Source organism: Mitsuaria sp. MSU3D, assembly GCF_056867975.1.
In genome coordinates this window covers 4,539,708-4,652,787 of sequence record NZ_CP200314.1, presented here as the reverse complement: position 1 = coordinate 4,652,787, position 113,080 = coordinate 4,539,708, and the positions used below count along the sequence as shown (strand labels likewise).

At 68.8% G+C, this 113,080-nt stretch carries 96 protein-coding genes, 1 tRNA gene and 1 riboswitch (2 of these 98 only partly in view); of the genes, 48 read left to right on the top strand and 49 right to left on the bottom strand.

The genetic code is table 11. The features are described 5' to 3' along the window. The 6 genes from AC1VNM_RS20425 to AC1VNM_RS20400 all read left to right on the top strand — a co-directional run. Positions 1-726: the 3' portion of a GNAT family N-acetyltransferase gene (locus tag AC1VNM_RS20425; RefSeq protein WP_483108107.1), read on the top strand. The gene continues 42 nt to the left of window position 1, outside the view; 726 of the gene's 768 nt are visible here — the last part of the coding sequence; the start codon falls outside the window, past its left edge; it ends in the stop codon at positions 724-726. Positions 727-857: 131 nt separating this feature from the next. Next, complete coding sequence (locus AC1VNM_RS20420) at positions 858-1,565, top strand: winged helix-turn-helix domain-containing protein (protein ID WP_377159357.1); 708 nt, start codon at positions 858-860, stop codon at positions 1,563-1,565. After that, positions 1,565-2,881 (top strand): ATP-binding protein, encoded by a 1,317-nt coding sequence (locus AC1VNM_RS20415; RefSeq protein WP_377159359.1) that lies wholly within the window; start codon positions 1,565-1,567, stop codon positions 2,879-2,881. Before AC1VNM_RS20420 ends, AC1VNM_RS20415 begins: the two co-directional genes overlap by 1 nt. 436 nt (positions 2,882-3,317) lie before the next feature. Continuing rightward, the gene (locus tag AC1VNM_RS20410) at positions 3,318-3,890 is read left to right on the top strand and encodes an outer membrane beta-barrel protein (protein ID WP_483108106.1); all 573 of its coding nucleotides are present in this window, start codon (positions 3,318-3,320) and stop codon (positions 3,888-3,890) included. 307 nt (positions 3,891-4,197) lie between these two features. Next, complete coding sequence (locus AC1VNM_RS20405; RefSeq protein ID WP_483108105.1) at positions 4,198-4,479, top strand: hypothetical protein; 282 nt, start codon at positions 4,198-4,200, stop codon at positions 4,477-4,479. Then, positions 4,461-4,910: a hypothetical protein gene (locus tag AC1VNM_RS20400; protein WP_483108104.1), complete on the top strand. Its 450-nt coding sequence runs from the start codon at positions 4,461-4,463 to the stop codon at positions 4,908-4,910. Before AC1VNM_RS20405 ends, AC1VNM_RS20400 begins: the two co-directional genes overlap by 19 nt. A gap of 105 nt (positions 4,911-5,015) precedes the next feature. On the opposite strand, the gene purB is transcribed toward AC1VNM_RS20400, so the two are convergent. Then, positions 5,016-6,383, bottom strand: coding sequence for an adenylosuccinate lyase (gene purB / locus AC1VNM_RS20395; protein WP_377159367.1), 1,368 nt, complete (start codon positions 6,381-6,383; stop codon positions 5,016-5,018). Between the two features lie 158 nt (positions 6,384-6,541). Between purB and AC1VNM_RS20390 the strand changes: the two genes are divergently transcribed. Together AC1VNM_RS20390 and AC1VNM_RS20385 are read left to right on the top strand one after the other, a co-directional pair. Beyond that, the gene (locus AC1VNM_RS20390) at positions 6,542-9,448 is read left to right on the top strand and encodes a polysaccharide deacetylase family protein (protein ID WP_483108103.1); all 2,907 of its coding nucleotides are present in this window, start codon (positions 6,542-6,544) and stop codon (positions 9,446-9,448) included. A gap of 218 nt (positions 9,449-9,666) precedes the next feature. After that, positions 9,667-10,176 (top strand): GNAT family N-acetyltransferase, encoded by a 510-nt coding sequence (locus AC1VNM_RS20385; RefSeq protein ID WP_483108102.1) that lies wholly within the window; start codon positions 9,667-9,669, stop codon positions 10,174-10,176. Positions 10,177-10,340: 164 nt separating this feature from the next. Here the strand turns inward: AC1VNM_RS20385 and AC1VNM_RS20380 are convergent, their stop codons facing one another. The 3 genes from AC1VNM_RS20380 to AC1VNM_RS20370 form a co-directional block, all read right to left on the bottom strand. Beyond that, positions 10,341-11,033 carry a glutathione S-transferase family protein gene (locus tag AC1VNM_RS20380; RefSeq protein WP_483108101.1) on the bottom strand — a complete coding sequence of 231 codons (693 nt, stop codon included), beginning with the start codon at positions 11,031-11,033 and terminating at the stop codon, positions 10,341-10,343. Between the two features lie 65 nt (positions 11,034-11,098). Next, the gene (locus AC1VNM_RS20375) at positions 11,099-12,232 is read right to left on the bottom strand and encodes a M48 family metallopeptidase (RefSeq protein WP_483108100.1); all 1,134 of its coding nucleotides are present in this window, start codon (positions 12,230-12,232) and stop codon (positions 11,099-11,101) included. A 47-nt stretch (positions 12,233-12,279) separates the two neighbouring features. Then, a complete protein-coding gene (locus AC1VNM_RS20370) occupies positions 12,280-13,473 on the bottom strand; it encodes a YjgN family protein (RefSeq protein ID WP_377159377.1) in 1,194 nt (397 codons plus the stop codon). A gap of 241 nt (positions 13,474-13,714) precedes the next feature. Here AC1VNM_RS20370 and AC1VNM_RS20365 point away from each other — a divergent pair, with 241 nt between their 5' ends. The 4 genes from AC1VNM_RS20365 (at position 13,715) to metW (ending at position 18,327) form a co-directional block, all read left to right on the top strand. Further along, the gene (locus tag AC1VNM_RS20365; RefSeq protein ID WP_483108099.1) at positions 13,715-14,347 is read left to right on the top strand and encodes a glutathione S-transferase family protein; all 633 of its coding nucleotides are present in this window, start codon (positions 13,715-13,717) and stop codon (positions 14,345-14,347) included. 108 nt (positions 14,348-14,455) lie between these two features. Further along, the gene (gene sppA, locus AC1VNM_RS20360) at positions 14,456-16,327 is read left to right on the top strand and encodes a signal peptide peptidase SppA (protein WP_483108098.1); all 1,872 of its coding nucleotides are present in this window, start codon (positions 14,456-14,458) and stop codon (positions 16,325-16,327) included. Between the two features lie 16 nt (positions 16,328-16,343). Beyond that, positions 16,344-16,393, top strand: a riboswitch (SAM riboswitch). A gap of 76 nt (positions 16,394-16,469) precedes the next feature. Beyond that, positions 16,470-17,660 carry a homoserine O-succinyltransferase MetX gene (gene metX / locus AC1VNM_RS20355; protein WP_483108097.1) on the top strand — a complete coding sequence of 397 codons (1,191 nt, stop codon included), beginning with the start codon at positions 16,470-16,472 and terminating at the stop codon, positions 17,658-17,660. Between the two features lie 82 nt (positions 17,661-17,742). Further along, positions 17,743-18,327, top strand: a complete 585-nt coding sequence (metW, locus tag AC1VNM_RS20350; RefSeq protein ID WP_377159383.1) for a methionine biosynthesis protein MetW — start codon at positions 17,743-17,745, stop codon at positions 18,325-18,327. A gap of 24 nt (positions 18,328-18,351) precedes the next feature. Here metW and AC1VNM_RS20345 read toward each other — a convergent pair whose 3' ends face one another. Then, entirely contained in the window at positions 18,352-19,377 is a 1,026-nt protein-coding gene (locus tag AC1VNM_RS20345) for a M14 family metallopeptidase (protein WP_483108096.1), read from the bottom strand. Between the two features lie 26 nt (positions 19,378-19,403). Between AC1VNM_RS20345 and AC1VNM_RS20340 the strand changes: the two genes are divergently transcribed. The 3 genes from AC1VNM_RS20340 to AC1VNM_RS20330 all read left to right on the top strand — a co-directional run bounded on the left by AC1VNM_RS20340 (position 19,404) and on the right by AC1VNM_RS20330 (position 22,978). Then, on the top strand, positions 19,404-20,252 hold the full coding sequence (locus AC1VNM_RS20340; RefSeq protein ID WP_483108095.1) for a lysophospholipase: 849 nt from the start codon (positions 19,404-19,406) through the stop codon (positions 20,250-20,252). Positions 20,253-20,371: 119 nt separating this feature from the next. Continuing rightward, the gene (locus AC1VNM_RS20335) at positions 20,372-21,847 is read left to right on the top strand and encodes a M20 family metallopeptidase (RefSeq protein ID WP_377159389.1); all 1,476 of its coding nucleotides are present in this window, start codon (positions 20,372-20,374) and stop codon (positions 21,845-21,847) included. A 114-nt stretch (positions 21,848-21,961) separates the two neighbouring features. Further along, positions 21,962-22,978: a LysR family transcriptional regulator gene (locus AC1VNM_RS20330; protein ID WP_377159391.1), complete on the top strand. Its 1,017-nt coding sequence runs from the start codon at positions 21,962-21,964 to the stop codon at positions 22,976-22,978. A gap of 36 nt (positions 22,979-23,014) precedes the next feature. Here the strand turns inward: AC1VNM_RS20330 and AC1VNM_RS20325 are convergent, their stop codons facing one another. Further along, on the bottom strand, positions 23,015-24,178 hold the full coding sequence (locus AC1VNM_RS20325) for an aminoglycoside phosphotransferase family protein (RefSeq protein WP_483108094.1): 1,164 nt from the start codon (positions 24,176-24,178) through the stop codon (positions 23,015-23,017). A 170-nt stretch (positions 24,179-24,348) separates the two neighbouring features. On the opposite strand from AC1VNM_RS20325, the gene AC1VNM_RS20320 reads away from it, so the two are divergent. The 3 genes from AC1VNM_RS20320 to rsmA are packed head-to-tail and all read left to right on the top strand — an operon-like array spanning position 24,349 to position 28,966. Beyond that, entirely contained in the window at positions 24,349-26,760 is a 2,412-nt protein-coding gene (locus AC1VNM_RS20320) for an LPS-assembly protein LptD (RefSeq protein ID WP_483108093.1), read from the top strand. A gap of 10 nt (positions 26,761-26,770) precedes the next feature. Further along, the gene (locus AC1VNM_RS20315; protein WP_483108092.1) at positions 26,771-28,174 is read left to right on the top strand and encodes a peptidylprolyl isomerase; all 1,404 of its coding nucleotides are present in this window, start codon (positions 26,771-26,773) and stop codon (positions 28,172-28,174) included. 18 nt (positions 28,175-28,192) lie between these two features. Continuing rightward, positions 28,193-28,966, top strand: coding sequence for a 16S rRNA (adenine(1518)-N(6)/adenine(1519)-N(6))-dimethyltransferase RsmA (gene rsmA / locus AC1VNM_RS20310; RefSeq protein WP_483108091.1), 774 nt, complete (start codon positions 28,193-28,195; stop codon positions 28,964-28,966). A 121-nt stretch (positions 28,967-29,087) separates the two neighbouring features. On the opposite strand, the gene AC1VNM_RS20305 is transcribed toward rsmA, so the two are convergent. The 3 genes from AC1VNM_RS20305 to AC1VNM_RS20295 all read right to left on the bottom strand — a co-directional run bounded on the left by AC1VNM_RS20305 (position 29,088) and on the right by AC1VNM_RS20295 (position 32,397). Then, the gene (locus tag AC1VNM_RS20305; RefSeq protein ID WP_377159398.1) at positions 29,088-29,210 is read right to left on the bottom strand and encodes a hypothetical protein; all 123 of its coding nucleotides are present in this window, start codon (positions 29,208-29,210) and stop codon (positions 29,088-29,090) included. A gap of 41 nt (positions 29,211-29,251) precedes the next feature. Continuing rightward, positions 29,252-29,647 carry a barstar family protein gene (locus tag AC1VNM_RS20300; RefSeq protein WP_377159400.1) on the bottom strand — a complete coding sequence of 132 codons (396 nt, stop codon included), beginning with the start codon at positions 29,645-29,647 and terminating at the stop codon, positions 29,252-29,254. Positions 29,648-30,099: 452 nt separating this feature from the next. Beyond that, positions 30,100-32,397 carry an NADP-dependent malic enzyme gene (locus AC1VNM_RS20295; RefSeq protein WP_483108090.1) on the bottom strand — a complete coding sequence of 766 codons (2,298 nt, stop codon included), beginning with the start codon at positions 32,395-32,397 and terminating at the stop codon, positions 30,100-30,102. 299 nt (positions 32,398-32,696) lie between these two features. Between AC1VNM_RS20295 and AC1VNM_RS20290 the strand changes: the two genes are divergently transcribed. From AC1VNM_RS20290 to AC1VNM_RS20270, 5 genes are read left to right on the top strand one after another with little or no spacing between them, the layout of a single operon-like run. Continuing rightward, positions 32,697-34,817 (top strand): two-component system sensor histidine kinase NtrB, encoded by a 2,121-nt coding sequence (locus AC1VNM_RS20290; RefSeq protein ID WP_483108089.1) that lies wholly within the window; start codon positions 32,697-32,699, stop codon positions 34,815-34,817. Next, positions 34,814-35,470 carry a response regulator transcription factor gene (locus AC1VNM_RS20285; protein ID WP_377159404.1) on the top strand — a complete coding sequence of 219 codons (657 nt, stop codon included), beginning with the start codon at positions 34,814-34,816 and terminating at the stop codon, positions 35,468-35,470. The genes AC1VNM_RS20290 and AC1VNM_RS20285 overlap by 4 nt, the downstream gene beginning before the upstream one ends. Positions 35,471-35,516: 46 nt before the next feature. Beyond that, entirely contained in the window at positions 35,517-36,491 is a 975-nt protein-coding gene (gene thiL / locus AC1VNM_RS20280; RefSeq protein WP_483109311.1) for a thiamine-phosphate kinase, read from the top strand. Further along, complete coding sequence (locus AC1VNM_RS20275; RefSeq protein ID WP_377159406.1) at positions 36,488-37,009, top strand: phosphatidylglycerophosphatase A family protein; 522 nt, start codon at positions 36,488-36,490, stop codon at positions 37,007-37,009. Before thiL ends, AC1VNM_RS20275 begins: the two co-directional genes overlap by 4 nt. 10 nt (positions 37,010-37,019) lie before the next feature. Next, positions 37,020-37,520 (top strand): CinA family protein, encoded by a 501-nt coding sequence (locus tag AC1VNM_RS20270; protein ID WP_067281115.1) that lies wholly within the window; start codon positions 37,020-37,022, stop codon positions 37,518-37,520. 16 nt (positions 37,521-37,536) lie between these two features. Here AC1VNM_RS20270 and AC1VNM_RS20265 read toward each other — a convergent pair whose 3' ends face one another. The 11 genes from AC1VNM_RS20265 to AC1VNM_RS20215 form a co-directional block, all read right to left on the bottom strand. Next, positions 37,537-37,836 (bottom strand): type II toxin-antitoxin system RelE/ParE family toxin, encoded by a 300-nt coding sequence (locus tag AC1VNM_RS20265; RefSeq protein WP_483108088.1) that lies wholly within the window; start codon positions 37,834-37,836, stop codon positions 37,537-37,539. Next, on the bottom strand, positions 37,833-38,093 hold the full coding sequence (locus AC1VNM_RS20260; RefSeq protein ID WP_483108087.1) for a ribbon-helix-helix domain-containing protein: 261 nt from the start codon (positions 38,091-38,093) through the stop codon (positions 37,833-37,835). The genes AC1VNM_RS20265 and AC1VNM_RS20260 overlap by 4 nt, the downstream gene beginning before the upstream one ends. A gap of 141 nt (positions 38,094-38,234) precedes the next feature. Then, positions 38,235-40,649: a putative bifunctional diguanylate cyclase/phosphodiesterase gene (locus AC1VNM_RS20255; protein WP_483108086.1), complete on the bottom strand. Its 2,415-nt coding sequence runs from the start codon at positions 40,647-40,649 to the stop codon at positions 38,235-38,237. Positions 40,650-40,656: 7 nt separating this feature from the next. Then, positions 40,657-41,271: a methylamine utilization protein gene (locus AC1VNM_RS20250; protein ID WP_483108085.1), complete on the bottom strand. Its 615-nt coding sequence runs from the start codon at positions 41,269-41,271 to the stop codon at positions 40,657-40,659. Positions 41,272-41,297: 26 nt separating this feature from the next. After that, positions 41,298-42,365: a DNA polymerase III subunit delta gene (holA, locus tag AC1VNM_RS20245; protein ID WP_483108084.1), complete on the bottom strand. Its 1,068-nt coding sequence runs from the start codon at positions 42,363-42,365 to the stop codon at positions 41,298-41,300. Positions 42,366-42,384: 19 nt separating this feature from the next. Beyond that, the gene (locus AC1VNM_RS20240; RefSeq protein ID WP_377159415.1) at positions 42,385-42,885 is read right to left on the bottom strand and encodes an LPS-assembly lipoprotein LptE; all 501 of its coding nucleotides are present in this window, start codon (positions 42,883-42,885) and stop codon (positions 42,385-42,387) included. Positions 42,886-42,887: 2 nt separating this feature from the next. Continuing rightward, positions 42,888-45,521, bottom strand: a complete 2,634-nt coding sequence (gene leuS / locus AC1VNM_RS20235) for a leucine--tRNA ligase (RefSeq protein ID WP_483108083.1) — start codon at positions 45,519-45,521, stop codon at positions 42,888-42,890. Between the two features lie 89 nt (positions 45,522-45,610). Further along, positions 45,611-46,081, bottom strand: a complete 471-nt coding sequence (locus AC1VNM_RS20230; protein ID WP_483108082.1) for an ExbD/TolR family protein — start codon at positions 46,079-46,081, stop codon at positions 45,611-45,613. A 25-nt stretch (positions 46,082-46,106) separates the two neighbouring features. After that, positions 46,107-46,751, bottom strand: coding sequence for a MotA/TolQ/ExbB proton channel family protein (locus AC1VNM_RS20225; RefSeq protein WP_483108081.1), 645 nt, complete (start codon positions 46,749-46,751; stop codon positions 46,107-46,109). 40 nt (positions 46,752-46,791) lie between these two features. After that, complete coding sequence (gene dapB / locus AC1VNM_RS20220) at positions 46,792-47,598, bottom strand: 4-hydroxy-tetrahydrodipicolinate reductase (protein ID WP_377159421.1); 807 nt, start codon at positions 47,596-47,598, stop codon at positions 46,792-46,794. Then, the gene (locus tag AC1VNM_RS20215; RefSeq protein WP_483108080.1) at positions 47,595-48,188 is read right to left on the bottom strand and encodes an outer membrane protein assembly factor BamE; all 594 of its coding nucleotides are present in this window, start codon (positions 48,186-48,188) and stop codon (positions 47,595-47,597) included. The genes dapB and AC1VNM_RS20215 overlap by 4 nt, the downstream gene beginning before the upstream one ends. Before the next feature lie 83 nt (positions 48,189-48,271). On the opposite strand from AC1VNM_RS20215, the gene fur reads away from it, so the two are divergent. Further along, positions 48,272-48,703, top strand: coding sequence for a ferric iron uptake transcriptional regulator (gene fur / locus AC1VNM_RS20210; protein WP_377159425.1), 432 nt, complete (start codon positions 48,272-48,274; stop codon positions 48,701-48,703). Positions 48,704-48,800: 97 nt separating this feature from the next. On the opposite strand, the gene hprK is transcribed toward fur, so the two are convergent. From hprK to hpf, 3 genes are all read right to left on the bottom strand, one after another. Continuing rightward, complete coding sequence (hprK, locus tag AC1VNM_RS20205) at positions 48,801-49,763, bottom strand: HPr(Ser) kinase/phosphatase (protein ID WP_377159427.1); 963 nt, start codon at positions 49,761-49,763, stop codon at positions 48,801-48,803. A 49-nt stretch (positions 49,764-49,812) separates the two neighbouring features. Next, entirely contained in the window at positions 49,813-50,283 is a 471-nt protein-coding gene (ptsN, locus tag AC1VNM_RS20200; RefSeq protein WP_067281138.1) for a PTS IIA-like nitrogen regulatory protein PtsN, read from the bottom strand. Positions 50,284-50,571: 288 nt separating this feature from the next. Beyond that, complete coding sequence (hpf, locus tag AC1VNM_RS20195; protein ID WP_067281141.1) at positions 50,572-50,913, bottom strand: ribosome hibernation-promoting factor, HPF/YfiA family; 342 nt, start codon at positions 50,911-50,913, stop codon at positions 50,572-50,574. A 741-nt stretch (positions 50,914-51,654) separates the two neighbouring features. Here hpf and corA point away from each other — a divergent pair. Then, entirely contained in the window at positions 51,655-52,644 is a 990-nt protein-coding gene (gene corA / locus AC1VNM_RS20190; RefSeq protein WP_067281145.1) for a magnesium/cobalt transporter CorA, read from the top strand. Between the two features lie 578 nt (positions 52,645-53,222). Here corA and AC1VNM_RS20185 read toward each other — a convergent pair. After that, positions 53,223-53,837, bottom strand: coding sequence for a glutathione peroxidase (locus tag AC1VNM_RS20185; protein WP_483108079.1), 615 nt, complete (start codon positions 53,835-53,837; stop codon positions 53,223-53,225). Between the two features lie 183 nt (positions 53,838-54,020). On the opposite strand from AC1VNM_RS20185, the gene AC1VNM_RS20180 reads away from it, so the two are divergent. The 4 genes from AC1VNM_RS20180 (at position 54,021) to AC1VNM_RS20165 (ending at position 56,884) form a co-directional block, all read left to right on the top strand. Next, positions 54,021-54,902 carry a ferritin family protein gene (locus AC1VNM_RS20180; RefSeq protein ID WP_377159433.1) on the top strand — a complete coding sequence of 294 codons (882 nt, stop codon included), beginning with the start codon at positions 54,021-54,023 and terminating at the stop codon, positions 54,900-54,902. Between the two features lie 189 nt (positions 54,903-55,091). Beyond that, positions 55,092-55,511, top strand: a complete 420-nt coding sequence (locus AC1VNM_RS20175) for a VOC family protein (RefSeq protein ID WP_483108078.1) — start codon at positions 55,092-55,094, stop codon at positions 55,509-55,511. Continuing rightward, complete coding sequence (locus tag AC1VNM_RS20170) at positions 55,511-56,395, top strand: DUF3034 family protein (RefSeq protein ID WP_483108077.1); 885 nt, start codon at positions 55,511-55,513, stop codon at positions 56,393-56,395. Before AC1VNM_RS20175 ends, AC1VNM_RS20170 begins: the two co-directional genes overlap by 1 nt. Before the next feature lie 54 nt (positions 56,396-56,449). After that, positions 56,450-56,884: a group I truncated hemoglobin gene (locus AC1VNM_RS20165; protein WP_483108076.1), complete on the top strand. Its 435-nt coding sequence runs from the start codon at positions 56,450-56,452 to the stop codon at positions 56,882-56,884. A gap of 88 nt (positions 56,885-56,972) precedes the next feature. Here the strand turns inward: AC1VNM_RS20165 and AC1VNM_RS20160 are convergent. From AC1VNM_RS20160 to rsmB, 5 genes are all read right to left on the bottom strand, one after another. Next, a tRNA-Phe gene (locus tag AC1VNM_RS20160) sits at positions 56,973-57,048 on the bottom strand. Between the two features lie 75 nt (positions 57,049-57,123). After that, on the bottom strand, positions 57,124-57,852 hold the full coding sequence (locus tag AC1VNM_RS20155; protein ID WP_377159443.1) for a response regulator: 729 nt from the start codon (positions 57,850-57,852) through the stop codon (positions 57,124-57,126). A 6-nt stretch (positions 57,853-57,858) separates the two neighbouring features. After that, complete coding sequence (locus AC1VNM_RS20150) at positions 57,859-60,111, bottom strand: sensor histidine kinase (RefSeq protein ID WP_483108075.1); 2,253 nt, start codon at positions 60,109-60,111, stop codon at positions 57,859-57,861. 71 nt (positions 60,112-60,182) lie between these two features. Continuing rightward, positions 60,183-60,797 carry a DUF4390 domain-containing protein gene (locus AC1VNM_RS20145; RefSeq protein ID WP_377159447.1) on the bottom strand — a complete coding sequence of 205 codons (615 nt, stop codon included), beginning with the start codon at positions 60,795-60,797 and terminating at the stop codon, positions 60,183-60,185. 30 nt (positions 60,798-60,827) lie between these two features. Beyond that, positions 60,828-62,192 carry a 16S rRNA (cytosine(967)-C(5))-methyltransferase RsmB gene (gene rsmB / locus AC1VNM_RS20140; protein ID WP_483108074.1) on the bottom strand — a complete coding sequence of 455 codons (1,365 nt, stop codon included), beginning with the start codon at positions 62,190-62,192 and terminating at the stop codon, positions 60,828-60,830. Positions 62,193-62,454: 262 nt separating this feature from the next. Between rsmB and folE the strand changes: the two genes are divergently transcribed. After that, positions 62,455-63,174 carry a GTP cyclohydrolase I gene (folE, locus tag AC1VNM_RS20135; RefSeq protein WP_377159449.1) on the top strand — a complete coding sequence of 240 codons (720 nt, stop codon included), beginning with the start codon at positions 62,455-62,457 and terminating at the stop codon, positions 63,172-63,174. A gap of 54 nt (positions 63,175-63,228) precedes the next feature. Here the strand turns inward: folE and AC1VNM_RS20130 are convergent, their stop codons facing one another. Together AC1VNM_RS20130 and queC are read right to left on the bottom strand one after the other, a co-directional pair. Then, complete coding sequence (locus tag AC1VNM_RS20130; protein WP_431100549.1) at positions 63,229-63,816, bottom strand: LemA family protein; 588 nt, start codon at positions 63,814-63,816, stop codon at positions 63,229-63,231. Further along, complete coding sequence (queC, locus tag AC1VNM_RS20125) at positions 63,813-64,580, bottom strand: 7-cyano-7-deazaguanine synthase QueC (RefSeq protein ID WP_483108073.1); 768 nt, start codon at positions 64,578-64,580, stop codon at positions 63,813-63,815. The genes AC1VNM_RS20130 and queC overlap by 4 nt, the downstream gene beginning before the upstream one ends. A gap of 101 nt (positions 64,581-64,681) precedes the next feature. Between queC and AC1VNM_RS20120 the strand changes: the two genes are divergently transcribed. After that, a complete protein-coding gene (locus tag AC1VNM_RS20120; RefSeq protein ID WP_483108072.1) occupies positions 64,682-66,289 on the top strand; it encodes a DUF4139 domain-containing protein in 1,608 nt (535 codons plus the stop codon). A gap of 129 nt (positions 66,290-66,418) precedes the next feature. On the opposite strand, the gene AC1VNM_RS20115 is transcribed toward AC1VNM_RS20120, so the two are convergent. Beyond that, positions 66,419-67,693: a glutamate-5-semialdehyde dehydrogenase gene (locus AC1VNM_RS20115; protein ID WP_483108071.1), complete on the bottom strand. Its 1,275-nt coding sequence runs from the start codon at positions 67,691-67,693 to the stop codon at positions 66,419-66,421. 218 nt (positions 67,694-67,911) lie between these two features. Here AC1VNM_RS20115 and AC1VNM_RS20110 point away from each other — a divergent pair, with 218 nt between their 5' ends. The 3 genes from AC1VNM_RS20110 to AC1VNM_RS20100 are packed head-to-tail and all read left to right on the top strand — an operon-like array spanning position 67,912 to position 71,325. Continuing rightward, a complete protein-coding gene (locus AC1VNM_RS20110; RefSeq protein WP_377159459.1) occupies positions 67,912-68,322 on the top strand; it encodes a BlaI/MecI/CopY family transcriptional regulator in 411 nt (136 codons plus the stop codon). Continuing rightward, positions 68,315-70,690: a M56 family metallopeptidase gene (locus AC1VNM_RS20105; protein ID WP_483108070.1), complete on the top strand. Its 2,376-nt coding sequence runs from the start codon at positions 68,315-68,317 to the stop codon at positions 70,688-70,690. The genes AC1VNM_RS20110 and AC1VNM_RS20105 overlap by 8 nt, the downstream gene beginning before the upstream one ends. Positions 70,691-70,707: 17 nt before the next feature. Continuing rightward, the gene (locus AC1VNM_RS20100; protein WP_483108069.1) at positions 70,708-71,325 is read left to right on the top strand and encodes a LysE family translocator; all 618 of its coding nucleotides are present in this window, start codon (positions 70,708-70,710) and stop codon (positions 71,323-71,325) included. A 149-nt stretch (positions 71,326-71,474) separates the two neighbouring features. Here AC1VNM_RS20100 and AC1VNM_RS20095 read toward each other — a convergent pair whose 3' ends face one another. The 6 genes from AC1VNM_RS20095 to AC1VNM_RS20070 form a co-directional block, all read right to left on the bottom strand. Further along, on the bottom strand, positions 71,475-74,363 hold the full coding sequence (locus tag AC1VNM_RS20095) for a M16 family metallopeptidase (RefSeq protein WP_483108068.1): 2,889 nt from the start codon (positions 74,361-74,363) through the stop codon (positions 71,475-71,477). A gap of 166 nt (positions 74,364-74,529) precedes the next feature. Beyond that, positions 74,530-75,396 (bottom strand): GNAT family N-acetyltransferase, encoded by an 867-nt coding sequence (locus tag AC1VNM_RS20090; protein WP_483108067.1) that lies wholly within the window; start codon positions 75,394-75,396, stop codon positions 74,530-74,532. Between the two features lie 39 nt (positions 75,397-75,435). Continuing rightward, the gene (locus AC1VNM_RS20085) at positions 75,436-76,407 is read right to left on the bottom strand and encodes an AEC family transporter (protein WP_483108066.1); all 972 of its coding nucleotides are present in this window, start codon (positions 76,405-76,407) and stop codon (positions 75,436-75,438) included. A 180-nt stretch (positions 76,408-76,587) separates the two neighbouring features. Beyond that, the gene (locus tag AC1VNM_RS20080) at positions 76,588-78,417 is read right to left on the bottom strand and encodes an ATP-binding protein (protein ID WP_377159471.1); all 1,830 of its coding nucleotides are present in this window, start codon (positions 78,415-78,417) and stop codon (positions 76,588-76,590) included. Between the two features lie 257 nt (positions 78,418-78,674). Next, the gene (locus AC1VNM_RS20075; protein ID WP_483108065.1) at positions 78,675-79,619 is read right to left on the bottom strand and encodes a flavin-nucleotide-binding protein; all 945 of its coding nucleotides are present in this window, start codon (positions 79,617-79,619) and stop codon (positions 78,675-78,677) included. A gap of 8 nt (positions 79,620-79,627) precedes the next feature. Further along, positions 79,628-80,257: a glutathione S-transferase family protein gene (locus AC1VNM_RS20070; RefSeq protein ID WP_483108064.1), complete on the bottom strand. Its 630-nt coding sequence runs from the start codon at positions 80,255-80,257 to the stop codon at positions 79,628-79,630. Positions 80,258-80,395: 138 nt separating this feature from the next. Here AC1VNM_RS20070 and AC1VNM_RS20065 point away from each other — a divergent pair, with 138 nt between their 5' ends. Beyond that, positions 80,396-81,310: a LysR family transcriptional regulator gene (locus tag AC1VNM_RS20065; protein ID WP_483108063.1), complete on the top strand. Its 915-nt coding sequence runs from the start codon at positions 80,396-80,398 to the stop codon at positions 81,308-81,310. A gap of 20 nt (positions 81,311-81,330) precedes the next feature. Here the strand turns inward: AC1VNM_RS20065 and AC1VNM_RS20060 are convergent, their stop codons facing one another. Further along, the gene (locus AC1VNM_RS20060; protein ID WP_483108062.1) at positions 81,331-84,003 is read right to left on the bottom strand and encodes a DNA topoisomerase III; all 2,673 of its coding nucleotides are present in this window, start codon (positions 84,001-84,003) and stop codon (positions 81,331-81,333) included. 132 nt (positions 84,004-84,135) lie between these two features. Between AC1VNM_RS20060 and AC1VNM_RS20055 the strand changes: the two genes are divergently transcribed. The 3 genes from AC1VNM_RS20055 to AC1VNM_RS20045 all read left to right on the top strand — a co-directional run bounded on the left by AC1VNM_RS20055 (position 84,136) and on the right by AC1VNM_RS20045 (position 86,399). Next, positions 84,136-84,663 carry an SET domain-containing protein gene (locus AC1VNM_RS20055; protein ID WP_483108061.1) on the top strand — a complete coding sequence of 176 codons (528 nt, stop codon included), beginning with the start codon at positions 84,136-84,138 and terminating at the stop codon, positions 84,661-84,663. Positions 84,664-84,848: 185 nt separating this feature from the next. Beyond that, positions 84,849-85,700: a biotin--[acetyl-CoA-carboxylase] ligase gene (locus AC1VNM_RS20050; RefSeq protein WP_483108060.1), complete on the top strand. Its 852-nt coding sequence runs from the start codon at positions 84,849-84,851 to the stop codon at positions 85,698-85,700. 6 nt (positions 85,701-85,706) lie between these two features. Beyond that, positions 85,707-86,399: a hypothetical protein gene (locus tag AC1VNM_RS20045; RefSeq protein ID WP_483108059.1), complete on the top strand. Its 693-nt coding sequence runs from the start codon at positions 85,707-85,709 to the stop codon at positions 86,397-86,399. A gap of 316 nt (positions 86,400-86,715) precedes the next feature. Here the strand turns inward: AC1VNM_RS20045 and AC1VNM_RS20040 are convergent, their stop codons facing one another. The 3 genes from AC1VNM_RS20040 to tkt all read right to left on the bottom strand — a co-directional run bounded on the left by AC1VNM_RS20040 (position 86,716) and on the right by tkt (position 92,182). Further along, positions 86,716-88,476 carry a S8 family peptidase gene (locus AC1VNM_RS20040; protein ID WP_483108058.1) on the bottom strand — a complete coding sequence of 587 codons (1,761 nt, stop codon included), beginning with the start codon at positions 88,474-88,476 and terminating at the stop codon, positions 86,716-86,718. Between the two features lie 300 nt (positions 88,477-88,776). Continuing rightward, positions 88,777-89,775 carry a type I glyceraldehyde-3-phosphate dehydrogenase gene (gene gap / locus AC1VNM_RS20035; RefSeq protein ID WP_067281231.1) on the bottom strand — a complete coding sequence of 333 codons (999 nt, stop codon included), beginning with the start codon at positions 89,773-89,775 and terminating at the stop codon, positions 88,777-88,779. Positions 89,776-90,085: 310 nt separating this feature from the next. After that, positions 90,086-92,182 carry a transketolase gene (tkt, locus tag AC1VNM_RS20030; protein WP_483108057.1) on the bottom strand — a complete coding sequence of 699 codons (2,097 nt, stop codon included), beginning with the start codon at positions 92,180-92,182 and terminating at the stop codon, positions 90,086-90,088. A 180-nt stretch (positions 92,183-92,362) separates the two neighbouring features. On the opposite strand from tkt, the gene murU reads away from it, so the two are divergent. Next, complete coding sequence (murU, locus tag AC1VNM_RS20025) at positions 92,363-93,055, top strand: N-acetylmuramate alpha-1-phosphate uridylyltransferase MurU (protein WP_483108056.1); 693 nt, start codon at positions 92,363-92,365, stop codon at positions 93,053-93,055. 50 nt (positions 93,056-93,105) lie between these two features. On the opposite strand, the gene AC1VNM_RS20020 is transcribed toward murU, so the two are convergent. Next, positions 93,106-93,426 (bottom strand): hypothetical protein, encoded by a 321-nt coding sequence (locus AC1VNM_RS20020; RefSeq protein WP_377159491.1) that lies wholly within the window; start codon positions 93,424-93,426, stop codon positions 93,106-93,108. Between the two features lie 645 nt (positions 93,427-94,071). On the opposite strand from AC1VNM_RS20020, the gene AC1VNM_RS20015 reads away from it, so the two are divergent. Beyond that, complete coding sequence (locus AC1VNM_RS20015) at positions 94,072-94,443, top strand: hypothetical protein (RefSeq protein WP_483108055.1); 372 nt, start codon at positions 94,072-94,074, stop codon at positions 94,441-94,443. A gap of 230 nt (positions 94,444-94,673) precedes the next feature. Here the strand turns inward: AC1VNM_RS20015 and AC1VNM_RS20010 are convergent, their stop codons facing one another. The 5 genes from AC1VNM_RS20010 to AC1VNM_RS19990 form a co-directional block, all read right to left on the bottom strand. Beyond that, positions 94,674-95,021, bottom strand: coding sequence for a GlpM family protein (locus AC1VNM_RS20010; RefSeq protein ID WP_483108054.1), 348 nt, complete (start codon positions 95,019-95,021; stop codon positions 94,674-94,676). Positions 95,022-95,038: 17 nt separating this feature from the next. Next, positions 95,039-96,175, bottom strand: coding sequence for a YbdK family carboxylate-amine ligase (locus AC1VNM_RS20005; protein ID WP_377159497.1), 1,137 nt, complete (start codon positions 96,173-96,175; stop codon positions 95,039-95,041). Then, positions 96,172-97,416: a cation:proton antiporter gene (locus AC1VNM_RS20000; RefSeq protein WP_377159499.1), complete on the bottom strand. Its 1,245-nt coding sequence runs from the start codon at positions 97,414-97,416 to the stop codon at positions 96,172-96,174. The genes AC1VNM_RS20005 and AC1VNM_RS20000 overlap by 4 nt, the downstream gene beginning before the upstream one ends. 318 nt (positions 97,417-97,734) lie before the next feature. Then, positions 97,735-101,094 (bottom strand): two-component regulator propeller domain-containing protein, encoded by a 3,360-nt coding sequence (locus tag AC1VNM_RS19995; protein ID WP_483108053.1) that lies wholly within the window; start codon positions 101,092-101,094, stop codon positions 97,735-97,737. Between the two features lie 255 nt (positions 101,095-101,349). Further along, on the bottom strand, positions 101,350-102,330 hold the full coding sequence (locus tag AC1VNM_RS19990; RefSeq protein ID WP_483108052.1) for a potassium channel beta subunit family protein: 981 nt from the start codon (positions 102,328-102,330) through the stop codon (positions 101,350-101,352). A gap of 235 nt (positions 102,331-102,565) precedes the next feature. Here AC1VNM_RS19990 and AC1VNM_RS19985 point away from each other — a divergent pair, with 235 nt between their 5' ends. The 3 genes from AC1VNM_RS19985 (at position 102,566) to AC1VNM_RS19975 (ending at position 107,020) form a co-directional block, all read left to right on the top strand. Next, the gene (locus AC1VNM_RS19985; RefSeq protein WP_483108051.1) at positions 102,566-104,341 is read left to right on the top strand and encodes an alkaline phosphatase D family protein; all 1,776 of its coding nucleotides are present in this window, start codon (positions 102,566-102,568) and stop codon (positions 104,339-104,341) included. 80 nt (positions 104,342-104,421) lie between these two features. After that, the gene (locus AC1VNM_RS19980; protein WP_483108050.1) at positions 104,422-105,705 is read left to right on the top strand and encodes an FAD-dependent monooxygenase; all 1,284 of its coding nucleotides are present in this window, start codon (positions 104,422-104,424) and stop codon (positions 105,703-105,705) included. Between the two features lie 76 nt (positions 105,706-105,781). Next, positions 105,782-107,020, top strand: coding sequence for an MFS transporter (locus AC1VNM_RS19975; protein WP_483108049.1), 1,239 nt, complete (start codon positions 105,782-105,784; stop codon positions 107,018-107,020). A gap of 8 nt (positions 107,021-107,028) precedes the next feature. Here AC1VNM_RS19975 and AC1VNM_RS19970 read toward each other — a convergent pair whose 3' ends face one another. After that, on the bottom strand, positions 107,029-107,238 hold the full coding sequence (locus AC1VNM_RS19970) for a hypothetical protein (protein ID WP_483108048.1): 210 nt from the start codon (positions 107,236-107,238) through the stop codon (positions 107,029-107,031). 374 nt (positions 107,239-107,612) lie between these two features. Here AC1VNM_RS19970 and AC1VNM_RS19965 point away from each other — a divergent pair, with 374 nt between their 5' ends. The 5 genes from AC1VNM_RS19965 to AC1VNM_RS19945 form a co-directional block, all read left to right on the top strand. Beyond that, a complete protein-coding gene (locus AC1VNM_RS19965; protein WP_377159514.1) occupies positions 107,613-108,845 on the top strand; it encodes an ABC transporter substrate-binding protein in 1,233 nt (410 codons plus the stop codon). Positions 108,846-108,934: 89 nt separating this feature from the next. After that, entirely contained in the window at positions 108,935-109,810 is an 876-nt protein-coding gene (locus tag AC1VNM_RS19960; RefSeq protein WP_377159516.1) for a branched-chain amino acid ABC transporter permease, read from the top strand. A 5-nt stretch (positions 109,811-109,815) separates the two neighbouring features. After that, complete coding sequence (locus tag AC1VNM_RS19955) at positions 109,816-111,762, top strand: branched-chain amino acid ABC transporter ATP-binding protein/permease (protein WP_377159518.1); 1,947 nt, start codon at positions 109,816-109,818, stop codon at positions 111,760-111,762. 27 nt (positions 111,763-111,789) lie between these two features. After that, positions 111,790-112,512 carry an ABC transporter ATP-binding protein gene (locus tag AC1VNM_RS19950; RefSeq protein WP_297523854.1) on the top strand — a complete coding sequence of 241 codons (723 nt, stop codon included), beginning with the start codon at positions 111,790-111,792 and terminating at the stop codon, positions 112,510-112,512. A gap of 156 nt (positions 112,513-112,668) precedes the next feature. Continuing rightward, on the top strand, positions 112,669-113,080 hold the start of the coding sequence (locus AC1VNM_RS19945; RefSeq protein WP_483108047.1) for a DUF707 domain-containing protein. It continues 464 nt past the right edge of the window; the window shows 412 of its 876 coding nt (coding positions 1-412); its start codon is at positions 112,669-112,671; its stop codon lies off the right edge, out of view.

Below are 113,080 nucleotides of genomic sequence, written 5' to 3'. Positions count from 1 at the left end.
CGGCAATCGGATGCGGCCTTCGTCCGCGGGCTGCTCAACGAGCCGGCCTGGATCGAGCACATCTACGACGCGCAGGTCCGCACCGACGAGCAGGCCGCGGCCTGGATCCGGGAGCGGCTGGAGGCGCGCTACTGGCTGCTGGGCTTCGGTTTCTGGGCCGTCGAGCGGCTGGAGGACGGCGAGCTGCTCGGCCTGGCCGGCGTGATCCAGCGCGAGGGGCTGCCGCATCCGGACATCGGCTACGGCTTTCCGGCGCGCTTCTGGGGCCAGGGCTACGCGCGGGAGGCGGCGGCGGCCACCTTCGACTACTGCCGCCAGGTGCTGGGGATGCGGCACCTGCTGGGCACGACGGCGCCGGAGAACGAGCCGTCCGGGCGCGTGCTGCTCGCGATCGGCATGACCGACGAGGGCCTGCAGCAGACCGAGGCGCACGAAGGCCTGTCGCGGGTCTATGCCTGGCACGATCCCGAGGGGCGGGACGACGCCGGGGAGATCGCCGCGTTGCGCGCCCGCTGGCACGCCGCGCTGCGCGGGCCGGCGCGGGCGGCGCTGATGGCGTGCGTGACGCCGGAGACCGTCGATCGCGTGATGGCCAGCCGCACCGACCTGTCGCCGCAGGCGATGGACCACCTCGCGCAGCGCTGGGCGCCGATGGCGGACGACCCGACGCTGCGGGCCGTGCGCACCCCCGCGGGCTGGCGGCTGGACATTCCGGCCGACCGCTGACGCCCCCTGTCGCCCCGGTGGGCGCCGGCCAGCACGGCGCCGTCGGGCGTCGGCGGCAAACACGCGCGTGCGCATGCGCGCTTAAGCGTGGCTGAAGTCGGCGGGGGAGGGCCTCGCCTATGCTCGGTGCCATGGACATTTCTGCTCAGAGCGCCGCGCGCATCCTGCTCATCGAGGACGACGAGCGTCTGGCCCAACTGGTCGCCGACGCGCTCAGCAAGGCCAACTACGCGGTGACCGTCTGCGGCGACGGCCTGGCCGGCGAGGCGCTGATGCGGCAGGAGCCCTTCGATCTGGTGCTGCTGGACGGTCACCTGCCCGGCAAGGACGGTTTCGACGTGCTGCGCGACACGCGTCGTGACTTCGGCGGCCGCATCGTGATGCTGACCGCGCGGGACGACGACATCGACCAGGTGCTCGGTCTGGAGGGCGGCGCGGACGACTACATCGCCAAGCCGGTGGCGCCGCGTGTGCTGCTGGCGCGGCTGAAGGCGCTGCTGCGTCGCGACGCGCTGCCGGCGGCGCACCCGGTCGGCGAGGCGCTGCATTTCGGCCCGCTGACGCTGCTGCCGCAATCCCGCGAGCTGCGCCTGAACGGCGAGCCCGTCATCCTCACGACCGCCGAATACGAGCTGCTCAACTTCCTGGCGCACCGCGCGGGTCAGGTGGTGAGTCGTGACGACATCATGCAGGGCCTGCGCGGGCTGGAGTTCGACGGGCTGGACCGCGCGATCGACGCGCGCATCTCGCGGCTGCGCAAGAAGATCGGCGACGACGCGCAGGCGCCGGTGCGGATCAAGACGGTGCGCGGTCAGGGCTACCTCTTCGCGATCGACTGATGGCCGCGATCACGCTGCGCGCCTCGCTGTTGCGGATGGCGCTGGGACTCGGGCTGGCGGTGCTGGCGCTGATCCTGCTCGTCGAGGGGCTGGTGCTGATCGGCGCCTCCGAGGTCACCAACGACTACGTCCGCAACTTCATGCGCGGCACGGTGGACCTGCTGGTGCGGGACCTCGCGCCGCTGGACCCGCCGGCGCGGCGCGAGCGGGTGCGCGAGCTCGACGCGCAGTTCGACTATCCCGTGCGCCTGATCCGCACCGACCTCGCACAGCTCAGCGCGGACCAGCGCCGCCGGCTCGAACGCGGCGAGGTGCTGGTCACCGGCTTCAACCGCCGCATCTACGCGGCGCTGCCGGGCGAGCCCGACCAGTTGCTGCTGCTCGGCCCGCTCGATTCCAAGCGGGCGGGCGAGCTGCCGAAGGAGCTCGCCGCGCAACTGGGCGTGGCGGTCGTGATCGCGCTGGCGGTCGCGCTGATCGCGTGGTGGCAGTTGCGGCCGTTGTGGCGGGATCTGCGCGGATTGCAGCGTGCAGCCGAGCGATTGAGCGCGGGCCGGCTCGACACGGAATTGCCGCCGTTGAAGAGCCGCCTCTTCGCGCCGGTCGCCGCGGCGACGCGCGCGATGCTGGAGCGGCTGGCCGCCGCGATGGCGACGCAGCGCGAGCTGACCGGCGCGGTCTCGCATGAACTGCGCACGCCGCTCGCGCGCTTGCGCTTCGCGGTCGATGCGCTGGTCGACGAGGACGACCGCGACCGCCGCGAGCAGGCGGTGATGGCCTGCGAGCGCGACATCGCCGAGCTCGACGAACTCATCGACGCGAGCCTGACGCTGGCGCGGCTCGACATGGGCGCGCTGCAGCCGCATGTGATGCAGGGCAACCTGGGCGACATGCTCGCGAAGGAAGCGGCGTCGCTGGCGCCGCTGCTCGACGGCAAGGCGCTGGACACGGACCTGCGGCTGCCCGATGAATTGCCTTTCGACGAACGCCTGCTGCCTTATGCGATCCGCAACGGGCTGCGCAACGCGGCGCGGTACGCGAAGGGGCGCATCCTGATGACGGCGTGGGTCGAGGCGGGTCAGCTCTGGCTCGCGATCGACGACGACGGCGAGGGCGTGCCGCCGTCGCTGCGCGAGGCGGCCTTCGAGCCCTTCAAGCGGCTGGAGCGCAAGGGGCGCGGGACGCGCGGTTTCGGCCTGGGCCTGGCGGTCGTGCGGCATGTCGCGCATGCGCACGGCGGGCATGCGCGGCTGGGCGAGGCGCCGCGGCTCGGCGGCGCACGGTTGCTGCTGTACTGGCCCGCCGAGGCGGCCTGAAGACCCAAGTACTACCGCCGCCGCTGGCCCTCACCCCCGCCCTCTCCCGCAAGCGGGAGAGGGAGTCAGACCAGCGCCACTCGCAGCGTCGCCTCCTCTTTCCCCCTCTCCCGCTTGCGGGAGAGGGAAGGGGTGAGGGGCGCGCGCAGCGCGCAGGGTCCAGGGAGTCATGCGGCGCTCCTCTTTCCCCCTCTCCCGCTTGCGGGAGAGGGAAGGGGTGAGGGCCAGTGGCCGTCGCAGTGCGCAGACCGCCCCGCGTGAAGCTTCGTCAAGCGCTGCGTGCGCGGCTGTCATCGACCGTCACACAAGCGCTCAACTCGCGCCACAGACGCGGCGAGGCCGAATTCCCAGAATGAGCTCCATGTCGAACGAGCCTGGCGGATGTCCAAGGCAACCCCGGACGACAGATCGGTCAACAGCTCTGAAGGAGTTCCAAATGAACAGCAACAACAACACCCGCACCTCGATCAACGGCAAGAAGGCCGGTCTGCTGGCTGCCGCGGCAGTCGCGCTGACCTTGGGCGTGGGCGTCGCGCACGCCGATCCGGTGACTCCGTACTACATCGGCGGCGACGTCGGCAAGGCGTCGCAACGTGTGGACGGCAACGCGCAGAAGCGTTCGTCGGACAGCTACAGCATCTTCGGCGGCTACAAGTTCAACGAGAACTTCGCGGCTGAAGTGGGCTACACCGACCTGGGCAAGGTCGACTTCGGCGGCGTGACGGCGAAGAACAAGGTGTACTCGCTGGACGGCATCGCCCGCGCCCCGCTGGGCAAGGGCTTCGGCGTCTACGGCAAGGTCGGCGTGGCGTATGCCGAGCGCGACTTCAGCAACGGCCTGGGCGACAAGGACAAGACCGGCCTGAAGCTGGGTGTCGGCGTCGACTACGCGCTGACCAAGAACGTCTCGCTGCGCGCCGAAGCCACCCGCTTCAACAACATGCCGCAAGCCAACGGCTTCGACAAGAAGGACGATCGTCTGAGCATGGGCCTGGCCTATCAGTTCTAAGACGACCGGTCACGGTTGACCGGTGCCGATTCCCCCCGGCACCGGCGCCTGACGGGGCTGCTCCGAGCGACACCCGACCCCCGATTCCCCGGCAGGTGCAAGGGCAGTGCAGAAATGCACTGCCCTTTTTTCATTGCCATCGGACACGCGCGTGTTGTGCTCGCGGTCCGCGCCCGATGTCGTCGACGCACAGGCGGGTCATGGGCGCCGCTCTCCGTTCTCGATGGAATGCATCCGCGCCGTCACCCGACGGTGTGATTCATCGAATCCGACTTCGTGGATCCGACTTTCTTTCGAGAACATCGACATGAACGCACTGAAATCCTCTTGTGAATCGCGCGACCTGGAGTTCCGCGAGCTGACCGACGCGGAGATCGACACCGTGCACGGCGGCGATTCGTGGGCCGGCACGCCCGAAGGGCGCGCCACGGCTGACGGCACGGCCTGCGCCAACACCATCCTCGCGTGGAGCAGCATCGGCTCCACCGTGGGCGGCATCGGCGGCAGCTTCATCACCGTGCTGGGTGGCTGGGCCATCGGCGGCGGCCTGGCCGCGGAGTACTCCAAGGCATGCAACATCACGCGGTGAACACGGACGCCCCCGTCCGGCTGCGGCCGGGGTGCCTGCCCCGCGCCGTGGCGCGCGTGGTCGCCGCGGGCGCGGGCGCCCGGCTCGTGCTCGCGCTGCCGGGATGCTGTGCGGCCTGGTCGTACGCCGGGATCTTCCTGGCGATCCTGGCGGCGTTCCTGTGGGGCGTCGTCGTCTTCCGGGTGACGCTGGTGTTCCTGGCGGCAGCCGTCGGCGGCACGCGCCCCCGGATCTCGCGGGCAGGTGTCGCCGCGCTGGGGGTCGTGGTCGCGGCGATCGGCGCGGAGGCCTTCCTCGCGATGGCGGGCGTCGCGACTGAACCCGTGGTGGCCGTGGTGCTCGAGGTCATCGCCGCGAGCTGGGTCATCGGCTGCGTGGTGCTCGTCGGACGTCGCTGGCGTCAGCCGCCGACGGCCGATCGGGAGGCCTGATAGCAAAAAGGGGCAGTGCCTGTTTGCACTGCCCCATTCTTGCAATCCTGTCGATCGCTCAACGCGGATCGAACGCCGATCGACCGGGTCGATCGGTCGGATCGATCAGATCCGCTTCGCCAGCGCTTCCGCCGTGCCGGTGTAGTTCCCCGGCGTCATCGCCAGCAGGCGCTGCTTCTCGGCCTCGGGCAGTTCCAGGCCTTGGATGAAAGCCTGGATCGATTCACGCGTGATCGCCTTGCCGCGCGTCAGTTCCTTCAGGCGCTCGTACGGGTTGGGCAGCGCGTAGCGGCGCATCACCGTCTGGATCGGTTCGGCCAGCACTTCCCACGAGCTGTCCAGGTCTGCGTCCAGCGCGGCCTGGTTGAGTTCCAGCTTGTCGAGGCCCTTGGTCAGCGAGTCGTAGCCCAGCAGCGCATAGCCCAGCGCCACGCCCATGTTGCGCAGCACCGTCGAGTCCGTCAGGTCGCGCTGCCAGCGGGAGATCGGCAGCTTCTGGCTCAGGTGCGTCAGCACCGCGCTGGCCAGGCCGAAGTTGCCTTCGGCGTTCTCGAAGTCGATCGGGTTGACCTTGTGCGGCATCGTCGACGAGCCGATCTCGCCGGCCTTGGTCTTCTGCTTGAAGTAGCCCAGCGACACGTAGCCCCACACGTCGCGCGACCAGTCCACCAGGATGGTGTTGGCGCGCGTCACGGCGTCGAACAGCTCGGCCATGTAGTCGTGCGGCTCGATCTGGATCGTGTACGGGTTGAAGGTCAGGCCCAGCTGCTTTTCGATCACCGACTGGCTGAACGCCTCCCAGTCCTTCTCCGGATAGGCCGACAGGTGCGCGTTGTAGTTGCCCACGGCGCCGTTCATCTTGGCCAGCAGCTTCACCTCGGCGATGACGGTGCGGGCGCGGCGCAGGCGGGCCACGACGTTCGCGATCTCCTTGCCGACGGTCGTCGGGCTGGCGGTCTGGCCGTGCGTGCGGCTCAGCATCGGCGCGGCGGCGTGGGTCTGGGCCATGGCGGTCATCTTCTCGATGACGCGGTCCAGCGCCGGCAGGATGACCTGGTCGCGCGCGGCCTTCAGCATCAGGCCGTGGCTGGTGTTGTTGATGTCCTCGCTGGTGCAGGCGAAGTGCACGAACTCGCCCGCGCCTTCCAGTTCCGCCTTGCCGGCGAACTGCTGCTTGATCCAGTACTCGACCGCCTTGACGTCGTGGTTGGTCGTCTTCTCGATGTCCTTGATCGCCTGCGCGTCGGCTTCGGAGAAGTTCGCCACCAGCGCCCGCAGGAACTCGCGCGACGCCGTCGACAGCGGCTTCAGTTCCGCCAGGCCGGCGTCCGACAGGGCGATGAACCACTCGATCTCCACCTGCACGCGGCGGTGCATCAGGCCGAATTCGGACAGCAGCGGACGCAGCGCGGCCATGCGCGACGCATAGCGACCATCCAGGGGCGACAGGGCGGTGAGGGCGGAGAGATTCATGGCGCGCGCGGGCCGGAACCGGCCATTCAGGGGGTGGGACAAACCCGGGGATTCTACAGAGCGGGTCACAATGGCCCCCGCTCCGCGCAGCCACCGGCCGAGGGACGGTGTCCGGCAGGTCCGGCGCGGGGATATTGAGGGAAGGTTCGAGGGAAGGCATGCAAGAGAGAAGTCAACGCAAGGGCGCCGTCTGGATGACCGCCCAAGCGGCCGTCATGGCCGCGGCATCCGCCGTCACGATGACCCTGATGAGCGGCTGCAAGCCCGGCGGCGATGCGCCCCGGCCGCTGGCGCCGGTGGAGGCCGCCTCGGCCAATCCGGCGATCAGCGCCACGCTGCTCAAGCAGAGCGACGAGGTGCTGGCGCGCTACCGCCAGATGATCGTGCTGATGGACGGCGAGTCCGCGCTCAAGCCCGCCGAGCGCGACGCGGTGCGCGCCGTCGGCATGCTGCTCTTCCACGACATGCAGGACAGCATGCGTGCTCTCGGCGAGACCGCCTCGAAGAGCACCGACCCCGCCGGCCTGGCGGCGCTCTCGGACCTGCTCGATCGCATCGAGCAGGAGCCGTCGTGGTTCGACGCCGACCGGCTCGCGTTCAAGGAATTCCTGACGCAGCTCTCGCAGCAGTTCTCGACCTCGCAAAGCATCGCCGGACTCAAGCTGGCCAAGCGCGCGGGCGAGGACCTGAGCGTGCTGGCCGAGATCGAGAACGCCTATGAGCAGGAGCTGCGCGACACCTTCGGCCGTTTCGCGCAGCGCGGCATCGTGCCCAAGCGCGAGAAGTGGACCGACTACGTCGCCAAGCTCAAGGGCCTGTACGCGCGCGACCGCATCCTGAAGGACTACGCGACCATCCTGCCGGACCTGCAGGCACGTCCGAGCATCACGGAAGGGGCCGACGAGGGCGCGGCCTCGACGACCGCGGTACCGACCGCCCAGACGGCGCAGACATCGCCGGCAGCGGCTGCCACCCGCGGTCCCAGCAAGCAGGAACGCGAGTTCTTCGGCCGCCAGCTGCCGCCCAAGACGGTGCTGCTGACCTTCGACGACGGCCCGCACCCGCGCTACACCGACGAGATCCTGGAGATCCTCAAGCGCTATCAGGCGCCGGCCGTGTTCTTCGAGCTGGGCCGCAACCTGGGCAGCGTCGACGCCAACGGCAAGGTCAAGCCCGGGCCCGGCAGCGAGGTCGCCAAGCGCGTGCTCGCCGCCGGCCATCCGATCGCCAACCACAGCTTCAGCCACGGCGTGATGTCGAAGTTCGAGCTCGACAAGGTCCGCCAGGAAGCCAGCTCGACCGAGGCCCTGCTCGACGCCGCCGGCCGCGACGGCCAGGCGCTGTTCCGCTTTCCCTACGGCGCGCGCAACGACGCGGCGCTCGGCGCGATCGAGGCGCTCAAGCTGCGCTCGATGATGTGGAACGTCGACTCGCTGGACTGGTCCGACCCGATTCCCAAGTCCATCGCCGCGCGGGTGCTGGGCGAGCTCGGCAAGCAGCAGCGCGGCATCGTGCTGTTCCATGACATCCATGCGCGCACCGTCGAGGCGCTGCCGCTGGTGCTCGACCAGCTCAAGGCCGAGGGCTACAAGTTCGCGGCCTGGAAGGACGGCAAGATCGTCGCGACCGACACGCCCGCCGCGGACGCGGCGGCGCCGGACCTTGCGGGCGCGAACCTCTATCGCGACAGCGTCGCGCTCGTGATCGGCATCGACCAGTACAAGGCCTGGCCGCGACTGCAGCACGCGGTGCGCGACGCCCGCGCGATCCAGGAGACGCTGCAGACGCAATTCGGTTTCCGGCCCGAGAACGTCACCACCTTGACCGACGGCGACGCGACGCGCGCCAACATCCTGCGCGCGCTCAACGGCATGGCGCGCAAGGGCGGGGACGGCAAGCTCAAGCGCGACGACCGCGTCTTCGTCTTCTTCGCCGGCCACGGCAGCACGCGCAAGCTGCCGAGCGGACGCGACGTCGGCTACATCATCCCGGTCGACGCCGGCACCGACGACCTGCAGACCGACGCCATCGCCATGCCGCAGCTGCAGGAGCTCAGCGAGGCGCTGCCCGCCAAGCACGCGTTCTTCGTCATCGATGCCTGCTACTCGGGCCTGGGCCTGACGCGCGGCGGCGCGCCGGGCGGCAGCGCCAACTTCGTGCGCGACAACGCGCGGCGGATGGGCCGCCAGATGATGACCGCCGGCGGTGCCGACCAGCAGGTCGCCGACGACGGCCCGGGCGGACATTCGGTCTTCACCTGGACGCTGCTGCAGGCGCTCTCGGGCAAGGCCGACCTCAACGGCGACGGCCTCATCACCGCGACCGAACTGGCGGCCTACGTGGCGCCGGCGGTGTCCGCCATCGCACACCAGACGCCGGCCTTCGGCAGCCTGCCGGGCAGCGAGGGCGGCGAGTTCATCTTCGAACTCGCGTCCGCGCAGGAGCAGGCGCTCAGCGGCGACAGCAACCAGCTCGACGTCAAAACGAGCGCGCTTGCCAAGCAGGCCGACGATGCCCGCAACGCACAGCTGCAGCCGGTGGCGCAGGCCTCCGCGCCGACCGGTGCCGCGCCTGGATCGCCCGCGGCCAGCGCGACCTCGGTGCAGGTCACGTTGAAGGGCCTGGACGGCAGCGACACCGCGATCGCCACCAGCGCCGCGCCCGCGCCGACCAGCGCGCGCATCGCGGCGCAGCGCGCCAACGACCGCGGCCTGCTGCTCTACAAGGAGCGCCGCTACGACGAAGCCGAAGCCGCGTTCACCGAGGCGCTCAAGCTGCAGCCGAAGTTCGCGCTGGCGGCCAACAACCTCGGCTTCATCTACTACAAGCGCGACAAGCCGGCCGAGGCGGCGCGCTGGTACCGCAAGGCGATCGAGATGGACGGCAGCCGCGCGCTGGCGCATCTGAACCTCGGCGACGCCTTGCTGCGCGCGGGCGACGACGCGGGCGCGCAGGCGGCGTACCGGGCCTTCATCGAGCTCTCGCCCAAGCACGCGCGGGCCGCGGAACTCAAGGCCTGGATCGAGCATCCGGACAGCGCGAAGAAGCCGGAACCACCGCGCTGAAACGACGCCCTTGCCGCTGCCGCGTGATCGGCCGGGAGGGGCCGCGAACGGCGACCGATCAGCGATCGGGCCGCGATCGTTCAGCGACCGGAACTGACGGCGACCGGGCGTTGGAAAGGACCGACGGCGGGCGGGTTGTCCCTGATGCGAGGGGCATTCCGCCTGCTGCTTAATCCGTCCTTTCCCGCTCGGTTGACGACTGGTTACCGCTTCGTTCGATGCTTTCCCTGGCCTCCGATGGCGCCGCACCGCGCCTGATCCGTGTGCATCAGATTGATCCCCTTGCCTGGGCGCCGTTGCTGGCGGCCAGCGAGAGCGAGGGGCGGCAGATGCTGCGCCGCCTGATGGACGAATGGCGCAGCGGCGCCAACCGTTACGAGCAGCCCGGCGAATCGCTGTGGGCCTGGCTCGACACGAACGGGCAGGTCATCGCGGTGGGCGGGCTCAACGTCGAGCCGCCACCCGGACGTCCTGGCACCGGCCGCATGCGTCGCTTCTACGTGCATCCCGACTGGCGCGGCCACGGTCTTGCGAAGCGTCTCGTGAACGCGGTGCTCGCCAGCGCGCAGGGGCATTTCAGCCGCTTGCATGTCAACTGCGAAGAAGCCGCGTCCGCGACCTTCTGGACCCGTTGCGGCTTCGCGCCGATCGACGCGACCCTCGATCCCATCGATCGTCCTGCGCGCTACACCCACGTGCGGCTGTTGCCGCAGTTCCACGCCGCCTGACGACAAGACCTGTCCCTCACCCTTTCCCTCCCCCCAAGTCCTCGGTAGCAAAACCGCGGCAGTGAGACAGTGATGGGGGACGGGAGGGCGTGGGGTTTTGGCGCTTGACGCCAAGGCCCCATGCCCTCGCGGCCAACGCCCGTGCCGACGAAGGAAAGGGCGCCTCAGGAAGTCTTGGGCGGCCAGTGCTTTGCGCAGACCTCGGCCACGTGCGGCAGCGCTTCGATGCGCCGGAGCAGCGCGAAGAATTCGGGCCGACTCGCCTCCAGGTGTTTCCTCGACCCTGACCACTTCGACACGATCACTGCCATTGCATCGAGCGCACCGGGTTTAGCGCCGCTGAGCCACGGCTGGCCGGGGAACATGTCCGCGAAGATCTCCCAGTGCTTGTGCAGTCGCGCTTTCGTGCCGGCGATGATGGCCTCGCGGTCGTCCTTGTCGGTGCGGGTCGAGTAGCGTTCCGGGTAGTCGATGACGCTGATGCAGCTGTAGCAGTTGGCGGCGATGTAGACGAGGCCGCGCAGGATCTGGTCGCGTTGGCGATCGCTGTTGCCGAGCAGTGTCGCGTCCGGGAATCGCAGGCCGAGGTGCATCAGGATGGCGCCGCTTTCTGTGAGCACGTCGCCGTCGGGCGTGTGCAGCGTCGGGATCTGCATCAGCGGATTGAGCGCGCGCAGCGCGTCCTGCTCCGACGCGTTTTCCCATGAGGATGCGTGCACCGTGCGGTACGCCTGGCTGCACCAGCGCAGGCCGATCTCGACGATCGAGGAGCCGGAGCCCTGCGTGCCGTAGAGGACGTAGCCGACGTCGGACGCTGAGTGGGAAGTCGAGGTGGAAGCCGAGGGGGAGGCGGTCATCACGATCTCCGCGAAAGTGGAGCGGAGAGTGTAGAAGCGCCGCCCGGCGCTCGGTCGGCCCTCGATCAGCGCTCGAAGAACCGCATCCGCTCGTCGTCCGCCGGATGCGTGTTGAACGCGATGCGCAGCAGTTCGCCCGCGCCCGCCTTGGCCCGTTCGCCGACGTCGCGGCCGAGGCCCTGGGGCTCGGAGGCACGCTCGGCACGGGCCTGAGCGGACCGCTTTGATCGCCACTCGCCGATGCGCTCGAACAGCACCAGCATCGCCCGTGGCGACCGGCCGCTGTCGATCAGCAGCCGCTTCGCCTGCGCGTCGGCCGCGCGTTCGAAGTCGCGCGAATAGCTCGCCTGCATCAGCACCGCCGGCGCGCCCGCGAGCAGGCTCGAGAAGTCTCCCACCGCGAAGCCCAGCAACCCGCCCATCAGACTCGCGCGCATCGTCAGCCGCAGGCCGTGCTGCTCGCGCACATGGCCGAGCTCATGCGCCAGCACGCCGAGCACCGCATCGGGCTCGTCGCCGAGCAACCGCAGCAGTTCGTCGGTGACGACGATGTGCCCGCCCGGCAGCGCGAACGCATTCGGGCCGAAGGTCTGGCCGGCGTCGCGGAAGTGCAGTTCGTACGCCGTCGATTCGCCGGGCTGGCTGGCGACCATCGCGGCGAAGCGCTCGCGCCATTGCTGCTGATCGCGTACCGGCGTCTTGCTCGGCTTGAGCAGCAGACTGTCGATCTGTTCCATCGAGCCGTCGCCGATCGACTGCTCGATCGACGCGGGCAGGTGACGCGCGATCACGTCCGCGGCGGCGGGCACGCCCCAGTGCCAGGTCGCGCCGCCGACGGCCACGACCACGACCAGCGCCACGATCGAATGCTTCCAGCTGGAGAACCATCGCACCGCGAGTCCGCCCCCCAGCCCGCGCCCCTGCGTGGAGTCGTCGGCCCAGGCGTCCCAGTCGGCGGCGTCCTTAGCCATCAGCACGCCGCCGTCGGGCAGCTGCGCCTGCCGCTGTCCGTGCCGCGTGCGCTCGGGCCATTGCACCGCGCGGATCGGGTAACGGCGTTCGATGCCCTCCAGCGCCTGGTCGTGGACGACCAGTTGCTCGCGCTCCAGCCACAGCCGGACCGGCCGCGCACGGGCGCTGCGGCCGTCGAACCAGTCGGCGTGGAGCGTCGCCGCCTGCGCGCCTTCCACGCCTTCCACGCCTGTCGCGTCGTTCGATGCGTTCGATCCGCCCGCTGCGCCCGGCATCACAGGCCCATGTCGATGCCGAAGAAGTCGCCCGCGAGCTCGCCCGCGGCGTCCTGCGAGGCGCTCTCCTGGCCGGCCACCCAGGTCTCGGGATCGCCATCCATCGTCAGGCTCACGGCCTCCAGGCGCATGCGCGCGGTGTGCACCGCGGCGAACGGCCGGTACAGGCCGAGGGTCACCGCCGTCAGCAGCCAGTTCTTCAACGTGAGCCCGGCCAGCGCGCCGAAGCGCAACTGGCTGGTGAAGGACAGGTCGTCGGTCGTCGTGCGGTTCCAGAGCAGGTTCTGGAACCGCGCCGTGAAGAAGGGTCCGACCAGCGCGAAGAGCAGCAGGTAGGTCAGCCCGAACGACACGAAGGTCGAGATCATGAGCACCACCTTCGATCCGCTCAAGGCGCTGGCGCCCACGACCGCCATGGCCGCCAGCATGCCTGCGATCACCACGGCCAGCCCGATGCCGGCACCCTTGAGGCACAGCCAGTACACGCTGCCGGCGCCCAGGCGCAGTTCGCCTTGCTGTGCCGCGATGCGGTAGCCGTTGTGCTGGTAGCGCTTGGCCGCCGCGACGATCCATGGCATCACCAGCGTGATGCCGAGCACGGCCAGCAGCACCAGTTGCTCGACGATCCCGAAGCGCGGCTTGCCGTTGACCAGCAGCCCGGCCGGGCCGCCGACCGCCTGTGCCACCAGCACCACGCCCGAGAGGATCCAGACCGGCAGCGCCGGGGCATAGGCGCCCTTGAGCGTCCCCGTGAAGCCGAAGCGCAGGCCGCGCCAGCCGGTGTTGCCCAGCCGGAACTGCATGCCCGCGCGCCACAGCGCCGGCCAGATCGCGGCCATCACGACGAAGGCCACCAGTCCCGCCATCGGCGAGAAATGCCCGGCCGCCGAATACGTGCCCATCAGCACCAGCAGCAGCACGTGGCCGCGGAACATCTTCCACGGATCGCCGTGGAAGGTCAGCGCATGGCCGTCGACCAGCGTGTTGGCGTAGAAGTAGCGGATGCGCCGCGCCTTCGCGAACGGCCAGTACAGGCTGGCCGTGACGATCGTCAACAGCAGGTTGACGATCCAGATCCGGAAGTATTCGCTGCCCGATCCGGTGAACTGGATCTCGAGCTTGCGCTTGCGGTACTCCGACAGCGGCCATCCGGTCAGACCGCCGGTCGCCGCTCCCTCCTCGTGCTCTCGCATGATTCCCTCTCTCTGTCGTTGTGGTGGCCGGTCTCCCGGGGAGCCGGTCCGTGTCCATGGGCGCACCGCTTGCCTGATGCGCCGTCGTCGGCCCCCTCGGCCGCGACCCCGCATCCAGGCGGGGCGGGCGGGAGTGTGCGTCACCGGCGCAGGGGACGGCAATACACCCAAATGAGGGCTGCGCCACTGTCGCGTGCGGGAGTCAGTCCCCGGAGGCGACTCGTTAGAATCCCGCGACACCATGAAGCTCATCGGATCCCTCACCAGCCCCTACGTCCGCAAGGTCCGCGTCGTCATGGCGGAAAAGAAGCTCGACTACCAGTTCGAGCTGGAAGACGTCTGGGGCAGCGACAACATCCTCAAGATCAATCCGCTCGGCAAGGTGCCGTGCCTGGTCATGGAGGGGCAGGACTCGATCACCGGCGCGGTGTTCGATTCGCGCGTCATCGTCGAGTACGTCGACACGCTGTCGCCGGTCGGCCGCCTGATCCCGGAGCGCGGCCGCGAACGCTGCGAAGTGCGCACCTGGGAGGCGCTGGCCGACGGCCTCATCGACGCCTGCGTCGCCGCGCGTCTGGAGCACACCTGGTCCGGCCGCGCGCCGGGCGAGCGCAGCGAGGCCTGGGTGAAGCGTCAGATGAACAAGGTCCTGGCCTCGCTGCAGGCGATGGCCAACGGCCTGGGCGAGAAGAACTGGTGCTCCGGCAACCACTTCACGCTGGCCGACATCGCGCTCGGCTGCGCGCTGGGCTACCTGGACTTCCGCTTCGCCCAGATCGACTGGCGCGCGGCGCACCCCAACCTCGCGAAGCACTTCGACAAGCTCATGACGCGTCAGAGCTTCCAGGACACGCTGCCCCCCGCGAACGGCTGACGCGCCACTGACTTCCCGCCCGGGTGTTCAAACGGGCTCACAATCGCCCGATCCGGCTCGACATCCGAGCCGTTCTGACATTCCTTTGACGGATCCCGGGAGGATTGGATGGGTGTGAAGCGAGCGTTGGCGCCGATCGGGCGCTTTTTCGGTGGCGTGTGGTGGTTCCTGAACGGCACGCGGCGCGTGGTGTTCACGCTGCTGTTCTGGGTGATCCTGATCGCCCTGATCTGGGCCGCGGTGCACGGCGGCAAGCCGCTGCAGGACAAGACGACGCTCGTGCTGGACATCCGCGGCGAGGTCGTGGAGCAGTTCTCCGGCTCGCCGCGCGACCAGGCGATCGCGCAGATCAAGGGCGAGGCGCGCGCCCAGACGCGGCTGCGCGACATCCTGCGCGCGCTGGACGCGGCGGCCAAGGACGATCACATCGTGCAGGTCGCGCTGAACCTGGACCAGTTCGGCGGCGCCACGCCGGCCGCGCTGCATGAGATCGAAGCCGCGCTGACCCGCTTCAAGGCGAGCAAGAAGCCGGTGATCGCCGCCGGGCTGGCCTTCGACCAGCGGTCGTACTACCTGGCCGCGCAGGCCACCGAGGTCTACATCCACCCGATGGGCGGCGTGCTGATCGAGGGCTACGGCCGCTATCGCAACTACTACAAGGACGCGCTGGACCGCGTGGGCATCACGCCCAACGTGCTGCGTGTCGGCACCTACAAGAACGCGGTCGAACCCTACTTCGCCAACGGTCCGTCGCCCGCGACGCTCGAGGCCGAGGGCTATCTGTACGACGAACTCTGGGCGCGGTACCAGACCGCGATCGAGACCGCGCGCAAGCTGCCGAAGGGCTCGGTGCAGCGCGCCATCGACGAGTTGCCGCAACGGCTGAAGGCGGCCGGCGGCGATCCCGCCAAGCTGACGCTGGCCGAGAAGCTGGTCGACGGCCTGAAGACCGAGGACGAGGTCGAGGCGCTGCTCGAGAAGCGCGGCGCCAAGGACGAGAAGCGCCTGCGCCAGATCAACCTGGGTGCCTACGTCGCGCAACTGCCGCCCAAGCTGCCCAAGCCCGAGGGGCAGGTCGGCGTGATCGTGGCCGAAGGCGAGATCGTCGACGGCAGTGCCGGCCCGGGCAAGATCGGCGGCGAGTCGATGTCCCGGCTGATCCGGCAGGCGCGCGAGGACGACAAGGTCAAGGCCGTCGTGCTGCGCGTGAACTCGCCGGGCGGCAGTGCGTTCGCCTCGGAACTGGTGCGTCGCGAGCTGGAACTGACGCGCGCGGTCGGCAAGCCCGTCGTCGTGTCGATGGGCGGCGTGGCGGCGTCGGGCGGGTACTGGATCTCGATGTCTGCGGACGAGGTGATCGCCGACGCGTCGACGATCACCGGCTCGATCGGCGTGTTCGGCATGCTGCCCACCGGCGAGAAGCTGCTGGACAAGCTGTCGATCCACACCGGCGGCTACACGACGACCTGGCTGGCCAGCGGCTATGACCCGCGGCGCCCGCTGGATCCGCGGATGGCGCAGGTGGTGCAGTCGTCCATCGAGCACATCTACGCCGACTTCACCGGCAAGGCGGCGCAGGCGCGCAAGAAGTCCTCGCAGCAGATCGACGCCGTCGGCCAGGGCCGCGTGTGGACCGGCTCGCAGGCGCTGGAGCGCGGGCTGGTCGACAGAAACGGCCTGCTGTCCGATGCGATCGCCAGCGCCGCGAAGCGCGCCAAGCTCGGTGACGACCCGTCGGTGCGTTACGTCGAGCCTGACCGCAGCGCCTTCGATCGTCTGCTGACGAGCATGGGCGACGCCGCGGCGCCGTCGCTGCGCGGCATGGTCATGCATGCGCTGGGCGGCATTCCGGCGGTGCCGGCACCGCTGCGCGAGGCGCAGGTCGACATCACCTGGCTGGCCGAGCAGGCCGAGGCCGGCCCCGCGGGGTCGAAGCCGCCGGTGCGCGCGATCGTGCACTGCCTCTGCACCGCGCCGTAGCTATACTTCCGCCGATGGCGCCGATTTGTCCGGCTTGCGGGCGCCTTAGAAATGCAGCTAAAGAGGGACACCCGATCCACGGATCGAGACCCGGTGTTCCGCTTCAAGCAGCGGCGCCGGGTTTTGTTTTTTGGGGTGTTCCATGGGATCTGTCGGTGACGTCACACCGCAGCGGCTGTTGTTCGACGAGCCGCTGATCTTGCGCAGCGGCGCGCGCATCGCCGGTTATGAGTTGATGGTCGAGACCTACGGCCGGCTGAACGAGGACAAGTCCAACGCGGTCCTTGTGTGTCACGCGCTGAACGCGAGCCACCACGTGGCCGGCACGCACGCCGACATCGACAAGAGCGAAGGCTGGTGGGACAACCTCGTCGGTCCCGGCAAGCCGCTGGACACGGACCGCTTCTTCGTCATCGGCATCAACAACCTGGGCTCGTGTTTCGGTTCGACCGGCCCGATGCATCTGAACCCGGAGACTGGCCGCGTCTACGGTAAGGACTTCCCCGTCGTCACGGTGCAGGACTGGGTCGACGCGCAGGCGCGCGTGCTGGACCGTTTCGGCATCCAGAAGCTGGCGGCGGTGCTGGGCGGATCGCTGGGCGGCATGCAGGCGCTGGACTGGTCGCTGCGGTATCCGGAGCGCCTGCGCCACTGCATCGCGGTGGCGACGGCCCCCAACCTGTCGGCGCAGAACATCGCGTTCAACGAGGTCGCCCGGCGGGCGATCATCACCGACCCCGAATTCCACGACGGCTTCTTCTACGAGCACGGCGTGGTGCCGCGCCGCGGGCTTCGCGTGGCGCGGATGATCGGCCACATCACCTACCTGAGCGACGACGTGATGGAGGAGAAGTTCGGGCGCCAGATGCGCTCGGCGGAGCTGGGGTACTCGACCTCGGACATCGAGTTCCAGATCGAGAGCTACCTGCGCTACCAGGGCGACAAGTTCAGCGAGTACTTCGACGCCAACACCTACCTGCTGATCACCCGCGCGCTGGACTATTTCGACCCGGCGCGCGAGCACGGCGGCGACCTGAGCCGCACCTTCGCCACGGCGCTGTGCAAGTACCTGGTGGTGAGCTTCACGACCGACTGGCGCTTCTCGCCGGCGCGCTCGCGCGAGATCGTCAAGGCGCTGCTCGACAACCGGCGCGACGTGTCCTACGCGGAGATCGACGCGCCGCACGGTCACGATGCGTTCCTGCTCGAGGATCCGCGTTACCACGGCGTGCTGCGCGCCTACTTCGACCGCATCGCGAAGGAGCATGAAAAATCCTTGCCCGGTGGTGCGTCCACGCCGGTCTCCCACCGTCTGCAGGGGGTGGCGGTATGAGCGCAGCGCAGGGCCGTCCCAAGCAAGCTCACGTCCCGTCGGGGGACCGGACGCGGCGCGCCGCGGACGAGGGGAGCCAATCATGAGTGATCGCGCGGTGATGGACATGATCGCGGAGCTGGTCCCGACGGGCTCGCGCGTGCTCGACCTGGGCTGCGGCACCGGCGAGCTGCTGGCGCATCTGCAGGCCACGAAGGGCTGCACCGGCTACGGCGTCGAGCTGGACGATGCGAACGTGCTCGCCTGCGCGCAGCGCGGCGTGAACGTGATCCAGCTCAACCTGGAAGAGGGCCTGGCGATCTTCGAGGACCAGAGCTTCGACGTCGTGTTGCAGCTGGAGACGCTGCAGAACCTGCGCAACACCGAGGCGATGCTGCGCGAGACCGCGCGCGTCGGCCGGATGGGGGTGGTGAGCTTCCCCAACTTCGCGCATTGGCCGAACCGTCTGCAGATCCTCGCGGGCCGCATGCCGGTGACGCGCGTGCTGCCGTACCAGTGGTACGACACGCCCAACATCCGCGTCGGCACCTACGCGGACTTCCAGATCCTGGCGCGCAAGTGCGGGCTGCGGGTGCTGGACAGCTTCGGCGTGCAGGAGGGGCGCCAGGTCCGCGTGCTGCCGAACCTGATGGCCAGCATGGCGGTGTTCAAGTTCGATCGGGACTGAGCCTGGGCGACCCCGGCGGGGCGCTCACGCCTCGTAGCGCCCCAGCCGCACCATCGTCTGTCCGCTTTGACCGGCGCGGCGCGACGGCATGATCAGCACGCAGTCGTCGTGCGGCGTGACCCACAGGCGATCGCCGTCCTTGGCCAGCGGCGTGCCGGCCTTCGGGATCACCTTCAGGTGGTGCGTCGGCACCAGGAACCGGAACTCCGGCGTCACCGCCGTCACGCCTTCGCCGACGCGCACCAGCCGTTGCCGTTCCGGGGACGGTAAGCGCAGTCGAGCGTCCGCCCAGGGCGCGTCGACCATCTCCAGGTGCCGCAGGAAGCGCAGCGTGACGTCGAGGGCCATGTCGGCGCTCGCCGGCTCCCAATGCGAGCCGCATTCGACCAGCACCGCCTGCCGGGCGCTGCGCGGATCGGCGAAGCCGCCGCGATCGATCAGCCGCAGGCCCGCCGCATGGCCGGTGTCCACCAGCAGCGTCTCCGGCTGACCCAGCGCCCGCGCCAGCGGCACGCTCTTGTCTGTCATGCCGCAGATCGTCAGCGCCGGCGCGCCCGCCTCCTGCATCGAATGCAGATCCAGCAGCACGTCCGCCGCGTCGATGAAGGGGGCGAGCTCGCGCGCCCGCCGCAGTTCGGCCGAGTCGCGCGGACCGCGCAGCACGGCGTCGTCCCAGACCCGGTTCATGTCCTCGTCGACGCAGCGCGACGAGAACGGCTCCATCGCATCGAATCGCCCGAAGGCCTCGACGTTGGCGAAGGCCAGCACCAGTCGCCCGCGCAAGGGCGTGACCTGCTGGCTCAGCAGCGTGTCCAGCGCGATCGCGCCGCACAGCTCGTTGCCGTGCGTCAGCGCGACGACCATCGCCGTCGGTCCCGGCCGGCCGGAGTCCAGCACATGGACGAACTCGACGTCGGTTCCCGGGCCGTGCCGCCAGCGCTCGATCGTCGGCGGCTGGAGCCGGACTTCCGGGTTGAAGGGCGGGAAGGACTCGAGCAGGGCGGGCGTCATCGTCTTCGAAACGTGGGGGTCGTCCACGGCGGGGGACATGCCAGGCGATCCTACACTCCGGCCCCATGAAGACTCTCACCGGCCATGACGGCCTCCCGCTGCACTGGCGGGAATGGGGCGCCGACCTGTCGCTGCCCACCCGCGGCACCGTGCTGATCGTCCACGGCCTGGGCGAGCACATCGGCCGCTACGAGGCCGTCGCCCAGCGCCTGAACGATTGGGGCTGGCATGTCGCCGGCTTCGACCAGCGCGGTCACGGCGCCTCCGGTGGGCCGCGCGGGGACATTCCCCGGCATGACAGCCTGCTGCTCGACCTCGCCGCCACGATCGACTGCCTGCGCGCCGACGAGCGCAAGGGGCGGGGCCCCTTGATCCTGCTCGGTCACTCGATGGGCGGCGCGATCGCCGCCCGCTTCGTCGCCGGCGCCTTGGAGCAGGCCCCGTGGTCGCGGCCGGTCGACGGGCTCGTCCTCAGTTCCCCGGCGCTGGACGCGGGCCTGTCCGCCTTCCAGCGCGGGCTGCTCGGCGCCACGCTGCCGCTGCTGCCGCACCTGGCCGTCGGCAACGGGCTGAACCCGTCCTGGGTCTCGCGCAGCGCGGACGTGGTCCAGGCCTACAAGGACGATCCGCTGGTCCACAACCGCATCACCCCGACGCTGGCGAAGATGATCGCCAGCTTCGGCCCCGAGACGCTGCCGCTGGTGCCGCGCTGGACCACGCCGACGCTGCTGATGTGGGCGGGCGCGGACCGTTGCGTCGCCCCCGCCGGCAGTGCCGCCTTCGCCGCCGCCGCTGCCGCGGGCGGCGCCGTGCAGGCCGTGCCCTTCCCGGGCCTGGCGCATGAGATCTTCAACGAGCCTGAGCGCGAACAGGTCTTCGCCCGCCTGCGCGCCTGGCTGGGCTCACGCTCCTAGAATCGCCCGATCCAGCCCCCATTCCCCATTCCCCATCCCGTCACTTTCCGCCCGGACCGGCCGCCCCGCGCGACCCCGGACCCAGCCAAGGCGGCCCACCGGCCGCGCAGGAGACCCGCATGAACGCACGTGATCCGTCGTTGCCGCTGCAGACCGATGAAATCAGCGCCCTGGGCGCCTTCGCCGAGAAGGTCTGGGACCAGGAGATCGTCCCCGCGCTGACCGACTACATCGCCATCCCCGCCAAGAGCCCGATGTTCGACGCCGACTGGCAGGCCAATGGCTACATCGAGCGCGTCGTCCGCGACGCGGCCCAATGGGTCGAGAGCAAGAAGATCCCCGGCCTGAAGCTGGAGGTCATCCGCCAGGAAGGCCGCACGCCGGTCATCTTTTTCGAGCTGCCGTCGACCAAGGCCGAGAGCACCGACACCGTCGTCCTCTACGGCCACCTGGACAAGCAGCCGGAGTTCAACGGCTGGCGCGCCGACCTTGGCCCGTGGACGCCGAAGTACGAGGACGGCAAGCTCTACGGCCGCGGCGGCGCCGACGACGGCTACGCGATCTACGCCTCGATCACGGCGCTGCTGGCGTTGGACCAGCAGGGCATCCCGCGCCCGCGCTGCGTCGGCCTGATCGAGGCCTGCGAGGAATCCGGCTCCTACGACCTGCCGGCCTACATCGACCTGCTCCGGCCGCGCCTGGGCAACGTGTCGCTGGTGGTCTGCCTGGACTCCGGCGCCGGCGACTACGACCGCCTCTGGATGACGACCTCGCTGCGCGGCATGGTCTCCGGCGTGCTCAAGGTCGAGGTGCTGACCGAAGGCATCCACTCCGGCGACGCGTCGGGCGTGGTGCCGTCCTCGTTCCGCATCCTGCGCCAGGTGCTGGACCGGCTGGAGGATTCCAAGACCGGCCGGCTGCTGCCCGAATCCTTCCATTGCGACATCCCCGGCGTGCGCTTCGAGCAGGCGCAGGCGACCGCGGCGATCCTGAAGGAAGAGGTCTACAAGCGTCTGCCCTGGGCCTGCGGCGCGGACGGCGGCCCCGTGCTGCCGGTGACCTCCGATCCGGTCGAGGTGTTGCTCAACCGCACCTGGCGGCCGACGCTGTCGGTGACCGGCGTGGACGGCTTCCCCGAACTGAAGAGCGCCGGCAACGTGCTGCGCCCGTACACGGCGTTCAAGCTGTCGCTGCGCCTGCCGCCGCTGATCGACGGCAACGAGGCGGCGCTGAAGCTCAAGGCGCTGCTCGAGGACAACGCGCCGTACAACGCCAAGGTCAGCTTCGTGCCGGACGGCCGTGCGGGTGCCTACGGCGCCACCGGCTGGAACACGCCGGAGCTGTCGCCGTGGCTGAGCCAGGTGCTGGACGACGCCAGCCAGGCCCACTTCGGCCAGCCGGTCGGCTACATCGGCCAGGGCGGCACGATCCCGCTGATGAGCATGCTGCAGAAGGGCTTCCCGGCCGCGCAGATGATGGTTTGCGGCGTGCTGGGCCCCAAGAGCAACGCCCACGGCCCCAACGAGTTCCTGCACGTGCCCTACGGCAAGCGCCTGACCGCCGCGGTGGCGCAGGTGATCGCCGCGCACCCCTGACCGCCGCGGACTCCCTGTAGGCGGCCCCGCGGACCGCGGGTCGCCATGGTCCGCTGATCGACACGCACAGAGAGGCGGCCCGCGGCGACGCGGCGTCCGCCCGAAGGAGACGGGATGGATCAGGTCAAGGCGATGCGGGTCTTCACCCGCGTGATCGACGAGGGCAGCCTCGCCGGCGCCGCGCGGGCCATGGACCTGGCGCCCGCCGTGGTCACGCGGCTGGTGGCGGACCTCGAAGAGCACCTCGGGGCGCGGCTGCTGAACCGCACGACGCGGCGGCTGTCGCTGACCGACGTCGGCGAGGGCTACCTCGAACGCTGCCGCCGCATCCTCAGCGACATCGAGGAGGCCGAGGCGCTCGCCTCCGCCGCGACCAACGAGCCGCGTGGCACGCTGCGCGTCCTGATCCCGCCGGCCATCGCGATCCATCAGCTGGCGCGGCACATGGCACGCTTTCATGCGCTGTACCCGCTGGTCAGCGTCGAGCTGGTCGCGCCGGGGCCCGTCGACACGCTCGACGAGAGCTTCGACATCACCGTCATCTCCACGCGCAGCCCGCTGCAGGGCGACTTCATCGCCCGCAAGCTGGCGCGCACCGAGGTGATCCTGTGCGCGTCGCCCGAGTACCTGGGCCGGCGCGGCAAGCCGCAGCATCCGTCCGACCTCAAGCAGCACGACGTCATGCTGCCGCCGATCCATGAGCTGACCCGCGGCGTGACCTTCGAGCGCTGCGGCGCGGACGGCCTCACCACCGAGAGCTTCTTCGCGATCCCCAGCCGGCCGGTGATGACGACCTCCTCGGTCGACACCAAGTACGCCTGCGCGCTGCACGGGCTGGGCGTGGCGGGGCTGCCGTCCTTCGTCGTCGGCGACGCGCTGATGGAAGGGGCGCTCGAGCGCGTGCTGCCGCAGTGGCGCATCTACAGCTACCAGCTGTGGGCCGCGATGCCGACCCGCAAGTTCGTCCCGGCGCGCACCCGCGCGTTCATGGACTTCCTCGTCGAGATCTTCGGCGGGAAGGACGAGGATCCGTGGCTCACCGCCGCGGGATGCCCGTCGTATCGGGCGGCGCAGGAGTTCCTGGCCGCGCAGGCCGCCAAGGCCGCCGCCACGCCCGCCGAGGGCGACTGAGGCAGCGCGGGCGCCCGGCCGCGCTGCTTAGACGCCTCAGCGCAAGCTGAAACCGACCTGCGTGTACTGCGGCTGGAGATCTTCGATCAGGCGCAGCAGCGGCGACAGCTCGATGTAGCGCGTCGCCGTCTTCACCACGTAGGCGTAGAAGCGCGGCAGGTCTTCCGCGTAATGCGGCTTGCCGTCGCGGTGCTTGAGCCGGCAGAAGATGCCCATGATCTTCAGCTGCCGCTGCAGCACGGTCCATTCGAGGCGGCGCCAGAACAGGCCGAAGTCCAGCGCCATCTCGTGCGGGTCCTCGCCGTTCGGGTCCAGGCCGAAGAGGCCGGCGCGCTTCGCGCCTTCCCAGTAGCGCACCGCCCAGTCGAGCTCCTCGGCCTCCTCCCAGGAGATGAACGCGTCGCGCATCAGCGAGGCGATGTCGTAGGTGACCGGGCCCATCACCGCGTCCTGGAAATCGAGGATGCCGGGCGTGGCGAAGGACGCGGTGCCGGCGGCACTGGCAGTGTCGGAGGCGGTTCCCGCCGGACAGACCATCAGGTTGCGCGGCATGTAGTCGCGGTGCATCGGCACGCGCGGCTGCGCCAGCACGTTGGCCGACAGCAGCGCCACGGTGCGGTCCCAGTAGCCGCGCTGCTTGTCGTTCCAGGTCTTGCCGTGGTGGGCCTGGACGCACCAGTCGACGAAGATCTGCAGCTCGCGGCGCACGAAGGCGTCGTCGAACAGCGGGAGCGCGCCGTCGGCGCGGGCCGCGTCGCTGGTCTGCCAGCGCAGCAGCGCGGCGGTGGCGTCGCGCATCAGCACGCGGGGCGTTTCCGAGTCGCCGGCGCGCTGCGCGGTGAGCAGCGCGTCCAGGTAGGACGCGGTGCCGAGGTCTTCCATCAGCGCGAAGCCGAGCCCGGCATCGTGCGCGAGCATCTCCGGCACATGCAGGCCGCGTTCGGCCATCAGGGCGCCGACCTTGACGAAACTCGCCACCTGATTCGGCGAGGCCGGATCGTCCATGACGATCCGCGTGCCGCCGTCCGCCGTGGCGATGCGCAGGTAGCGGCGGAAGCCCGCGTCGCTGCTGGCCGCGGCGAGCGTCTCCTCGCGCAGCCCGTGCGTCGCCACGAGGGGCGCCAGCCAGCGATGGAATCGGGCGGCACGGTCGGCATCGGGCCAGAGCGGGGACGATGCGTGCGGGGCGGAAGGGGTCATCGGCGGGAGAAGCAGAAGGGCCGCTGCGCGAGCGGCCCCGGGGTCGGTGACAAGGCGCTCCGGCGGTCCTGCCGGCTTGCGAGCCTCGTGGATAATGATTCTACAAACCCCGGGCAGCGCGGCGCGACCGACGCGCGGCCGCCTGACCTCTGCAAGACGCTGCCCGCCTGATGCGCCCACCGGTTTCCCGTCCCCGTCCGATCTCGCTGGCCGCCGCCCTGGCGGTCGCGTTGCCCGCGTTCTCCGCGGCTTCCGCGCAAGCGCAGGAGTCCGCCGGCCAGCCGCTGATCCTCAAGTCGGTCAAGCAGTTGCACCAGACCAAGCGCAAGGACGCCCGTCCCGCGATGGCCCTGAGCGCCGACCGCATCACCAGCGACATGGACCAGACCTCCACCGCCGAGGGCGACGTCCAGCTGCGTTACGGCGGCATGCTGCTGAGGTCGAAGACGCTGCGCTACGACTACCCGCAGGACCTGGCCACGGCCGAGGGCGAGGTCGAGCTCAGCCAGAACGGCGCCGTGCTGCGCGGACCGAAACTGGAACTCTTCGTCGACAAGTTCGAAGGCCAGCTCGAGAGCCCGACCTACTTCTTCGCCGCGACCGGCGGCAGCGGCAGCGCGCGTGCGATCCACTTCCTCGGCGACCAGCGCATGCGGGCCGACGAGGCCACCTACTCGACCTGCCCGGTGTCGGAGAAGGGGGAAAAGGACGCCGCCGATGCCGCCAGCGGAAAGGGCAAGCGCGACTGGGAACTGGTCACCAGCAGCCTGAACCTGGACTTCGATGCCGGCGAGGGCGTCGCCAAGGACGCCGTGGTGCGTTTCCTCGGCGTGCCCATCCTGGCCGCGCCGTCGCTGAGCTTCCCGCTCGGCGACCAGCCCAAGTCCGGCCTGCTGCCGCCCAACGTCAACATCGACAACCGCAGCGGCGTCGAGTACAGCCAGCCCTTCTACTGGAGCATCGCCCCCAACCGCGACGCGACGATCACGCCCTTCGTGATGACGCGCCGCGGTCCCGGTGTCGACACCCAGTTCCGCTACCTGGAGCCGGGCCACCGCGGCCAGATCGACTACGCGCTGCTGCCGCACGACCGGGTCACCGGCATCTCGCGCTGGGACCTGCGCCTGAACGCCGACGGCGACGTGATGCCGAACTGGACCTACAACGTCCATACCGAGCGCGTCTCCGACGACAACTACTGGAAGGACCTGCGCAGCCGCATGCTGTCGCAGACGCCGCGCCTGCTGTCGACGGACCTGCGCACGCAGCGCGACTTCAGCTTCAACTGGGGCGAGATGCAGACCTACGCGCGGGTCCAGAAGTGGCAGCCCCTGCAGGTCGCGCAGGTCGAGGACCAGTTCGCCTCGCCATACCAGCGTTCGCCGCAGATCGGCGTGCGGCTGCAGACCGGTGCGGACGAATCCGTGCTGGCTGGTTACCTGCCCACCGGCCGCCGCGCGCGGCTCGAGGGCGGCCTGGAGCTCGAGTACAACCGCTTCGACCTGCCCGGCGGCGCGCTGGGCTCGCAGACGCAGACCGGCGAACGGGTGCACCTGCTCGGCCACGTCAGCCTGCCCTTCAGCGGCGCGGCGTGGTGGCTGATCCCGAAGATGTCGATCAACGCGGCGAGCTACAACCTCGACCAGGCGATCGACGTGACCGGCCGGCGCTCGATCGGCCGCACCATCCCGACCTTCAGCGTCGACCATGGCTGGATCCTGGAGCGCAATACCTCGCTGTTCGGCCAGGCGATGCGCCAGACGCTGGAGCCGCGCCTGCTGTACGTCAACACGCCGTACCGCGACCAGAGCGCGATGCCCAACTTCGACGCGGCGCCGCGGGACTACAACTTCGATTCGGTCTTCGCGGAGAACCAGTTCTCCGGCGTCGACCGCGTCAACGACGCCAACATGCTGGCCTTCGGCGCGACCACGCGCTGGATCGAGGACGAGCGCGGCGAGGAGCAGCTGCGCCTGGGCATGGTCCAGCGCTACCTGTTCCGCAACCAGCAGATCACGCCAGACGGCAGCCCGCAGACGCACCGCCTGTCCGACGTGGTGCTGCTGGCCTCGGCGCACTTGAACCAGGCCTGGTGGACCGACAGCACGCTGCAGCTGAACTCCGCCGACGGCAAGGTCGAGCGGACCGTGCTGCGGCTGCGTTATTCGCCGGGCCCGTTCCGGACCGTCAGCGCGTCCTATCGCCTGGCCCGCGGGCAGAGCGAGCAGGTCGAGCTGGCCTGGCAATGGCCGCTGTTCGGACCCGACCGCAAGTCGGTCGCCGGCGGACCCGGCTGCGCCGGCGCCTGGTACGGCGCGGGCCGCCTGCAGTACAGCATGCGCGACAAGCGCTTCACCGATTCCGTCATCGGCGCCGAGTACGACTCCGGCTGCTGGATCCTGCGCGTCGGCGCGGAACGCCAGGCCACCGGCCGCGCGGAGACCAACACCCGACTGATCCTCCAATTGGAGCTGGTCGGCCTGTCGCCGCTCGGTTCCAATGCCCTGAAAGTGTTGAGAGACAATATTCCGGGTTACCGTTCGCTGAGCTCCGAGCGCTCGGCTTTTGGCACATATGACTGAACTGCGTTCGATGCGACATCTCAAGCCGGTGGCGGCCACCCTCCTGTCCCTGATCGCCGCCCTGGCCGGCTCGGCATCCTCGGCGCAGACGACGCGCGCTCCAAGCCCTGCGACCGCGGCTTCCGCGCCTGCCGCGGCGGCGTCCGCGCCGGCGGTCAACCGCCCCGTGGTCGAACAACGGCAACTCAAGCCGGGCGACTACATCGCGGTGATCGTCAACACGGACATCGTGGCGGCGTCGGAAGTGATCCAGCGCACCGAGCGCGCCCGTGAGGAAGCCCGCCAGCGCGGCCAGACCGTCACCAACGAGCTGCTGCACAAGCAGGCGGTGGACAGCCTGGTCGATGAACGCGTGGTCGTGACCTACGCCCGCGAGAACGGCCCGCGCGTGGACGAGCCGGAACTCGACCGTGTCGTCGCCAACGTCGCCACCCAGAACAAGCTGACCTTGCCCGAGCTGCGCCAGCGCCTGGCCGCCGAAGGCATCGACTTCAAGCGTTTCCGCGAGAACCTGCGCGACCAGATGCTGAGCGAACGTGTCCGCGAACGCGAGGTGCAAGGTCGCATCCGCATCACGGACGGCGACATCGACAAGTACCTGGAAGAGCGCCAGGCTGCGTTGCAGGGCCGCGCACAGCTGAACATCGCGCAGATCCTGGTGCCGGTGCCGGACGGCCTGGGCGTGGCGGGCGTGGCCGAGCGCAAGGCGCGTGCCGACGCGGCGCTGGCGCGCATCCAGGCCGGTGAGGACTTCGCCAAGGTCGCCCGCGAGGTGTCGGAAGACGCCAACAAGAACCGCGGCGGCGAGATCGGCCTTCGCGCCGCGGACAAGCTGCCCGACGTCTTCGTCGACGCGGTCAAGGACCTGAAGGACGGCGAAGTGCGGTCGCAGCCGCTGCGCTCCGAGGCCGGCTTCCACGTGCTGAAGCTGATCGAGCGCCAGACCGGCAAGGCCTCGATCAACGTGGTCGTGCAGACCCGCGCGCGCCACATCCTGCTGCGTCCGTCCGAGCAACTGAGCCCCGAGCAGGCCACCCGCCGGCTGGTCGAGTTCAAGCGTGCGATCGAGTCCGGCCGCGCGACCTTCGAGCAACTGGCCCGCGCCAACTCGGAAGACGGCAGCGCGCAGGAAGGCGGCGACCTGGGCTGGGTCTCGCCGGGCGGCTTCGTGCCCGAGTTCGAGCAGGCCATGGACGCGTTGCCGCTCAAGGGCATCTCGGACCCGGTGCCGTCGCGTTTCGGCATCCACCTGATCCAGGTGATGGAGCGCCGCGACGTGGTGCTCGACACGAAGCAGCTGCGCGAGCAGGCCCGCAATGCGCTGCGCGAGCGCAAGTACGACGACGCCTACAACGACTGGATGAAGGAAATGCGCGCCCGCGCCTTCATCGAGACGCGCGAGTGGCTGGACTGAGCGGCCGGGACTGAGTTCATGGGACATGTCGCGCGCAAGCGCTTCGGCCAGCACTTCCTGACCGACAAGGCCATCATCGATGGCATCGTCGATGCGATCGCGCCCGGCGAGGACCAGGCCATGGTCGAGATCGGCCCGGGCCTGGGCGCGATGACGCTGCCGTTGCTGCAGCGCCTGCCGGCGTCCAGCCGGCCGTTGACCGTCATCGAGCTCGACCGCGATCTCGCCGCCCGCATGCGCAAGCGTAGCGACGTGACGGTCATCGAGTCCGACGTGCTGAAGGTCGACTTCGCCGCGCTGGCCGCCGAGCGCGGCCGCAAGCTGAAGGTCGTCGGCAACCTGCCGTACAACATCTCTTCGCCGATCCTGTTCCACCTGCTGGGTTTCGTGGACCATGTGGTCGACCAGACCTTCATGCTGCAGAAGGAAGTCGTCGACCGCATGGCCGCCAGCCCGGGCGGCAAGGACTATGGCCGACTGAGCGTCATGCTGCAGTGGCGTTACGACGTCGAGGCGCTGTTCGACGTGCCGCCGGAAGCCTTCGATCCGCCACCGCGGGTCGACTCCGCGATCGTGCGCATGGTGCCGCTGTCGACGCCGGCCCAGATCGACGAGGCGCTGCTGAGCGAGCTGGTCGCGTCGGCCTTCTCGCAGCGCCGCAAGCTGCTGCGGCATTCGCTCGGCAAGTGGCTGGAAGCCCGCGGCTTCCAGGGCGAGTTCAACCTGCAGCGCCGCGCCGAGGAAGTGCCGGTGGCGGAGTTCGTCGCGCTGGCGCTGGCTGTCCAGGGCTGAGCCCGTCGCGACTCCACGCGATTCCACGCGGTTCGTGCGATTCGATGGCTCAAACAAAAAGGCCTTCCGTCGCCGGAAGGCCTTCTGCATCGGACCCGAGGGTCAGTCGTTCTTCAATCCATCACGCGGCGCTGAGCCACATGGACGTATCGAAGGCACTGCACATCATCGGCATGTTCATGCCGAAGTTCGGATTCGGATTCGCCTTGGTGCTCTTGAGCACCGGCTTCGCTTCGGGGGCCACCTCAGTCGCCCGCTCCCATGACCCTTGTTCTTGGGAGCGGGCTACTGAAAAGAATAGAAACACCGGAATGAGACTTTCCGCTCGGCCCAGAAATCGGCCGCCTCGCGGAAGACGTCGAGCAACTGCTCGCGCGCCTCACGGTCGAACTTCGCATGGTCCGGCAACTGGTCCAGCACCACGACGAAACCCGGTTGCGTGCCCGACTTGTGGACCAGATTGGTCATGCAGTCGTACAGCGCTTCCATGTTCTTCCCGAAGTGAGCCGGGAACAGGAAATTGCTGGCAATCAATTCCAGCACGTCCTGTTTGGTCTCCGCTGGAGCCAGGTCGGCGTACAGGAAGTGTTGGCCGGCGTCCTGCGCGGCCTGCATCAAGTCCTCGACCCGGTAGGCTCTGATCGCCTGCACGATGTTGGGACGGACTGTCTGCAAAAGCATTGTCGCGTTCCTCCTAGATGGGGTTCCGAGTTCATGTCCAACCCTCGCCGTGGCCCCGGACAGAACCCGCTGGGGAGCCTGCGATCGTCGGTGGCATGGGTGGGGTCAGAGAGGGTTAACCCTGAACTCTGAAACCGAGATGGTACAGAAACGGACCCGAATGCTCAAGCCGGGGGCTCCCTGAATGCCCTAAAAAGCGGCACTGTGAGCGTGCGCACACATTCGGTCTTTACTCAGCCAGCGTTGGTAGTCATCCGCCAGAAATTGACTGGTGAGCCGCTACAAACTTTTTATATAGGCCGGGTCGCAGGTCGGGTTTAAAGGCCCTCTGCGGGCCCCGTCCAGGGGCGTGAAGGTCCCGGCGACCGAATATTCTTCGGTCGCCGGGCGCGCGTCCGGGCAGGGACGCGAGACCGCGCGGGACTGGATTTCCGAAGGAATCCGTCCGGATCTCAACGGGCCGCGTTCGCGTCCGCGACGGTCAGGGCCGTCATGTTCACGATGCGGCGGACGGTGGCGGACGGCGTGAGCACATGGACCGGCTTGGCCGCGCCCAGCAGCACCGGCCCGATGGCGATGCCGCCGCCGGCGGCCGTCTTCAGCAGGTTGTAGCTGATGTTCGCGGCGTCGATGTTGGGCATGACCAGCAGGTTGGCTTCGCCCGTCAGCGTGCTCTTGGAGACCAGCTGGTCGCGGTAGTGCGGGTCGAGCGCGGCGTCGCCGTGCATCTCGCCGTCGGCCTCCAGCCAGGGCGCCTGCTCCTTGATCAGCGCCAGCGCGTCGCGCATCTTGACCGCGGACGGGCAGTTGCTCGAGCCGAAATTGCTGTGCGACAGCAGCGCCGCCTTCGGACGCAGGCCGAAGCGCATCATTTCCTCGGCCGCCATCTGCGTGATCTCGGCGATCTGCTCGGCGGTCGGGTCGTAGTTGACGTGCGTGTCGACCAGCATGACCTGACGGCCCGGCAGGATCAACCCGTTCATGCAGGCGAAGGTCTTGACGCCGGGGCGCTTGCCGATGACCTGGTCGATGTACTGCAGGTGCATCGCGGTATTGCTCCAGGTGCCGCAGAGCATCCCGTCGACTTCCCCCTTGTGCAGCATCATGGCGCCGATCAGCGTCAGGCGGCGGCGCATCTCGATCTTGGCGAGCTGCTGGGTCACGCCCTTGCGCTCGGTCATCTCGAGGTAGGTCTGCCAGTAGTCGCGGTAGCGGTGGTCGAACTCGGTGTTCACCACGTCGTAGTCGCGACCTTCCTGCAGGCGCAGGCCGAAGCGCTCGCAGCGTTGCGCGATGACCTGCGGACGGCCGATCAGCGTCGGGCGGGCGATGCCCTCGTCGATGACGATCTGCACGGCGCGCAGCACGCGTTCCTCTTCGCCTTCGGCGTAAGCCACGCGCTTGTGCTTGGCCTTCTTCGCGATCTGGAAGATCGGCTTCATCGTCGTGCCGGAGGCGTAGACGAAGCTCTGCAACTTCTCCAGGTAGGCCGGCATGTCGGCGATCGGACGCAGCGCGACACCCGAGGCTTCCGCCGCCAGCGCGACCGCCGGAGCGATCTTCATCATCAGGCGCGGGTCGAAGGGCTTCGGGATCAGGTACTCGGGGCCGAAGCTCAGGTTCGCGCCCGCATACGCGGCGGCGACGACTTCGCTCTGCTCCGCCTGCGCGAGCTCGGCGATCGCATGGACGGCGGCGATCTCCATCTCATCGTTGATCGTCGTCGCGCCGCAGTCCAGGGCGCCACGGAAGATGTAGGGGAAGCACAGGACGTTGTTGACCTGGTTCGGATAGTCCGTCCGGCCCGTGGCCATCAGCGCGTCGTTGCGGATCGCGTGGACGTCCTCCGGCTGGATCTCGGGATTCGGGTTGGCCAGGGCGAAGATGATCGGCGTGGCCGCCATCGACGCGACCATGTCCTGCTTGAGCACGCCGCCCGCCGACAGGCCCAGGAAGATGTCCGCGCCGGCGATCACGTCGCGCAGGCTGCGCTGCTCGGTGGGCTGGGCGTAGATGGCCTTGTCCGGATCCATCAGCTCGGTGCGGCCTTCATAGACGACGCCGGCCAGGTCGGTCACCCAGATGTTCTCGCGCGGCAGGCCCAGCTTGACCAGCAGGTTCAGGCAGGCGAGGGCGGCGGCACCGGCGCCCGAGGTCACCAGCTTCACCGACTTGATGTCCTTGCCCGCGACCTTCAGGCCGTTGAGCAGGCCGGCGGCGACCACGATGGCGGTGCCGTGCTGGTCATCGTGGAAGACGGGGATCTTCATCCGCTTGCGCAGCTCGCGCTCGACGTAGAAGCAGTCCGGCGCCTTGATGTCCTCGAGGTTGATGCCGCCGAAGGTGGGCTCCAGCGCGGCGATCACGTCGACCAGCTTGTCGAGGTTGTGCTTCTCGTCGATCTCGAGGTCGAAGACGTCGATGCCGGCGAATTTCTTGAACAGGACGCCCTTGCCTTCCATGACCGGCTTGGAGGCCAGCGGTCCGATGTCGCCCAGGCCCAGCACGGCGGTGCCGTTGGAGATCACCGCGACCAGATTGCCGCGCGAGGTGTAGCGGAACGCGTTGGCGGGGTCGGCGACGATCTCCTCGCACGCGGCGGCCACGCCCGGCGAGTACGCCAGGGCCAGGTCACGCTGGTTGATCAGCTGCTTGGTGGCCGCGATGGCGATCTTCCCGGGGGTCGGGAACTCGTGATATTCGAGAGCGGCCTGGCGCAACTGCGCACGTTTTTCTTCGGACGTGGACATGGGGGACTCTTCTGGTTGAAACCGGTCCGCCGTCGTGGGCCGGGTCGGCGATTGTAGGAGTCCGCCCCGACGGCGGCAGTGCGGACTATGCGTATGCTGCATGTCGGGAGGGCCGCAGGCACATACGCGAAACTGCGCATCGCCAGGGGCCTCCGGCGCGCCATACTGCCTGCCCCGCACGCGCGCGAGACACTTGCCAGGCGCTTGGCGCAGTGCGCCCGGGCGATCCTTTCAATCGCCTTTCACGCTGCGTTCACGCGTCACGTGCCGACTTCCCTTTCGACGCCCCTTCGATCCGCTTGCCTGCTCCGACCATCATGCGGCCCGCCGCTCCCTTCACCCCGTCGGCACCGGGCGCCCGGCCGCGGCGCTGGCGTCGCGCCCTGCTGTGGGGGACGCTGGTCGCGCTGCTGTTGATCGCGCAGTCGCTGCTGCTGTCGCTGACCTTGAGCCACGAAGCGGCGCGCGCCCAGGAGGCGTCGGACCTGGCGGCGGCCGAGGTGACCGCGCGCGCCAAGCAGCTGATCGGTCGCGACCTGCAAGGGCTGCAGGGCCTCATGTGGGCCGAGGACGACGACTGGCGCGGCAACGCCGCGGCGCAGCTGCGCCAGACGCGCGTGCTGCTGCGCATCGAGCTGCGCGACTCCGAGCGCCAGGTCCGTCGCGCGGTCGACTCGCCTTACGCGCCGCCGCTGTTCTCCATCCTGGCACGCGAGCAGCTGCAGATCGAGACCGAACTCGCCTGCATCGCCGCGCTTCGGCAGGGCACGCCGCTGTTCTCGCGCTCGTACTTCGTGCCGGGTCCGGGCGGCGACGGCATGGAGGTCGCCGACCTCTGCCTGCCGCGCGTGCGCGCCGGGGAGCCGCGCTCCTACGTCGTCGCGACGATGGGCCTGCGGCCGCTGCTGGAGGAGTCGATCTCGCAGGACCAGGCGCGCCGCTTCGAGATGTCCTTCGTCGAGGGCGACGGCACGCGCCTGGCGCGCACCGGCCTGACGCGCGGCAGCGGCTTCTACCTGTCGGAGCGTCTGCTCGACCTGCCCGGCCTGAGCCTCCAGCTGCGCGTCGACAACGCGACCGGGCGGCCGCAGCTGATCCCGAACCTGGCGACGGCGCTGGTGCTCGGCCTGTCCATGGCGCTGTTCGCGCTGGTCATCATCCTGGCGCGCGACACCCGCAAGCGCGCGCAAGCGGAACATGCGCTGGCGGAGTCGCTGGCCTTCCGGCAGGCGATGGAGAACTCGCTGATCACCGGCTTGCGTGCGCGCGACCTGGACGGCAACATCAGCTACGTGAATCCGGCGTTCTGCGCGATGGTCGGCTACCCGGCGGAAGAAGTGGTCAACACCGGCCGTCCGCCGCACGCGCCGCCGTACTGGCCGCCCGAATTCACCGATGAATACTGGCGCCGGCACCACGACCGCGAGGCGCGCTGGGAAGCCGGGCTGCCGCCGCGCGAGGGCTTCGAGACGGTCTTCGCCCGCAGCACGGGCGAGCGTTTCCCGGTGATGATCTACGAGGCGCCGCTGCTGAACGCCGAAGGCCAGCAGACCGGCTGGATGAGCGCGGTGCTGGACCTGAGCGCGCAGCGCAAGGTCGAGGAGCTGTCGCGTCAGCAGTCGGACCGGCTGCAGGCGACGGCGCGGCTGGCGACGGTGGGCGAGATGGCCTCGCTGCTGAGCCACGAGCTGAACCAGCCGCTGGCGGCGATCGCGAGCTACGCGACGGCCTCGATCAACCTGATGGTGCGCGAGGCCGACGATCCCCAGACGCCGGCGATGGTGCGCCAGGCCGTGACGCGCATCGCCGAGCAGGCCGAGCGCGCCGGCCGCGTCATCAAGAGCGTGCACGACTTCGTCCGTCGCCGCGAGGCGGCCCGGGAATGGGTGAACGTGGAGCAGCTGCTGGACGCGGTGCTGCCGCTGATCCGGCTGCAGGCGCGCAAGAGCGGCGCGCGCATCGAGATGGACCTGGCCAAGGGCCTGCCGCGCGTGCGCTGCGACCGGACGATGGTCGAGCAGGTGCTGCTGAACCTCACCCGCAATGCGATCCAGGCGATGGACGGTCCGACGCCGCTGGCCGACCGGACGTTGATCATCCAGGTGAAACGGCTGCAGCCGCGCTGGCTGAGCTTCGCCGTGATCGACCGTGGGCCCGGCATTCCGCCGGAAGTGGCGCGCCAGCTGTTCACGCCGTTCTTCACGACCCGGACCGAGGGCATGGGCCTGGGCCTGAGCCTGTGCCGCACGGTCGTGGAGCAGCACGGCGGCGCCATGGATTTCGAAAGCCGCGTCGCGCCCGCGTCGCCGACCGGGACCGAGTTCCGTTTCAGCCTGCCGTGCGAGGATGCGCCTGGTTCGGCCCTGAAGTCCGGGACCGAGCGCTTCCCCGTCACTGGATCTGGAGAGTCGTCCGCATGAAGCCGCAGTCCCTGCCGATGGTCTACCTCGTCGACGACGAGGAAGTGGTGCGCGACGCGCTCGCCTGGCTGCTGCGCTCGCGGCGGCTGTTGTCCGAAGGCTTCGGCAGCGCCGAGGCCTTCGAGTCGATGCTGGACGGCCTGCCGCGCAGCGGGCGCGACTGGCCGTCGGCGCCGAGCTGCCTGCTGCTGGACGTGCGGATGCCCGGGATGAGCGGCCTGGCGCTGTTCGAGCGGCTCATCGAGCGCGGCCTTTTGGAGACGCTGCCGGTGATCTTCCTGACCGGCCATGGCGACGTGCCGACGGCGGTCGCAGCGGTGAAGCAGGGCGCCTACGACTTCGTCGAGAAGCCCTTCTCGGACAACGCGCTGGTGGACCGCGTCGAGCATGCGCTCGCGCAGAGCGCGGAGGCGATCTCCGCGCGCGACGCGAAGCTGGCCCTGGGCCATCGCGTCGGCGACCTGACCGAGCGCGAACGCGAGGTGATGCAGCTCGTCGTCCAGGGCCTGCCCAACAAGCTGATCGCGGACCAGCTCAACATCAGCGTGCGCACGGTGGAGGTCCATCGCGCGCGGGTCTTCGAGAAGATGGATGTGAAGTCCGCGGTCGAACTGTCCAACCTGCTGCGCGGCGACAATGCCGCCCATGGGTGATTCTTCTGACGCATCGGGTGCGGGCGGGCGCCGGGACGGCCGGCCGCTGGGCGAGTTCGACCTGATCGACCGCTTCTTCGGCCGCGCGGGGCGCGCCGGCCGGACCGAGGGGGGCGCGGTGGCGCTGGGCATCGGCGACGACTGCGCGGTGCTGACGCCGTCGGCGGGCCATCAATGGCTGGTGACGGCGGACATGCTGGTCGAGGGCCGGCACTTCCTGTCGACGGTGTCGCCGCGGCGGCTCGGCCACAAGGCGCTGGCGGTGAACCTCAGCGACCTCGCGGCCTGCGGTGCGACGCCGAAGGCCTTCTTCCTGTCGCTGGCGCTGCCGCGCGTCGACGAGACCTTCCTGGCGGGCTTCGCGCAGGGGCTGTTCGAGCTCGCGGACGCGCATCACATCGTGCTCGCCGGCGGCGACACGACGGCGGGGCCGCTCAACATCAACATCACCGCGATGGGCGAAGTGCCGGCTGGCCAGGCGCTGCTGCGCTCGGGCGCGCAGGTGGGCGACGACGTCTGGGTCAGCGGCACGCTCGGCGATGCGCGGCTGGCGCTGGAGGTGTTCCGGGGGACGCTGTCGCTGAGCGCGGCGCAGTTCGATGAAGCCCGCCTGCGGATGGAAATGCCCGAGCCGCGTGTCGCGCTCGGCCGCGCGCTGCGCGAGATCGCGACGAGCGCCGTGGACGTCTCGGACGGCTTGGCCGGCGACATCGGCCATGTGTTGAAGCGCTCCAACGTCGGCGCGACGCTGCGGCTCGCGGACCTGCCGCGCTCGGCGGTGCTGGGCGCGATGCCGGAGGACATCCAGCAGCTGTGCCTGCTGAGCGGCGGCGACGATTACGAACTTGTCTTCACCGCGCCTGCGGATGGGCGCGAGCGCGTGCTCGATGCGGGGCGCGCGTCCGGCACGCCGGTGTACCGCATCGGTCGCATCGACGAAGAACCCGGCCTGCGCGTCGTCGATGGCGCGGGCCGGCCGCTGCAGGGCTTGCTGCAGAGTTTCGACCACTTCAAATCATGAGCGCGGTGCGTCCGACTTTCGGCTTCATGGCGAGGCACCCCGCGCACTGGATCGCGATGGGTTTCGGCAGCGGCCTGGCGCCGAAGGCGCCGGGCACCGTGGGCACGCTGTGGGGCTGGGCCGCGTTCGCGATCCTGAACCTGTGGCTGACGCCGCTGCTGTGGGGCGTGGTGATTGCCGCGAGCATCCCGATCGGCTGGTGGGCCTCGACGGTCACCGCGCGGAACCTGCGGACCTGCGATCCGGGCTCGGTCGTATGGGACGAGATCGTGGCGATCTGGCTCGTGCTGTGGCTGATCATGCCGGCGGGCTTCTGGTGGCAGCTGGCGGCGTTCGGTGTATTCCGCTTCTTCGACGCGGCGAAGCCGGGGCCGGTGCGCTGGGCCGACGCGCTGTTCAAGATCGAACCCGGACAGCCGGTGACGGTGTGGCAAGGCTTCGGCATCCTGTTCGACGATCTCGTGGCGGCCGGATGTACGCTTGTGGTGTTGGCCGGCGCGAGGGCGTTGCTGCAATGAGGAGATCCCCATGCTGTTTCCCGACGAATCCGAACTGATCGAACGCATCGCCCTGGCGCTGATCCAGCGCAAGGAGCGCATGGGCACCGCGGAGTCCTGCACCGGCGGGCTGATCGCGGCGGCATGCACGAGTCTGGCGGGATCGAGCCAGTGGTTCGAGCGCGGTGTGGTGAGCTACACCAACCAGGCGAAGACGGAACTGCTCGGCGTGCCGGCGGCGCTGATCACCCTGCACGGCGCGGTGAGCGGAGAAGTGGCCGAGCAGATGGCGCGCGGGCTGGTGGCGCACGCGCCGATCGACTGGGCGATCGCGGTGACCGGCGTGGCCGGACCGGGCGGCGGCACCGAGAACAAGCCGGTCGGGACGGTGTGGCTGGCGCTGATGCACGGCCGCCAGCGTGTGCGCGTGTGGAAGGAACACTTCACCGGCGACCGGCATGCGGTGCGCGCGCAGACCGTGCGCGCGGGGCTTGAGGCGCTGTGTGATGCCCTTGAGGACAGAGATTCCTGACAGGCGTCGATCAGGCTCATGCACGGAAGATCCCGAGGACGTCTCGGGACAGATGCAGGATTCTTTGCACGTGGACGAGCTCCGCAATTGCGTCAACGGTATAGAAGATGCCGTAACTGCGATAGGTCCGACGTCGGAGGTCAGGATGCTCGGGAATCCTCGCATAAGGAAATGCTTCGGCCATTGTCTGCAAGCCATGCACTTTCAGGCGAAGTTCAGCGACGAACGAAACAGCTCGTCGAGGATCGTCGCGGGCGATGTAGTCGCCGATGGACTCCAGATCATCTTCCGCCTCCGGCAGGAGGCGGACGATCATTTTCGAGCGGCCTCGGACATGGCCTTGTACTTCGCACTCAGGCGGTCGAAGACCTCATCGGCAGGCTTGCCGCCGCCTGCAGCGGCGATCGCCTTGCCCCGCGTGATGGAGTCCGAAAACTCCTTTAGCTTGGCCTCACGCCACCCCCGCAGCGCCACGCTGTCGCGCAGCACCTGCGTGCGCGACGAGTACTTTCCGCTCTCGATCAGATCCAGCACGATGGCCTCCAGTTCGGGTCCCAAATCTGCGTGAATCATCTCGTTGAGTCCTAAGGAAAGAAATCGCTTCAGAGGGGGAGATCGCATCCCCAATCGGCGGGAGCAAAGTGGAGGAATTGACTCGCAAGAGTGAGTGGGTCACCGATGGCCGACGGTCATCCAAGGCAAGACCTGTCCCCCTCACAACCCCGCCAGAATGGTGTTCGCTCGCGCGTCTCCCAGGTCCGGCGGCTGCCAGCCGCGGAGCCAATCGGCGAACTTCTCCGCCGGCATCGGCCGCGACAGGTAGTAGCCCTGTCCCTGGTCGCAGCCCAGCGTCTGAAGCAGCGTCCATTGCTTGGCCGTCTCCAGCCCCTCGGCCACCACCGTCAGCCCCAGGTTGTGCGCCAGCTCGATCGTCGAGCGCACGATCTTCGCGTCGTCGATGTCGCGCTCCATGTTCATCACGAAGCTGCGGTCGATCTTCAGCTCGTCCACCGACAGCTGCTTCAGATACGCCAGCGACGAGTACCCCGTCCCGAAGTCGTCGATCGACAGCTTGAACCCGAGCGCGTGCAACTGTTCGAGGGTCTGCAGCGCGCGCTGCGGATCGTCCATGATCGCGGACTCGGTGATCTCCAGGCACAGCGCCGGCGGCGGCACGCCCGCCACCAGGTCCGCCACCTTGATCGGCAGGTCCTGGTCCATCAGGTCGCGTGTCGACAGGTTCACGCTGATCGGCAACGCGAGGCCATCCCGTTGCAAGGCCATCCACGCCTGCGCCGAGGCATGCAGCACCCACGCGGTGATCTGGCGGATGAAGCCCGTCTGCTCGGCGAACGGGATGAATTCCATCGGCGGCACCAGGCCGCGCGTCGGATGCTGCCACCGCACCAGCGCCTCCGCGCCCGAGATCTTCTGGCCGTGCAGATCCACCTTCGGCTGCAGGAACAAGCGCAGTTCACCGGCGTCGATCGCATGTCGCAACTCGCTCAGCAGCGACAGCGATTCCTGGCTGGCCGCATCCATGCTCGGTGCATAGACCTCGCAGCCGCTCTGGCCGCGCTTGGCCGCGTGCATCGCCAGCTCCGCGCGTGCCAGCAGCAGCATCGGGTCGCGCCCGTGCTGCGGGTACAGCGCCACGCCCATCCCCGCCGACAGATCCACCGTCTGATCGTCGATGCTCAGGGCCCGTTCGAAGTCGCGCTGGATGCGCTTGCAGATCGCCTCGGCCCGGGTCGCGCCGGCGCCCTCGATCAGCAGCAGGAACTCGTCGCCGCCCACCCGCGCGATCAGGCTCACCTCATCCTTCAACAGGTGCTGCAGCCGATCCGCCACCGCGCGCAGCAGCCGGTCGCCGAAGGGGCGCCCCAGCACGTCGTTGACATGCTTGAAGCGATCCAGGTTCAGCATCAGCAGCGAGAAGCGCACGTCGCTGTCCGCCATCCGTCTCGCGAGGGCCTGCTGGAACTGCTCCCGATTGGGCAGGTCGGTCAGCGGGTCCCAGAAGGCGAGGCGGTTCACCTCTTCCTCGCGCGCCCGGATGCCCTGGCGCATCGCTTCGAAAGCCTCGGCCAGATCGCCGATCTCGTCGCGCGAGGGGCGCTCCACGGGTTGCGCGTAGTCCCCCTGGCCGAGCCGGTGCGCCGCGCTCGCCAGTGCCTTCACCGGGCCGCTGATGCGTCGTGCGGTCAGCACCGCGCCGATCGCGAACAGCACCACCCCGGCCAGGCTGACGCCCAGCAGCATCCATTGCAGACGGCGGTAGGGCGCCACCGCCTCGTCGACCGAGCGCAGCAGCAGTACCGCGACGGTCTTCTCCATGTCGCCGCCGTGTGCCAGAGGCTGCAGGCGTGCCTGGAACTGTTCGCCGTCCAGTTCCAGATGGAAGGTGTGCGTGGCGCGCTCCGCCGTCGCGATCGCCGGCATCGCCTGCACCGCGCGCGCCGTCGCCGCGGGATCCAGCACGCTCGACAGCACCTGCCACTGCCCCGGTGCGGCCTGCGTGAGCAGCACGCCCTGAATGTGAACGATCCGCTTGAGCTCCTCCAGCTGCTCGTTCTTCATCTCGAAGCCGGTGAAGATCCAGCCACCCAGCCCCGCCGCCCGCATGCGCGCGACGACCACCTGATAGGCCTTGCCGTCGAGCAGCAGCAGCTGGCTTTGGGTGCGCCCCTGCTGCTGCCGCGTCACCCCGCGCAGCAGCGGCGCGATCCGGCGTGCGATCGGGTCGGTGGCCGTCACCAACTCGAAGGCGTCGCTGGCATAACCGATGAAGGCGGCGTCGCCGCGCTCGCTCAGGTTGGTGAACACGTCCTGCAGCGTGGCGCGCAGTTCCTCGCCCTGCAGGCCCTGCGCGACCGCCTCGCGCAGGCCGTGGTCGGACTGCAGCAGGTCGGCCACCAGGCCGCGCTGCTCGTTGTCCTCGTCGATCAACTGGATCAGGATGCGCTCGCTGGCCTCGAGCTCCTCGGCCACCGAGGCCCGCGCGTTGCGACCGATGCCTTCGTTGATGAGCGTGAGGTTCAGCACCTGGACCACCAGCAGCAAGGCCAGGAACAACGCGACGATGCGCCCTTCCAGCCGCCGCAGGTTGAGGAAGTCCGGCCAGCGCATCGCGGCGTCAGTCCTTCAGCTCGACCTTCAGCACGCCCGCCGCCCCCGCGCCCACCGTCAAGGGTTGCGCGGTCGGCGCGGCGTTGCCCAGGCGCGTCGCCCACAGGCGCAGGCGGTGATCGCCCGCCGGCAGGTTCAGCCTGACCTCGCCCCTGGCGTCCGTGATGCCGAACACCGGCGTGTCGACGACCACGATGTGCGCGCTCATCCGGTCATGGATGTTGCAGCCCAGTTGCGCCACGCCGGCCTTGTCGAAGACCACCGGCTCCGACGGCGTGCCCGAGTACAGCTTGAGCTCGAACTTCTTCGTCGGCGAGAACGAATAGACGTGGTGCCGGACGGTGTCGAAGTTGGGGAAGTTCACCGCCGTGCCGGTCTGCACCACCAGCAGCTGGGGCTGGAACTGGCGGTCCCGCTGGGACATCTCGGCCGTCACACCGGTCGCGGGCCTGGCCGGCTGGCCCTTCAGTTCGACGGCGACGGCCGCGTTCGGCACCGGTGCGCCACCGGCGTCACGGACCTGGATCGTCCAGTCCGCCGCGTGGGCGGCCGTGGCGCTCATCAGTGCGCCCGCCAGTGCCGCGGCTGCAATCGACGAGAGGGCGGAACGGGAGGGGCTCATCAGCAACGCGAGAGGGAAGACAAGCGTCAACCATAGCGGGTTTTCTGTGCTGGCGGGCGCAGGGCTTGCTCCAGCATCAGGGCCAATCGCCCCAGCGCTTCCCACGGATCGGTGGGCCATTCCGGGTGGCGCAGCCCCTTGACGATGCCGTCGCAGATCTGCGCCGCCACGACCAGCCGCGTCAGCGCCGCGCCGTGCAACTGCGGCACGATGCGTTCGAAGAGGCGCTCCTTCGGCCCCCAGATGCGGGACTCCCGCAAGGCCATCGGCAGCGGCTTGCCCGCGGCCACCGCGTCGTGGACGCGCTTCAGGCCGCGGATGTCCTCGGCCATGGTCCAGTGCACCAGCACCGCGGCCTCGCCCTCGGCCTTCAGGCCGTCGAGCATGCGCAACACCCGACCCACCTTGCCGCTCAGCAAGGCTTCGCTGAGCTTGAAGACATCGAAACGGGCCACGTCGAGAACCGCCGCCTCGATCTGCTGCAGGCTGAGCTCGCCCGCCGGGTGCAGCAGCGCGAGTTTCTGAAGCTCCTGATGCGCGGCGAGCAGGTTGCCCTCGACGCGATCGGCGAAGAATTCCAGCGCGCGCTGGCCGTCCGGGCCGGCCGCCACCGGCTGCCCCTGCTGCTGCAGCCGCCGGGCGATCCAGGCGGGCAGCTCGCGCCGCTCGACCGGGTCGACTTTCACCGACACGCCGGCGCTGTCCAGCGCCGTGAACCAGGCGCTGCTCATCTGGGTCTTGTCCAGGCGCGGCAGCGTCACCAGCGTCAGCACGTCCGGCGGCAAGCCGTCGACATACCGCTGCAGCGCGTCCGAGCCATCCTTGCCCGGCTTGCCGCCGGGGATGCGGATCTCGATGAGCTGCTTGTCGGCGAACAGGCTCATCGCCTGCGACGCCGCGATCACCGAGGCCCAATCGAAGTGCGCGCCGCTGACGATGAAGACCTGACGCTCGCTGTAGCCCTGCTTGCGCGCCTCGGCGCGCAGGATGTCGGCGGCCTCCTGCGCGAGCAGGGGCTCGTCGCCGTGCACGACGTACACCGGCTTGAGCCCCTTCGCCAGGTGGCCGGCGAGCGCTTCGCCCTTGATCTGCATGCGCGCGGTCCGTCCGGGTTCAGTTGGGCAGGTGCACCGCCGCCAGGCGACGCAGCAGCAGGCCCACGGCCTCCACCTGCATCGCCTTCTGCAGCGACGCCTCTTCCTGCTCCTTGGCCAGCGCCGCGCTTTCGCTGTAGTTCATGTCGCGCGTGAGCCGCAGCTCGGTGCGCGGCAGCAGGATGTCCCCGCCCGCCGTGCGCAGCGAGTAGTCCAGCGACAGCCGCAGCTGCCATTCCGTGATCTGCCCGGCCGCGGTCGTCGCCACCGAGGTCTTGTCGCGGATCTCGCGCTCGGCGTCGATGATCACGTCCGCGCGGTTCGGGTCCTCGACCAGGCGCACCGTGCTGCGCTGCACCTGCCGACGCAGTTCCTGCGCCAGCGGCGAATGCGGGATGAAGCCGGTCAGCGCCAGCGTCTTGAAGTGATAGACCGGTTCCTTGCGCAGCTCGAAGCCGCAGCCCGAGAGCAGGGCGGCGGCGGCCAAGGAACCGAACGACAGCAGATCGCGGCGCTTCATGCTCAGACCACCACGTTGACGAGACGACCGGGCACGATGACGACCTTCTTGGGCGCCTTGCCTTCCGCGAATTTCTCGAAGTCCGGGCTGGCCAGCGCGATGGCTTCGATCGCGGCCTTGTCGGCCGAGGCCGCCACCTTGATCGCGCCGCGCAGCTTGCCGTTGACCTGCAGCATCAACTCGATCTGGTCCTGCACCAGGGCCGACTCGTCGACCTGCGGCCAGGCAGCGTCCAGCAGCTCACCCAGCTCGGCGGCGAAGCCGAGCTCGGTCCACAGCGCGTGCGCGATGTGCGGGCAGGCCGGGTAGATCACGCGCAGCAGCACCGAGAAGCCTTCGCGCACCGCGGCCGACTGGCCCTCGGCCTTGAAGCCTTCCAGCGCGTTCAGCAGCTTCATCGCGCCCGAGACCACGGTGTTGTACTGCATGCGCTCGTAGTCGTACGAGACCTGCTTCAGCACCAGGTGGACTTCGCGGCGCAGCGCCTTGCCGTCGTCGCTCAGCGCGGCGAAGTCGACGCCGCCGGTCTTGATCGCGTCGGCGTGCTTCGTGCCGAAGCCCCACACGCGCTTCAGGAAGCGGTGCGCGCCCTCGACGCCGGCATCATTCCACTCGAGCGTCTGCTCCGGCGGCGACGCGAACATCACGAACAGGCGGGCCGTGTCGGCGCCGTACTCGTCGATCAGGGCCTGCGGGTCGACGCCGTTGTTCTTCGACTTCGACATCGTCGTCATCTCGTACTCGAGCGGCTTGCCGTCGGCCTTCAGCGTGCCGCCGGTCGGCACGCCGTGCTCGTTGCGGGTGACGTCGACCTCGTGTTCCCAGTAGTAGTGCTTGCCGGCGTCTTCCGGCTTGCGGAAGAACGCGCCCTTCAACACCATGCCCTGCGTCAGCAGGTTGGTGAAGGGTTCGCTGAACTTGATCAGCTTCAGGTCACGCATGACCTTGGTCCAGAAGCGCGCGTACAGCAGGTGGAGGATCGCGTGCTCGATGCCGCCGATGTACTGGTCCATCGGCATCCAGTAGTCGGTGCCGTCGGCGACCATCTTCTCCGGGTTGGTCGCGTCGCAGTAGCGCATGAAGTACCACGAGCTGTCCACGAAGGTGTCCATCGTGTCCGTCTCGCGCTTGGCCGCGGCGCCGCACTTGGGGCAGCTGCAGTCCAGGAAGTCGGCGCGCTTGTTCAGCGGGTTGCCGCTGCCGTCGGGGATGCAGTCCTCGGGCAGCACGACGGGCAGGTCCTTCTCGGGGACGGGTACCGCGCCGCAGCTGTCGCAATGGATGATCGGGATCGGCGTGCCCCAGTAGCGCTGGCGGCTCACGCCCCAGTCGCGCAGGCGCCAGGTCGTCTTCTTCTCGCCCAGGCCCTTGCTGCCGACCAGCTCGGCCACCTTGTCCACCGCCTGCTTGTGCGTCAGGCCGTCCAGCGCGCCGGAGTTGATGCACACGCCGCGCTGCTTGTCGCCGTACCACTCGGCCCAGGCGTCGGTCGAGTAGGCCTCGTCGCCCACCGCCACGACCTGCTTGATCGCGATGCCGTACTTCTTCGCGAAGGCGAAGTCGCGCTCGTCATGCGCCGGCACGCCCATCACGGCGCCGTCGCCGTAGCTCATCAGCACGTAGTTGCCGACCCAGACCTCGACCTGCTCCCCGGTCAGCGGGTGCGTCACGAAGAGGCCGGTCGCCAGGCCCTTCTTGTCCTGCGTGGCCAGTTCGGCCTCGGTCGTGCCGCCCTGCTGGCATTCCTCGATGAAGGCGGCCAGCGCGGGATTCGTCTTCGCCGCGTGCGCGGCCAGCGGATGCTCCGGCGCGACGGCGCAGAAGGTCACGCCCATGATCGTGTCGGCGCGCGTCGTGAAGACGTAGAGCAGGCCGCCCTGGATGGGCTGGCCATCGTCGCCGGCGATCGCATGCGGGAAGGCGAAGCGCACGCCCTCGCTCTTGCCGATCCAGTTCTCCTGCATCAGGCGCACGCGCTCGGGCCAGCCCGACAGGTAGTTCTTGTCCGACGGATCGGCGACCGCGGCCAGCAGTTCCTCGGCGTAGTCGGTGATCTTCAGGTAGTAGCCGGGGATCTCGCGCTTCTCGATCGTCGCGCCCGAGCGCCAGCCCTTGCCGTCGATGACCTGCTCGTTGGCCAGCACGGTCTGGTCGATCGGGTCCCAGTTCACGACCTGCGTGCGGCGCTCGGCAATGCCGGCTTCCAGCATCTTCAGGAACAGCCACTGGTTCCAGCGGTAGTAGTCGGGCTTGCAGGTGGCGATCTCGCGCGACCAGTCGATCGCCAGGCCCATGGCCTGCATCTGCGACTTCATGTACGCGATGTTGTCGTAGGTCCACGCGGCCGGCGGCACCTTGTTCTTCATCGCCGCGTTCTCCGCGGGCAGGCCGAAGGCGTCCCAGCCCATCGGCATCAGCACGTTGTAGCCCTTCATGCGCAGCTGACGCGTCAACATGTCGTTGATCGTGTAGTTGCGGACGTGGCCCATGTGCAGCTTGCCGCTGGGGTAGGGCAGCATGGAGCAGGCGTAGAACTTCGGCTTGGACGCGTCCTCGACGACGCGGTAGGCGTCGCGGGCGTTCCAGTGATCGCGGGCGGCCTGTTCGACCTCGGAGGGGGCGTATTTCTCGTTCATGGTGGCTCGGGCAACGTAGCCGTCGATTGTAGGAGGCCGCGCACGGTCGCCCCATCCACCGTGGGAGGGCCACCGCACGGGGGGAACGATCAGCGCTTCGGGGGAGTGGCGGCGGCGCTTTTTGCGGGCTCGACGCCGTCGGCCGGTTCGCCGTTCTCGGCGACGAACGCGATCCGGTTCAGGCCCGCCTTCTGTGCCCAGCCGATCAGTTGCGCGACCTTGCCGTAGGGCACGGACTGGTCGGCGCTCAGGCGAAGTTCGGCATCGGGCTGACGCTGGGCCAGTTGCGCCAGGCGCTCGCGCATGGCCTTGGCATCGAGCTTGTCCTCGCCGAGCACGTACTCGCCTTCCGGCGTGATCGCCAGCGCGATGAAGCTCGCACCCGGCGCGGGCGAGGCCGCGTCGCTCTTGGGCAGGTCCAGCTTGAGCGCGCTGCCCATCAGCGGCGCGGCGATGATGAAGATCACCAGCAGCACCAGCATGACGTCGATCAGCGGCGTCATGTTGATCTCGCCCATCGGCTTGGGCGCTTCGCGGCGTTCGAGGCGGCCGAACTTCATCGCGCGGTCCGGACGGGAAGGGCGCTCACGCGCCGCCGACCAGCTCGCGCAGGTCGTGCGCGAAACCTTCGAGCTCCGCCTCACAGGCGGCGACCCACTTGCCGAAGAGGTTGTAGGCCAGCACCGCCGGGATCGCCACGGCCAGACCGGCGGCGGTCATGATCAGCGCTTCACCGACCGGGCTGGCAACCTTGTCGAGGCTGAAATTGCCCGTGGACGAGATGCTCATCAGCGCGTGGTAGATGCCCCAGACGGTACCGAACAGGCCGACGAAGGGCGCGGTGGCGCCGATGGTCGCCAGCACGATCTGGCCCCGGCTCAGGCCGTTCAGCACGGCGTGCAGCGCATCGCGCAGGCGGCGCGTCAGCTGCGAGGTCTTCTGCGCGGAGGCCGCCAGCGTGCCCGGCGCACTGTCCTGCATCGCGGCGTCGATCAGCGGCAGCATCAGCGCGCCGCGATCGAGCGTCTTGAGCTGGTCACGGCCCTGGCCGACGTCAGGCGCTGCCCAGAACACCGGCAGGCCGCGGCCGAGGTCGGTCCGCGCCCGGGCCAGCGTCCAGCTGCGCCAGAAGATCAGGACCCAGCTGCACACCGACATCGTCAGCAGCAGCAGCGAAACGAAACGGGCGACACCGTCGCCCGCTTGCCAGAGATGGATCAGTTCGGTCATCGCGTCGCGGGTCGGGCGCCGATCGTGGCAGCGTGCGGGGTCAGGCGATGCCGAGCACGTCGTTCATGTCGAACAGCCCGGTCTTGCGTTCGCCCAGGAAGCGCGCGGCGCGCAGGCTGCCCTGCGCGAACGTGGCGCGGCTCGACGCCTTGTGGCTGATCTCGATGCGCTCGCCGATGCCCAGGTACATCACGGTGTGGTCGCCGATCACGTCGCCACCGCGCACGGTCGCGAAGCCGATCGTCGACGGATCGCGCTCGCCGGTGACGCCTTCGCGGCCATAGACCGCGCAGGTCTTCAGGTCGCGGCCGAGCGCCTCGGCCACGACCTCGCCCATCTTCAGCGCGGTGCCGCTGGGCGCGTCGACCTTGTGGCGGTGGTGCGCCTCGACGATCTCGATGTCGTAACCCTGCGCCAGCGCCTTCGACGCCTGCTGCAGCAGCTTGAGCACCACGTTCACGCCCACGCTCATGTTGGGCGCCATCATGACGGCGGCGCGCTGCGCGAACTCGCCGATCTTCGCCTTCTCGTCCGGGCTGAAGCCGGTGGTGCCGATGACGGTCCGCACGCCCAGCTCGGCGCACAGCGCGAGGTGAGCCATCGTGCCTTCAGGACGGGTGAAGTCGATCAGCACATCGGCCTTGGCCAGGCCGGCCCTGACGTCGCTGGAGATCGCGACGCCCGTGGTCTGACCCAGGAAGGCGCCGGCGTCCTGGCCCAGCGCGGGGCTGCCGTCGCGATCGAGCGCGGCGGCCAGTTCGAGGTCGTCCGCCGCCAGCACCGCTTCGACCAGCATCCGGCCCATGCGGCCGGACGCGCCGGTGATCGCGATCCGCAGACGGCTCATCGGCGGGGCTCCAGCGGCGGGTACTCGCGCGTCGGGCCGATCGGCTCCGGCGTCGCGGTCGCTGCGGTGCGCACCGGCGGGGGCAGCGCCTTGCGCTCCTCTTCCGTCAGTTCGAGCTTGGGCTCCTTGCCGGAGACCTTCAGCGTGTTGATCGACGCGATGAATTCCTTCTCGGTCGGCAGGTCGTCCGGCGCGTCGATCTTCGACAGCTGATCGCCGTTGAAGGTCAGCAGGATGTGGCGGTTCTGCGGTGCGGCACCCTGGCGCCGGATCGTGAAGACGTAGTCCCAGCGGGATTCATGGAAGACGTCGGCCAGCAGCGGCGAGCCGAGGACGTCGCGCACCTGGGCGCGGGTCATGCCGGGCTTGACCGCGGCAATCTGCTCCTTCGTGACGACGTTGCCCTGGACGATCTCGACGCGATACGGCGTGACCAGGCCGAGCACCTTCTCGCCGCTCACGGAGAGCGCGTCGAACTTGGGCATCTGCGAGCAGCCGCCCAGCGCCAGGAGACCAACAACCAGGCCGGCCACGGCGGTGCCGGAGGCGTTCCGGCGTGCAATGCGGGGGATACGGAAATTCAATGACATGGCACGTCTCGGCCGAGGCGCTAGGGCTATGATCGACGGATTCTAGCGGCACGCACCCACGCTATTCCGCAGGCGCAAACCCCATGAACCGGTCAGACGAAATCAAGAACAGCGGGCTCAAGGCCACCTTGCCCCGCATCAAGATCCTCGAGATCTTCCAGACGACCCAACAGCGGCACATGACCGCCGAGGACGTTTACAAAGCTTTGCTCGATGAACGCGCGGACATCGGTCTTGCGACGGTCTATCGCGTGCTCACCCAGTTCGAGCAGGCGGGCTTGCTGTCACGCAATCACTTCGAGTCCGGCAAGGCGGTGTTCGAGCTCAACGAGGGCCATCACCACGACCACCTCGTGTGCCTGACCTGCGGCTTCGTCGAGGAGTTCTACGATCCGCAGATCGAGGAACGCCAGCACGCCATCGCGATGGATCGCGGCTTCCAGTTGCAGGAGCACTCCCTCGCGCTGTACGCGAACTGCGTGAAGAAGGACTGTCCGAACAAGACGGCCCGTTGAGCGGTCCGACGTCGGCGATCAAGACGCCGACAACGACAACGACAAGGGGCTCCGATGGAGCCCCTTTCTCTTTTCCTGATCCGCTGGGGATCGAGGCTCAGTTCGTGTCGTTGAGGCCCTGTTCGATCGCACGCTGGTGGCGCTCGACGAACTCGCGGTAGGTGTCGATGCCGCGCAGCTGCAGGATGGTGTTGCGTACCGCGGCCTCGACCAGCACGGCCAGGTTGCGACCGGCATCCACCGCGATCACGACCTTGCGCACCGGCATGCCCAGCACGTCCTCGTACAGCGGCTCGTAGGGCAGGCGTTCGAAGTCCCGCTCCATCGTTTCCTTGCGGACCAGGTGGACGATCAGCTTGAGGCGCATCTTCCGGCGCACCGCCGTCTCGCCGAAGATCGCCTTGATGTCCAGCAGACCGATGCCGCGGACTTCGAGCAGGTTCATCAGCAGCTCGGGGCAGCGGCCCTCGATCGCCGTCTGCGCGATGCGGAAGAAGTCCACCGCGTCGTCCGCCACCAGGCCGTGGCCGCGGCTGATCAGCTCCAGGCCCAGTTCGCTCTTGCCCAGGCCGGACTCGCCGGTCAGCAGCACGCCCAGGCCGAGGATGTCCATGAACACGCCGTGCCGCGTCGTGCGGTTGGCGCAGACATGCGCGAGGTAGGCGCGGACCAGGTCGATGACGTGGCCGGCGCTCTCGGCGGTGGTGAACAGCGGGATCTCGGCGCGGTCGCACATCGCGACCAGCCGGTCCGGCGGCGCCTGATCGTCGGCGACGATGATCACCGGCGGTTCCAGCGTCACGATGCGCGCGATGCGACGGTCCAGCACGTCGCCCGAGGCCTGGCTCAGGTAGCCGACCTCACGTCGGCCCACGATCTGCACGCGGTACGGATGGATGTAGTTCAGGTAGCCGACCAGATCGGCGGCCGACTGCGCGTCGCGCAACGCGGCTTCGTCGAAGCGGCGCTCAGGATGCGCGTGTCCCGCGATCCACTCCCAACGCAGGGCCTCGCGGTGCTCCTCGAACAACCGGTCCGCGCTGATGGAGGTGGCTTTCAAGTTCGGCGGCCGTGGTCGTGGCGGTGAGGGGTCGGAGGGCTGTCGGCGCTCAGGCGACCGACTTCAGCGGTTCCCAGTCGGCGATCAGGCGATGCACCGTCGCGGCTTCGGGCTCGGTCTTGAGGCGCTCCCGCAGTTCGCGATCGGACAGCATTTCGGCGATCTCGGACAGGATCTCGAGGTGTCTCTGCGTCGCCGCTTCGGGCACCAGCAGGAAGATCAGCAGCGTGACCGGCTCGTCGTCCGGCGCGTCGAAGCCGATCGGCTGCTGCACGCGCAGCACGGCGGCCAGCGGATTCTTCAGGCCCTTGATACGGCCATGCGGGATCGCGACGCCGTGACCCAGGCCGGTCGAGCCCAGACGTTCGCGGGCGAACAGGTTGTCCGTGACCGCGGCGCGGGAGATGGAATGGTTGTTCTCGAAGAGCAGCCCCGCGTGTTCGAAGACCCGCTTTTTGCTGGAAGCGTCCACATCGACCAGCACGTTGCTGGCAGGAAGGATGGCGGCGAGACGGTTCATCGGGCATTTGCCGGTCACGACGACCGGCGGGCTGGGAGAGCAGCGCTGCGCACCAGCGGGGCGCAGATTCGAGGGTTGAGGGACAGGATTATAGGAATCCCGCTACCGACAGGGGGTGTGACGGATGCGACGCTCCTGTGAAAAGGTCGTCCCTGGTGTTGCATTGCAACAATTCTCGGCAAAAAGGCGGCCCGACGGGCCGCCTTGCGGGCAGAACCCCGGGAAATCCCCGGGGTCCGGAGCGGGTTCACCGCCCGGCGTGGGCCGTGGCGGGAACCCGGGAGCCGGTCATCCGGCGCTCAGGTCCATGCGCTTGGCCGATTCATGATGATGGTTCTGCACACGGTCCTTGTGGCGGCAGACCTGCCGATCCAGCTTGTCCATCAGCTCGTCGATGGCCGCGTAGAGGTCCTCGTGCGAGTGCTCGCAGAAGATCTCCCGTCCCTTCACATGCAATGTGACTTCCGCGCGTTGGCGTCGATCCTTCTCCTTCTGCTTCTCCACGGTCAGCAGGACGTTGATGTCCACGACCTGGTCAAAGTGCCGGATCACCCGGCTCAACTTGTTCAGCACGTACTCACGCAGAGCCTGTGTCACTTCGAGATGGTGGCCGCTGATGGTCAGGTTCATAAAGCCTCCTTTCACAAGGGCTTGGTCGGAAACGGTGTCGGAGTCGGCGGCGGATGCCGCGGGAAAAGAGCGGTTCAGGGTCTTGGGGGTCTTTGTGCCTTGAGGCGGTGGGGAAATCGATGTGGGTGGAAGGCCACGCCGCCGACAGGGAGTCGGAAGCGTGCGGGAAGCGGATGGGGGATCAGAGGATGGCGTCGGAATGAACGGTCCGCGAGGGACCCGGAAGGCCGCGAGGGCCGATGGCATGCGGGTTCTGAGGCGACATCGATGAAGAAGACGAGGCCAGTCTGCTCCCGATCCGGGGCTCGGGCAAGTGATCAAAAGCAAGGTTTGGGGGCGAATATTCCCGCCTTGCGGCATGGCGAGGTCCGTGCTCGAATGCTGGGTGTTGTGCGGCGGACGCTCCGAGGCGCTCTTCCTTGCCGCTCCCGAGAGCGCGATGTGATAATTCCGCGTCCCGATTACTGGAGTTTCCCTTGGACAGCGACCACCCTCGGTGGCCATCCACTCCAGCGTCAATCCGCCGCAGCCCCTGAGCGTTCAGCGTCACCGCGCCAACGCCGCCGCGACGCTTGTCCGGAGTGAGACGGGCCACCTTCGACCTGCATTCCGCGCGCGCCGCTGTCCCGGCGCCGCCCGCTCCCCGACAACTTCCTGCGCCGCGACGATCCCGAGGATCCGTCAACGCGCACTCCGGCTTGCGCGTTCGCCAGAGCGCGTCACCGCCGACGAAGGACCTGCATGCTCAATGTTTTCACGCTGGACAACGGCCGCCTCAAGGGAGGCATGGTCCAGGAGGAGATCGCGACCGCCGCCGAACTGCTCGCGCGCACGGACGACGGTCGTGACCCGGTCTGGGTCGACCTGGAGTCGCCCACGCCGGAGGAGAAGGACTGGATCCGCGAACGCTTCGGCCTGGTGATCCCCGAAGACATCGTCGACGAGGATCTGGAGGAGTCCGCCCGCTTCTACGAGGAGGACAACGGCGAGCTGCACATCCGTTCCGACTTCCTGATCGACGACATGGAGGCGCCGCGCAATGTGCGCGTGGCCTTCATCCTGTTCAACAACGTGCTGTTCTCGGTCCACAACGAGGACCTGCCGGTGTTCCGCCTGCTGCGCCTGCGCGCGCGTCGCATCCCCGCCCTGATCGAGGACGCCAAGGACGTGCTGCTCAAGCTCTACGACGCGGATGCGGAGTACTCCGCCGACGTGCTCGAGGGCATCTACGACAACCTCGAGAAGGTCAGCGCGCGCGTGCTGAAGAAGGACGTCAACGACACCGAGGCCGGCGCGGTGCTCGCCGCCATCGCGCGCGAGGAAGACCTGAACGGCCGCATCCGGCGCAACGTGATGGACACGCGCCGCGCGGTCAGCTTCATGATGCGCAGCCGCATGCTCAACGCCGAGCAGTTCGAGGAATCCCGGCAGATCCTGCGCGACATCGACTCGCTCGATTCGCACACGGCCTTCCTCTTCGACAAGATCAACTTCCTGATGGACGCCACGGTCGGCTTCATCAACATCAACCAGAACAAGATCATCAAGATCTTCTCGGTCGCGAGCGTGGCACTGCTGCCTCCGACGCTGATCGCCAGCGTCTACGGCATGAACTTCGACGGCATGCCGGAGCTCCATTGGAAGTACGGCTACGTCTTCGCGCTGGGACTGATGGTCGCGTCGGTCACCGCCCCCTTCATCTACTTCCGCCGCAAGGGCTGGCTCGCCTGATCCCGTCCAAGTCCGCCCAGGCTCTTGCGAGCCCGGGAGGCGTCTGCAAGGCAGAAATACAAAGGGCCTCCGCGATGCGGAAGCCCTGGGTATAAAAGTAGCCTCAAGACGCCCCTGGCCAACGAGGGAGGGAGGGAGGAGGAGGAGAAAGGCCTCGGGATTGCAGCTTCACGAGGAAGCAGGTCTTGCGGCTGAAAGTGGATGCGTTGACTTTACTCCCATCGCTGCCGGGATCGGTGGAAACCCGGAATGCCCTCCTGAACCGCTGCGCCTTCCGGCCCGTTTAAGCGTCCCCAAAGGGACCGCTGCTACCGGCTGTTGGCGCTGGCGTTTGTCGTCAGCGATGTGTTGAACGAGCCGTCATGGTGCAGCGCATCGCCGTCGATGTCATCCCATCGATGAACGAATAAGTGAGCAACTGTCACTGTTGTCCCGCCTAGCCGGGACAGTTTTCAGGGTGATGACGAGCCTTCGCTACAGGCGCACCGATTGCCCAACCCCGCGCCCTGAGATCAGTTTTTTCGAGAGAAAATGAGGCGCAGGCGCAGGTTTTCCGATTCAGTGGCTCAGCGCACTCATCACTGCGGTTGCGCGACCAGCTTTTCCACGGCCTGGGTGAACTGGGTGCTGTCGGGGCTCACGCCGGACGCGAAGCTCATGACCTGCTTGCCGTCGCGCGAGATCAAGTACTTGTGGAAGTTCCACTTCGGCGCCTGACCCGTGCGCTTGGCCAGGTCGGCGAAGAGCGGATTCAGATCGGCTTTTCCGGCGGCCACGTTGCTCTTGCTGAACATCGGGAATTTCACGTTGAAGGTGTTCTCGCAGAACTCGGCGATCTCCTTGTTGCTGCCGTACTCCTGGTTGCCGAAGTCACCGGAGGGAAAACCGAGCACCACCAGTCCCTTGTCCGCATAGCGCGCGGACAGCGCTTCCAGCGCCTTGTACTGCGGCGTGTAGCCGCAGAAGCTGGCCGTGTTGACCACCAGCACGACCTTGCCGGCGTACTGGCACAGCGCCTGCGGCTTCTCGTCCTGCAGGCGGGGCATCTGCCGGTTGAGCAGTTCGGGGCACGAGGCGCTCGATGCAGTCGTCTCGGCCGCGGGCGCGGCGTGGGCGGACGTCGCGGCGAACGGCGACACCAGCGCCAGCAGGAGCGCGGCTCGCCTGAAGAAGGAACCGAAGGACTGGGTCATGTCGTTATCTCCTGGGATCGGTAAATCCGGATGGTCCGAAGGCTGCGGCGCTGCGTAAGAAGCGAACGTGGCTTCAGGTCCGTTGGAAGCGCGATTAGGCCAGATCGCCCCACGGGCGGATGGCGTAAGGGAATGTCATGGTGCGACCGGTAGAATCCGCCGCGCTCAACAGGACGCAGACAGATGCTTTATCCCGAACTCTTCAAGCAACTCGAGGCCGTGCGCTGGAACATGGACACGGATATCCCGTGGGACAAGTTCGACGCGTCCAAGCTGACCGACGACCAGGCGCGCACGATCAAGATGAACGCGATCACCGAGTGGTCCGCGCTGCCTGCCACGGAGATGTTCCTGCGCGACAACAAGGACGACAGCGACTTCTCGGCCTTCATGAGCGTCTGGTTCTTCGAGGAGCAGAAGCATTCGCTGGTGCTCATGGAGTACCTGCGCCGCTTCCGTCCGGACATGGTGCCGACCGAAGCGGAGTTGCACGAGGTGCGCTTCGAGTTCGACCCGGCCCCCGCGCTGGAAACGCTGATGCTGCACTTCTGCGGCGAGATCCGCCTGAACCACTGGTACCGCCGTGCCGCCGAATGGCACACCGAGCCGGTCATCAAGGCGATCTACGAGACCCTGTCGCGCGACGAGGCCCGCCATGGCGGCGCCTACCTGCGCTACATGAAGCGCGCGATGACCAAGTTCGGCGACGAGGCCAAGGCCGCGTTCGCGAAGGTCGGCGTGCTGATGGCCAGCGCGCGCCGGACGGCCCAGGCGCTGCATCCGACCAACCTGCACGTGAACGCCAAGCTGTTCCCGCGCGACACCATCCAGAGCCGCCTGCCCGATCCGGAATGGCTGGAGCGCTGGCTGGACAAGCAGATCCAGTTCGACACCGTGTGGGAGAACAAGGTGGTCGAACGCATCCTGCACAACATGAGCCTGCTGATGGAGCGCAGCTTCGCCAGCGTCCAGGAGCTGAACCGCTTCCGCAAGGAACTGACGCAGCGCCTGGCCCAGGCGGCGCAACAGGCGCAGGGTGGCGACGCGGCGCCGAAGGCGACCTGACCCTCCGAGCCCGCCGCTCGCACGAAGGCCCGCTGACGCGGGCCTTTTCTTTTGTCGTGGCCGCACCGAGGCGGTCCTCGCACATGGCCCTGGCGCATGCGCACCTGGCCCGCCGCGGCCACAATGCATCATTCCCTTCCCCTTCCCCTTCCCCTTCCCCTTCCTCCCACCGCCATCCGCCGACCGCTCATGAAGTATCTGCACACCATGGTCCGAGTGACCGACATCGAAGCGTCCATGAAGTTCTACCGCGACGCGCTCGGCCTGCAGGAAGTGCGCCGCAGCGAGCACGAGGCCGGCCGCTTCACGCTGGTCTATCTCGCCGCGCCCGGTGACGAGGATGCCCAGATCGAACTCACCTACAACTGGGATCCCGAGGTCTACACCGGCGGTCGCAACTTCGGCCACGTGGCCTACGCGGTGCCGGACATCTATGCCGCCTGCCAACGGCTGATGGACGCCGGCGTGACGATCAACCGTCCGCCGCGCGATGGCCGCATGGCCTTCGTGCGCTCGCCCGACAACATCTCGGTCGAACTGCTGCAGGACGGCCCCGCGCTGCCGCCGGCCGAGCCGTGGATCTCCCTGCCCAACATCGGCGCCTGGTGATGCTTCGATCGCTGGTCCCCTTGCTGCTGGCCGTGCCGCTGGCCTGTGCCGCGCAGGCACAGGGCAAGCTGCTGCTGACCGGCGGGGTGAGCAGCATCGACGGCGCTGCCGGTGGCGGCCTGACCCCCTGGGCCCTGACCGGGAGTTATGCCACCAGCGGCCAGGTCGGCGCCACGGCCTACTTCACGCGCCTGCCGGTGCAGGACTACGGCCTGTCCGGCTACGGCGCGTCCGTGGCCTTCGGCGAGCGCGCCGAGCTGTCGATCGCGAAGCAGGATTTCAGCGCCGGCGGGACGGGCGCGGCACTGGGTCTCCCGGGGCTCCAGCTGAAGCAGACGATTCTCGGTGCGAAGGTCCGGCTGGGTGGAGACGCCGTGCTGGACGCCGATACCTGGATGCCGCAGATTGCGCTCGGTGTCGAATACAAGCATCTGGATGCCGGCGGCCTTGCGCCGACGCTGAGCGCGCTCGGCGCGAAGCGCAACGGCGTCGACGTCTATCTGAGCGCCACCAAGCTGTTCCTGGCGCAGAGCACGCTGGTGAACGTGACCTTGCGCGCGACGCGGGCCAACCAGAACGGTCTGCTGGGCTTCGGCGGCACGGCGAGCAGCCGGTATTCGCTGATGCCTGAGGTGTCGATCGCGTACCTGATCAACAAGCAGTGGGCGATCGGCGCCGAGTACCGCATGAAGCCCGACAAGCTCTACCCGTCGATCCTCGGCGACGGGCTGCGCGAGGATGACTGGAAGGACGTGTTCGTCGCCTGGGCGCCGAACAAGCACGTCTCGCTGACGGCGGCGTACGTGGACCTCGGCCGTGTGGTGCCCGGCATCCAGCCGCGGAGACAGCGCGGTGTGTACGGGTCGATCCAGTTCGCGTACTGATCCCGGCGCGACGCCAAGTCGCCATCACGACGAATCGACGAGGAGACCTGGACGATGCGATCTGCTCGAAGACTGTGGACGGCAAGCGCGCTGGCGCTGCTGATCGGCGTGGGCGTGCATGCGCACGCGGCGGACGACGCGTTGTACCGTTCGCTCGGTGGCGATGAAGGCATCGCCCGGATCGTCGACGGCATGGTCGATCGCGCCTATGCGGATCCGCGCATCCAGAAGAAGTTCGATGGCGTCAATCCGAAGGCGCTGAAGGAGTCGCTGCGCAACCAGTTCTGCGTGCTCAGCGGAGGCGCGTGCAAGTACGAGGGCGAGACGATGAAGAACTCGCACGCCCATCTGGCGCTGACCAAGGCCGACTTCAACGCGTTGGTCGAGGACCTGCAGTTCGCGATGGACGACCAGCAGGTGCCGTTCGCGGTGCAGAACCGATTGCTGGCGCTGCTCGCGCCGATGCATCGGGACATCATCACGCGCTGAGGCGCGGCGGGAGCCGTGCCCTCGATGGCCCGACTGGCGCGTCGAGGCAGAAAGCAGAAAGCCCGGCAGAGCCGGGCTTTCTTGAATCTGGTGGCCAAGGGCGGAATCGAACCACCGACACGCGGATTTTCAATCCGCTGCTCTACCAACTGAGCTACTTGGCCGTGAGACTGTGTCTCTCGCTCCGTTGTTCCAGGTCTTGCGTCCTGTGCCGAACAACGAAGACAGCGACTATAGCACTAAATTCCGCTGCCTCGCTTGTTTCTCGACAAATCGACGCCCAGTTGCTTGAGCTTGCGGTACAGGTGGGTGCGTTCCAGGCCGGTCTTCTCGGCCACGCGGGTCATCGAGCCGTTCTCCTTGGCCAGGTGGAATTCGAAGTAGCTCTTCTCGAACGCATCGCGCGCCTCGCGCAGCGGACGGTCCAGTTCGAAGACCTGTTCGGAAGCCAGGCCCTGATGCGGCAGCGGCGTCACCGGGGCGAGGCCGGCCGTCTGGACCGGCAGCGTGCCGGCCGCGATGGGCGGCAGCGTCTCCGGACGCGGATAGCTGTTGCCGATCGCCGTCCCGATCACCGGCGCCGCCGGCGGCGCCGGGCGGGGCGCGGTCTTCACCAGGGCCTGCTCGACCGCGCGCAGCAGCTTCTGCAGCGTGATCGGCTTTTCCAGGAAGGCCATCGCGCCGAACTTGGTCGCCTCGACCGCCGTGTCGATCGTGCCGTGGCCGCTCATCATGATGACCGGCATCGTCAACTGCCCGGTGCTGCCCCACTCCTTGAGCAGCGTGATGCCGTCGACGTCCGGCATCCAGATGTCCAGCAGCACAAGGTCGGGACGCGAGCGCTCGCGGCTCGCCCTCGCCTGCTGGGCGTTCTGCGCGAGTTCGATGGTGTGCCCCTCGTCGGAGAGGATTTCGGACAAGAGGGCGCGGATGCCCAGTTCGTCGTCAACAACAAGAATGGTTGCCATGTATGCCTACTGTTCACGCGGCCGAGGCGCGTCCTGCGCAGGGCTCGGTGCAGTCGCGAGTTTTGAAAATGATAACGAAACTTGTGCGCCGCTCGGCGGCTGATCGGCGCCGCTGGCTGCTGGGAGATTCACCAAGCGGATGCGAGCGCCGTGCTCGTCCGCGATTTTCTTCACCACGGCAAGCCCGAGCCCCGTGCCCTTGGTCTTGGTCGTGACGTAAGGCTCGAAGGCGCGCTTCAGCACGTTCTCGGCGAAACCGGGCCCGTTGTCGACGATCACCAACCGCAGCGCCCGCAGCTCGCCGGCTTCGGTCAACGACTTCTGGGTCCGCACCGTCACGTGGCCGTCCGGGCGATGGCTGACCGCATCCAGCGCGTTCTGCACGAGGTTGTGGATCACCTGCCGCAGCTGCGGCGCGTCGCCCATCATCAGCGGCGGATCGGTCGCCAGGTCCGCCTTCAGCTGCCCCGCCTCCTGGGCTTCGGCGTACAGCGTCAGCACCTCGGCGACCAGCGCGTTCAGGTCCAGCGGCGAGAGCTTGGCCGCGGGCAGCCGCGCATAGTCGCGGAACTCGTTGACCAGCTGCTTCATCGCCTGGACCTGGTTGACGATGGTGCCCACCGAGCGCACCAGCATCGCCTGATCGGTGCCTTCGAGCTTGGACTCGAGCTTGAACTGCAAGCGCTCCGCCGACAGCTGGATCGGCGTCAGCGGGTTCTTGATCTCGTGCGCGAGCCGCCGCGCCACCTCGCTCCAGGCGGCGGAGCGCTGCGCCGACACGACCTCGCTGATGTCGTCGAACACCAGCAGTCGCGCGCCCTGCGGCAGCAGTGCGCCGCGCACCAGCAGCGTCAGCGCGGTCTTTTCGTCGAGCTGCAGTTCGAACGAATCCTGCCAGTGCTCGCGCTCGCTCGCCTCGGGGCTGCTCTGCAGTTCGAAGCGCTGCCAGATGTCCTTGCCGAATACCGCCAGCACCGGCAGGTCCTCCAGCGGCCGACCCACGTAGGCCGACAGCGGCAGCTTCAGGATGCGCGTCGCGCCGGGGTTGACGGTTTCGATGCGGCGATCGGCGTCGAACACGATCACGCCGGCCGTCAGGTTGTCGAGGATGGTCTGCACGTGCGTGCGCGCGCTCTCGAGCTGCGTCACGCTGTGCTCGACCAGCGCGCGCGCGTCGGCCAGCTGCTGCGTCATGTCCGCGAACGAGCGCGTCAGCCCGCCGAGCTCGTCGCGCGAGCGGAACACCGGCTTGGCCTTCAGGTCGCCGGTCGCGACCTCGCGCATGCCTTCGGCCAGCAGCAGCAGCGGCTGCACCAACTGGTTGGACAGCGCCACCGCCAGCAGCAGCGCCGCGAACACCGCGAGGATCAGCACCAGCGTCAGCGTGCCCAGGTACATGCGCCGCAGGCCGTCGCGCAGCAGCGAGCGCTGCAGGTATTCCTGGTTCGCCGCCGACACGTTCAGCGCGTTGCTGATCACCTTGCCGGAGATCTGCTTGACGACCATCAGATAGCGGTCGCTGTTGGTCAGCTGCAGCGCGCTGCTCGGCAGCAGGGCCAGCGAGCGGATGCGCGCCTCGCCCTGCATCGCCAGTTGCTCGTCCTCCAGACCTTCCAGCCGCGAGGCGATGCCGTTGCTGCGCGCCTGCGAGATCAGCGTGGAATTGGGCCGCGCGGGGATCTCGCTCGACTCGCCGCCGGCGGACAGCATGATCTGGCCGTTGCCCGCGACCAGGGCGACGCTGCGCGCGCCCAGCTGATCGCGCAGCCGCTCCAGCGCCAGTGGCGCCAGCGCGCCGTCTTCCCAGCGTTCGGCCGCGGCGCGGGTGCGGACGGTCTGCTCGGTGCGCAAGTTCTCCAGCGTGTCCTGGCCCAGCGCCAGGCCCGCCTCCAGCGCGCTGGCGAGGCGTTGGTCGAACAGGCTCTCGATGCTCCGGTTCACGAACTGGTAGGAGACCGTGTAGATCAGCAGGCCCGGCACCACGCCGACGATCGCGAAGATGCCCGCGAGCTTGAGCAGCAGGCGGCTGCCGAAGCGGCCGCGCTTCACCCGCAGCGCGAGCCGCGTGCCGGCGACGCCGATGACGACGATCAGCGCGGTGGCGACCGCGACGTTGACCCAGAACAGCCAGACGTAATGGCGCTCCAGGAAGCCGCGCTGCGCGGTCGTGCTGATGGACAGCAGGAAGGCCAGCATGCCGCTGGCACCCGCGATCGCGGTCACGGAGATCAACCACGCCAGGCGCGCCGACTTGGTCACGGGTCAGGGTCCTTGCTGAAACAGGGGGATCGGAAAAACGACGGAGGAAGACGACGGCAAGGTCTGCCTGTTCAAGGCTGCGGCCGGTTGGGGGGCGGCGTGGACGGCGCCTCCAGCGTCAGCGTGAGATTGCGGTCGACGCTCAAGGCCCAGCCCTGGCTGCCGCCCAGCCCGATCTGCATCGGCCGCGGGAGCTGCGCGGTGTCCAGCTTGTAGCTGAACTCCAGGTAATAGCGGCCATCGTCCTCGATGTCCTTGGTCTCGGCCACGCGCCAGCCGGACACGCCACGCAGCGACGAGATCGCCTCGCCGAGCGTGTCGAAGCTCTGGTGCAGGCCGCCGGTGCTGACGCGGTATTGACGGGTCAGCGGCTGCCAGGTCAGTCGCCAGGTCCGGCTGGCCTGGGCGACACGCGCATCGCGCCAGTACCAGCGGTTGCGCAAGACCTGGATCTCGGCGACGAAGTAGATCGCCACGCCCTTGAGCAGCGCCTCCTCGGCCTGCCGGGGCAACTCGAAGCGGGTGCTGAAACTGACGGCCAGGCCGTCCTCGACGCGTTCCGCGTTCAGCACCTGCAGGGCCACGCCCTGGGCCAGCGCCCAGCCGTGCAAGGCCAGCAGCGCGCCGACCAGGGTCAGGCGCTGCCACCAGGAACGCAGCGGAACGGGACGGGACGGCGGGGACACGCGGACGGATGCAGGGGGGAAGTTCTCGGGTCAGGTCTTCTGCAGCAGCGCGTAATAGAAGCCGTCGGTGACGGCCGCCGCGCCAGATGCGGAGTCCTGCGGACCATTGTCTGCGAGCGGCAGCAGATGCCCGGCCCCCTGGTCGAACTGACGCGACCGCGCATCGCCATGGCGTTGCAAAAACGCGTCGATCTGGTCCTGGCCTTCGGCCTTGAAGACCGAGCAGGTCGCGTAAACCAGCCGCCCGCCTGGCTTGAGCAGCGGCCACAGCGCCTCGAGCAATTCGGACTGGATGCGTGCGAGCGACGGAATGTCGTCCGGCCGGCGCAGCCATCGCACATCCGGATGCCGGCGCACGATGCCCGACGCGCTGCAGGGCGCGTCCAGCAGGATGGCGTCGAACGGGCGGCCGTCCCACCAGGCGGCGGTGTCGCGGGCGTCGGCGGCCTTCACGGCGCCGTCGAGCTTCAGGCGCTGCAGGTTCTGGCTCACCCGTTCCAGCCGCTTGGCATCGGCGTCCAAAGCCAGCAGATCGAGGCGGTTGCCGGCGAGTTCCTGCAGGTGGGCCGTCTTTCCGCCCGGCGCGGCGCAGGCGTCCAGCACCCGCGCGCCCTCGCCGAGCTCGGGCCACGCCTCGTCCGGGGACAGGTCTTGCGGGCGCCGGCGGCCCAGCACCAGCGGCGCGGCCAACTGCGCGGACGCGTCCTGGACCGAGGCATGTCCGCCGTCGAAGCCGGGCAGGGCCTGGACCGGCCGCGGCTCGTCGAGCACGACGGCCTGCGGGAACAGCGGGCCTGCCGGGTGCGCGGCGATGCCGGCCTCGCGCAGGCGGGCGAGGTAGCCGTCCAGGTCGTCGTGCGCCGGATTGACCCGCAGGGTCATCGGCGGCTTCTGCTGGTTGGCCTGCAGCAGGCCTTGCCACTGGGCGGGCCAGTCGTTGCGAAGGCGGTCCTGCCACCAGCGCGGATGATTGAAGCGGGCGACGGGATCCGCTTCGGCGGCGGCGACCAGCGCCTCCCGCTCGCGCAGGAAGCGCCGCAGCACCGCATTGACGAAGCCCGCGCTGTTGGGCGCGCGCTGCCGCACTGCATGCACGGCCTGATCCACCAGCGTGTGATCGGCGTACGCGGTTTCGCCGGGCCAGAGCAGCGCCAGCACGGTCACCAGCAGCGCGTCCACGCGCGGCGGCGGGTTCTTCGGAGCGAGCGCCGCGCGCACCGCCTGCGCCGCACCCAGGCGGCGCAACACGGTGAAGCTCAGCGCCTGCACGCCGGGGCGGATATCGGCGGGAGAACGGGCGAGCCACTCGGTCAGCGAGTGGCCGTCGCGCACGGCCTGGACCGCATCGGCCGCACCGGCCAGCAGCCGGTGGAGTGGCGGGGCGCCGCCGGACACGGCGTTCTTGGACGAGGAAGGGGAAGGAGAAGAGGAGGCAGACACCGGTGGAGTTTAGTGGCGAAGGCAGCGTGCGCTTGTGGGGCCGGAATGACTCTGGGGGTTCCCGGAGGGATGCCCCCTGAGTCGTGGAGAGCCCGCGCCAGGCCTCCCGCCAGCAAGTGCCTCGGCAGGAGGAACCCCGCGCCCCGCCAGGGCCCCTTGCTACCCCCAAGAGCCTTGCTTTCGCAATGGCATGAAGATGCCGCGACAATCCCGCCCCATGACGAGCACCCTCATCCTGAGCCCCGAAGAGTTGGCAGCGCTGCCGGCTTCCGACCGCATCCGTTACCGGCTGGTCCAGGCGGGCCGGCGCCATCATGCCAACGACAACATCGCCGAGTTCATCGAGGCCGGCGAGCTCGACCAACTGCAGGCCGAGGTGCAGGCGCGGATGCAGGACGTGCTGCAGTCGCTGGTGATCGACACCGACAGCGACCACAACACGCAGGAGACGGCCAAGCGGGTGGCGAAGATGTTCGTGAAGGAGGTCTTCGCCGGGCGCTACGCGCCGCCGCCGCCGGTGACCGAGTTTCCCAACGCCGAGCGTCTGAACGAACTGATGATCGTCGGCCCGATCACCGTGCGCAGCGCCTGCTCGCACCACCTGTGCCCGATCATCGGCAAGGTCTGGATCGGCCTGCTGCCGAGCGAGCACTCGAACCTGATCGGCCTGTCCAAGTATGTGCGCCTGACCGAGTGGATCATGAGCCGCCCGCAGATCCAGGAAGAGGCGGTCGTGATGCTGGCCAACGAGCTGCAGGACCGCGTCAAGCCGGACGGTCTGGCGATCGTGATGGATGCGGACCACTTCTGCATGCACTGGCGCGGCGTCAAGGACATGGACTCGACGATGACGAACAGCGTCATGCGCGGCTCGTTCCTGAAGGATGCGACGCTGCGCGCGGAGTTCCTCGCGCTGATGAAGAACAAGAAGGCCTGATCGCTCCCGCGATCGGTGACGAGGGCCCGCCTGGCGGGCCCTTCGCGTTTCGGCTCAGAGGCTGCGCGCCTCGCTGAAGCCGACGAAGCTCATCAGCACGCGGGTCGGGAACTGCCGGATCGCCGCGTTGTAGGCGTCGACCGCCTGATTGAAGACCTGCCGCGAGAACGCCCGCTGGCGGTCGATCATCTTGAGCTCGTCGACGGCGCCGCCGAGGTCCGGATCGGCGCTCAGCTCCGCGTGGTGCTCGACCAGCGACACCATCCGCGTCAGCGCCGCGCCGTGCACGGCGGCGGCCACCGCCAGCAGCGCCACCGGATCCGCCGCATAGGGCTTGGCGCGCACCGCCTGCGCGGCGGCCCGGGCCTCGGCCTGCGTCGAGGCCAGCGCGTCCAGGCTGGCCTGCTCGCTGGGAAGACGCTCACGCAGCCGTTCCAGCAGCAGATCGCCGTGGGCGAAACGGCGCGTCAGCGCGTCATCCAGCTGCGCGTAGGCCTTCCCGATCTCATTGCGGAGCAGCATCACGCGGTTGTAGGCGCCGATGCTCCAGAAGGCCAGCACCGCGGCCAGGCCCCACAGCCACCAGTTCCAGTGAATCGCCTGCACGGTGCTGGCTGCGCTGACGGCGCTGACGGGGATCACGGAGCGACGGCCGGACCGGCCGACGACCTGGCGACCTGGAACTCGTTCCAGCCCTTGGCGCGCAGCTCGCAGGCCGGGCAGTGACCGCAGCCCCAGCCCCAGGCGTGCCGGGTCTTGCGCTCGCCGAGGTAGCAGGTGTGGGTGTGTTCGATGATCAGCTCGTTGAAGGCCTCGCCGCCGAGCGACTCCGTCAACGCCCAGGTCTGCGCCTTGGTCAGGAACATCAGCGGCGTGTCCAGCGTCATCGGCGTGTCCAGGCCCAGGCTCAGTGCGACCTGCAAGGCCTTGAGCGTGTTGTCGCGGCAGTCGGGGTAGCCGGAGAAGTCGGTCTCGCACATGCCGCCGACCAGCACCGACGCGCCGCGGCGGTAGGCCAGCGTCGCGGCGAAGGTCAGGAACAGCAGGTTGCGCCCCGGCACGAAGGTATTCGGCAGGCCGTTGGCCTGCAGCTCGATCGCGCGCTCCTGCGTCAGCGCGGTGTCGGAGATCTGGCCCAGCAGGCTCAGGTCGAGCAGGTGATCCTCGCCGAGCTTGGCGGCCCACCGCGGGAACTGCGCGGTGATCTGCGCGCGCACGGTCTGACGGCAGTCGAGCTCGACCCGGTGGCGCTGGCCGTAGTCGAAGCCCAGGGTCTCGACCTCGGCGAAGCGGTCCAGCGCCCAGGCCAGGCAGGCGGTGGAATCCTGGCCGCCGGAGAACAGCACCAACGCCTTGCGGCGCGAGGCATGGACAGCGGGAATCGGGGCGGTGGCGGCGTCGGACATGGGGAAATGGTAGCCAGGGGACCAGCGGTTGACAGGGAATGCGGCAGGCCGGAAGTGTGCCAGCACCGTGATAGCGTCGTCCGCCTCCAGGAGGAAAAGCAATGCAACGAGTGTTCATGATGTCGGTCATCGCCGCTGCCGGCGTCGCCGCGTTCAGTGCTCCGGCAACCGCGGCGACGGGCCCGTCCGCAGGCGCGACGCCGCAGGGCGCGTCCGCGATCGCCCAGGTGCTGCTCTATCCCGGCGGCGCCCAGGTGGAGCGCGCCACGCGCGTGCCGGCCGGCGCAACGCAGGCGCGCTTCGCGTGCCTGCCGGCGGGTCTGGAGCGCGACGCGATCCAGGTGCAGGCCGCCCCGGGCATCAACCTCGGCGAACTCAAGATCGATCGCGTGCCGCGCGACTCCCTGCCCGAATGCCGCCAGCGCGATCCGCGCGTCCGCGAGGTCGAGCAGCAGCGCGACGCCGTCGAAGCCGAGATCGCCGGCGTCGACTTGGCGCTCGGTTATCTGAAGGGTCTGTCGGATCGCGAGGCCAAGCCCGGCGCGGCGCTGGCCACGAGCCTCGAAGCCCTGCGGCGCAACGCCCAGGAATTGACGCTGAAACGCCAGGCGCTGAAGGAGCGGCTGACCGACATCGGCAACGACCTCACGGCGGCGAAGGCCGCGGCGCCGACGGCCTCCAGCCAGGTGTCGGTGGTGACGCTGCGCCTCTCGACAGGCGAGGGCGGCGACATCGGCCTGTCGTACCGGCTGAGCGGCGCCGGCTGGCAGCCGCAGTACCGTGCGCGGCTGGACACGGCGACCGGTGGTCTCGTCATCGAGCGTCTCGCGCAGATCGCGCAGAACAGCGGCGAGGACTGGACCGACGTGAAGCTGAAGTTGTCGACCGTGCGACCCCGTCAGAGCGTGGCGGTCGATCCGCTGCAGCCGTGGACGCTGGAGCTCGACCGCCCGAAACCGAACGCGCGCGGGCGACTGTTGTTTGAAGCCGCGCCGGCGGCGGCCATGGCGCCCGCGCCGATGGAGCGGATGGTTGAGGTCACCGGTTCCCGGGTCGCGCCGTTGAGCTTCGATCCGAGCGTCTTCGAGGGCGAGTTCGGCGCCGAATACGACCTGCCGCAGCGCGTCACGCTGCGCGCCGATGGCGCGGTATCGACGGTCAGCCTCGGTCGGACGACCGCGGAGGCGCGCCTGCTCGCCCGCGTGCAGCCCAAGACCGAGCCGGCGGCCTACCTCGTCGCCGAGCTGCCGCGTCCTCAGGGCTCGTGGCCGACGGGGCCGGTGCAGCTGTTCCGCGACAACGCGCTCATCGGGCAGGTGCCGCTGCAGTTCGGCACCGAGAAGACCTGGACCTTGCCCTTCGGTCTCGACGACCGGCTGCGCGTGCGGGTCGAACCCGACAAGCGCGAGGGCGCCAACGGCGGCTTCATCGGCTCGCGTCGCGAGGTCGTGCTTACGCGTCAGTGGCAGGTCGAGAACCTGCGCAGCCGCCCGGTCACCTTGCAGGTGCTGGAGGCCGCGCCAGTGCCGGACCATGAGGACGTCCGTGTGCAGACGCAATTCACGCCGCCGGTGACGACGGCCGGCTGGCGCGATCGTCCCGGGATCCAGATGTGGGAATTGCCGCTGGCGCCCGGCCAGACGCAGCGCTTCCAGGCGGTCTACCGGATCAGCGCGCCGAAGGACGAGTACGTGTCGAACATGCCCTGAATGCCCTGAATGCCCTGAATGCCCTGACCCTCGGGCCCGGCATCGCCATCGGCATCGGCATCGGCATCGGGCCAGGGACCCGGCCTGGCCCTGCCCTGCCTGCCCACGGATGTCGAGGCCCGGGCCGGATCAGCCCCTGATCTCGCCCTGACCCAGCACCACCCACTTCATCGACGTCAGTCCCTCCAGGCCCACCGGACCGCGGGCGTGGAACTTGTCGGTGGAGATGCCGATCTCGGCGCCCAGGCCGTACTCGAAGCCGTCGGCGAAGCGCGTGCTGGCGTTGACCATCACGCTGGCCGAATCGACCTCGCGCAGGAAACGCATCGCGCTGACGTGGTTGGTCGTCAGGATCGCGTCGGTGTGATGCGAGCCATGCCGGTTGACATGCGCGATGGCCTCGTCGAGCGAGTCCACGACCTTGATGCTGATGATGGGCGCGAGGTACTCGGTGTCCCAGTCCTCGGGCGTCGCGGGCTTGAGCAGGTCGCGCGGCACCGCTTCCAGCAGTGCCAGCGTGCGCTCGCAGCCGCGCATCTCCACGCCCTTGGCCGCGAACACCATGCCGATGCGGGGCAGGAAATCCGCCGCCTGCTTCGCGTGGACCAGCAGCGACTCGGTCGCGTTGCAGGGGCTGTACTTCTGCGTCTTCGCGTTGTCGACGACGGTCACCGCCAGATCCAGGTCGACCTCGGCGTCGACGTAGCTGTGGCAGTTGCCGTCCAGGTGCTTGATCACCGGCACGCGGGCCTCGCGGCTGATGCGTTCGATCAGGCCCTTGCCGCCGCGCGGGATGATGACGTCGACGAAGGCGGGCATCGCGATCAGCAGACCCACCGCGGCGCGGTCGGTCGTGTTGATCAGCTGCACCGCGTCGCGCGGCAGGCCGGCTTCCTCGAGGCTGTCCGCCACCAGCGCCGCGAGCGCCAGGTTGCTGTGCAGCGCCTCGGAGCCGCCGCGCAGGATGCAGGCGTTGCCGCTCTTGATCGCCAGCGAGGCGGCCTCGATGGTCACGTTGGGGCGGCTCTCGTAGATCATGCCGAACACGCCCAGCGGCACCCGCATCTGGCCGACGCTGATCCCGGTCGGGCGGCGCTTCATGCCGGTGATCTCGCCGATGGGGTCAGGCATTGCGGCGATCTGCTCGCAGCCTTCGGCGACGGTGGCCAGCACCTTCGCGGTCAGGCGCAGGCGGTCGACCATCGGCGCTTCCAAGCCGGACGCCGTCGCCGCGGCGAGGTCGCGTTCGTTCGCGGTCGCGAGCGCCGGGCCCGCTTCGCGCAGGCGGCGCGCGAGCGCCTGGAGGGCGAGGTTCCTGGCGGCGGTCGGAGCGGCGGCCATCAGCGTCGCGGCCGCGCGGGCCGCCTCGCCGACGCCGGTCATGTAGGCGTTGAGGTCGGACATAGGTCTTGGATTCTGACCGATGCCCCGCCGCCGCCGCCGCGCCGGGGCCATCGAAAGCCGAAAGCCAAGCCTTCGCGGTGTCACCCATGTCCTCGGTCCATGCGGCTCATGGGAGAGGGGAGGGCTACGGGTATGTCCCAGGAGCCCGGACCTTGCGGCAGGTCGGCTCGATCTTCTACAGTTGTAGTACGACAGTTGTAGAAATACGGGATCCGGCGATGGACGAGTCGATCAACGACGACGGCAAGGGCGACGTGTCGCTCAGCGAGCTGCAGCTGGCGCTGATGCGCGTGCTGTGGACGCGAGGGCAGGCCAGCAACGCCGAGGTGGCGGAGGCGCTGCGCGAGCAGCAGCGCCCGCTGGCGCACACGACGGTGGCGACGTTGCTGTCGCGGCTGGAGAAGCGCGGCCTGATCGCCAGCGAGCGCGACGGCCGCGCGCTGGTCTACCGCGCCGCGGTCAGCGAGCCGGAGGTGCAGCGTTCGATGGTGTCGGGGCTGCTGAGCACGCTCTTCGGCGGCAAGCCCGAGGCGCTGCTGAGCCATCTGGTCTCCGAAGGCGAACTCGGCGACGATGACCTTGCCAGGATGCGCGCGCTGCTGAAGAGCAAGGGAGGCCGCCATGATTGAAGCCCTGTCCGGCTGGTTGTTGAACTACCTGCTGCACAGCACGGTGCTGCTGGGCGGCGTCTGGGCGCTGGAACGCGCGGGCTGGCTGAAGCATCCCGCGTGGCGCGAGGCGTTCTGGCGCGCGGCCTTCTTCGGCGCGGTGCTGACGGCGAGCGTGCAGCCGCTGACGCAGGTCACGCGGATCGCGTTGCCGGATGTCTGGACGGCGGCACAGGAGCAGGGTGCGAGCGCTGCTTCAGTGCCGGACGCCGCGCGCTCGGCGATCGTCGAGGGCGAACCGACGCCTGCTCCGACGCCCTCGCCACCGCCCGCGCCAACGCCTGTCGGGCGCTCGGCCAATCCCCTGACGGTCGTCGCCGACAACGTCGCCGATCACGTTGCCGAACACGTCGTCGACATCGGCGATGACGCGATGGCCCATCGCCGCGAACTCCTGCGCGAGGGTCTCGCCGCCCTGCTGCTGGCCTGGCCGCTGGTCGCGCTGCTCGGTCTCGGGCTGACGCTGATCCGCTGGTTGGGACTGCGCCGGCAGGTCCGCGCGCTGCCGGTCTGCGACGACCCGGAACTTCAGCAGGCCGCCGCGGAACTCGCCGGCATTGCCGGCGTGCGCGCGCCGACGCTGCGCGTGAGCCCGCACTGGGCCAGTCCGCTGGTCGCGCCGGGTAAGCAGATCTGCCTGCCCGCACGCCTGATGCGCACGCTCGATGGCCAGCAGCGTGTCGCGGTCCTCGCGCACGAGATCGCTCACCTGCGCCGTCGCGATCTGGCCTGGCGCCTGGCGGCCCGGCTGGTGTCGCAGCTCGGCTGGCTGCAGCCGATGAACCGGCTGGCGATGCGTCGGCTGGACCTGCTCGCCGAGCTGGCCTGCGATGCCTGGGCCGCGGCCGAAGCCGGCGCGATGCCGTTGGCCGAGGGCCTCTATGTCTGCGCCCGGGACCTGGCCGCCGCGACCGCTGCGACCGACGGACGACGCGGCGCCCGGCCGATGCCGGTGCTGGCCAGCGCGATGGCCGCCGCCCGGTCCCCGTTGATGACGCGCATGGACGCGCTGCTGGAGGGCACGCCGCTGGCCGGCACCACGCCCACCCGCCGCCGTCTCGTCCGCGTGCTGATCGCCGGCGGCCTGTGCGCCGTGGCGCTGGCCGTGCCGATGCTGGTCATCGGCAAGGCGCCGCGGCTCAACGTCGACCTGAGCGGGGTCAGCGGCGCGTTCTCGTCGGCGTTCAGCGGCATGAAGGTCACGCGGCAGGTCGTGATCGCCGATGGCGTCGAACGTCGCGTGAACTACTCGGGCGAACTGGAATTCAACGGCGACGAGACCGACGTCGTCTCGCTCGACGACAAGCTCTCGATCATGGAGCGCGCCGACGGCGTGACGCGCCGCGTCGAGATCGCCGCCGACGGCAAGGGCGGGCAGGTGCGGCGCTTCTGGCTCAATGGCGACACGAAGCCGATCGATGCACCGGCGCAGGCCTGGATCGCCGGGCAGATCGGCCTGATCGCGGAAAGCGTCCAGGGCAGCGGACCGCGCGTGGAGCGCCTGCTGCGCCAGGGCGGGACCGAGGCGGCGCTCGCCGACATCGGCAAGGCGCAGGACGCGATGGCGCGCCGCACCCGCATCGAGGCGCTGCTCGAGAGCGGGCCGCAGAGCGACGAGACCCTGTCGCAACTGATCGCGCTGGCCGGCCGGATGAAGGACGACTTCCAGCGCCGCACCGCGTTCATCGCGCTGATCCAGCATCGGACGCTGGCGCCGGGCCAGCAGCGCGAGCTGCTGGAACTGGTCCCGACGCTCAAGGGCGACTTCGACCGCCGCGAGGTGCTGGTGGCGCTGTCCCCGCAGCTCGTCAACGACGGTGCCGTGATGACCGCTTGGCAGCAGGCGGTGCGCGGCTTCGGCGGCGACTTCGACAAGCGCGCCGCCATCGTCGCGCTGATCGACGAGGACCACGAGGCCACGCCGGATCGCCTGCGCACGGCGATCGCCGCGAGCGGCATGATCGGCGGCGACTTCGACCGGCGCACCGTGCTGGAGGCGGCGGCCCATCAGATGCGCGGGAATGCGGCGCCGTACGCCGCGGCCTATGTCGACGCGGTGCGGGGCTTTTCGAGCGACTTCGACCGCCGCTCGGCGCTGACCGCGCTGATGGACGAGACCCAGGTCGATCGCGAGATCGCGCTGCAGGTGTTGCGGGCCACGGGCAGCATGAGCGCCGGTTTCGACCGCGCCGAGCTGTTGATCGCGCTGGCGGAACACCTGCCTGCGGATCCGGACGTGCTGACGCAGTACCGGCAGGCGGCGCGCGGGCTGAGCACGCACGACCGCGGCCGCGTGGAGGCGGCGATCGACCACCTGGCGCCGTCCTGAGGCGCACAATCGCCGGCATGGCACTGCACACCTGGACCCTCTACTTCCTGGCCGTGATCGGCCTGTCGCTGACACCCGGCCCCAACAGCCTGCTCGTGCTCGCGCATGGCGCGGCGCACGGCAGCCGTCGCACGCTGTGGACGATCGCGGGCGGCGCGACCGGCTTCGCCGCGCTGATCGGCTTGTCGATGCTGGGCATCGGCGCGCTGCTGCAGACCACCGCCAGCGCGCTGCTGGTGCTGAAGATCGTCGGCGGCGCCTACCTGATCTGGCTGGGCATCCAGCTGTGGCGCTCGCCGGCCATCCAGCTGCGTCCGGCCGAGGGCGCTTCCGAGGCGCAGGGACGCGGTCGCGTGCTCTTCCGGCAAGGTCTGCTGTCGGCGGTCTCGAATCCCAAGGTGCTGCTGTTCTACGGCGCCTTCCTGCCGCAGTTCATCGATCCTCAGCGCGATCTGCTGGTGCAGTTCGTGTGGCTGGCGGCGACCTTCGTCATCACCGAGGCGATCGTCGAATTCCTGATCGCCAGCCTCGCGCACCGCGTGCGCCCTTGGCTGGAGCGCTCCGGCCGCGGCTTCAACCGCGTCTGCGGCACGCTGTTCGCGATGATGGGCGCCGCGCTGCCGCTGACCCGCTGACCCGCCGAAGCGATGAAGCGATGAAGCGATGAAGCGATGACCCGCAGGACGGCGGGCCGCTGAGCGACTGAGCGACACAATGGAAAACGGGCGCCGAGGCGCCCGTTGTCGTTGGTGCCCGCGATGTCAGCGCGGGAGGGAGCCTGTCATCACGGCTTCGCGGCCGAGGCCGGCGCCGACGGCGCGGTCACGTCGACCGGCGCGCCCTGCAGGTCGCGGATCTCCAGCGGCTTGCGCCCCAGGGCCTCCAGCTGCGGCAGCACCTTCGCCTTGTCGCCGACGGCCACGACGATCAGCGCGGCCGGATCGACGTAGGTCTTCGTCGCCTTGTAGGCGCTGCTGGCGTTCACGGCGCCGTACTTGCGCGGCAGCGACGTGATGCTGTCCGCCGGCGCGCCGACGGCCCATTCGCTGGCGTAGCTCGACGCCACGACGCGGTTGGTGTCGAACAGCCCCGGCAGCGCCAGCAACTGCGCGTTGCGCACGCGGTTCAGCTCGTCGGCGCCCATCGGCTTGGCGCGCATGCCGTCGATCTCCTTGAACATGTCGGTCAGCGCGGGACCGGTGACGTCGGTGCGCACGCTGCCGCGGATGCCGAACAGGCCGCTGTCGCGGTTCATCGTGTAGGCCGAGTAGATGCCGTAGGTGTAGCCCTTGACCTCGCGCAGCTGCGTGTTGATGCGCGACGTGAAGAGACCGCCCATCGCGGCGTTCATGACCTTGATGTCCTCGGCGTCGGGCGTGCCGGCCTTCGGTCCGGGCGCGACGACGCTCAGCGCGGTCTGCGGCGCATTCGGCTTGTCGACCAGGATCACGCGGGCGGCGACCGGCTGCGGCGCGGCGGCGTTGACGGCCGCGGCGGCCGTCGACGGACGCGCCCAGCCGCCGAACAGGCGCTCGGCCAGCGACTTCAGCTCGTCGGCCGAGATGTCGCCGGCGACCACCAGCGCGGCCTGGTCGGGCCGGTAATGCGTCGCCCAGAACTGACGCAGCGCGGCGGCGTCGGTGGCCTTGATCGAGGCCTCGTCGCCGATCGCGGCCTTGGCCAGCGGGTGGCCTTCGCCGTAGATCACGCGGTTGGAGACGACCGACGCCACGGCCGGCGCCTGCTCGCGCTGCTGCTGCAGCGCGGCCAGGCGCTGGTTCTGCATGCGCGCGATCTCGGCGGCGTCGAAGGCCGGGTGCAGGGTGACGTCCGCCATCAGCGCCAGCGTCTGCGCGAAGTTGCGCTTCAGGCTGCTGGCTTCGATGCGGGCCTCGTCGCGACCCGCGCCGCTGCTGATCGCCGCGCCCAGCGCGGCGGCCTCGTCGGCGATCTGCTGCGCGGTGCGCGTCTGCGTGCCCTGCTGCAGGATGCCGGCGGTGAAGCTCGACAGGCCCGGGCGGTCCGCCGGGTTGGCGGTCTGGCCGGCGCGCACGACCAGCGTCGCGCTCACCAGCGGCAGGCCCGGGTTCGGCACGTGGATCAGCGTCAGCCCGTTGGCCAGCGTCAGGCGCTTGCCTTCCGGCAGCACCGAGGCCTTGGCCTTGCCGCCCTTGGGCTGGGTCTTGCGCCAGGCGACGTCGGCGTTCATCGACTCGCGCTCGCCCTTGGCGGCCTTCTCGGGCACCGGCGGGGTGGGGACTTCAGCGGCCAGCTTCTGCTCGCCCGGCGTCGCCAGCACGACGACGCGCGCGTTCTTCTTCAGCTGCTGTGCGACGACGTCGCGGATCTTCTCCGGCGTGATCGCCTGGTAGCGCGCCAGGTCCTTGCCGATGTAGTTCGGATCGCCGGCCTGCTGGTTGTAGTAGTTGATCTGGTCCGCCAGGGCCTGGACCTTCTCCAGGCGCGCCAGCGTGCTGGTCTCGATGGCGGCGCGGGCGCGGACCATCTCTTCGGGCGTCGGCGGGTTGACGGACAGCTCGGCGACCGCGTCGTCGACGATCTTCTGGATCTCGTCCAGCGACTTGCCGGGACGCGCGATCACCTCGACCGAGAACACCGAGCCCAGCGACAGCGAGTACTGCTGTACCTGCACCGACTGCGCCAGCTGCTTGTCGTAGACCAGCGTCTTGTAGAGGCGGCTGGACTTGCCGCCGCCCAGCACGTGGGAGGCGAGGTCCAGCTCCGCGTCGCCGGGCTGGAACACGGCGGGCGTGTGCCAGGCGATGTCCAGGCGCGGCAGTTCGATGCGGTCGGTGACCTCGATGCGCTTCTCCTCGGTCAGCTTCGGTTGCGGGACGTTGACCGGCGGCACCGGATCGCCGGCCTTCAACGGACCGAAGTACTTCTGCACCAGCTGCCTGGCCTGTGCGGGATCGAAGTCGCCGGCCAGCACGAGCGTCGCGTTGTTCGGGCGGTAGTAGCTGCGGGCGAAGGCCTTGACGTCGTTCAGCTTGATCGACTGGATGTCGGCGTGCGAGCCGATCACCGTCGCGCGGTACGGATGGCCCTCGGGGAACAGCGCCTGGTACAGCGCTTCCTCGACGATGCCGTAGGGGCGGTTCTCGACGGACTGGCGGCGCTCGTTGCGCACGACGTCCTGCTGGTTGGCCAGCGACACCGAATCGACCTCGTCGATCATGTAGCCCAGCATGTCCGACTTCAGCCACAGGCCGAGTTCGAGCTGGTTCGAGGGCAGCGTGAAGAAGTAGTTCGTGCGATCGAAGTCGGTGGAGCCGTTGGAATCGGTGCCGCCGGCGGCGTCGATGATCTTGTCGGCCGTGCCGCGCGGGATGTGGCGGGTGCCGGCGAACATCAGGTGTTCGAACAGATGCGCGAAGCCGGTCTGGCCCGGGGCCTCGTTGCGCGGGCCGGCGTGCACCCAGAGGTTGAAGGCCACCAGCGGCAGGCGGTGGTCCTCGACCAGGATCACCTCGAAGCCGTTGGCCAGCTTCACCTTCTCCAGCTTCACGTTGAGCGTGCCGCCGACGGTGGTGACGGCGCTGGTGCCGGCCGCGGCCGGAGCCGCCAGGGCCGCCGACGTGGCGGTGGCGCCGCCGAGGGCGGTCAGGACGGCCAGGGTGATGGCGGCGGGTGCCGCGGGCATGAATCGCATGGTGGGACGCTTCCCTTCAATGTTGGTGCGGGGCACGCTAACCAAAGCGGGCCTCCCTCACAAGTGCCGGAACTCTGAAAGATCAAGGTTTGGCGAGTTGGAACCGATCGTGCGGTCGGTGCCACGTCAAGGCCTCGTCAACACGAGCCTTGTCCAACGAGCGTCGTCACAGCGGGCGCAGCATCAGTTGTTGATGCAGCGGCTGCGGCACGGCGCCCAAGGCGCGCAGTGTGGCACCGCCAAGGTCCTCGCGCTGCAGTTGCGGCACGCGCAGGCGGCGTTCCGGATACACCGCGGCGATGGCCCGGATCAGCGCGCGGGCTTCGTCCGGTCGCGGCGCGATGAAGCTGTGGACCATCACGGTCTCGTCGGGCAGGCTGAAGACGATCTGGCTGTCGGCGGTCTGCCAGCCGTGATAGTCGATGCCGTGCCGGATCGTGGCGGCGGTCACCTGCAGCGGCAGGTCGGGAATGCGGTGCTCGGCGGCTTCCAGCCAGCCTAGCAGATGGGGCATGTCGATCGCATGAGGCGCGCCGGTGGTCGAGGGCGCGGGCGCGATCGTGCCGGGCTCGGCCACGAAGCCGAACAGGTCATGTTGCTTGCGGAAGCCGCGTCCCTCATACAGGCGTCGCGCTCGCTCGTTCTGCGCGAAGACCTCGAGCTCCACGGCCCGCAGCCCTGCAGAGGCTGCGCGGGCGATGAAGTCATCGAGCAGCGCGGGCGCGGCTCCGGTGCCGCGCGCGGCGGGCAGCGCGCCCATGGTCGCGAGGCGCCAGCGATTCGACACCGGCCGCTGCGCGACGAACGCGAAGGCCAACGGCGCGCCGGCCGCGTCGAGCGCGACGCGCGACAGCGGCAGGTCGACGCCCTGACGCGCGAGGAACATCGGCCACTGCGCGAACGGGATCTGGAACGGACCGATCAGGTAATCGGCGAACGCGCCGGTGAACGCGGCGTAGAGGATCTCCGGCGCGACTTCGTCGCCGCGGACGAAGGAGAAGTCTGCGCTCGAGGTGGTCGTCGTTTCCGTCATGTCGTCCTTGTGTTCAGAGGCAAAGATCGGAAGGCCCGTTCACGTGAGCCACGCCGGAATCGCCAACCAGATCGGCGCGGTCGCCGCGAACAGCAGCGTGCCCAGCACGATGGCGCCGGAGGCTTCGGCCTCCAGCGTCCGGTAGCGTTGCGCGAACATCATCGCGTTCGAGCCCGGCGGCAGCGCGGCCATCATGACGATGACGGCGAGCGGCATGCCCGACAGCCCGAAGCCCCAGTGCGCGATGCCCAGCACCAGCGCCGGCAGCACCAGCAGCTTGAGCGCGGCCAGGCCGAGCAGCGTGCGCATCGCGCCGCGCGGCAGGCCGTAGTAGGACAGCGACATCCCGATCAGCACCAGGCACAGCGGCACGACCGCGCTGCCCAGCATCTGCAGCACCTCGTCGAGCACGGCGGGCAGCGGAATGTCGGTGGCGTGCCAGGCGAAGCCGCAGAGCACCGGCAGCACGACCGGGTGGATGACGGTGTTGCGCATCGTCGTGAGGATGGTCCGCTTCAGGCTCGCGCCGTGGGGCGTGTGGCGGGCGAGGTCCATCTCGACGAGGACGGTGGCGATGGTCAGCAGCGTCAGCGCGTGCAAGCTGACCACGGTGATGTGGACCGCGAGGCCGCTTTCGCCGAACACGCCGGCGACCAGCGGCACGCCGACCTGCAGCGTGTTGCCGAAGCTCGCGGTGATGCTGCGCACGGCGGGGGCGGCGGGGCTGTCTGGGTGGCGCTTGCGCTCGTACAGGTAGACGGCGACCAGCATCAGCACCACCGGCGCGAAGAACGCGGCCACGGTGAGCCAGGGCAATTCGGAGATCTCCACGCGCGCGGTGGTGCGGAACATCAGCGCGGGGACGAAGAGATAGAACGCGATGTTCGAGAGGATGCGGGCCGGGTCGTTCTCGCCGCCGGCCTTCCCCAGCCAGCGCATGTGCCCGACGAACCACCCCATGCCCGCGGCGATGAAGATCGCCAGCAGCTTGTAGAACAGGACGGCAGTCATGGCGGAGGAGTATGCCGCCGCGCACCTCCCGACCGCGCGCCGCCCGCACACCGCGGTCCTCCAACGACGCCGAAGTCAGCGATCGCCACTGGGGCCGGCATGGTGCTGGGGGTTCCCGGAGGGATGCCCCCTGCACCGTGGAGTGCCCGCGCCCGGCGAAGCGAAGTCCGAAGGGCCGTGTCAGGAAGCCAGCGGCAGCTCCAGCGCGAAGCTGAACTTGCTGCCCTCATCCGGCGAGGTCTCGACGGTGATCTCCCCGCCCATGAGCCGCACCAGTTGCTGGCTGATCGCCAGCCCGAGCCCGGTGCCGCCGGTGCGGCGCGACTGGTCGGCCACCTGCTCGAAGGGCTGGAACAGCCGTTCCATCTGCTCCGGCGCCATGCCGATGCCGGTGTCCGAGACGGTGAAGCGCAGCATCAGGCTGCTGGGTCCCTGCGCGACCACGTCGACGGTGAGGCCGATGCGCCCGTGGTCGGTGAACTTCACCGCGTTGGACAGCAGGTTCAGCAGCACCTGCCGCAGCCGCTGCCCGTCCGCCCGCACGCGCGAGGGCAGTTGCGGGTCCAGCTGCACGGCGAAGGCCAGGCCCTTCTCGGCCGCGCGCGGTCGTATCGATTCGCTGCAGATCTCCAGCAGGGCCCGCAGGTCGAGCGGGCTCATCTGCAGCGTCAGCTTGCCGGCCTCGATGCTGGCGACGTCCAGCAGGTCGGTGATCAGCACCAGCAGGTGTTCGCCCGATTCGCGCATCAGCCGGATGCGATGCTGCTGGGCCGGGCTGAGCGAACTGTCCATCTGCAGCAGCTGCGCGAAGCCCAGGATCGCATTCAGCGGCGTGCGGAACTCGTGGCTCATCGTCGCCAGGAACCGGCTCTTCGCCTGGTTCGCGGCTTCCGCGCGCTGCTTGGACTGGGACAGCTCGACCGTGCGCTCGGTGACGAGCTCCTCGAGGTGGTCGCGATGCTGCGTCAGTTCCTGTTCCGCCAGCCGGCGCAGCGTGATGTCGCTGACCAGGCCCTCGATGCGCGGCGCGCCGTCCAGCACCAGATGCAGGCTGAGTTCGACCCACAGGTCGCGGCCGTCGCGCGTCGTGACCAGCAGCGGCACCTGTTGCAGCAGCCGGTGGCGCTCCAGCGCGCGGGCCAGCCGGCGGTACTCGTGGTGTTCGATGCGCACCATGCGCCGCAGGGTCACGCCTTGCGCGTCCTCGGGACGCCCCAGCCCCAGCATCTGCGCCAGCGCCTTGTTCACGCGCAGCAGCCGTCCGTGGCCATCGGCCTGGAAGATGCCTTCGGCCGCGTTCTCGAACAGGCTGCGGTAGCGCTGCTCGCTGCTGCGCAGCCCTTCGGCGAAGTCGAGCAGCTTGGCGCTCATCGCGTTGAGCTGCTCGGTCAGGTCACCGATCTCGTCGGCATGCTCGGGCTCGATGTGGGCGCCGAGCTCGCCGCTCGCGACACGTTGCGCCAGTCCGCGCAGGCGGGAGACCGGGCGCTCCACCAGCCGCCGCACCAGCACGTAGCTGGTCAGTCCGATCGCCAGCAGCACCGTCGCCAGCAGGCTGGCCACCAGTCGACGCGTCTCGCCCAGGGTCTGGTCGATGTAGCTGCGCGTGTAGACCAGCGTCGCGCGGCCCAGCGCACCCGCCGGGCCTTGCGCGCCGGCGCGGTGGCTCAACTCGAATTCGAGCGAGAGCGGCCGCACCGCCGGCGTCTGGCGCGAGCGCTGCAGCGTCTCCAGCCCCGGCGCCGCCAGCGTGATCGACTGAACCTCCGGATCCGCCATCACGGCGTCCAGCAGCTCCGACAGCGCGGCACTGTCCAGGTTCCAGACCGGCTCCGCGAAGCCCCGCGCCACCAGCTGCGCCATGCGCTGCTGGCGCTCGATCAGCGCCTCGTTGAGTTCGTGCTCGTGGCGGTCGACCCAGTAAAGGCCGATCAAGCCCACCAGCACCGTCGCGCTGAGGCTCAGCGCAGCGACCAGCCGCGTCTGGATGCTCAGCGTCGATCGACCCATGACCGCATGCCCTCTCCTGATCCGCAAAATTGTTTGCGGTCGAGTGTCGCGCAAATGCGAGGGGCGTCCGAAGATTGAGGCACGAACCGACCCCCCAGGATTTCACGGGTTGCGAATTGGGGGAGCGCGAAAGGGCCGCCCGCGTGGCAGGCGATCGAAGCCGGGCGCGACCGGTGCCCCTCTCCGCTCAATCGCCTGCGCATGCTCGGCATTCGCTTCGAGGGGCACCGGTCGCGCCCGGCTTCTCCAACTGGGGACTAACGCGGGTGCGGTCCTGGCTCGGCGGTGAATTGGGGCGCGAGACGCGCTTCGTTCCAGCGCCAGGGCAGGGCGCCGGGGCGGCGCAGGCCGGCCGTGACGCGCAGGGTCAGTCCGTGCTTGTCGTCGGTCCAGGTGACGTCGGACTCGGCGGTCAGGTGCAACAGCTCGCCGCGCGCGTAGTCGGGCACCAGCAAGCCCGCGCGCGGATGGCGCAGCAGGTTGCCCAGCGTCATGAAGAAGCGGTTGCCGGGAAACTCCGGGATCCACAGCGTGATGCCGCCGTCCAGTCGACGTTCTGCCCGGATGAAGCCGGGCGGGCCGCCGCGGTGCGAGACGTCGACACCGTCCGCGCGCCCGTCGCCGGGCACCGGCGCCGACGCGCTCGCGATGAACAGGGTGTCCGCGGCCTCGATCAGCGCCAGCGCGCCGTCATCGAGCGCCGCGCCCAGCGGCTGCGCCAACGCGGGCGGCGCATCGTCCCAGGCCAGCGGATCACGCGCCTGGATGTACTTCGGGCAATTGCCGAAGCTCTGCACGACGCCGACCGACAGGCGTTCGCCGGACAGCGCGAGCAGCCGCCCGTTCATGCGGTTGCGCCGGCGTGTGTGCGGCTCGAGCCCGAGCAGCCCCACCGGCGCACCCGGTCCGTGCGCCCGCAGCGCGGCGAGCGCGGGATCCTGGCCGTCCAGCGCCGCAGCCACCGTCATCGTCCGCGCGTCCGGTGTCGCGACGAAGCCGGGTGGGCCCGCCACCATCGTCGCCCACGGCTGGCCCGCGGCATCGATCGCGCCGAGCAACAGCGTGGGCAGCTTGTTGAACAGCTCGCGGTGCTGGTCGGGCATGTGGTCCCGGACCACCTGGGGGCCGATCTCGGCCATGCGCTCGCGGACGCCCATCCGTTCCTGCAGCGTCTGCTCGCCGGGGTGCCAGGTCGTGTCCATGGCGTGCCTCAGAACTTGTCCGGCAGCGGCTTGAAGCGCGGCAGCGCCTCGATGCGCGCCAGCCAGCCGCGCAGGCGGGGGTAGTCGGCCAGCGACAGGCCGCCCAGCGGCGCCTGCGCCGTGTAGCCGTAGAAGGCCACGTCGGCCAGCGTCGGGCGGTCGGCGATCAGGAAGTCGGTGCGGGAGAGCTGCTCCTCGATGAGCGCGAACAGCCGATGTCCCAACGCCAACGAGGCCGGATCGACCGGCAACCCGGTCAGCGTGCGGAAACGCGGCGTCGCCGCGCCCGGCCCGAGCAGGCTCACCGACAGGCTGAACCAGCGCTGCTGCCAGGCGGCCTCGATGGCATCGCGCGGCAGCCAGCCGGCATCGGGCGCGTAGCGCGTCGCCAGGTAGACCAGGATCGCGTTGCTCTCCGGCAGGACCAGGTCGCCGTCTTCCAGCACCGGCACCTGGCTGAGCGGATTCATGGCCACAAACGCCGGTTGCCGTTGATCGCCGCCGGCCAGGTTGATGTCGACCACCGTGTACGGCAGGTCGAGCAGGGACAGCAGCAGCTCGACGCGGTGGCAATGGCCGGAGGCGGCCACGCGATGCAGACGGAACGGCGCGGATGGGCGGAGGACGGAGGCGTTCATCGGGGAGGGCTCCAGCGGAGGTCTTCAGAGGCCCGTACCGTAGCTCTTGCAGTTGCTGGCTGGAATGCCGATGGCGGATCATTCAGAATTGCAGCTGCCGAAATAATGTGACGCTGCGGGCTTGCGGCGTTCCTGGACATGGATCACCTCGACCGCCTGCGCTGCTTCGTCGCCGTGGCCGACACGCAGAGCTTTGCCGCTGCCGCGCGACGGATGGGTTGCTCGGCGCCGGCCGCCACGCGCGCCATCGCGGCCTTGGAGCAGCGGCTCGGCGTGCAGCTGTTCCAGCGCAGCACGCGCTCGGTGCGGTTGACCGAGGCCGGGGAGCGCTTCGTCGTCGACTGCCGCCGCATCCTTGGCGACCTCGACGAATCGGAGGCCGCGGCGGCCGGGGCGCAGGCCGAGCCGGCGGGCCTGCTGTCGCTGACCGCGCCCTCGATGTTCGGACGGCAACACGTGGCCCCGCTCGCCGCGGAGTTCCTCCAGCAGCACGCGCGGATTCGGCTCAAGCTCTTGCTGGTCGACCGGGTCGTGTCGCTGCTGGACGAGGGGCAGGACCTGGCGGTGCGGATCGCCCACCTGCCGGATTCAGGATTGACCGCGGTGCCGGTGGGCGCGATGCGACGGGTGATCGTGGCATCGCCCGACTATCTGCGCCGTGCCGGTGAACCGCGCACGCCGCGGGACCTCGTCGACCACCGGATCATCGCCAGCTACTTCGACGGCCAGAGCATGACGCCCTGGCGCTTCCGCGACGGCCCGCAAGCGCTGTCGCCCACGCTGATGGTGAACGACAACGCCGCGGGCATCGCGGCCGCGGTGGCCGGTGTGGGTCTGGCGCGGTGCCAGGTCTATCAGGCGGCGGACGCGGTGCGGAGCGGCCTGCTGCGCATCGTGCTCGCCGACCATGAACTGCCGGCGGCACCGGTGCATCTCGTCCATGCCGCCGGGCGGCGCGTGCCCGCGTCGCTGCGGCTGCTGGTGGACTTCATGGCCGCGCGGCTGCGCGCCGAGCCGGTGCTGGGCGGCGACGCGTTCCTGCGCGCGCCCTAGCGCCGTGCATGGCGAGGGAATCAGCCCTTCGCCGTCGCCTTCTTCGCCGCGACCTTCTTGGCTGCGGGTGTCTTGGCCGCGGGCGTCTTGGCTGCGGGCCTGGCGCCGGTCTTGGCGCCCGGCTTCGCGGCGCGCGGCTCGAACTCGAAGATCACCTTGCCTTCCTTCTTGTCGTAGGTCAGGAAGGCCTTGAACTTGCGACGCGTCTTGTTGGAGACGAAGTTCTCCAGCAGGTCCGTCTTGCCGGTCGCGAGCAGCTTGCTCATCTGCTCGGGCTCGATCGGCTGCTGCAGGATGATCTTGCCGCTCTTGAAGTCGCAGGTGACCTTGTCGCCGACCGCGTGCTCGCAGACGTAGTTGCTGCCGAAGTCGAAGACGCGGCCGTTGCACTTCGGGCAGTGGCCCAGCGGCGTGTGAGCGCTGAAGTCCACCGGCTCGCCGTTCTCCTCGGCCTTCTTCGCGTCCTCGCCGAAGTCGAACTCCAGCTTCCAGTTGTCGATCTCGGCGTCGAACACCAGCGCCAGCTCGGCGGTGAACGGCCAGCCGGCCTTGGACCGGAAGCCCTCCAGCGGACCGACCTTCTTGTCGCGCAGGAAGGTCTCGACCTCGGCCAGCTCGAAGCTGCGGCCGCCCGGGATCTTGGGGATGGAGAAGCCGCACTCGTCGCCGTTGCCGACCTTGCCGGTGCAGGTGAAGCGGCGGTAGTTCTCCTTGACCACGCCGCCGCACTTCGGACACGGCGTCTTCAGCGTCGCGTAGTCGCCGGGGATGGTGTCGCGGTCGTATTCCTTGGCCTTGCGCACGACCTTCTCGGTCATCGCGGCGATCTCGGCCATGAAGGCCTCGCGCTTGAGGCGGCCCTTCTCCATCTCGGACAGCTGGAACTCCCAGTTGCCGGTCAGCTCGGGCTTGGTCAGCTCCTCCACGCCCAGGCCGCGCAGCAGCGTCATCAACTGGAAGGCCTTGGCGGTCGGGATCATCTCGCGGCCTTCGCGCAGCATGTACTTCTCGGCCAGCAGCCCTTCGATGATCGCGGCGCGCGTGGCCGGCGTGCCCAGGCCCTTCTCGGCCATGGCCTCGCGCAGCTCGTCGTCGTCGACCAGCTTGCCCGCGCCTTCCATCGCCGACAGCAGCGTCGCTTCCGTGTAGCGCGCCGGCGGCTTGGTCACCAGCGCCTTCACCTCGGTGCCCTCGGTGCGCACCACCTCGCCGGCCTTCACCGGCACCAGCATCGCGCCGCTGGTGCCCGGCTCGGCGTTCTCGTCGGTCGCTTCCTTGCCGTAGACGGCCTGCCAGCCCGGCTTCACCAGCACCTTGCCGTTGGTCTGGAACGCATAGGCCTTCTCCGGCGTCTTCACCGTCGAGATCCGCGTCGTGACCTGGAACTCGGCCGGCGGGAAGAACACGGCCAGGAAGCGCTTGACGACCATGTCGTAGAGCTTGGCCTCGGCCTCGGTCAGGCTGCGCGGCGGCTGCAGCGTCGGGATGATCGCGAAGTGGTCCGACACCTTGGTGTTGTCGAAGACCTTCTTCGTCGGCTTGATGTAGCCCTTGTCCAGCGCCGTCTTCGCGTGCTGCGCCAGCGCCTGCAGCGGGCCGGGCATGTCCTCGCTGGCGATCATGCGCGCGGTGTCCTGCGCGACGATCAGGTAGTCCTCGGGCAGGTAGCGCGAGTCGGTCCGCGGGTAGGTCAGCACCTTGTGCTTTTCGTACAGCGCCTGCGCCAGACCCAGCGTCGTCTTGGCCGAGAAGCCGAAGCGCGAGTTGGCCTCGCGCTGCAGCGTGGTCAGGTCGTACAGGCCGGGGCTGGCCGTCGTGCTGGGCTTGGATTCCTCGGTCACCGTCGCGGGCTGGCCCAGCGCCGCGGCGGCGATGGCATCGGCCTCCGCCTGCGTCCAGACGCGGTCCGCGCGCTGCTCGGGATCGTCGGCGTTCTTCTTGAACGCGGGGTCGAACCACTTGCCCTCGTACTGGCCGGCCTCGGCGTCGAAGCTGCCGCGGATTTCCCAGTAGTCGCGGTAGACGTGCTTGCGGATCTTCTCCTCGCGCTCGACGACGATGGACAGCGTCGGCGTCTGCACGCGACCCACGGTGGTCAGGAAGAAGCCGCCGTCGCGCGAGTTGAACGCGGTCATCGCCCGCGTGCCGTTGATGCCCACCAGCCAGTCGGCTTCCGAGCGGCAACGCGCCGCGTCGGCCAGCGGCAGCATCTGCTGGTCGGTGCGCAGGCGTTCGAAGCCGTCGCGTATCGCCTGCGGCGTCATCGACTGCAGCCACAGCCGGCTCACCGGCTTGGCGACCTGCGCCTTGGCCGTGCCGGCGTACTGGACGATCAGGCGGAAGATCAGTTCCCCTTCGCGCCCCGCGTCACACGCGTTGATCAGCGAGGTCACGTCCTTGCGCTTGATCAGCTTGACCAGCGCGTTCAGCCGGCCCTTGCTCTTGTCGATCGGGTTCAGATCGAAGTGGGGCGGGATCACCGGCAGGTGGGCAAAACTCCACTTGCCGCGTTTGACGTCGAACTCCTCCGGCGCCTTGATCTCCACCAGATGGCCGACGGCCGAGCTGACGACGTACGCGTCGTTCTCGAAATACTCGTCGTGCTTCTCGAACTTGCCCGACAGCGCGGTCAGCGCCTTGACGATGTCTTGCGCCACCGACGGCTTCTCCGCGATCACCAATGCCTTGCTCATGCGCTTGCTTCTTTCCTCTTCGTTCAGGCGTCCAAGATCTTCATGAACGTCTGCCTACAATCCGGCCTCGCGCGCCTACGTACGTGTGTACACGCGCGCGCACCCATGAATTCAATGTACCGGACTCGCTCCATGCCGCAACCGCGCCCCGCTCCGAGTGTTCCCGCCCCCGCCGACGATGCCGTCGTTCCTCCCGTGACCCGGAGAAGCGCCCGGATCCAGGTCCGGGCCTCCGGCGTGCATGGCCGCGGCGTGTACGCGCTGGTGCCGCTGCAGGCCGGCGAGAAGCTCATCGAATACAAGGGCGAGCACATCGACTGGGACGAAGCGCTGCGTCGCCATCCGCACGATCCGTCGCAACCGGACCATACCTTCTACTTTCACCTTGAGACCGGCGGGGTCATCGACGCGGCCGTCGACGGCAACAACGCGCGCTGGATCAACCACGCCTGCAGCCCCAACTGCGAGGCACGCGAACTCGACGGCCGGGTGTTCATCCATGCGTTGACGGACATTTCCCCTGGCGAGGAGCTGTTCTACGACTATGGTCTGGTGATCGACGAACGCTATACGCCCAAGCTGAAGAAGCGGTTCGAGTGCCGCTGCGGCACGCCGGGTTGCCGCGGCACGATGCTGGCGCCCAAGGACAGGAAGCGCTGAGCGGCGTCCGGAGCGGGCGGGGGGCGTCGGAGGTCGCCGAGGCACCCTGTCAGGTCCTACAGCCACCGATTCGCGGTGCGGGCCCCCGGACCATGACCATCTCCCTCTAGACTCGGACCATTCACGACCACCGGGCCGCTCGGCCCGGGAAGACCAAGACGGATCGCAAGATCACATTCGCGGCGATGCAAGAACATCAGAACTGGGGCGCTGAGGCCCTGTGGCAAGACCTGGAGCCGTTGCTGCCGGGGCTCAGCATCGAGGTGCTGGCGCGGGTCGAATCGACCAACGCCACGCTGATCGAGCGCGTGCGCCGCGACGAGGGCACCGTGGCCACGGGCCGCGCCGGCGATCGTCCGTACGGACGGCGCCAGCATGACCTGCACCCCTGCCTGCTCATCGCCGAACACCAGACCCACGGCCGCGGCCGGCAGGGCCGCGCCTGGCACAGCACGCCCGGCGCGTCGCTGACCTTCTCGCTGTCGATGCCGGTGGAGGTCGCGGACTGGTCCGGACTGTCGCTGGTCGTCGGCGCGGCGATCGCCGAGGCGCTCGACCCCGACGGCAGCCGCCTCGGCCTGAAATGGCCCAACGACCTGTGGCTCGATGAGCGCAAGCTCGGCGGCATCCTGATCGAGACCGTGCCGGCGGGCAACTCGCGCATGGCGGTGGTCGGCGTGGGCCTGAACGTGTCGGATCGCGCGAAGGTCGCGGAGTCGCAGCTGAACACCGGCTTCGCCTGCCTTCAGGAACTGATTCCCGACGTCACGCCGCCGCAGGCGCTGGCGCGGCTGGCGCCGGTGCTGGTGAAGGCGCTGGCGGCGTTCCCGCAGAGCGGGTTCGGCGCCTGGCGCGAGCGCTTCGCGCGCCGCGACCTGCTGCAGGGCAAGGCGATCACCGCCGGCGCGCTGGAAGGCACCGGCGCGGGCGTCAACGATCGCGGTGAACTGCTGATCGACACCCCGCAGGGGCGCCAGACGGTCAGCGGCGGCGAGGTCAGCGTGCGGCTCGGCGGCGCGTCCGCCGGACAGGGGTAAGCCACGATGCTGCGCGCCGCGGTCGTCCTGTTGTTCGTCGTCAACGTGCTGGTGTTCGCGTGGAACAAGGGGTGGATCGCCGGTGTGGCACCCGCCACGCCACGGTTGGACCAGCAGATCAATCCGGAGCGGCTGTCGCTGCTCAACCAGAAGGCCGTCACGCAGCTCGCGGCTCGGTCTTGCCTGGAGCTGGGGCCGCTGATCGGCGATGAGCTGCTCAAGCGCGCCAATGCGGCGCTGACGGGAGCCGGGATTCCGGCGTCGTCGATTGAGGCCAATGCCGTCAACACGGGCGGCGTGTGGGCGCTGGCGACGATCAAGATGCCGAGCAAGGACTTCCGCGAACGCAAGGAAGAGACCTATCGCAGCGCCAAGATCGCGTTCGAGCCGCTGCAGGGCTTCCCCGACGAGCAGCCGACGCTGGTGCTCAGCAAGCACGACAGTGAAGCGGCGGCGCAGGCGGCCCTCGACGGCATGACCAAGCGGAACTACAAGGGCCTGCGCGTGATGCGTCTGCAAGAGCCGCTGCAGCAGACCACGCTGCGGCTGGCGCGGCTGGACGGGACGCAGTCCGGGAAGTTGAATGCGCTGGCCAATCCGCCTTGGGGCGAGAAGCGCAAGGATTGCTCCGTGGAGGCGCCGACCGCTTCATCCGCGGCAAGCGCGGCGAACGGCTCAGGGTCGGGCGCGAGCCGCTGACGACAAGACCTGACCCTCGCTGACTGCTGCGTCTGCTGGCCCTCACCCCCACCCTCTCCCGCAAGCGGGAGAGGGAGTGAGAGTGCACCGAGCTGACCGGATGATTCCCTTTCCCACTTGCGGGCGGTCACGGCGGACCGAGGGAATGACTCCCTCTCCCGCTTGCGGGACACCGCCTACCTGACGAGTTCCGGGCGTTGGCCGCCTATGCGTGGGGCCCCCGCGGCAAGCGCGGAAACCCCACGCATAGCCGTCCCCAACCAGTTCCGTACTGCCCCGGTTTTGCTACCGAGGACTTCGTGGATCTCGGGCTCGATTACTTCGAGCGGATCTTGGCAAGACGCGGCTTCGGCCAACGCAGTGCCACGATCGCCAGCACCAAGCCTGCCAGCCACAGGCCGCTCATCGCGCCACCACCGCCACCACCCGACGACGGCGGCGTGTTGTCGACGGGTGTCGTGGACGTCGTGACCGCAGCAACCGCCGCATTCGCATCGAGCATCCCGGCGCCGCAGGTGCTCGTCGTGCAGTTGCACTCGAGCTGCGGCTGCGTGCTGTTGCCGGCCACGCACTGCGCAACGCCCGCCGCGGCGGCCGGGAAGGCCCGGGCCGACGACTGCAGCGCGGCCTTGATCTGCGTCGGCGTCAGGCTCGAATTCACCGACAGCATCAGCGCGATCGTGCCGCTGACCAGCGGTGTGGAGAAGCTCGTGCCGGTGCCGGTGTAGTTGAAGGCGTTGCTGGCCGCGACCGGCGTGGTCGTGCCGCTGTTGCTGGTGGACAGGATCGGGTACAGGCAGGCACCGGTCGTGTTGACGCAGTTGCCGCCCGGCGCACTGATGGTGATCTGCGGGCCCAGGTTGGAGAAGCCGACCTTGGTCCCCGCATGGCGCAGGCCCGCCACCGCGATGACGTTGCTGCAGTTGGCCGGCGTGCCGACGGCGACGCCGCCTTCCTTGGTCGGGTCGTCGTTCTCGACGCCGTTGCCGGCGGCCGCGACGACCGTCGCGCCGACGCCGACCGCCGCGTTGATCGCGTCCTGGTAGGTGGAGGAGCAGGCGCCGTCGCCACCCAGGCTCATGTTGATGACCTTGGCCGGGTTGCTGTTGGTGGGCAGGCCCGGCACGGTGACGCCCGCCGCCCAGCGCATGCCGGCGGCGATGTCCGAGGCCCAGCCGCCGCACTTGCCCAGCACGCGCACCGGCAGGATCTTGGCGTTGTAGGCCAGGCCGGCCATGCCCTGGCCGTTGTTGGCGATGGCGGCGATCAGACCCGACACGCGCGTGCCGTGCCAGGAACTGGAGCCGATGTCGTCGGCCGTGCAACTGCTGCCCAGCCGGCCGCTGTCGATGTCGGACTGGTCGACCCAGTCGCCGGGATCGCTCGGGTCGCTGTCGGCGCCGTCGCCGTCATTGGCGGTCGCGATCACGCTGGTGCCGCTGTTGCCGAAGCCGATCATGTCGTAGCCCTGGACGAACTGGCCGGCCAGGTCCGGGTGGTCCATGCGCGCGCCGGTGTCCAGCACCGCGACGACGACGCCCGTGCCGGTCGACTTGTCCCACGCCGCCGGCGCATTGATCGAGGACAGCACCGTGGCGTCCGGCGCCTTCAGGTACCACTGGCCCGCGGTGACGCCGGCCGACGCGGCGGTCGCGTACAGCGGATCGTTGGGCACGGAGAAATGCTTCTGCCAGCGGTCGATCTCGACCGACTCGACATCGCCGTCGGTGGCCAGCCGCTTGGCGAGCTCGGCCGAGCTCATGCCGCTGGCCGTGTAGACGTGGGTGCGGCTGTCCAGGCTGCGGCGCGCGTGCAGCGTGGCCGCGTGTCTCATGCCCAGCGTGGTGCCGCGCACCTGCGCGATGTCCTTCGCTTCGGAGGCCGTCGCCCGCACGGCGAGCGGCCGTGCCTTGACCGCATCCGCCTGCGCCTTGAAGCGCACGATCACGCGCGCGAAATCGGGCTGTTGATCCGGCTGCAGCGCGGTGCCGGTGACCGCGCCGGCAGTGCCGGCTCCGAACAAACCGAGTACAGCCACGGCAGCAGCCAGACGCTTCGGCAAAGACAGCACGGACATGCGGAAACTCCACAAAACTGAGCTAACCAGTTTATGTGTGAGGCCGCCAAGAAATTGCTAATGCGATGACACATTTGCTGCGAGGCATCACCTCCAAAGGGGGATTCCTCACGCAAATTTGAGTCATCTATCGTCGAAGTGGTGACCGTTCGTATCGGGGACGGTTTTGGCATGCCGGGAGGCCTTGAGAGACGCCTTGAAGGACGCCTTGAAGGACGCTCGCGACCTGGACGTCACGGAAACGAAAAAGCCCCGCCGGGGCGGGGCTTCGGAAGGCGGGAAAGAGGCCGCCGGGGTCGCTTACTTGGCGACGACCTTGACCATCTCCAGCACCTTGTTCGAGTAGCCCCACTCGTTGTCGTACCAGGACACCAGCTTGACGAAGGTGCCGTCCAGGGCGATGCCGGCGTCGGCGTCGAAGATGGAGGTACGCGGGTCGCCGCGGAAGTCGGTGGCGACGACCTTGTCCTCGGTGTAGCCCAGCACGCCCTTCAGGGCGCCTTCGCTCTGGGCCTTCATTTCGGCGCAGATTTCGGCGTAGGTGGCGTTGTTGTTGAGCTCGACGGTCAGGTCGACGACGGAGACGTCGGAGGTCGGCACGCGGAAGGACATGCCGGTCAGCTTCTTGTTCAGCTCGGGGATCACCACGCCCACGGCCTTGGCGGCGCCGGTGGAGGACGGGATGATGTTCTCGAGGATGCCGCGGCCGCCGCGCCAGTCCTTGTTGGACGGGCCGTCGACGGTCTTCTGCGTGGCGGTGGTGGCGTGCACGGTGGTCATCAGGCCGCGCTTGATGCCCCACTTGTCGTTCAGCACCTTGGCCAGCGGGGCCAGGCAGTTGGTGGTGCAGCTGGCGTTGGAGATGATGGCCTGGCCGGCGTAGGTCTTGTCGTTGACGCCGTAGACGAACATCGGGGTGTCGTCCTTGGACGGGGCCGACATGATGACCTTCTTGGCGCCGGCGGTCAGATGCTTCTCGCCGGTTTCCTTGGTCAGGAACAGGCCGGTGGCTTCGACGACGATGTCGGCGCCGACCTCGTTCCACTTCAGCTCGGCGGGATCCTTGACCTGGGTCAGGCGGATGCGCTGGCCGTTGACGATCAGCGTGTTGCCGTCGACCGCCACATCGCCGTCGAAGCGGCCGTGGACGCTGTCGTACTTGAGCATGTAGGCCAGGTAATCGGGCTCGAGCAGGTCGTTGATGGCGACGATCTGGATGTCCTTGAAGTTCGCCACGGCGGCGCGGAACACCATGCGGCCGATGCGACCGAACCCGTTGATACCGATCTTGATGGTCATGAGGAAAGTCTCCTGCGAGTGAAATGAATCGATGACGTCATGGGCGCGTCGCCCAGCCAGTGGACGTCGTGCCGCGGAGGTGTTCGGTCCGGCGCGTCGAGCGGGGCTGCGAGGCAGCGGGCCAGGGCGCCGGGAACCCTCGATTTGAACAGATAGTCGCGGACCGGCGTTTCGAGCGGGTTACCGGGTTACGAGTAATTTCAAAGCGCGGGTACATCGCCGGTGCGGGACGCTTCGTTCGAAGCTGCACGCCCAGCAAAAAGGGGTGCCGAAGCACCCCTTTGCTGTCGATCGCCGAAGCGGTCGTGGCTTACTTCAGGCGCGCCTTGCCCAGCACCACCTTGACGGTGTCGGCGACGTTCTCCGGCGTGAAGCCGAAGTGCTTGAACAGCACGTTGGCCGGGGCCGACTCGCCGTAGGTGTCCAGGCCGACGACGGCGGACACGCCGTACTTCCACCACAGGTCGGTCACGCCGGCCTCGATGGCGACGCGCGGCAGGCCGTCCGGCAGCACGCCCTTCTTGTACTTGGCGTCCTGGCGGTCGAACAGGCTCGTGCAGGGCATCGAGACCACGCGCACCGGGATGCCGGCCACGGCCAGCTGCTGCTGCGCCGCGATGGCCAGCTGCACTTCCGAGCCGGTGGCGATCAGCACGGCTTGCGCCTTCTTCTTCAGGCCGACGTCGGCCGGCTCGCTCAGCACATAGCCGCCGGTGGTGATGGCGTCGACGGCCTCGCCCGACTTCTTCAGGTAGGGCAGGTTCTGGCGGCTCAGCGCGAGCACGCTGGGGCGCTGGCTGTTGGCCAGGGCCAGCGTCCAGGCCACCGCGGTCTCGGCGGTGTCGGCGGGACGCCAGACGTCCAGGCCGGGGATCAGTCTCAGGCTGGAGACGTGCTCGACGGACTGGTGGGTCGGGCCGTCTTCGCCCAGGCCGATGGAGTCGTGCGTGAACACGTGGATCACGCGCTGCTTCATCAGCGCGGCCATGCGGATGGCGTTGCGGCTGTAGTCGCTGAAGGTCAGGAAGGTGCCGCCGTAGGGGATGAAACCGCCGTGCAGCGCGACGCCGTTCATGATCGCGGCCATGCCGAACTCGCGCACGCCGTAGTTGATGTGGCGGCCGCCGTTGGAGCTGCCGTCCTCTTCCAGGCGGAAGGCGGGCGTGCTCTTGGTGTTGGTCAGGTTGGAGCCGGTCAGGTCGGCCGAGCCGCCCAGCAGTTCGGGCATCGCGGCGGTGAAGGCTTCCAGCGCGATCTGGCTGGCCTTGCGGGAGGCGACGGTCTCCGCCTTCTCATGCGCGCCGATGACGGCCTGCGCGGCGACGTCGGCGAAGTTGGGCGGCAGCACGCCGGCGATGCGGCGGGAGAACTCCGCGGCCAGTTCCGGGAACTGCGTGGCGTAAGCGTCGAACTTCTCGTCCCAGGCCTTTTCGAAGCCCGTGCCGGCGTCCTTGGCGTCCCAGTCGGCGTAGACCTCGGCGGGCAGCACGAAGGGCTCGTGCGACCAGCCCAGCGCTTCGCGGGTCAGCTTGATTTCCTCGGCGCCGAGCGGCTCGCCGTGGGCCTTCGACGTGTTGGCGCGGTTCGGGCTGCCCTTGCCGATGTGCGTCTTCGCGATGATCAGCGAGGGCTTGTCCTTGCTGGTCTTGGCCAGCGCGATGGCGGCGTCGACGGCGTCGACGTCATGGCCGTCGACCGGGCCGACGACGTTCCAGCCGTAGGCGGCGAAGCGCTTGGCGGTGTCGTCGCCGAACCAGGGACCGACCTGGCCGTCGATGGAGATGCCGTTGTCGTCGTAGATCGCGATCAGCTTGTTCAGCTTCCACGAGCCGGCCAGCGAGCAGGCTTCATGGCTGATGCCTTCCATCAGGCAGCCGTCGCCGAGGAAGGCGTAGGTGTGATGGTCGACGATGGTGTGGCCGTCGCGGTTGAATTCCTTGGCGAGCTGCTTCTCAGCCAGCGCGAAGCCGACGGCGTTGGTGATGCCCTGGCCGAGCGGGCCGGTGGTGGTCTCGACGCCGGGGGTGATGCCGACTTCCGGGTGGCCCGGGGTCTTGGAGTGCATCTGGCGGAAGGCCTTGAGCTCGGAGACGGGCAGGTCATAGCCGGTCAGGTGCAGCAGGGCGTAGATCAGCATCGAGCCGTGGCCGTTGGACAGCACGAAGCGGTCGCGGTCGGCCCACTGCGGGTTGGCCGGGTTGTGGCGCAGGTGGCGCTTCCACAGCGCGACGGCGATCTCGGCCATGCCCATCGGGGCGCCCGGGTGGCCGGAGTTGGCCTGCTGGACGGCGTCCATCGCCAGGGCACGGATGGCGTTGGCCATCTGGGTGGTGTTCGGGGTGACGACGGCAGCGCTGGTCTCGGCCATGGTGTTGGTCTCGGGCAGGAGTTGGGGCAAACCCGGCATTCTAGTGACCCGCCGCAAACTCGCTTTGGGCGCCCCGCTTCGTTGCGAATCCTCGCCATAGCTGGGCTATGGCTCCGGTTCACGCCTAGCGGTGCATCCCAAAGCGAGTCCGCGGCGGGTCACTAGATCGAGCGGTGTGGTCGAACACTACACTCGCGCTCGATATTTTCTGGATTGACGATGCGAGCCATGATCCTCGCGGCCGGGCGCGGCGAGCGCATGCGGCCGCTGACCGACCACACGCCCAAGCCCTTGCTGAAGGTGCGCGGCAAGCCGCTGATCGAGTGGCACATCGAGGCGTTCGCGCGGGCCGGGATCCGGGACATCGTGATCAACACGGCGTGGCTGCACGAGCAGTTCGAAGCGACGCTGGGCGACGGCGCGCGATTCGGCGTGACGCTGCACTACAGCCACGAAGGCGAGCGCTACGGCCACGCGCTGGAGACGGGCGGCGGCATCGCGACGGCGCTGGACCTGCTGTGCGCGGATGGCGACGACGCGTTCTGGGCGGTGTCCGCGGACATCTTCATTCCCGATTTCGAGTTTGATGCGGCACAGGCCGCAGCCTTCGCGGCGAGCCCGCTGCTGGCGCACCTGTGGTTCGTGCCGAAGCAGCCGCGACATCCGACGGGCGACTTCGGCATCGACGCGGAAGGCTTCGCGACGATCGATGGCGATCTCGAGGTCTACAGCAACATCGGTCTGTACAAGCGCGCGTTCTTCGACGGCGTGCAGGCGGGGCAGCATCAGCGCATTCGCGCGAGCCTCGACCGCGCGATCAACGCGCGGGCGGTGACGGCGGAGCTCTACACCGGGCCGTGGGCGAATGTGGGGTCGCCGGAGCAGTTGGAAGAGCTCAACGGCAAGGGCTGACAACGAGCAGCCTGTTTTTTGAGATCGCAATTTGCGATCTCAAAAAACCGTCACTCCATGAGCTTTCTGAGGCCGGTCTGGAAGGCGACGGTGAGCACGCCAATGATGAAAGCGCCGAGGAAGCTGGTATCCAGGATGAACTTGAAGGCGACCAGCATCAGCAGAGGCGCGACCAGCAAACCGCGCAAAGGTCCGAGCAGCAGCAAGCCGGCGATCACGACCAACCCCGACACGACGCTGGCGACCGCGCAGCGACCGAAGCTCACTTCATGCGCGCCAACGATCTTTGCGGCGAACCAGATGCAGCCAATGCTGGCGATGGTCGAGACGACCATGGAGAGCAGGCTGAAAGTGGCGAAGAGGGTGCTCATGGCGTGCGCGTTCTGACAGTCCGGAATCGAAGCGCGCGAGTCTAGATCCCGCGCGTGTGCTCGCGAGACCCTCTGAAGAGGGGGGCAACTGCGGAAATTCGAGCGGAGCACTGCGGCGTTTTGAGATCGCAATTTACGATCTCAAACGATGAGACCCAGAAACGAGAAACCCGCCTTTTGCACGTCTGCTTGCGCAGAACCCTGGCCGAAAACCAGGACGTGTGGCGGGTGTGTTGGGATGAAGTCTAAGCGGCAACTTCGGGATGAAGCAAGGGCCGTGTGGCGTCGTTGACGACGACCTGACAAGACCTGGCCCTTCGGTGGGAAGCGCATCCCCCACACGACCCCACGATGGCGGAATCGCCGGAGCTCTTTGATCTTTATCAGAGAGTGAGACCGCGACCGGTTGCACGATGGACTCCGGTGTTTCAAACCCACCTTGCTGATCCCGCTCTCGCGTTCAATGCGAGTGCGCCGTCCCTGTCATTTCGATCATGGGCGAGATGGACCATTCCGTGAGGGTGGTCACACGGCGAAAGCAAGGTGGTTTGAACATCTCGCCCACCCCTTCGATTCGATCGTCCGCATGTCGCGGCTTGGCAGTCGAAGCCGGTGGTTTCCAAAGTTCTTCGGAGTCTTACGAACATGGGAACCCTGCATCAAACGCATATCAACGAAGCGCGCGGTCCGATCCGCGACCGCCGTCCGCTGGCGGGCTGCGACGTCGGCGCGCTCATCAGCCTTCAAAACGAATGGGGCATGAGCGACGCGCAGCTCTTCGGCCTGCGCCTCGGCGCCGACGCTGTGTGCCTGCGCACGGACGTGTCCGTTGCCTCGGCAATCGCCAACCTGCGTCACACGCTGGTGTCCGCAGCGGCGACGCTGTCGATGGTCGAGGAGAACTGCGTGGAGGGCGATCCCTCCCGCCACGTCGTCGAGAGCGTGCGCCAGTCTCTGCGCGAAGGCCTCGGAATGCTCGGCATCGTCAGCCGCGCCGTCGACGAGGTGCCTGTTTGAGATCGCAATTTGCGATCTCAAACAGCAGAGCGCCGCTAGGGCAGAGCCGCCCACGCTCATGGGTCAATGACATGGCCCATGAGCGTGGGCGGCTGCGGGTTCGGTCCGGCGGGATGTTGAGACAGCAGCTTTGATCTTTGAGATCGCAAATTGCGATCTCAAACCCGAGTCGCGAGGAAAGTGGACTGATGTTTTGAGATCGCAATTTGCGATCTCAAACGTTCATAGGCTCACGCCCCCGAATGCCACCGCATCCACGCCGCCAGCAGCAGCCCCGCAGCGACCGTCCACGCGACCGTCGCTGCGATCAAGGTCTGCGTGAGCGCCATCCTCAGCGCCAACGCATACACCGTGGCGAGGTACACCGCATACGGCAGCAGGGACAGCAGCCCGAACAGCGCCGTCGTCCTGAGATCCGCCGCGGAGCGCTCTGTGCCGACGATGTAGTGCGCGATCAGCGCGAACGTCGGGAACAGTGGCACCAGTCCCGCGATGAAGAAGCTTTTCGACTTCGACAGCAGTGCGATGACCAGCACTGCCAGTGCGCCGAGCAGGCACTTCAGGAACAGAGCAAGCATCGTGCAGGCTCAGCCGCTTACCTCGCCGTCCCCACCGGCCTTCCCGCCCAGCGCTCGCACTGCTGCCGCACCAACTCATTCAGCAGCTGTTCCTTCTCCACGACCCCGCGCGCCCACGTCGCGTCGTTGCCCTGCCAGCGCATCTCCTCGCGGACATAACGCAGCGCCGGCTCCGCCTTGAGCGCGACCGCGTGCGGCTCCAGCGCATGCAGCGTCACATTCAGGTCCTCGCGCAGGCTGCGGTGCTCGCCGCTCTTCGGATCGACGAAGGTCCCGTCCAGTCCGAACCGGCACGCCTGGAACCGGTTGAACGTGTAGGGCAGGTAGTCGTCCTCGTGCAGCTCGAACGGCTTGTCGTGCGAGATCCACCGCGCCAGGCACTGGATCAGCGCCGCCAGCGCCGACGCCTTCTCGATCGTCAGCGGCGTGTCGAGCACCCGCACCTCGATCGTGCCGTACTCGGGCTTGGGGCGGATGTCCCAGTAGAAGTCCTTCATGCTCTTCACGACGCCCGTGTGGGTCATCTTCTCGAAGAACACCAGGAAGTCGTCCCAGGTCAGCACGAAGGGCGCGCGCCCCGACAGCGGGAACGCGAACACCGAGTTCAGCCGCGCAGAGTGGAAGCCGGTGTCATTCCCCTGCACGTACGGCGACGACGCCGACAGCGCGATCAGATGCGGGATGAAGCGAGACAGTCCGTGCAGCAGCCGCAGCGCCTGGTCCGGGCCCTCGCAGCCGATGTGCACGTGCTGCCCGAACACCGTGAACTGCTTGCTCAGGTAGCCGTACAGCGACGAGATCTCCTGGAAGCGCGGCTTGTCGAAGATCCGTTGCTTGCTCCAGTGCTGGTACGGGTGTGTGCCGCCGCCGGACAGGCCGAGGTTGAGCCGGTCGGCGCTGCGCACCAGCGCGTCGCGCGTGACCGTCAGCTGCTCCAGCACCTGCTCGTAGTTCGTGCACACGTTGGTGCAGAGCTCGATCATGCTGTCCGTGATCTCGGGCGTCACGTCACCCGGCACGGTCTCGCCCTTCATCACCCGCAACAGATCCTTCGAACCCGGCATCAGGTCGTAGTCGTGGCGATTGACGATCTGGAGTTCGAGCTCGACCCCCATTGTCAGGGGCTTCGAGATTGCAAATGGTTCGAGGCTCATCGCTTCGCAGCCTCCTTGACTACAGGCGTTTCAGGGTGATGCTCGCCGGCGAGGCGCAAGCCCCATTGCACGGCGATCGGGCCGACCAGCTCCATCAGGGCGATCGTCGACAGGATGACGGGTGCGAGCAGGGTCGCAATCTGTGGATGGTGCAACTGCACCTCGCTGAACAGGACCAGCATCGTGCCCGACACCGGACTCAGGCACACCGCCAGCGCGATGCCCTGGCGGGCGTCGATGCCGCTCAGGCGCGCCATGCTGGTCAGGGCCAGCGCCTTGGCCACCAGGCGCAGCAGCAGCAGCGCCAGCGCCAGCACCGCGCCCATCGCCAGCGCCTGCAGCGTCCACGCGGAACCCACCGCGACGAACAGCATCAGCACCAGCACCCCGCCCGCCGTGCCGAAGTGGCGCGGCCAGACCCACGGCCGTTCGGTCGTGTTGCGCAGGATCATGCCGGCCAGCAGCGGCACCAGCAGCGTCGACAGGTTCAGCACCCGCGCCACGCTCAGCGCCACCAGCACCAGGCCGAGCAGCATCAGCACCGAGTTCTCGTTGCGCAGGTCGAGCCGGCGCATCAGGTTGGCGGTGAGCCGCGCCAGCAGCGCGGCGACGATGATCGAACCGACGAAGGCATACAGCGGCTGCGCGACGGCTTCCAGCCAGTCGCCCTTCTGGTCCAGCGCGAGCCAGCCCAACAGCAGCTTGTGCGCCAGCACGCCGTAGATCGTGTTCAGCGAGGTCAACGCGAGCATGCGCTCGCTCACCTGACCGGCGGCGCGCAGCTCCGCGCCGACTCTGCCGACCACCGCGGCACTGGACGCCATCGTCAGGACCGCGCAACTGAACGACACCAGCGGACTCACGCCCAGCAGCGTCAGCCCGAAGCCGACGACGACGAAGGACGCGAGCGCCTCTGCCGCGCTGGCGCCCAGCAGTGCCTTGTTGTTGCGCAGCCAGCGCAGGTTCACGCGCGAGCCCATCTCGAACAGCAGCAGCGCCAGCGCCAGATCGACGACGAGCCGCAGCCGCGCGTCCAGCGCGCCGTTGGCGAAGATGCCGTGGCCGAGCGCCGCCAGCACCATGCCGACGACGCTGTAGCCGACGACGCGGGGCAGGCCCAGGCGGCGGTTCACGAATTCGCCGAGCACGCCGGCGGCCACCATGGTCAGCGAGGCCCAGAACAGCCAGTCGGGCCGAGGCGGCCAACTGCTGAACTGCAGGAAGTTCGCAAAGTCGTTCATCAAAACGAAGGTTCTCCTCGATTCGTGGACGGCGGCCAGCTCCGGATGTCCGGAGGGCCGGGGGACAGCCCCCGATCATCGGGCCAATCCGGTCGCCATGGCGGCGATCCAGGACAGGCGCTGGCAGCCTTTACTTGTCGGCTTTACCGATTGCCGGTCATCGGCCATCGGGTGGGAGCGTCAATTGCCGTCTCCGCGCCGGTCTCGTCGCACGTGGGGCAATCGGCGGACCGGGAGGTGATCCGGACGGGCCGTGCCGCAGGGGTCAGGACTTGCCGGCGTCGATCCCCCGCGAGGGTGCGGATCGGGGATCGGGAATCAAAGGGCCGGCGGCGAAGAGCGCACGACCGTCAGGTCGCCGCTCGTCAGCCAGTCTGCCATCGATTCGCGCGAGTGCTGGCGCAATGCGCCCTCGAGGTCGGGGACATCGTCCCGCGGCGGTACGCCGATGACGCCCTCCCACCCGTTGCGCCCGCGGCGCTTGACCGCGTACAGGGCCTCGTCGGCGAGCGCGATCGTCGCGGCCCAGTCCAGCGCGCGCGGGAACGCCGGTGCGAGCGGGAAGGCCGCGAAACCCACCGAGCAGGTCACGTCCACGGTCCGGCCTTCGCCGAGATCGAACGGCGCGCCGCTGACCTGCAGGCGCGCTCTTTCGGCGAGTTCGGCCGCATGCGCCCGCGACGTGTCGCGCGCGACGATGAGGAACTCCTCGCCGCCCCAGCGAACCAGATAGTCCGCCTCGCGGAACACCGCAGTGAGCCGCTCGCGCATCTGCTGCAGCACCGCGTCGCCGGCCGCGTGGCCGAGGCGGTCGTTCAGCGCCTTGAAGTGGTCGAGGTCGAGCAGGAAGAAGATCAGGTCGCCGTCGTCCGGCGGCGTCACGCCGTCGCTGTGCGCCTGCTCATGACGGCGCACCGCGAGCGCCACGTCCGCGTCGATGTGCTGCGTCAGGAAGCGGCGGTTGCGCAGACCGGTCAGCGGGTCGGACAGGCTGGATTCCTCCAGCGCCACCGTCTTCGCCTGCAGATCGAGCGAGAGCCGTTCGAGCTCCGCCGTCCGTGCCCTCACCTTGATCTCCAGCGCCATCTGCGAACGCCGCAGGTACGAGGTCCGCAGCGCCACCAGCAGGTAGACCAGCGCGATCAGGGTCGCGCCGCCGAGCGTGCGCGCCCACCAGGTCTGCCACCAGTCCGGCAGCACGCGCACGGGGATGTCGAGTTCCAGCGGGCTCCACACGCCGTTGCGGTTGGTGCCGCGCACACGCAGGCGGTACTTGCCCGGATCGAGGTTGGTGTAGACCGCCACGCGCAGGTCGGCGCCGGTGCTGATCCACTCCGGATCGAAGCCCTCCAGCTGGTAGGCGTAGCGGTTGCGTTCGGGCTCGCTGAAGTCGAGCGCGGCGAACTCGACGCTGAAGCTGCGGTTGTCGGCGCCGATGGTCAGGCCGTTCTCCGGCAGCTTGCCGGCGGCCAGGCGCTGGCCATCCACGCGCAACTCGGTCGTGACCAGCGCGGGCTGATAGGCCCAGGCCTCGAAGCGTTCGGGCGTCACCACCAGCACGCCCTTGCTGCCGCCGAACAGCAGACGTCCGTCGCGCGTCTTCATATAGGCGCGGAACCAGCCGGTGCCGATGTCGACGCCGTCGGCGTTGGTCAGCTCGTAGTAGTTGTCCTTGGCCGGGTCGTAGACGAAGTTCTGCGACCAGATGCGGCCCTCGCCGTCCTCGAGCAGGTTGGCGCCGAAGGCGCGGCCGAGCACGCCGTGCTTCTCGCTGATGCGGTCGAACTCGGCATCGCGGCCGTCCCAGCGCGTGAGCAGGTGCAGCCCCGCCGCGGTGTCCACCCACAGGCGCTGCTTCGAATCGACCAGCAGGCCGACGATGGAGTGGTGGCTCAGGTCGCGGCCCGGCCGGGCGCGCGCGACGATCAGTTCCTTGCCGCCCGGAGCGATCCGGTACAGGCCCTTCTCGGTGCCAACCCACAGGCCGCCGTCCTCGGTCTCGGACAACGCGTTCACGTCGCCGGTCAGCGGCTGGCCGCCTTCCTGCCGGAGCCGGATCGGTGTCGTCAGTCCGGCCTGAGCGCCGTGTGCGCCTTGAGCGCTTTGAGCGCTTTGAGCGGCCTGCGCCGACGAACCCGGTGGCAAGCGGAAGAGCCCGTCCTGCGTGCCGATCCACAGCGTGCCGTCGCGGCCGGCGAGCAGCCGTCGCGCGCGGCCCGTGCCGGCCTGGATGACGCGCAGCAGCTGCCGGTCACGCGTGTACTGGTGCAGGCCGCCGTCGCTGCCGAGCCAGATCGTCCCGTCCTTCATCTGGACGAGGCTGGAGATGCGTCCGCCCGACAAGCCGCCGCGCTGACCCGGCGCGGGGCGCAGCGTCGCGATCGAGCGCAGTTGCTCGTCGAGCACGGTCACGCCGCTCTCGTTGCTGCCGAGCCAGATCTCGCCGCTGTCGAGCTGCACCATCGCGCGCGTGCTCGGGTCGATCAACTGGGCCTGCTTGCCCGGATCGCGGCCGCGCACCCAGGTGCTGGTGTTCGACGGGTTGTGACGCTGAAGGCCACCCCCGTATCCGCCGGTCCAGATCCAGCCGGCGCGATCGCGCATCAGCGCGCGGACCTCGTTGCCGCCGAGGCTGCCGCGGTTGAGCGGATCGTGCTTCATGGTCCGCAGCAGCTCGCCGCTGGCGACGGCGCGCAGCTCCAGCCCGCCGTTGCGGCCCAGCCAGAGGTGGCGATCGTCCAGCGCGACGAAGGTGTTGACCGAGCCGTTCACCGCTTCCTCGGCGCGCTCGAGCAGCGTGCCCTCACCGGTCTTCGGATCGACGAGGGCGAGGTCGCCCTGCTGCGTGCCGGCCCAGACCCGGCCGTCGGGCGCGAGGAACAGGCTCAGCACGATCTTGTTGGCGAGGCCCGGCTTGCCCGGCGTCGAGAACACCGGCTCGAAGCGGTCTGAGCCGGCGCGCTTGCGCGCCAGGCCCTTCCAGGTGCCGACCCACAACGAGCCCTCGCCATCGACGACCAGCGACTGGACGCGGTCGTCGGGCAGGCCGCCTTGCGCGCGGTCGGCCTGGCGGAAATGCTGGAAGCGGCCCTCGACCGGGTCGTAGCGGTCGAGCCCGTGACCGATCGTGCCGATCCAGAGCTGGCCATCGCGATCCTCGGCCAGCGCGCGGATCGTGCCGGCGGAGACCGCGCTGCGCGGCAGCTGCGGATTGGCGTCGGAACGGAACAGCGACAGCTTCTCGCTCTGCGGGTCGTAGGCGGCCAGGCCGTCGGCCTCGGTGCCGATCCACAGGCGGCCGTCGCGCGCGACCAGCAAGGCGCGGATGAAACCCAGGCTGCGCGCCGAGCGCACGCCGTTCTCGATCGGAGCGCCGGGCTGGCGGAAGTTGTAGCCGTCGAAGCGCACCAGGCCGGCGCCGGTGCCGATCCACAGGAAGCCGGTGCGGTCCTGCGCGATCGCCGAGATGATGTTCAGCGGCACCGGGGCGTCGATGCCGACGGTCTCGAAACGCGGCTCGGCGAGGAGCGACACCTCGGGCGGCGCGGGACGGTCCGCGCGCGCCTCGTCCGGGAATGCGGCGGCAACGCCCGGCGTGAGCGCCATGGCCGAAGCCAGGACGAGCACGACGGCGGCGCACAGACTCGACAGCAGGGGAAGGGCACGTCGTCGCAACATCGCGCGGGATGCTAGCTGGCCGCCCTGCAGGATTGCGGCACCGGCGCGACAACCCCGCCCCGTCAATGAGGGGCTTGGCGGGCGGTCTGCGGACAAACCCCGAGGCCGGGGCGAAGGATGGTGCAGGCGGCGACAGCCTGCGTGAGGCCAGGCGCGGGCACTCCACGACGCGGGGGGCATCGCCTCCGCGAACCCCCCGCATCATTCCGGCCCCACAGGCACTCGCTGCCCGCGGGGCAGAGGCCTGCTCCGCGACTACTTGGCGAGGGGCAGGGTGATCGCGTCGATGCGCGCGAGGATCTCGGGCGTCAGCTTCGGCGTGACGGCCAGCGCGCCCAGGTTGTCCTGCAGCTGCGAGAGCTTGCTCGCGCCAAGGATCACCGTCGACACGCGCGGGTTGCGATTGATCCAGGCGATGGCCAGTTGCGCCAGCGTGCAGCCCAGTTCGTCGGCGATCTTGCCCAGCTCGGCCACCGCGGCGTTGCGCTGCGGTTCCTGCAACTGCTCGCGCAGCCAGGACATGCTCTCCAGCGCGCCGCGGCTGCCCTCGGGGATGCCGTTGCGGTACTTGCCGGTCAGCAGGCCGGAGGCCAGCGGGCTCCACGTCGTCAGGCCCAGGCCGATATCCTCGTAGAGGCGGGCGTACTCCTTCTCCACGCGCTGGCGGTGGAACAGGTGGTACTGCGGCTGCTCCATCACCGGCTTGTGCAGGTGATGGCGCTCGGCGATCTCCCAGGCGGCGCGGATCTCGTCGGCGCTCCACTCGCTGGTGCCCCAGTACAGCGCCTTGCCCTGCGTGATCATGTCGCTCATCGCGCGCACGGTCTCCTCGATCGGCGTGTGCGGGTCGGGACGGTGGCAGTAGACGAGGTCGATCTCGTCCAGCCCGAAGCGCTTGAGCGAGCCGTCGATGGCCTGCATCAGGTACTTGCGGTTCAGCGTGTCCTTGTAGTTGATCGTGGTGCCCGACTTGTCGATTCCCCAGTAGAACTTCGTCGAGACGACGTAGGTGTGGCGGCCCCAGCCCAGCTGCCTGAAGACCTGGCCCATGATCTCCTCGCTCTTGCCGAGCGCGTAGGCCTCGGCGTTGTCGAAGAAGTTGATGCCGGCGTCGCGGGCCGCGGCCATCAGCTCGACGGCCGAGCCGGTATCGACCTGGTTGTGATACGTCACCCAGGAGCCCAGGGACAGTTCGGATACCTGCAGGCCGCTGCGGCCGAGTCGACGGTATTGCATGCGTCTTTTCTCCTCTTAGAGGCGCGCAAGGTTAGCGGAGCCCGGCGCGGCTGTCAGAGGGCATGTCGAATGCCCCGTTCCCGTGGGGACGTCCCTGTCATCGCCCCGCTGTCGCCCTGCCGTCGCCCTGCCGTCGGGTTGTCGTCGTCATGTCACCGTGAACACGAACACTGCGCCGCGCACATGCGACTGCATGTGCTTCATCCTCATCACGCCAGCCTCCGCTCGCCCGACCATGACCAAGAAGCCCCTGCTGAACCTGCTCAAGAACGACGAGCCTGCCTCGTCCTCCGAGACCATCGATCACACCCGGCGCCATCTGGTGCGTGGCGCGCTGGCGGCCGGCGCATTGGCCGGCCTGCCGCTGGCCGGCTGCGGCGGCGACGACGGCGATGCGCCGCAGGTCGCGGTGGTCTTCAGCCACGGCGTGGCCAGCGGCGATCCGCTGAGCGACCGCGTGATCCTCTGGACCCGCGTGCTGGCGCAGGACAGCGCCGACGCGCGCGACGTCCCCGTGAGCTGGGAAGTCGCGAGCGATGCCGCCTTCGCATCCATCGTGGCCAAGGGCGACGCGACCGCGCGCGCCTCGAACGATTTCTGCGTGAAGGTCGACGCCACCGGCCTGCAGGCCGGCGTGCGCTACTGGTATCGCTTCAAGGCCTACGCGGCGACCTCGACCGTCGGTCGCGCGAAGACCTTGCCGACCGCCAACGTGGCGCAGGTGCGGCTGGCGGTGTTCTCGTGCTCGAACTACCCGACCGGCTACTTCAACGTCTACGCCGAGGCGGCCAAGCGCGCCGAGACCGACAGCTACGACGTCGCCGTCCACCTGGGCGACTACATCTACGAGTACGGGCCCGGCGGATACGGGAGCGGCGGCGCCCAGGCGCTGGGCCGCGTGGTCGAGCCGCAGAAGGAGATCGTCGCGCTGGCCGACTACCGCCGCCGCTACGCGCAGTACCGCGCCGACGCCGATCTTCAGAAGCTGCATGCCGCGCTGCCGATGATCGCCGTCTGGGACGACCACGAGGTCGCGAACGATGCCTGGAAGAACGGCGCCGAGAACCACCAGCCGGCCACCGAGGGCGACTTCGCCGCGCGCCGCGCCGCCGCCGTGCAGGCCTGGCACGAATGGCTGCCGGTGCGCGACGGCGGCGATCCGCTGACCACGTACCGCAGCTTCAACTTCGGCGCGCTGATGTCGCTGCACATGCTGGACACGCGGGTGCTCGCGCGCGACAAACAGCTCGACTACGCCGACTACATCACCGCGTCCGGCCTGGACAGCGTGAAGTTCCAGACCGACATGGCCCGCACCGACCGCACGCTGATGGGCGCGACGCAGAGCCAGTGGCTGCAGGCGCAGATGCAGGCCTCGACGGCGACCTGGCAGGTGCTCGGCCAGCAGGTGCTGATGGGACGGATGAACATCCCCGCGCCGATCCTGTTCGAGGCCAACGCGCCGGGCACCGGCGTGTCGGTGTCGCAGTACGCGGCGATCGTCGCCAAGGCGCAGAGCAATCCGGCCGGCCTGACGTCGCAGGAGCAGGCGGTCCTCGCCGCGCCGAGCATTCCCTACAACCTCGACGCGTGGGACGGCTATCCGGTGGCGCGCGAAAGCTTGCTCGGCACCGTGCGCCAACTGGACAAGAACTTCGTCGTGCTGGCGGGCGACACGCACAACGCCTGGGCGAACGATCTGCTCGACGGCGCGAACCGCCAGATCGGCGTCGAGTTCGCGACCTCGTCGGTCACCTCGCCGGGCTTCGAGGAATACCTGTCCAAGGAGAACCCGCAGCAGCTCGCCGGTGCGCTCACGCAGCTGATCGGGCCGCTGGTCTACGCGGACACCTCGCGCCGCGGCTACATGACCGTGACCGCGACGGCGACCGAGTGCCGCTGCGACTGGATCTTCGTCAGCACGATCCTGAGCCGCGACTACACGGCGACGGTGGCCCAATCGCTGCGCACGCTGCCCGGCGCGAGTGGGCGCAAGCTGGTCGCGGTCTGAGGCGTGCGGGGGAGGGCGGCGATATAGTGATCCGCAACCGGTCGCCTGACGCGACCGGAGCAGTTTCACGGGTCGATGCCATGCCCCAGCCTTCAGACTCCGCCGCTCAGGACGGCGCCGCCTCCGCGGCCGCCGATGCCTTCGATGCCTCCTTCGACGGCAACGCGCCGCCGCTGCGCCTTGCGGTGATCGGCGCGGGCCCGGCGGGCCTGGCGCTGGCGTTGCTCGCCGCGCGTTACCTGCCGCAGGCGCAGGTCAGCCTCTTCGACGCCCGGCCGCTGGAGCGCGACGTCTCCGGCGATCCGCGCACCATCGCGCTGTCGCTGGGCAGCGTGCAGCTGCTGCAGCGCCTGCGCGTGTGGCCCGCGGCGCAGGCACAGGCGATCCGCGAGGTCCACGTGAGCCAGGCGCCGCCGACGCTCTCCAGTCCCTGGTTCGGACCGTCGGGCGAGCCGGAGGTGCACATCTCCGCCGCCGAGCAGTCGGTGCCGCAGCTCGGCGCGGTGCTGGCCTACGGGCAACTGGTGGCACCGCTGCAGGCCGCCTGGCAGCAGGCCAGCGCGCTGGAGCCCAAGCGCCTGATCAGCCGTTTCGGCCAGGCGGTGGACGGCATCAAGCAGGACCGTCCCGATGAGGTCGAGATCGACGCCGGCATCGCCGAGCGCTTCGACCTGGCGGTGGTCGCCGAGGGCGGCGTGTTCTCCGACCAGGCCCGCAAGGCGCTGGCGCACGACTACCAGCAGAACGCCTGGGTGGGCACGGTGACGCTGTCGCCGGACAGTCCGGCGGGCGTCGCCTACGAGCGATTCACGCGACGCGGCCCGCTGGCGCTGCTGCCGCTGCCGGACCGCGAGGGCCAACGTCGCGCCGCGCTGATCTGGTGCCAGCCGCAGGACGAGGACGAGGTTGCCGGCCTGACCGACGCGCAGCGGCTGACGGTGATCCAGCAGCAGCTGCCGGACCGCGTGGGCCGTCTGCACGGCATCGGTCCGCTGAAGTGTTTCCCGCTGGGCCTGAACGCCGAACGCACCCTGGTCGAGGGCCGCCGCATCCGCATCGGCAACGCGGCGCAGACGCTGCACCCGGTGGCGGGCCAGGGGCTGAACCTGGGCCTGCGCGACGCCTTCGCGCTGGTCGAGGCGCTGCGGCGCGATCCGCGCATCGACACGGCGCTGCGGCGCGTCGAATGGCAGCGCGCGCCGGACCGCTGGGCGACGATCCTCACGACCGACTTTCTGGCCCGGACCTTTGCCTGGCGCTGGCCGGGCCTGCCGGCGGCGCGCGGCCTGGGTCTCGCCGCGCTGCAGGCCCTGCCGCCGCTCAAGCGCGCGCTGGCCGGGCAGATGATGTTCGGCCGCCGCTGAGCCTGCGCATCGAGCCGTTCCGCCGAGCCATCCCGACGATCCTTCCATCGAGCCGCCGCCGACCGCGCCCCTTCCCATGAGCAGTCCCCCGGGCGCGGCGAGTGCCGCCGCCTCCCTCCACGACTACGCCGAACCCGGCACCACCGCCTACCGCCGCATCGCGTTCGCGCTCTTCCTGGCGGGCTTCACGACCTTCTCGCTGCTCTACAGCGTGCAGCCGCTGCTGCCGCTGTTCGCCGCGGAGTTCCACGTCGGCGCGGCGGCGAGCGCCTTGTCGCTGTCGCTGGCCACGGGTGCGCTGGCCTTCGCGATCCTGTGCGCCGGCGCGCTGTCCGAGAGCATGGACCGCAAGCGGCTGATGTTCGCGTCGATGGCGATGGCCGCGGTGCTGAACCTGATCGCCTCGGTGGTGCCGAGCTGGCACGCGATGCTGGTCGCGCGGGCGATCGAGGGCCTGGTGCTCGGCGGCGTGCCGGCGGTGGCGATGGCCTACCTGGCCGAAGAGATCCACCCCAAGGGCCTGGGCCGCGCGATGGGCCAGTACGTCGGCGGGACGGCCTTCGGCGGCATGATGGGCCGGGTCGGCGTGAGCGTGCTGAGCGACGCCTTCGGCTGGCGGCCGGCGCTCTTCGTCGTCAGCGTGCTCGGGCTGGCGGCGGCGATCGGATTCTGGTTCCTGCTGCCGCCGTCGAAGCACTTCGTGCGACGCACCGGCGTGAAGCTGTCGGAGCACGTGGCCGCGTGGCGCGGCCACCTGACGCATCCGATGCTGCCGCTGCTGTTCGCGATGGGCTTCCTGATGATGGGCATGTTCGTCGCGGTCTACAACTACGCCGGCTTCCGGCTGATGCGCGCGCCGTTCTCGCTCAGCCAGAGCGCGATCGGATTGATCTTCTGCGCCTACCTGTTCGGCATCGCCGCGTCGGCGACGGCGGGCGGCCTGTCCGACCGCTTCGGGCGCGCCCCGGCGCTGCTGTCGGGCATCGCGCTGGCGACGACCGGCGTGCTGCTGACGCTGACGACCTGGCTGCCGGCGGTGATCGTGGGCATCGTGCTGCTGACGATCGGTTTCTTCGTCGCGCACTCGGTGAGCAGCGCCTGGGTCGGCGCGCTCGGTGGACGCAGCAAGGGGCATGCGGCGTCGCTGTACCTGCTGGCGTACTACATCGGCTCCAGCACGCTCGGCGCGATGGGCGGATGGTTCTGGGACCACAGCGGATGGGGCGCGCTGGTGGGGTACGCGCTGGCGGTGCTGGCCGTCGCCGCGCTCGCCGCCAGCAGCTTGCGTCGCCGGGCGAAGCAAGCTGCCGTCTGACGCGTGGATCAGCCGAAGGTGCCCGCGCCCGAGCCGGCGCCGGTCTGGAATTCAGCCGCCGCGCCGGACTCGTTGTGGTCCCGGATCGCGTCCCAGGCCAGGTCCAGCAGTTTCCCGCCGCCCCAGCCCCGGAGGAAACCGATGACGCAGACCTGGCCGAGGAGGCCGCCGCTGACCTGATCCATCAGGCCCAGGTCCAGTTCTTGGATGTCATTCATGTCGTCGCTCACTTCCTTCAATGGAGTCAAGAACGGTCCGCGGATCGAGTCCCGCGGACCGGATGGCGTGAGTAGCGACCGTGCCATGGGGCTGCATGACACCTCCGAGCGAGTGGCCAGGCCCCATGCGAAGTCGGTCGTGCACGCGAGCCGCGTGCACCTGCCTGGTGTTTGCTGTCGACACGTCCAGCTACCTGACACGACGCTGAACACCCCGATCGGGGTTTTCGATTACGTAGTCGCCTGCGTGCATTTGGACACGCTTGATGCACCATGCGCCGAGAAGGCTGACGCCGGGCGTCCGGCTGCTGTTTCGCCGCGCTCCAGGGTTGGCATTCCGACCCCTCATGGACCAAGACCATTCGGAGACAAACATGAAGTTCAGCGCGCGTTGGATCACCGCTACCGCACTGGCCGCCGCCAGCTTCGCCGCCCTCGCGGCCGACCCGATCAAGATCGGCGTCTCGGGTCCCTTCACCGGCGGCTCGTCGTCGATGGGCGTCAGCATGCGCGACGGTGTGCGATTGGCAGCCCAGGAAATCAACAAGAACGGCGGGGTCTTGGGTCGCCAGATCCAGCTCATCGAACGCGATGACGAAGCCAAGAACGAACGCGGCGTCCAGATCGCCCAGGAGCTGATCAACCGCGAGAAGGTCGCCGCCACCGTCGGCTTCATCAACACCGGCGTGGCCCTGGCCGCGCAGCGCTTCTACCAGGACGCCAAGATCCCGGTGATGAACAACGTGGCCACCGGCTCCGTGATCACGCAGCAGTTCAAGGACGCGCCGGACAACTACGTCTTCCGCAACGCCGCCCACGACAGCATCCAGGCGCCGATGATCGTGGAAGAAGCTGTCACCCGCCGCGGCTTCAAGAAGGTCGCCATCCTGGCCGACTCGACCAACTACGGCCAGCTCGGCCGCGCCGACCTGGAGAAGGCGCTGGAGCTCAAGGGCATCAAGCCGGTCGCCGTCGAGAAGTTCAACATCAAGGACGTCGACATGACGGCCCAGCTGCTCAAGGCCAAGGAAGCCGGCGCCGAGGCCATCCTGACCTACGGCATCGGCCCCGAGCTGGCGCAGATCGCCAACGGCATGACCAAGCTCGGCTGGAAGGTGCCGATGGTCGGCAGCTGGACGCTGTCGATGGCCAACTACATCGACAACGCCGGCCCCGGCGGCGAAGGCGCGCGCATGCCGCAGACCTTCATCCAGGAACCGACGACGCCCAAGCGCCAGGCCTTCATCGTCAACTACCTGAAGACGTTCAACCCGAAGAACAGCCGCATCGACTCGCCGGTGTCGGCGGCGCAGGGCTATGACTCGATCTACCTGCTGGCCGCCGCGATCAAGCAGGCCGGCGGCACCGACGGTCCCAAGGTCAAGGCCGCGCTGGAAGACCTGAAGGCGCCGGTGGAAGGCGTCGTGACGACCTACAACAAGCCGTTCACGAAGACCGACCACGAGGCCATCACCGCCAACATCCCGGTGTTCGGCGAAGTGAAGGGCCAGCGCGTCGTCTACGCCTACGAGGCCGACTTCAAGGCCGCCTCCGAGATCAAGGTCAAGGACGTGAACGCCAAGGGCGCGCTGACCCAGAAGAAGTGACCCACTGGAACGGCCGCCTCGCGCGGCCGTTTTTCCGGGCGCCGTCCTCGCGGCGGCGCCTCCGATTTCCCAGCAGTTCCGGACTCCGTATGCAGATCCTGACCCAACTGGTGTTCAGCGGCATCGCGCTCGGCATGATCTACGCGGTCATCGCCTTCGGCTACCAGCTGACCTTCTCGACTTCCGACACCCTCAACTTCGGCCAGGGCGACGCGCTGATGCTCGGCGCGCTGGTCGGGCTGACGCTCGTCGGCCACGGCGTCAATTACTGGCTCATGATCCCGATCGTGTGCCTGTTCGGCGCGCTGCAGGGCGCCTTCGTCGAGCGCATCGGCGTGCGGCCCGCCATCAAGATCAAGTCGGAGTTCGGCTGGATCATGTCCACCATCGCGCTGGGCATCATCTTCAAGAACGTGGCCGAGAACGTCTGGGGCCGCGACGACCTGAAGTTCCCCTCGCCGCTGCCGGAGGCGCCGATCAAGTTCCTCGGCGCCAACGTGCTGCCGATGGAGATCCTGGTCGTGGGCGGCGCGCTGGCGCTGATGCTGGCCGTCGAGCTCTTCAACCGGCGCTCGATCTACGGCCGCGCCGTCGTCGCGACCTTCAACGACCGTGACGCCGCCAAGCTGATGGGCATCAACACGGGGCTGGTGATCACCTTCTCGTATGCGCTGTCGTCGCTGACCGCCGCCTTCGCCGGCGTGCTGATCGCGCCGCTGACGCTGACCGGCGCCACGATGGGTGCGGTGCTCGGCCTGAAGGCCTTCGCCGTGGCCATCATCGGCGGGCTGACCTCGGGCATGGGCATCATCGTCGGCGGGATCATCCTGGGCATCGCCGAGACGACGACGGGCTTCTACCTCTCCACCGGCTACAAGGACGTGCCGGGCCTCGTGCTGCTGCTGATCGTGCTGGCGTTCAAGCCGGCCGGCCTGTTCGGCAAGACCGCGATCAAGAAGGTCTGAGCCTCATGAGTGCCACTGCCAAGATCAATCCGAAGAAGTTCATCGCGGGCGCGATCGCGCTTGTCGCGCTGCTCGCGTTCCCGCTGGTGTCCGGCAACCCGTACTACATCCACCTGGTCGAGACGATCCTGATCTACGCGATCGTGCTGTTCGGGCTCGACATCGTCGTGGGCTACACCGGGCAGGTGTCGCTGGGCCACGCGGGGCTGTTCGGCGTCGGCGCCTACACGGCCGGCGTGCTGGTCATGAAGTTCGGGCTGCCGATCTACCTGACGCTGCCGGCGGCGATCGCGGTGACGGCGGGCTTCGGCGCGCTGCTGGCGCTGCCCGCGCTGCGCGTGACCGGTCCCTACCTGGCGATGGTGACGCTGGCCTTCGGCACCATCATCCAGATCCTCATCAACGAGATGGACTTCCTGACGAACGGGCCGATGGGCATCACGCTCACCAAGCCCAAGCTGATGGACCACACGATGACGGAGGACGAGTACTACTGGCTCGTCGTGGTGATGCTGATCGCGTCGCTGGTGTTCGTGCATCGCGTGCTGCGCTCGCACCTCGGACGCGCGTTCGAGGCGCTGCGCGGCAGCCCGGTGGCGTCGGACTGCATGGGCGTCTCGGTCTACCGCTACAAGGTCTACGCGTTCGTGATCAGCGCCGGTCTCGCCGGCCTGGCCGGCGCGCTGTACGCCTATTCCGAGCAGTACATCTCGCCCAACACCTACAACTTCGAGCTGACGGTCTTCTTCCTGCTGGCCATCATCATGGGCGGCCGCAAGACCCGCACCGGCGCGCTGCTGGGCGCGGCGATCATCGTGGTGCTGCCCAAGCTGCTCGACGACCTGGAGCTGTTCCGCTACGTGTCGGTGATCTTCGCGATCGTCGTGGCGGCGGTGACGGCCGTGGCGTGGCGCCGCGGCAAGGTCAGCGGCGTGCAGGCGGCGATCCCCGTGGTGGGCAGCATCGCGCTGGCGGCGTTGTCCTTCGTGCTGCAGACGATGACCGACTGGCGGCTGTCGATCTTCGGGCTGATCACGCTGTTCGTCGTGTACTACCTGCAGGACGGCATCGTCGGCTTCGTGCGCAACGCGCTGCACCTCAAGGCCAAGCCGGTGGGCGAGGGCGGTCCGGTGGCGGAGAAGCCGTCCGATGCGATCTCCCAGGCCACGGGCGCCGGCGCGGGCGACGAGGTCCTGATCGACGCGCGCGGCGTGCTGATGCAGTTCGGCGGCCTGAAGGCGCTGAACAACGTCGACCTGCAGGTGCGGCGCGGCACGATCCACGGCCTGATCGGGCCGAACGGGTCGGGCAAGAGCACGATGATGAACGTGCTGACCGGCATCTACGTGCCGACGGCGGGCGAACTGAAGTTCGTCGACCGCTCGCTGGTGGGGCGGACCTCGGCGGACATCGCGCTGTCGGGCATCGCGCGGACCTTCCAGAACGTGCAGCTGTTCGGCGAGATGAGCGCGCTGCACAACGTGATGGTGGCGCTGCATCACAGCTTCGGCAGCAACCTGGTGCAGGTGGCGCTGCATTCGCCGCGCTACAACGCCGAGGACGCGAAGGCCCGCGCGCGGGCGCTGAGCCTGCTGGACTTCGTCGGCCTGGCCGACCTGGCGCTCGAGGAAGCGCGCAACCTGCCCTACGGCAAGCAGCGGCTGCTGGAGATCGCGCGGGCGCTGGCGCTGGACCCGCGCCTGCTGCTGCTGGACGAGCCGGCGGCGGGGCTGACCGCGCCGGACATCAAGGAGCTGATGCGCATCATCGGCAAGATCCGCGACCACGGCATCACGGTGATCCTGATCGAGCACCACATGGACGTGGTGATGGGCATCTGCGACGTGGTCTCGGTGTTGGACTTCGGCCAGAAGATCGCCGAGGGCAAGCCGGCGCAGGTGCAGGCCGATCCGAAGGTGATCGAGGCTTACCTCGGCGGCCAGGCGGCTTGAGCGCGGAATGCAACGGAACGAACTGACATGCTGAAGATCGATCAACTGCATGCCGGCTACGGCAAGGTCGAGGTGCTGCACGGCATCTCGGTGGAAGTGCCCAAGGGCAAGGTGGTGACGCTGATCGGCTCGAACGGGGCCGGCAAGACGACGACGATGCGCGCGGTGTCGGGAATGATCGCGCCGAGCGCCGGCCAGATCACGCTCAACGGCAAGCGCATCGACGGGCTGGAGTCGTATCACATCGCCCGGCTGGGGCTGGCGCATTCGCCGGAAGGGCGCCGCGTCTTCGCGACGATGAGCGTCACCGACAACCTGCGGCTGGGCGCGTTCCCGCGCTACACCGGCGCGCGGCCCAAGGGCGACGTGGAGGCCGACCTCGAGAAGGCGATGGAGCTCTTCCCGCGCCTGAAGGAGCGGCGGCAGCAGCTCGCGGGCACGCTGTCCGGCGGCGAGCAGCAGATGCTCGCGATGGCGCGGGCGACGATGCTGAATCCGGAGGTCGTGCTGCTGGACGAGCCGTCGATGGGCCTGGCGCCCATCCTGGTGGACGAGGTGTTCCGCATCATCGCGCGGCTGAAGTCGGAGGGCGTGACGATGCTGCTGGTGGAGCAGTTCGCCGCGGCGGCGCTGGCGGTGGCGGACTACGGCTACGTGCTGGAGAACGGTCGCATCTCGCTGCACGGGCCCGCGGAGAAGCTGCGCACCGATCCGGCGGTGAAGGCGGCGTATCTGGGCGGCGGGCACTGACGGGCGGACCACCGTTCGTATCAGCGTCGACACGAACGGTCTCGAACGTGTCGGCGGCTCGGCGAGCCGGCCAAACCGGCGATACGTCGCACCGCTTCAATGGGGGGCACCGCGCGGCCGTCGCCGCGACGGTCCCCGCCCTTGTTGGAGCGACCGATGCCGACCCTCTCCCTGCCTGACCGCCCGCGCCGCAATCTCGTGATCGTGCGTGCGGGTGATTGCTCGCTGCATCCGCAGTGGGTGGCCGCACCGCGGCGCAACTTCGATCTGCTGGTGTCGTACTACGGCGCGATCGACGGCCTGCATGCCGACACCTGCGACCTGTACGAGCGCCGCCGCGGACCGAAGTGGCCGTGCCTGGGCGAGCTGCTGGACCAGCAGCCGCAGCTGGCCGAACACTACGACGCGGTCTGGCTCCCCGACGACGACCTGGCGGTGGACACGGCGACGATCTCCCGCATGTTCGATCTCTTCCATGCGCACGGGCTGGCGCTGGCGCAGCCGGCGCTGACGCGCGACTCGTACTTCACCTTCGACACGCTGCTGCGGCAGGACGGCTTCCTGCTGC

Coding starts and splice junctions, on each gene's coding strand:
- AC1VNM_RS20185 (WP_483108079.1), bottom strand. CDS start 53,837: ATGACCCAGTCCTTCGGTTCCTTCTTCAGGCGAGCCGCGCTCCTGCTG.
- AC1VNM_RS20260 (WP_483108087.1), bottom strand. CDS start 38,093: ATGATTCACGCAGATTTGGGACCCGAACTGGAGGCCATCGTGCTGGAT.
- AC1VNM_RS20270 (WP_067281115.1), top strand. CDS start 37,020: ATGCTGTTTCCCGACGAATCCGAACTGATCGAACGCATCGCCCTGGCG.
- AC1VNM_RS20400 (WP_483108104.1), top strand. CDS start 4,461: ATGCAACATCACGCGGTGAACACGGACGCCCCCGTCCGGCTGCGGCCG.
- AC1VNM_RS20285 (WP_377159404.1), top strand. CDS start 34,814: ATGAAGCCGCAGTCCCTGCCGATGGTCTACCTCGTCGACGACGAGGAA.
- AC1VNM_RS20020 (WP_377159491.1), bottom strand. CDS start 93,426: ATGAGCACCCTCTTCGCCACTTTCAGCCTGCTCTCCATGGTCGTCTCG.
- ptsN (WP_067281138.1), bottom strand. CDS start 50,283: ATGAACCGTCTCGCCGCCATCCTTCCTGCCAGCAACGTGCTGGTCGAT.
- AC1VNM_RS20370 (WP_377159377.1), bottom strand. CDS start 13,473: ATGCGAGAGCACGAGGAGGGAGCGGCGACCGGCGGTCTGACCGGATGG.
- AC1VNM_RS20300 (WP_377159400.1), bottom strand. CDS start 29,647: ATGCTTTTGCAGACAGTCCGTCCCAACATCGTGCAGGCGATCAGAGCC.
- AC1VNM_RS19960 (WP_377159516.1), top strand. CDS start 108,935: ATGCAGATCCTGACCCAACTGGTGTTCAGCGGCATCGCGCTCGGCATG.
- AC1VNM_RS20230 (WP_483108082.1), bottom strand. CDS start 46,081: ATGAAGTTCGGCCGCCTCGAACGCCGCGAAGCGCCCAAGCCGATGGGC.
- AC1VNM_RS20225 (WP_483108081.1), bottom strand. CDS start 46,751: ATGACCGAACTGATCCATCTCTGGCAAGCGGGCGACGGTGTCGCCCGT.
- AC1VNM_RS20380 (WP_483108101.1), bottom strand. CDS start 11,033: ATGACCGCCTCCCCCTCGGCTTCCACCTCGACTTCCCACTCAGCGTCC.
- AC1VNM_RS19995 (WP_483108053.1), bottom strand. CDS start 101,094: ATGTTGCGACGACGTGCCCTTCCCCTGCTGTCGAGTCTGTGCGCCGCC.
- AC1VNM_RS20005 (WP_377159497.1), bottom strand. CDS start 96,175: ATGAGCCTCGAACCATTTGCAATCTCGAAGCCCCTGACAATGGGGGTC.
- corA (WP_067281145.1), top strand. CDS start 51,655: ATGCTCAATGTTTTCACGCTGGACAACGGCCGCCTCAAGGGAGGCATG.
- AC1VNM_RS20155 (WP_377159443.1), bottom strand. CDS start 57,852: ATGGCAACCATTCTTGTTGTTGACGACGAACTGGGCATCCGCGCCCTC.
- AC1VNM_RS19980 (WP_483108050.1), top strand. CDS start 104,422: ATGCCCCAGCCTTCAGACTCCGCCGCTCAGGACGGCGCCGCCTCCGCG.
- rsmA (WP_483108091.1), top strand. CDS start 28,193: ATGGGACATGTCGCGCGCAAGCGCTTCGGCCAGCACTTCCTGACCGAC.
- fur (WP_377159425.1), top strand. CDS start 48,272: ATGAACCGGTCAGACGAAATCAAGAACAGCGGGCTCAAGGCCACCTTG.
- AC1VNM_RS20315 (WP_483108092.1), top strand. CDS start 26,771: ATGCGACATCTCAAGCCGGTGGCGGCCACCCTCCTGTCCCTGATCGCC.
- tkt (WP_483108057.1), bottom strand. CDS start 92,182: ATGCCGGGTTTGCCCCAACTCCTGCCCGAGACCAACACCATGGCCGAG.
- AC1VNM_RS19965 (WP_377159514.1), top strand. CDS start 107,613: ATGAAGTTCAGCGCGCGTTGGATCACCGCTACCGCACTGGCCGCCGCC.
- AC1VNM_RS20120 (WP_483108072.1), top strand. CDS start 64,682: ATGCAACGAGTGTTCATGATGTCGGTCATCGCCGCTGCCGGCGTCGCC.
- purB (WP_377159367.1), bottom strand. CDS start 6,383: ATGAATCTCTCCGCCCTCACCGCCCTGTCGCCCCTGGATGGTCGCTAT.
- AC1VNM_RS19990 (WP_483108052.1), bottom strand. CDS start 102,330: ATGCAATACCGTCGACTCGGCCGCAGCGGCCTGCAGGTATCCGAACTG.
- AC1VNM_RS20255 (WP_483108086.1), bottom strand. CDS start 40,649: ATGCGCTGGCCGGACTTCCTCAACCTGCGGCGGCTGGAAGGGCGCATC.
- AC1VNM_RS20240 (WP_377159415.1), bottom strand. CDS start 42,885: ATGAAGCGCCGCGATCTGCTGTCGTTCGGTTCCTTGGCCGCCGCCGCC.
- queC (WP_483108073.1), bottom strand. CDS start 64,580: ATGTCCGACGCCGCCACCGCCCCGATTCCCGCTGTCCATGCCTCGCGC.
- AC1VNM_RS20170 (WP_483108077.1), top strand. CDS start 55,511: ATGCTTCGATCGCTGGTCCCCTTGCTGCTGGCCGTGCCGCTGGCCTGT.
- AC1VNM_RS20385 (WP_483108102.1), top strand. CDS start 9,667: ATGCTTTCCCTGGCCTCCGATGGCGCCGCACCGCGCCTGATCCGTGTG.
- AC1VNM_RS20295 (WP_483108090.1), bottom strand. CDS start 32,397: ATGTCCACGTCCGAAGAAAAACGTGCGCAGTTGCGCCAGGCCGCTCTC.
- AC1VNM_RS20000 (WP_377159499.1), bottom strand. CDS start 97,416: ATGAACGACTTTGCGAACTTCCTGCAGTTCAGCAGTTGGCCGCCTCGG.
- AC1VNM_RS20050 (WP_483108060.1), top strand. CDS start 84,849: ATGCAAGAACATCAGAACTGGGGCGCTGAGGCCCTGTGGCAAGACCTG.
- AC1VNM_RS20095 (WP_483108068.1), bottom strand. CDS start 74,363: ATGCGATTCATGCCCGCGGCACCCGCCGCCATCACCCTGGCCGTCCTG.
- leuS (WP_483108083.1), bottom strand. CDS start 45,521: ATGAACGAGAAATACGCCCCCTCCGAGGTCGAACAGGCCGCCCGCGAT.
- AC1VNM_RS20110 (WP_377159459.1), top strand. CDS start 67,912: ATGGACGAGTCGATCAACGACGACGGCAAGGGCGACGTGTCGCTCAGC.
- AC1VNM_RS20275 (WP_377159406.1), top strand. CDS start 36,488: ATGAGCGCGGTGCGTCCGACTTTCGGCTTCATGGCGAGGCACCCCGCG.
- hpf (WP_067281141.1), bottom strand. CDS start 50,913: ATGAACCTGACCATCAGCGGCCACCATCTCGAAGTGACACAGGCTCTG.
- AC1VNM_RS20325 (WP_483108094.1), bottom strand. CDS start 24,178: ATGACCCCTTCCGCCCCGCACGCATCGTCCCCGCTCTGGCCCGATGCC.
- AC1VNM_RS19950 (WP_297523854.1), top strand. CDS start 111,790: ATGCTGAAGATCGATCAACTGCATGCCGGCTACGGCAAGGTCGAGGTG.
- AC1VNM_RS20090 (WP_483108067.1), bottom strand. CDS start 75,396: ATGACGGAAACGACGACCACCTCGAGCGCAGACTTCTCCTTCGTCCGC.
- AC1VNM_RS20365 (WP_483108099.1), top strand. CDS start 13,715: ATGAAGCTCATCGGATCCCTCACCAGCCCCTACGTCCGCAAGGTCCGC.
- AC1VNM_RS20085 (WP_483108066.1), bottom strand. CDS start 76,407: ATGACTGCCGTCCTGTTCTACAAGCTGCTGGCGATCTTCATCGCCGCG.
- AC1VNM_RS20415 (WP_377159359.1), top strand. CDS start 1,565: ATGGCCGCGATCACGCTGCGCGCCTCGCTGTTGCGGATGGCGCTGGGA.
- AC1VNM_RS19985 (WP_483108051.1), top strand. CDS start 102,566: ATGACCAAGAAGCCCCTGCTGAACCTGCTCAAGAACGACGAGCCTGCC.
- metW (WP_377159383.1), top strand. CDS start 17,743: ATGAGTGATCGCGCGGTGATGGACATGATCGCGGAGCTGGTCCCGACG.
- AC1VNM_RS20115 (WP_483108071.1), bottom strand. CDS start 67,693: ATGTCCGACCTCAACGCCTACATGACCGGCGTCGGCGAGGCGGCCCGC.
- dapB (WP_377159421.1), bottom strand. CDS start 47,598: ATGAGCCGTCTGCGGATCGCGATCACCGGCGCGTCCGGCCGCATGGGC.
- AC1VNM_RS20390 (WP_483108103.1), top strand. CDS start 6,542: ATGCAAGAGAGAAGTCAACGCAAGGGCGCCGTCTGGATGACCGCCCAA.
- AC1VNM_RS20250 (WP_483108085.1), bottom strand. CDS start 41,271: ATGAGCCCCTCCCGTTCCGCCCTCTCGTCGATTGCAGCCGCGGCACTG.
- AC1VNM_RS20420 (WP_377159357.1), top strand. CDS start 858: ATGGACATTTCTGCTCAGAGCGCCGCGCGCATCCTGCTCATCGAGGAC.
- folE (WP_377159449.1), top strand. CDS start 62,455: ATGACGAGCACCCTCATCCTGAGCCCCGAAGAGTTGGCAGCGCTGCCG.
- AC1VNM_RS20165 (WP_483108076.1), top strand. CDS start 56,450: ATGCGATCTGCTCGAAGACTGTGGACGGCAAGCGCGCTGGCGCTGCTG.
- gap (WP_067281231.1), bottom strand. CDS start 89,775: ATGACCATCAAGATCGGTATCAACGGGTTCGGTCGCATCGGCCGCATG.
- AC1VNM_RS20215 (WP_483108080.1), bottom strand. CDS start 48,188: ATGTCATTGAATTTCCGTATCCCCCGCATTGCACGCCGGAACGCCTCC.
- AC1VNM_RS20055 (WP_483108061.1), top strand. CDS start 84,136: ATGCCGCAACCGCGCCCCGCTCCGAGTGTTCCCGCCCCCGCCGACGAT.
- AC1VNM_RS20015 (WP_483108055.1), top strand. CDS start 94,072: ATGGGAACCCTGCATCAAACGCATATCAACGAAGCGCGCGGTCCGATC.
- AC1VNM_RS20340 (WP_483108095.1), top strand. CDS start 19,404: ATGAAGACTCTCACCGGCCATGACGGCCTCCCGCTGCACTGGCGGGAA.
- AC1VNM_RS20320 (WP_483108093.1), top strand. CDS start 24,349: ATGCGCCCACCGGTTTCCCGTCCCCGTCCGATCTCGCTGGCCGCCGCC.
- AC1VNM_RS20065 (WP_483108063.1), top strand. CDS start 80,396: ATGGATCACCTCGACCGCCTGCGCTGCTTCGTCGCCGTGGCCGACACG.
- AC1VNM_RS20105 (WP_483108070.1), top strand. CDS start 68,315: ATGATTGAAGCCCTGTCCGGCTGGTTGTTGAACTACCTGCTGCACAGC.
- metX (WP_483108097.1), top strand. CDS start 16,470: ATGGGATCTGTCGGTGACGTCACACCGCAGCGGCTGTTGTTCGACGAG.
- AC1VNM_RS20330 (WP_377159391.1), top strand. CDS start 21,962: ATGGATCAGGTCAAGGCGATGCGGGTCTTCACCCGCGTGATCGACGAG.
- holA (WP_483108084.1), bottom strand. CDS start 42,365: ATGCAGATCAAGGGCGAAGCGCTCGCCGGCCACCTGGCGAAGGGGCTC.
- AC1VNM_RS20180 (WP_377159433.1), top strand. CDS start 54,021: ATGCTTTATCCCGAACTCTTCAAGCAACTCGAGGCCGTGCGCTGGAAC.
- AC1VNM_RS20405 (WP_483108105.1), top strand. CDS start 4,198: ATGAACGCACTGAAATCCTCTTGTGAATCGCGCGACCTGGAGTTCCGC.
- murU (WP_483108056.1), top strand. CDS start 92,363: ATGCGAGCCATGATCCTCGCGGCCGGGCGCGGCGAGCGCATGCGGCCG.
- AC1VNM_RS20010 (WP_483108054.1), bottom strand. CDS start 95,021: ATGCTTGCTCTGTTCCTGAAGTGCCTGCTCGGCGCACTGGCAGTGCTG.
- AC1VNM_RS20175 (WP_483108078.1), top strand. CDS start 55,092: ATGAAGTATCTGCACACCATGGTCCGAGTGACCGACATCGAAGCGTCC.
- AC1VNM_RS20335 (WP_377159389.1), top strand. CDS start 20,372: ATGAACGCACGTGATCCGTCGTTGCCGCTGCAGACCGATGAAATCAGC.
- AC1VNM_RS20075 (WP_483108065.1), bottom strand. CDS start 79,619: ATGGACACGACCTGGCACCCCGGCGAGCAGACGCTGCAGGAACGGATG.
- AC1VNM_RS20345 (WP_483108096.1), bottom strand. CDS start 19,377: ATGTCCCCCGCCGTGGACGACCCCCACGTTTCGAAGACGATGACGCCC.
- AC1VNM_RS20070 (WP_483108064.1), bottom strand. CDS start 80,257: ATGAACGCCTCCGTCCTCCGCCCATCCGCGCCGTTCCGTCTGCATCGC.
- AC1VNM_RS20410 (WP_483108106.1), top strand. CDS start 3,318: ATGAACAGCAACAACAACACCCGCACCTCGATCAACGGCAAGAAGGCC.
- AC1VNM_RS19975 (WP_483108049.1), top strand. CDS start 105,782: ATGAGCAGTCCCCCGGGCGCGGCGAGTGCCGCCGCCTCCCTCCACGAC.
- AC1VNM_RS20060 (WP_483108062.1), bottom strand. CDS start 84,003: ATGAGCAAGGCATTGGTGATCGCGGAGAAGCCGTCGGTGGCGCAAGAC.
- AC1VNM_RS19970 (WP_483108048.1), bottom strand. CDS start 107,238: ATGAATGACATCCAAGAACTGGACCTGGGCCTGATGGATCAGGTCAGC.
- sppA (WP_483108098.1), top strand. CDS start 14,456: ATGGGTGTGAAGCGAGCGTTGGCGCCGATCGGGCGCTTTTTCGGTGGC.
- AC1VNM_RS20040 (WP_483108058.1), bottom strand. CDS start 88,476: ATGTCCGTGCTGTCTTTGCCGAAGCGTCTGGCTGCTGCCGTGGCTGTA.
- AC1VNM_RS20045 (WP_483108059.1), top strand. CDS start 85,707: ATGCTGCGCGCCGCGGTCGTCCTGTTGTTCGTCGTCAACGTGCTGGTG.
- AC1VNM_RS20080 (WP_377159471.1), bottom strand. CDS start 78,417: ATGGGTCGATCGACGCTGAGCATCCAGACGCGGCTGGTCGCTGCGCTG.
- AC1VNM_RS19955 (WP_377159518.1), top strand. CDS start 109,816: ATGAGTGCCACTGCCAAGATCAATCCGAAGAAGTTCATCGCGGGCGCG.
- AC1VNM_RS20100 (WP_483108069.1), top strand. CDS start 70,708: ATGGCACTGCACACCTGGACCCTCTACTTCCTGGCCGTGATCGGCCTG.
- AC1VNM_RS20265 (WP_483108088.1), bottom strand. CDS start 37,836: ATGATCGTCCGCCTCCTGCCGGAGGCGGAAGATGATCTGGAGTCCATC.